The following is a 113505-nucleotide window of genomic DNA, read 5'->3' as shown; positions in this document are numbered from 1 at the left end:
CCGGCAGGGTTGCCCGGTAGTCCACCGGGCGCGCCTTGTGATCCGCCGGACCCGCCCTGCTGTCCGGCAGCTGTGCCCTGAGCTCCAGCTGACGTGCCCTGGGGTCCGGCAGGTTCACCCTGCGGTCCGGCCGGCGTGCCCGGCGTTCCGGCGGGCGGCTGCACTCGGCCCGCGCCGGCCTGGTCGGCGGGAGACTGGCCTCGGTTCGCGGCCGGGGGCTGGACGCGGTTCGCGCCCGGAGTGCCTGCGGGCTTGGAGGTTTCGTAGTGGATGGTGGCGAAACCGGCGGGGCCGGACTTGGCCTGCGGGGTCTTGGGGGCGCCGGGTCGAGGTGCGCCGGTGCGGATTTCCTCGGTGCGCGCGTTGGGGGAGGGGATGGCCTCGGTGGCGGCGGTCGCGGGTGCGGCGTCGGCGGTCGCCGGCGTGCTCGTGCCGTTCGCGGCCGCGGGAGCGGACTGGTCGGCCGGGTTCGCCGGGCGGGCGGGGGTGGCGCTGGTGTCCGTGTCGCCTGCGGCGGGACCCGATGCCTGGTTGGCAGAGCCCTGCTGCTGTTGGTCGTCTTTCGGGTCGGACACGCGCTGCACCCCTCGTATCGGCGGAACTGTGATTCGAAGGTCAGCCTACTGAGCATTCCGGGTACCGGTGCAGAATGATCGGCATGACCTCCTTCGGCGATCTGCTCGGACCGCAGCCGGTCCTCCTTCCGGAAAACATCGACGCGGAGGACGCGCTGCTCCAGAAACAGGACCCGGTGCAGGTCGCCGCGGCCCACCCGACCGCCTCCATCGCCTGGGCCCACCTGGCCGAAGCCGCCCTGGAGCGGGGCGCCGCCGCAGACGGCGACGTCAACCTCGACATCATCTCCGCCTACGCGTTCGCGCGCACCGGCTACCACCGCGGCCTGGACCTGTTGCGCCGCAACGGCTGGAAGGGCTTCGGCCCGGTGCCGTGGAGCCACGAGCCCAACCAGGGCTTCCTGCGCAGCGTGGGCGCGCTCGCCAAGGCCGCCCGGGCCATCGGCGAGACCGACGAGTACGCGCGCTGCCTGGACCTGCTCGAGGACTGCGACCCGCGCGCCGCCGCCGAGCTCGGCCTCGACTGAATTGACCGGTGGCCTGGGCGAAACCATCGACGCCGCCCGCGAGAGCGGCGTCACCCGCATGCGCAAGGCCGCCGGACGGGTCCGCTCGTCACTGTTGCCGATCGTGCAGTGCGCCATCGGCGCGGGCGTGGCCTGGTTCATCGCTCACAATGTGATCGGGCACGAACACCCGTTCTTCGCGCCGATGGCGGCCATGATCTCCATCGGCGTCTCGTTCGGGGCCCGGCTGCGCCGCTCGATCGAGCTCATCGTGGGCGTGGCCGTCGGCATCGGCATCGGGGACCTGTTCGTGTCCCGGGTCGGCACCGGCGGCTGGCAGATCATGCTGCTGGTGGTGCTGGCCATGTGCACCGCCGTCTTCCTCGACGGCGGTCCCGTCATCACCATGCAGGCGGCCAGTTCCGCGGTGCTGGTGGCGACCCTCTACCCACCCGGCCAGGGCGGCGCGTCGCTGCGCATGATCGACGCCCTGGTGGGCGGACTGGTCGGCATCGTGGTGGTGGCGGCCATTCCCCTGCACCCGGTCCGCCGTGCTCGGGAGCAGGCGGCCGGAATCCTGGAGGTGATGGGCGCGGCCCTCACCGAATGCGCGGACGGCCTGCTCGAACACGACGCCGCCAAGATCAAGGCGGCTCTGGAGGCGGTGCGCGGCACGCAGGGTGCGATCGACTCGCTGCGCAACACTCTCGAGGGCAGTCGGGAGATCATTCGAATCTCCCCGCTGTACTGGAACTCTCGCGCCCGCCTGAGCCGGTTGCGCTACGCCGCCGACCCGCTCGACAACGCGGTCCGCAACACTCGCGTGCTGCTGCGCCGCGCCCTCACCTCGGTCCGCGACGACGAGGTGCTCGACCCGGGCCTCATCGTGGAGGTCGAGAAGCTCGGTCAGGCGGTCGACGTAGTGCGACGCATGATGCTCGCCGACCCGGACGAGAAGCCCGATCCCGCCGAGGCGACCCGCGTGCTGCGATCGGTCGGCAAGGGCGCGACCAAGGATCTGGTCGACGGTGCGGGCCTGTCCGCGCACGTGGTGTTCGCCCAATTGCGGTCCATCGTGGTGGATCTCATGCAGGTGTGCGGGGTGCGGCGGCTGTCGGCCATGGCACTGCTGCCCCCGACCGTCGCACACCCCTACGTCACGCCGATCGACTGACTCAGAGCCAGAAGCGCGTCAACCGGCTGCCCATCGACCACCACCAGCCCGGCAGCCCGGACAGCTCGAACAGCGCGTTCACCCCGTCGAAGAACAGCCGGTTCAGCTGCGGCGTGAACAACAGCGCGAACAGGATCAGCAGGCCGTACGGCTTGATCTGATCCAGCGACCGCCGGGTCTGATAGCTCAGCGACGGCTCCAGGATCCCGTACCCGTCGGTGCCGGGAATCGGCAGCAGATTCAGGACGGTCGCCGAAATCTGGAGGAAGGCAAGGAAACTCAGCCCGAACCAGAACGCGGCGTTCGAATGCCGACTACCCCACAGCGACACCATCACCAGCAGCACCACCGCGCACAGCGCGTTCACCGCGGGCCCCGCCCCACTGATCATCCGCTGCGTGCGCGGACTGAAATTGTGCGAGTGCACGTACACCGCGCCACCCGGCAGCGCGAACCCGCCGAGCGCGATGAACACCACCGGCAACCCGATCGACAGCAGCGGATGGCTGTACTTGAGCGGGTTCAGCGTGAGATACCCGCGCATCTCGACTTCCCGGTCCCCGGCTCGCCATGCCACGAACGCGTGCGCGAACTCGTGCAAACAGACCGTCACGATCCACCCGGCCACCACCAGGATGAACACTCCGAATTGGGCTTGGCGCGAATCGAGGTCGGCGTTCCAGGCGAGTACCCCGCCCAGTACCGCGACCGCCACCACCGCCAGGAACACCGGGCTGGGCCGGACCGCCCCGGAGGCCCGTCTCACCGCGCGCGCGTCATCCACCTGTCACTCCCAACCGGCCCGGCTCGTTGTCGCCGTGCCGACACCCATTCTGGGGGTGAATCAGCGAACCAGCAGCCAAGGCTCGTGGTGTCGATAGAACGTGGAGCGCTTCACCACCCGATCGGTGGTGATCCCGTCGCGGGTGACCAGCGCGCCCGGGGTGCCGAGCTGCATGGCGCGCCCGGCGACCCAGCGCTTCTTGCGCAGTCCGCGGTGCACGGTGGCGTGCAGGCCCGGCATCTCCAGCATGGGCGAAACATGCAGGGCCGCGACCTTTCCGGTGAACAGCCGGGTGTCGTCGACGTAGGCCTCGCCCTCGAGTTTCGCGCCGCCCTCGCCGACGATGGTGGCGCGGCCGATGAGCACCTTGCCGGTGTCGTCGCGGATCAGCGGGGTCTCGACGGCCCGGCCCTCGAGCGCGCGCTTGGCGGCGGCGGATCCGGTGCCGGTCTCGTAGGCGCGGGAGCCGTAGGTGCGGTCGATGGGTACGTAGCCGATCTCCACGCCGAGACGTTCGGTGCGCATGAGATGGGTGAGCACGGCGGCCAGTCCGGCATCCTCACCGAGCACGATGAGGCGCGGCAGACTGTCTGCGGCCATCACCGGCAGCAGCTCGTCCAGGGTCCCGGTATCGGGAATGGCGGCGGTCTGCGTGAGGGACAGAGAAGCGAGCGCGATGGGAACGGGTGCGCCGTCGCAGCGGAGAACATGGGTACTCAACTGCCGAACACCCTCCTCTGGCCTGCCAACACCTATCCGCCTCGCTGCGTCCCGATGGAACCCCCTGCCGGTCCCTCTCCCCGTGCCACCATAGCCCTGTCTCATTTGCCCTGCTGTCCTCAGTGCGTATCCGTTATGTCTGGTTCACACAGGGTCGAGTCGGGTGCATGCAGAGCCGGGGCGTGCACCTGGACGTATGTGGTCATCCAGTAAAGTGTGCCCACGGCCACCGCCTTCTGATGGCGGGTAGCTGCAGCAACATGGGTGCTGCGCGTCGAACCCGTAGGAGACACTCGCATGCCGGCAATCGTGCTGATCGGCGCCCAGTGGGGCGACGAAGGCAAGGGCAAAGCCACCGATCTGCTCGGTGACCGAGTCCAGTGGGTAGTTCGATACCAGGGCGGCAACAACGCGGGGCACACCGTGGTGCTGCCGAACGGTGAGAGCTTCGCGCTGCACCTGATCCCGTCCGGCATTCTCACCCCCGATGTGACCAACGTCATCGGCAACGGCGTGGTCGTGGATCCGGGCGTGCTGCTGGCCGAACTCGCCGGTCTCGAAGAGCGCGGCGTGGACACCTCCCGCCTGCTGCTCTCGGCCGACGCGCACCTGATCATGCCGTACCACGTGGCCATCGATAAGGTCACCGAACGCTTCCTCGGCAACAAGAAGATCGGCACCACCGGCCGCGGCATCGGCCCCTGCTATCAGGACAAGGTCGCCCGCGTCGGCGTCCGCGTGGCCGACGTGCTGGACGAGAAGATCCTCACCCAGAAGGTCGAGGCCGCACTGGAATTCAAGAACCAGGTGCTGGTCAAGATCTACAACCGCCGCGCGCTGGACCCGCAGCAGGTGGTGGACGAGGTGCTGGAGAAGGCCGAGGGCTTCAAGCACCGCATCGCCGACTCCCGCCTGCTGCTCAACGAGGCGCTGGAGCGCGACGAGATCGTGCTGCTGGAGGGCTCGCAGGGCACGCTGCTCGACGTCGACCACGGCACCTACCCCTACGTGACCTCGTCCAACCCGACCGCGGGCGGCGCGGCCGTGGGTGCGGGCGTCGGCCCCAACAAGATCACCACGGTGCTCGGCATCCTGAAGGCGTACACCACCCGCGTCGGCTCCGGCCCGTTCCCGACCGAACTCTTCGACGAATCCGGCACCTACCTGGCCAAGACCGGCGGCGAGGTCGGCGTCACCACCGGCCGCGCCCGCCGCACCGGCTGGTTCGACGCCGTGATCGCCCGCTACGCCACCCGCGTCAACGGCATCACCGACTACTTCCTCACCAAGCTGGACGTGCTCTCCAGCCTGGACACCGTCCCGATCTGCGTCGCCTACGAGATCGACGGCGAGCGCGTCGAGCAGATGCCCACCACCCAGACCGACTTCCACCACGCCAAGCCCATCTACGAGGAGATGCCCGGCTGGTGGGAGGACATCTCCGGCTGCCGCACCTTCGAGGAGCTCCCGGCCAACGCCCAGGCGTACGTGCAGCGCCTGGAAGAGCTGTCCGGCGCGCGGGTCTCGTGCATCGGCGTCGGCCCGGGCCGCGATCAGACCATCGTCCGCCACGACATCCTGGGCTGACACGCCCGAGCCGTGAAGCGACTTCGCCCCCGCCGCATCGAATGCGGCGGGGGCGAAGTGTTTCCGGCGGTATCAGTAGGTGATGAGGGGAGCCAGCGGGTCGGCCGCGTGCGGGGTGAGGCCCTGATACGCCGCGGCGATCGACTTCACCGCAACGCGGATATCGGCCTCCTCATGCGTGAAGGGGAGGCGGATGAACCGCTCGAACGCGCCCTGGACGCCGAAACGTGGTCCGGCGGCGAGCAATACGCCGTGATTGGGGGCGGTGGCGGCGAGCGCCGTCGAGACCGGAGCGGGGAGCTGAGCCCACAGGGACATGCCGCCCGCGCCGGGGGTGACCCGCCAATCGGGGAGTTCCTCGGCGAGGGTTTCCAGCAGGACCGCGCGGCGGGAGCGGAGTTGCGCCCGGCGGGTGGTGAGGATCTCGTCCTCGTTGCGGAGCAGATGGACGGTGGCCAGTTGGTCCATCACCGGGGTGCCGAGGTCGACGGTGGAGCGGGTGCCCAGCAGTTTGGTGATCAACGGCTGATTGGCGCGGACCCAGCCCACCCGCAGACCGCCCCAGAACGACTTCGAGGCCGAACCGATGGTGACGATCTCCGAGCCGCGGGCGAAAGCCGCCGCGGGCGGCGGGGATTCGATATCGGAGAGATTCAGGTCGCCCATCGACTCGTCGACGATCACCGTCATCCGGGTCTCGCGGGCGATGGCGGCCAGTTCGGCGCGGCCCTCCGCGTCCAGCAGATGCCCGGTGGGGTTGTTGAAGTCGGGGATCAGGTACGCCATGCTGGCGGCGGTTTGCCGTGCGGCACTGCGGATTCCGTCCAGATCCCAGCCGTCCGGGCGCATCGGCACCGGCACCGGGCGCGCGCCCACATCGCGAATCGCCTCGATGGCGTTCGGGTAAGTGGGGTGCTCGATCAGGACCCGCTCGGCCGGGGTGGTGAGCACATTGAGCAGCAGGCGCAGGCCGTGCTGCGCGCCCAGGGTGATGAGGATCTGGTCCGGTTCGGTGGGCAGGCCGCGTTCGGTGTAGCGGCGGGCCAGCGCCTCGCGCAGCATGAGCACGCCCACCGGGTCCATGCCGTGCGTACCCAGATAGGTCGGAAGACCTTGCAGGGCAAAGGAGTACGCCTCGGTCATCTGCGGCGGGGCGGCCATGGACGCATAGGTCATGTCGATGGTCGGCAGTTCCGGCTGCGCCATCATGGCCAGGATGCTGCGGGCCGGCTTCGCGCCGTCGTGGACCACGGTCGGCGGCAACGCCACCGTGCTGCGCGAACCCTGACGGCTGATCAGGTAACCGTGTTCGCGCAGTAGCGAATACGCGGAGGTGACGGTGGTGCGGCTGACCGCGAGGCTGGTGGACAGGTCGCGTTCGCTGGGCAGGGCCACGCCCAGCGGGGCGCGGCCGTCGTGGATGAGCAGGCGGATGCTCTCGGCCAGGGCCACGTACGCGGGCCGCGTGGACCGCTTGCCGTTGTCGGCGGCCGCGCCCGATTCGTCGTTACGCCACCGGCCCAGGTCGCGTGTGAGGCTGGCCGCGCCGATCACTCGTGTCGCCATACAGGCCAGTATCCAGGCACTGGATATTTTCTTCAAGTCCAGGGCGGGTCCATCATGGGGGCATGGTCGCACTACTCGGTTCCCTCGTGATTGTCGCCGCGTTCGCCGGTCTCGTGTACCGGTTCGCGCCCGCACCCGGCGAGCGCTGGGGTGTGCTGCTGGAGCGGTATCGCCCGCATGCCCCCATGTCGGACTGGTCGGTCGGCGAATATGAAGCGGCCCGCCAGTATTCGGACCTCGCCGCCATCGCCTCGCTGCGTCCCGACGTGCCCTCGGAGCCCGCGCGCCGGAAGGCGGGCCGCGGCGCCTCGGCCGCGGCGGCCCTCTCCACCATTCCCTGCCGCAATGAGTCAGTCCAGTTCTAGCGAACTGGCCTTGAATCTGCGTTCTGTCGGTGCCAGCGTGCACACTGGCCTTATGTCCGCCCCGGTCCGCCCCCAGGCGTCGGCGGCGCTCTTCGATACCGCGATCGGCGTCTGCGCCATCGCGTGGAGCGCCACCGGCGTCCTGCGTTTCGCCCTCCCCGACCGCGACCCGGCGGCCACCCGCACCCACATCCTGCGCCGCCACCGCCGCGCCGACCTCCACGAGGCCGCCCCCACCCCCGAGATGGCCGAGGCCATCGCCCGCATCCAGGCCCACCTGACCGGCGACCTCGACGACCTCCGCTGGATTCCCGTGGACCCCACCCTCTTCAACGACTTCGACCGAGCCGTCTACGAGGTCACCCGAGCCATCGACCCCGGCCACACCCTCAACTACGGCGCGGTCGCCAACCGCATCGGCGCCCCCGGCGGCGCCCAGGCCGTAGGCCAATCCCTCGGCCGCAACCCCATCCCGCTGATCATCCCCTGCCACCGAGTCCTCGCCGCCGACCACGCCCTCCACGGCTTCTCCGCCCCCGGCGGCCTCACCACCAAACAGCGCCTCCTCGAAATAGAGCGCACCCCCGGTTTCGGCGAACCCACCCTCTTCTGACCCTGCTCACCCGAACAACGACAACGCCCACACCGACCAGACCGGTGCGGGCGTCGCCACGAAATCCGCTGTCAGTCCCGAGTTCTCATGACGTGATTCCAGCCGAGCTACGGGCGGATGAGAGCCTCCACGTCCAAGTCCGGGAGCTGGTTGCGTGTGCAGAACACCCACACGTCGGCGCCGGGGGTGAAGGTCATCCGCGCCGTGCCGCGGTCCCTGCACGAGACCGATCGGCGGCGCGCCGTTGACGTTACGGCGGCTGCAGACTCCAGCCATCGCAGTGCCACCACTCGCCGGGTGCGGTATCCGCCCGGATCACGCCGCCCGGCTCGGTCGTGATGACCGGCGCCGTGGCCGAGGCCGAATCAGAGGGCACTGCCCAGGAAGCCGCCGATGGCAGCGCCACCCGTGCCGCCGACGGCGGCACCTAGGGTGGCAGCGGGAAGGCCCACGGCCGCGGCGCCGGCCGCCGCGCCGATACCGCCACCGATGAGCGCGCCACCGACCATGCCGCCGGGTACATCGATCGGAGCGAGTCCCGGCATGACCACTGCGGCGGCGGATCCGAGGCCGAATCCGATCGCGGTGCCGATGGCCGCACCGGCCGTTCCGCCCATGGCCGCACCGACCAGGGCGGCGGGGACTCCCGCGCCCACAGCTCCCGCGCCCGCTCCGATGGCGGCTCCGCCCAGGGTGCCCGCGGCGATCTTGTCGGAGCGGGTCGGGCTGACGCCGATGGAGTTGAGGCCGGTGGCGAGGCTCGCTTCGGCGTCGGCGGCGACGCCGTTGACGCCGTCGAGGACGGTCTCGGGGAGTTCGTCCGGGGCAGGGGTGGTGAAGTCGCCGATACGGACGGTGCGCGGAGGCGGGGCGATGGGGAGGACCGGCGTGACGACGGTGGGGGCGTGCAGGGATTGGACGTCCAGGGCCGGGGCCGCGTCCCGGGTGTTGGGGACGGGGCGGAAGTTGGCGGGGACCGGGTAGTCCGCGAGCTGGGACGGTGGCTGCGGCGACGCGGGCCGGGGGCGGGGGATGGTGACGCCGGGCTGCACGGTCGTCACGCGGACGGGGTGGTCCTGGTCGCCGGTGGGGAGCGCCACGCCCGGCTGGGCGGCGGCGGTGCGGGGTGAGGGGAGGATGCCGGGGCCGGTGGCGTCGATGCTCTGCGGGTTCGGGGCGGCGGGTCCGGGCCGGGCGGTGTTGTGCGGGGAGCTGTTGCCGCCCGGTGTGCCGGTGCTGCCCGTCAGGGGCACGGAAGCCTGGGTGGCGGTGCCATCGGCCACCTGGGCCGGTTCACCGGCGTTCGAGCAGGCCACGGCCAGTGCCAGCGGAATGGCCCCGACCACGAGCGCGCGCCGGGCGACGCTGCTGTTCATTTCACGATTTCGTCCACGCACGCGAAACACCAACTTTCCGAACGTATTTCGTTTCACCGGTCCGGCGGACCGCCCATCGATGCCGGTGATTCGCGACCGCCGCTGCCGGAGCGTTGCCGCCGGTCCGGTGTAACCGCGTTGACGCACGTCACAGCACCGGATCGGGGGTGCGAAGTTTTCCGGCCCTCAGGTTGTGACCCTCATCGGGTTCACGCTGCGCGGAAAGGTGACTGATGGAGAGCTGTTGGCTCCAGCCTCAATTGCCGACCCGGTGACATGACCGTGGGTGGCGGGAGATATCGCATATTTTGCTGGTAAGCGGTGCGAACAACCCGGCGTCGGGTCAGTTCACGGTGCTGCCGGACGATGTCCCGCCCCGCATGAGATCGGCCAGCGCCTCGCGATCGGTGACATCGAGCTTGATGCACGCCCGGTACAGATGCCCCTCGACCGTGCGCACCGAGACGGTCAGCCGATCCGCGATCTGCCGGTTCGACAGCCCGGCCGCGACCAGATTCGCGATCTCCCGTTCCCGCGCGGTGAGCGGCAACGGCTGCGCGGACTGCCGCAGCGCCGGGGTGGAGGCTCCGCCGCAGGCGGCGGCGAGCCGGTTGGCGGTGGCCGCGGATTCCAGCAGGCGGCGGCGATCCCCGGCCCGCTCATGCGCGGACGCGGCCTGCGCGGCGGCGTCGGCGGCCGACAGCATCGCCCCGATGGACTCGAATTCCGCTGCGGCGGTGTCCAATCCGGGCCCGTCGTGGGCGGCGACCGCGACCGCGTGCCGGGCCTGCACCTGCACCAGCCGCCCGTCGATGCGCGCCGCCAGATCGGCGAGCCGGCCTGCCACCGTGGCATCGCCGAAGCGGGCGGCGGTGTGCAGCGCCATCGCTTCGACAGCGTGCTGATGCGATCGCGCGGCCAGGTCGGCGGCGCCGATGGCGAGCCGGACCGCGGGCGTCGCGGTGCCTTCGGCGGCGGCCTGCATCGCGCGCGCCAAATCCAGCATCGCCTCGTACACCGCGCTGTGCCGCCCGCCCCGGAAGGACGCCGCCGCAATGGCTTCCGCGGCGTCGGCGGAGCGCCCGAGCGCCGAATAGGCCTCCGCGAGGCGCAGTTGGGCCGGGAACATCCAGGCCGCCGCGCCCTCGGTGGTGAGCGCGGCGAGCGCCTGCTCGAGATTGTCGATGCCCTGGGGGAACTTGCCCTGCGCCACATCCACGGTGCCCTGCAGGATCTTGGCCAGGCCCCAGGCCAGGTATTGCCCGGCGGAGGAGAACGGGTAGGGCCGGTTGGCGCACCCCCGTGCGGCTTCGAGTTCGCCGGTGAAGGTGAGCGCCAGGACTTCCGCGTGCGTGAACATGAACCGGTTCAGGCCGTCGATGTGCGGTTCCACGGCGTGCCCGCGGGCGGCGTACTGCCGGGCCGCCTCGCCGCGCCCCATGAGCGCCAGCGCGAGCCCGCCGCCGAACGCGGCCCAGTACACCGCCCAGGGCGGCGCCTCGGGCGTGGACATGACTGATTCGGCGAGGGTGAACGCCTCCTCGATGCGGTTCTCGTTGACCGCGCACGCGGAGGCCAGGCCGTCCAGCGCCGCAATGATTTTCGGGTGGCTGACCCGTTTGCGCACCGAGGCCAGCACCTCGTCGGCGCGGTCGGCGTCGCCCATGGACCACAGCAGATTCGCGACCCGGGTGCTGCCCCAGCGCGCCAGCTGGACCTCGGTGAGCTGGTCGGGGTCGAATCCGGCGAGGGTGCGTTCGGCCTCGATGCGATGCCCCTGCCAGAGCAGGGCGCGGGCGAGCAGATCGGCGGCCTCGACGCCGCCCTGTCGTTCCACCGCGGCGCGCGCGAACCGTTCTCCCAGTGGCAGATTCGCCAGGCTGATGGCGTCGGCGGCCGCGGCCTGGAACAGTTCCAGGTCCGCGGATTTGTCGCTGTCCAAGGCCAATTCGGCGAGCCGGATGCGTTCGGAGGCGGAGTTGACGGGCCGGTCCTTGAGCGAGGAGTACAGCCGCCCGCGCAGCCGCCGCGCCGACGCGATGCCCAGTCGCCGCCGGATCACCTCGCCGAACAGCGGATGGTTGTAGCGCACCAGCAGCTGGTGCCCGTTCTCGACAATCCTGATGAGCCCGCGGGTTTCGGCCGATTCGACGGCTTCCTCGCCCGCGATCTCGGATAACACGTCCAAGTCGATGGGCTCGCAGAAGGTGAGCAGTTCCAGCACCCGCAGCACCGATTCGGGCAGCTGTTCCACCCGATCCTCCAGCAGCGCCGCCAGTTCCGAGGTGACCGCGGCCCGCCCGCGCAGCTGCCACACCCCGTTGACCTGTCGCAGCGTGCCCGCTTCGAGCGCGCCGTCGACGAGGTGGCGCAGGAAAAGCGCGTTGCCGCCGGAGGATTCCCACATCAGGTTGGCGGTGAAGCCCTCCAGCTGCCCGCCCAGCATGGATTCCACGAGTTCGACGCTCTGCCGCTGGGTGAACGGCCTGAGGTCGATGCGCAGCAGATGGCCGTCCTTCCACAGCGAGGTGATGGCGTCGGGCACCTGCACCCCGCTGCGCACGGTGGCCACGATGTGGGCGGCCTTGTCGATGGCCAGCTGCAGTAGCAGGGTGGCGGAGAGCTGGTCGAGCAGATGGGCGTCGTCGACGCCGATGATGGTGTGTCCGTCGGAGAGCAGCGCTTCGCGGGCGGCGGCCATGAAGGTCACCGGGTCGTGGGCGGTGTACACCCCCACCATGTGCGCGAAGACCCCGAGCGGAATGCTGCGGGCGGACTCGGTGCCGGCCACCCAGCGGACATTTCCCGCGGAGGCGGTGGCCATCCGCGCCAGCGTGGTTTTCCCGACCCCCGCGTCACCCGTGAGCACCACACCGACGAAGTCGCCGCCGGTGAGCGCCGACCTGATCGATTCGAGCTCGTTCTCCCGTTCGACCATCGGCCAATTCCGAGCCATAGGTCAACTGTAGTTCGCCGGGCCCGCCCCGGCGGTCGGAACGCGGGCCTGCGAGCTGCGGTTTTTATTCGTTGACCAGCCGCAATCCGGGGGTTCGGGCGTGTCGCCGGTCGACCAGCCAGATCATGACCGTCTGGTCTGCGGCCGGATCCAGGGTCTCCACTTCGACCTCCACCTCGCCGCGCAGCGGGTGTTGCAGGCGCACCACGACGGAACGGAAGTCGGTGAGCCGGTGCTCGCGCCAGCGCCGCTCGAATTCGGGATTGCGGCTCAGGGTCTCGATGGTCCCGGCGACCGACGGGTCGTCGGGGAACCGGGTGGCGGCGGCCCGCAGCGCCGAGGTGGCCATGTCGGCGACGTCGGGCCAGTTCAGGAAGGTTTTCCGGGCGGCCGGATGGTCGAAGACGTAGATCGCGAAGTTGCTGTGCGCCTCGGTGTCGAACATGCCGAGCGGTTCGGCGAAGTCGCGGAAGGACGGGTTCCAGGACAGCAGGTTCAGCCAGCGGCCGAGCACGAAGGCGGGCGTGGGCTGCAGGGCGTCGATGACGGCCTGGATGGTGTCGGAGACCTGTTCGCGGGCCTGTCCGGCGGCCGGGCAGGAGGTCTTCTGTTCCAGGCTCAGGGCCAGCTTGCCGAAGTGGTGCTTCTCGACTTCGTTGAGCCGCAAGGCATCCGCGAGCGCGGCGAGCACGGCGGTGGAGGGGTTGGTGTCGCGTCCCTGTTCCAGCCGGGCCAGGTAGTCTGCGCTGACTCCGGCGAGCGCGGCCACCTCCTCGCGGCGCAGGCCGGGTGTGCGCCGGCGGCGGCCGCTGGGCAGGCCGACGTCCTCGGGCTGCAACTGGGCGCGTCGGGCGATCAGGAACTCGGCGAATTCGGAACGGGACACCCTTCCATACTGCCTGGTCCGTGTTCCGTTATCCCCGCCCTGCCAGTCCCCGGATAACCACGGTGTGGATAAACGGACCGGAGTCCACTTACGGTAGGTGGCATGACGACTTCCGAGCAGACCACCCTCGCCCCCGGCTCCTGGACCCTGGACGCCGCCCACTCCTCGGTCAACTTCACCGTGAAGCACCTGGGCATCTCCAAGGTCCGCGGCCGCTTCAACCGCTTCGAGACCGGCTTCGTGGTCAACGAGGCCGGCGAGGCCGCCATCGAGGCCACCATCTACTTCGACTCCTTCGACACCGGCAACGAGATGCGCGACGGCCACGTCCGCAGCGCCGACATCCTGGATGTCGCCAACCGCCCGCACCTGACCTTCCGCATCCCGGAGCCGATCGCCCTCTCCGAGGAGTTCGAGGTCACCGGTGAGGCCACCATCGGCGGCATCACCAAGCCGGTCACCCTCGCGGTCGAGTGGGGCGGCGTGCAGGTCTTCCCGCAGGACAACAAGGAGCACGCGGGCTTCAACGCCACCAGCTCCATCAAGCGCAGCGATTTCGACGTCGCGCCGGGCATGCCGAACGCCATGCTGAGCGACAAGATCGCCATCGAGCTGGACATCCAGCTGGTCGCCCCGTAATTCCCGAGCCACACCCCGCCGCATCGGAAAAGTCAACGCCCCCTGTGGAATTCCAGAGGGGGCGTTCGGCCGTCTACGGGGAGGTCAGTCGGCCCAGACGTTCTCGATCGGGGTGCCCTCGTTCGGCGGCGGCGTCGGAACCGCGGCCGGAGTGCGCGAGAAGCGCGGCGCCGGGGCGTGCTGCACGACGCCGTCGATCTCGACCAGGCCGGTGCGGGCCTGGATGTGCGGGTTCTGCTCGGCCTCGGTGAAGGTCAGCACCGGGGTGGTGCAGGCGTCGGTGTGCTCGAAGATCGCCCACCACTCGTCGCGGGTCTTGGTCTTGAACTTCTCGGTGAACAGCTTGCGGAGCTGGTCCTGGCCGTTGGGGTCGAGCTGGTTGGGCAGGCCCTCGGGCGAGATCTCCAGGCCCCGCAGCAGTTCAGCGTAGAACTGCGGCTCGATGCATCCGACGGCCATGTACTTGCCGTCGGAGGTCTCGTAGGTGTCGTAGAACGCCATGCCGGTGTCGAGCAGGTTGGTGCCGCGCTCGTCCGACCACAGGCCGACGCCCTTCATGCCCCAGATCATGTGCGACAGCGCGAGCGCGCCGTCGATCATGGCGGCGTCGATGACCTGGCCCTTGCCGGAGTTCTGACGTTCCACCAGCGCGGCCAGGATGCCGAAGACCAGGAACATGGAACCGCCGCCGAAGTCGCCGACCATGTTCAGCGGTGGAACCGGCCGCTCGCCCTTGCGGCCGATGGCGTTCAGCACACCGGTGAGGGAGATGTAGTTGATGTCGTGGCCCGCGCGGTCGGCCATCGGGCCGTACTGGCCCCAGCCGGTCATGCGGCCGTAGACCAGGCGCGGGTTGCGTTCCAGCGCGGCGTCGGGGCCCAGGCCCATGCGCTCGGTGACGCCGGGGCGGAAGCCCTCGAGCAGCACGTCGGCCTTGCCGATCAGGCCGAGCACCTTCTCGATGTCGGCGGGATCCTTGAGGTTGGCCTCGACGATGGTGCGGCCGCGCCACTGCGGGCGTTCCATGAAGCCGGGCAGCATGCCGGGCCGCTGGACCCGGACCACGTCGGCGCCGAGGTCGGCGAGCAGCAGTGCCGCGTGCGGACCGGGGCCGATGCCGGCCAGTTCAACAACCCGGATGCCCGCGAGCGGGCCCTGCTTGGCGGTGGATGGAGTGCTCACGCCCTACCTCGGTTCGTCGTCGAATGCTGCGCACCGGCTCACCCGCCGGTGTTGACGCTATGACAATAACGCGAAGGTTCGGAAGCGCGGAGGGCGCGGCCTATCGATCGATGCGGGGCAGCGGGAGCGTGGCAGGGTGCTGGGGAGCGGGCAGTTCCGAGCGCGGCAGCCGCAGCGTCGGCGGTTCCCCGGTCGAGCGGTTCGCGGCCGGGTCCTCGAAGTCGCGCACCTTGGCGGGCAGGCCGTAGAAGGCGCGGGCATTGTCTTCCAGGACCTTGTGCAGATCCGAGCCCACGGAGTCGGCGAGCAGGGAGATGTCGGCGTCGCGGAAGGGCCGTCCGGCCCGGGTACCCGGCAGATCGGTGCCGAACATGAGGGCTTCGGGGTTGACGGTGTGGATCTTGCGCAGGGCCGAGCCGACATTCATCGCCACCCGCCCGAAGCCGGAGGCCTTCACCTTGGCTCCCCGGTCGACCAGGTTGAGCAGGTACGGCAGGCAGTCGTCGGACATGCCCAGGTGGTCGATGGACAGCTTGGGCAGCTTGGTGATGACCGGTTCCAGCGAGCCCAGCATGGACCCGTCGATGTAGAGCTCGACATGCCACCCGGCCAGTTCGTAGGCGCGCAGGGCCAGCATGGTGAGTCCGACGATGTCGCCGCCCGCCCGCTTGAGGTTGAACCGGATGGCCCGCACCCCGGCCTTGCTCAGCGCGAGGATCTCGGCGTCGCTCGCGTCGACATGGAGATTGGTGACGCCGACCCAGCCCTCGCCGAGTTCGGCGAGGGCGGCCAGCAGATAGCTCTGATCGGTGCCCTGGAAGGACCCGCTGACCACCGCGCCACCGTCGATATCGAAGCGGGACATGCGCTTGCGATAGTCGGCGATGGTGTACGGGTCGGGCAGGTAGCCCTCGTTCTCGACCAGCGGGAACCGCGGATCGAAGATGTGGAGATGGGCATCGAACACGTGATCAGCATGCCTCAGAACGGTGACAAGTGTGGACAACCTTGTCCAGCAGGCGGATTCACGCTGGTCAGGACGTCGGGTCGGTGACCGCTCAGGAGGCCTTGTCGGGCTCGGAGGCGGCCAGCATCGCGTCGCGCTCGACGACCTTGACCCGCTCGCGGCCCTGCGGCTCGCCGAGGGCGCGCTCGTGCGCGTCCAGGCGGTACCAGCCGGCCCAGGTGGTGAACGGGATGCCTTTGCCCTCGAGGAACTCGGTGACGGCCTCGAGCTCCGGCTTGGCGGCCGGGGCGAAGTTGGCGGCGTCGTCGAGCAGGCAGGCGATGGTCTCGTTGGCGTCGCCCTTGGTGTGGCCGATCAGGCCGACCGGGCCGCGCTTGATCCAGCCGGTGACGTAGGTAGCGGGCATGTAGCGGGCCGCGCCGTCGGCGTCCTCGTCGATGATCACGCGACCGGCCTCGTTGGGCACGGTGCCAGCCTGGTCGTCGAAGGGCAGGGCCGGGATGTTCTGCGACAGGTAGCCCACCGCGCGGTACACGGCCTGGATGTCCCAGTCCTTGAATTCGCCGGTGCCCTTGCAGTTTCCGGTGCCGTCGAGCTGGGTGCGCTCGGTGCGCAGGCCCACGACCTTGCCGTCCTCGCCCAGGATCTCCGAGGGGTTCTCGAAGAAGTGCAGGAACAGCTTGTGCGGGCGGTTGCCGACGTCGCGGATGGCCCACTGCTCGAGGGTGTTGCAGATCATGTCGACCTGCTTGGAGTGCCGGCGCGCGGCCTCGGAGCCCTCGTCGTAGTCGATGTCCTCGGGGTCGACGATGACCTCGATGGTCGGCGAGTGGTCGAGTTCGCGCAGCTCGAGCGGGGTGAACTTGGCCTGCGCGGGACCGCGGCGGCCGAACACGTGCACCTCGAGCGCCTTGTTGCCCTTGAGGCCCTCGTAGACGTTCGGCGGGATCTCGGTCGGCAGCAGCTCGTCGCCGGTCTTGGCGAGCACGCGCGCCACGTCGAGGGCGACGTTGCCGACGCCGAGGACGGCGACCTTCTCCGCCTCCAGCGGCCAGGTGCGGGCGACGTCGGGGTGGCCGTCGTACCAGGACACGAAGTCCGCGGCGCCGTAGGAGCCGTCCAGGTCGATGCCCGGCACGCCCAGCGCGCGGTCGGCGTTGGCGCCGGTGGAGAAGATGACCGCGTCGTAGAACTGCTGCAGGTCCTCGAGGGTGATGTCGACGCCGTAGTCGATATTGCCGAGCAGGCGGACCTGCGGCTTGTCGAGCACCTTGTGCAGCGCGGTGATGATGCCCTTGATGCGCGGGTGGTCCGGCGCCACGCCGTAGCGGATCAGGCCGAAGGGCGCGGGCATGCGCTCGTAGAGATCGATGCTCACGTCCGCGTCGGACTTCATCAACGCGTCGGCGGCGTAGATGCCGGCCGGTCCTGCGCCCACGATCGCAATGCGTAGCGGGCGGGTCGCTGCACTCTGTTCGGTCATTCTTCCGCGCACCCTTTGGGTCGAAACTAACTTGCCGTCAAAACTCAGCCGTCGCTCTTAGCTTAGGCTAAGTTGACGCTCTGGCCTCGGCGGCCTCCGTTGGCCCCCGACGCTGCAGCGTTGCTGCGTAGTCTTGCTATTCCCGCGCTGGGGCGGGAAATTCTGCTGATTCTATCGATGGCACGCGGCGGCCCGCACAAGGGGACCAGGCATGATCTACCCATGAGCGACGCCGAGGAGACCCCGATCCGGATCGACCAGAACGAGACCCGCAGCATGTGGCCGTTCCTGGTGGCGGCGGGAATCATCGCGATGGTGATCCTGGGAATCGTGATCGCGTCGGTCGTGTCGCCGGTTGAGAAGAATGTCACAGATTCCGATCGGCTCTCGCTGGCGGCGACCAAGTTCGTGATGGCCCGCAACGAGAAGGGGCAGTACGACCCGGCGCTGTCCTGCAAGGGATTCGACGAGAACGCCTCGCCGCTGAAGGCGGCCACCGCGACCGGCGGCTCGATCGCCTTCGACAAGCTGACCGACGCGTCCGTCACGGGCGACCAGGCCACCGCCCAGGTCACGTTCACCGTCGCCGGGGCGCCGTCGACGTCGACGTGGCACTTCGCCAAGGAGAATTCCCGCTGGTTGGTCTGTAATTCGTGACAACGGCCGAATGCGCCGCCGGGGTTTGACAGTGGGGACGGTTCTTCGGCAATCTCAATCCCAGGTCATGAGTACCAGCGCCAAGCCCCGGCTGGCTGGTCGGCAACCCTCCTCCGCGGTGGGGTGCTCCGGGTGACGACCTGGCCTCGCATCGGACAGCGGTGCGGCAAGTGCGGATTCTCAGGAGGTACAAGTGAGCTACGCCGGTGACATCACGCCCAAGCAGGCGTGGGAGTTGTTGCGCGACAACCCCGACGCGGTCCTGGTGGACGTGCGCACCGAGGCCGAGTGGCGGTTCGTCGGCGTGCCCGACACCAGCGGCATCGGCCGCCCGACCGCGCTGATCGAATGGGTCGACGTGACCGGTACCCCCAATGCCCGGTTCACCGACCTGCTGAAGCAGTCGCTGGCCGACCGTACCGCGGACTCGGACGCGCCCGTCATCTTCATCTGCCGCTCGGGCCAGCGTTCGATCGGCGCGGCCACCGCCGCCACCACGCTAGGCATCACCCCTTCGTTCAACGTGGTCGACGGCTTCGAGGGCGCCCTCGACGGCCAGGGCCACCGCGGCAGCACCGGCTGGCGCGCCGACGGACTTCCGTGGAGGCAGTCATGATCACCGGCGGCTCTTTCGAGAAACCGCTCCCCGAGGGCGTCGGCCCCGCCACCCAGGCGGTGCGCGGCGGCACCCGGCGTTCCGGCTTCGACGAGACCTCCGAGGCGCTGTTCCTCAATTCGGGTTTCGTCTACGAGAGCGCCGAGGCGGCCGAAGCCTCCTTCACCGGCGATATCGAGCACTTCGTGTACTCGCGCTACGGCAACCCGACGGTCGCCATGTTCGAGGAGCGGCTGCGCCTGATCGACGGCGCGGAGGCCTGTTTCGCGACCGCGTCGGGCATGTCGGCGGTGTTCACCGCGCTGGGCGCGCTGTTGTCCGCCGGTGACCGGCTGGTCGCGGCGCGCAGCCTGTTCGGCTCCTGCTTCGTGGTAGCCAACGAGATCCTGCCGCGCTGGGGCGTGGAGACGGTGTTCGTCGACGGCGAGGACCTGAACCAGTGGGAGCAGGCGCTGTCCGTTCCCACCCAGGCCGTCTTCTTCGAGACCCCCTCGAACCCGATGCAGACCCTCACCGATGTGCGCGCGGTCTCGGATCTGGCGCACGCGGCGGGCGCGAAGGTGGTGCTGGACAACGTCTTCGCCACCCCGCTGCTGCAGCGCGGCTTCGATCTGGGCGCGGACATCACCGTCTACTCGGGCACCAAGCACATCGACGGCCAGGGCCGGGTGCTCGGCGGCGCGATCCTGGGTCCGCAGGACTACATCGACGGCCCGGTGAAGAACCTGATGCGCCACACCGGTCCGGCGCTGAGCCCGTTCAACGCCTGGACCCTGCTCAAGGGTCTGGAGACGATGCCGCTGCGCCTGCGTCAGTCGGTGGACTCGGCGTTGAAGATCGCCGAGTTCCTGGAGTCGCATCCGGCGGTGGCGTGGGTGAAGTACCCGTTCCTGTCCTCGCATCCGCAGTACGAGCTGGCGAAGCGCCAGATGTCGGGCGGCGGCACGGTGATCACCTTCGAGCTGAAGGCCGACGACAACGAGGCCAAGAAGCGCGCGTTCGAGGTGCTGAACCGGCTGCGGATCATCGACATCTCCAACAACCTCGGTGACGCGAAGACGCTGATCACCCACCCGGCCACCACCACCCACCGGGCGATGGGGCCGGAAGGCCGTGCGGCCGTGGGCATTACCGACGGCGTGCTGCGCGTCTCCATCGGTCTGGAGGACGTGGAGGATCTCCTCAACGATCTGGATCACGCGCTGAGCTGATCCGAAGATCTCTGCGAAGGGCCGGAACCCGCTGGGTTCCGGCCCTTTCGTCATTCCGTCAGCCCGGCACCACCCCGGCGCCTGCGACCGGCCGATACCGCCTGTGCTGCTGGGAATTTCGCGGCAGGGACTGGGGCGTGACCGGATCGGCCGCACCCCGGTGGAATGGCGTCAGGCCGGGTTGTACTCGGCTGTGACGTCGAGGATCCACGTGATGCCGAAGCGATCGCGCAGCATCCCGAAACCGGGCGCCCACTGCGCCGGGCCGAATTCCTCGATGACGCTTGCCCCGTCCGCGAGGCGTTCCCACAGCGCGCCGACCTCCTCGACAGTGTCGCCGCGGACGGAGAGGAAGAACGGTTCCGTGGTGCGGGTGGTGCCGTTCTCGCGGCGGGTGGTGGGCGCGTCCTGGGCGACCGGTGTGTCCGCACCGGGCACGTCGTATGCCATGACCCGGAAGCCGTTGCCGGCGATGATCTGTCCGAACACCACCTTGGTGGCTTCTGGCAGTTCCGCGGGCATCCCGAAGTCGCCGTAGGTGGCGATGGTGGTCTGACCGCCGAACACCGACTGGTAGAACTCCAGGGCCGCACGGGCCTGACCGTGGAAGTTCAGGTGGGCGACAGCGTTTACCGACATGGTGATCGGGTCCCTTCGGAGGTGATGTCGCCGCCGGAGGGTTCCGGCGACAACGCCACCCTGGCAGCAGTACCGGCCAGGGAACGTCCGCTATTTCTGGCAGCCTGGGGAGCATGCCGACCGCGTCTTCAAAGGTGACGTCTCGCCGCCTGCTCTCGCTGCTGTCGTTGCTGCAGGTCCGCCGTGACTGGCCGGGATCGCTGCTCGCCCAGCGGCTGGCGGTGAGCGAACGCACGGTTCGCCGCGATGTCGATCGGCTGCGCGAACTCGGTTACCCCGTCCGGGCGGTCAAGGGACCCGAGGGTGGTTATCGGCTCGAGGCGGGTAGCGAGCTGCCCCCGCTCCTGTTCGACGACGAGCAGGCGGTCGCGCTCGCGGTGGCGTTGCGGATCGCGGCCGGGACGGGTGCCGGTATCGAAGAGGCAGCCGCGCGCGCGTTGGCGACTGTGCGGCAGGTGCTGCCGTCCCGCCTGCGGCAGCGTGTCGACACCCTCGACGTGACCGCGATCCAAGCGGCCGGGCCCGGCGCCGATCCCCAAGTCGACACCGCCCGTTCTGCTCGCGCTGAGCGCCGCCGTCCGATCCGCGGAGGAGGTGCGGTTCGACTACCGGTCGGCGGCCGGGCCGCGGGATCCCGGGTCGCGGCCGGCGCGGCGGGTACAGCCGCACCACCTCGTGGTCCGGGCTGGACGCTGGTATCTGATCGGATGGGATCCCGAGCGGCAGGATTGGCGGATTCATCGTGCCGATCGGATGGCGTTGCGCGTCCCGAACGGGCCGCGCTTCATACCCCGGCAAGTTCCAGGTGGCGACGTCGCCGCGTTCCTGTCCGCCCGGTTCAAGGGTTCCGACAGCGCGAACATCTGGCCCTGTCGCGGTGAGGTGGTCCTCGACCTCCCCGCCGCACAGGTTGCCCCGTTCGCCGGCGACGGCATCGTCGAGGAACTCGGCCCCGCCCGAACCAGACTGCTGACCGGTTCCTGGTCCTGGGTCGCGCTCGCCGCGATGCTGGCGCGTTTCGACACCGAGATCGAGGTCATCGGCCCGGACGCACTGCGTGATGCCTTCGCCGCGCTGTCCCGGCGCGCCGCACGTGCCGCACGCCCGGAGTCATAAGCCTGTTCGAAGCATCGGCCGAACTCGCGCGGCGACGGCCTCGAGAGGGGGAGGTGGTTGTCGCTCGCGGCACTACTGCGTGTGGGCGCTTCTCCGAGTTATTGACAGCATGCTGTCAATCATGACAGCATGCTGTCATGATGAAAACAGTTCACATGGCCGTCTACGACACCTTCTCGGACTGGGAGGTCGGCCATGCGACCGCACACATCAATCGCGCACTCTGGCACCGTGACCCGGGAACGTGGCAGGTCAAGACCGTCGCCATCAGCGCCGAACCGATCACCTCGATGGGCGGCATGCGCATCCTGCCCGATCTCGCCCTCGAGGATCTGAAGTCCGGCGACAGCGCCATGCTGATCCTGCCGGGTCTGGAGACCGAGCTGGATTCCGAGACGCCCGCCGCTTTCGCACGCAAGGCCCGCGAGTTCGTGACGGCCGGGGTGCCGGTGGCGGCGATCTGCGGCGGAACCTTCGCGCTGGCGCAGGAGGGGCTGCTCGACGACCGGCCGCACACCAGCAATGCCGCCGAATACCTCGCCTACAGCGGCTACGCGGGCGGCGAGCACTTCGTCCAGGCGCCGGCCGTCACCGGTGGCGATGTGATCACCGCGTCCGGCACCAGCCCGGTCGAGTTCGCGCGCGAGATCCTCGCTCGCCTGGACATTTTCGAGCCGCACGTCCTGGAGGCCTGGTACAAGCTGTACGGGAACAACGATCCCGCGGGCTTCTACACGCTCTACGAGTACGAGCAGCAGCGGGCGGCGGCGCGGTGACGCGTACCGGGCAGGAACTGTTCGCGACGGCGGCGGTCACGTCGTTCAAGCTGAACGGCCAATTCCTCGGTATCGCCGAGGAATTGGCGAGGCCGTCCGGGATCACGGTGGCGTGGTGGCAGGTGCTGGGCGCGATCCTGCACCAGCCGCTGCCGGTGGCGGGCATCGCCCGGGAGATGGGTATCACCCGGCAGAGCGTGCAGCGCATCGCGGATGTGCTGGAGGGCAAGGGATTCGTCGAGTACAAGCCGAATCCGGCGCATCGGCGCGCCAAGCTGGTGGCCATCACCGAGTCGGGTCACGACGCGGTCCGCGCGATCGACCCACAGCACGCGGCGATGGCGAAACGCCTTGTCGCGCACCTGGGCAGGGCCGAGCTGGAGCGGGTCGTGGACGCGCTGACGACCCTGTCGGCCGCCCTCGACGTGCTCGAGGACGACGCGACGGGCGCCGCCTGACTACAGCGCGAACGGGTCCTTGGTCTTGCCGACCAGCGAGGCGACCGACGGCAGGATGGCGGTCGGGCGGTACGGGAACTGCTCGACCAGGGCGGGCGTCGAGATGCCGGTGGTGACCAGGATGGTCCGCATGCCCGCCTCCAGGCCGGAGATGACGTCGGTGTCCATGCGGTCGCCGATCATGACGGTGGACTGCGAGTGCGCGCCCAGCCGGCGCAGCGCCGAGCGCATCATCAGCGGGTTGGGTTTGCCCACGTAGTACGGCTTCTTGCCGGTGGCCTGGGTGATCAGCGCCGCGACCGAACCGGTGGCCGGGAGGATGCCCTCGCGCGAGGGCCCGGTGGCGTCGGGATTGGTGGCGATGAAGCGCGCACCCGCCGCGATCAGGCGGATGGCGGTGGTGATGGCCTCGAACGAGTAGGTGCGGGTTTCGCCGAGCACCACGTAGTCGGGGTTGGAATCGGTGAGGACGTAACCGATCTCGTGCAGCGCGGTGGTGAGCCCGGATTCGCCGACCACGTAGGCGGTGCCGTCGGGCCGCTGGTCCTTCAGGAAGGTGGCGGTCGCCAGGGCGGAGGTCCAGATGGATTCGACGGGGATGTCGAGGCCGGTGTGCTGGAGCCGGGCCTGCAGGTCGCGCGCGGTGTAGATGCTGTTGTTGGTGAGCACCAGGAACGGGATCTGATTGTCGCGCAGTTCGGCGAGGAACTCGTCGGCTCCGGGCACCAGGTGGTTCTCGTGGACCAGGACGCCGTCCATATCGGTCAGGTAGGAGAGGATCGGTTCTCGGCTCGCGTTGGTCACGCGCATATTCTCCGCTATCCGCGGATCGAAAGCTCATATATTCCTGCGGTGTGACCGCTGCCGCATCGTCTTCCGGTGCTGACTACTGTGCGAAGTAGGCCGTTCGCGCCGACCGGTGCGAGCGCAGCATGGCGACAGGAGTGCCCAGGTGAAGGACCTCAAGCTCGGCTACAAGGCGTCCGCCGAACAGTTCGGCCCGCGTGAGCTGGTGGAGCTCACGGTGGCGGCGGAGGAGCACGGCCTCGACAGCGCGACGGTGTCCGACCATTTCCAGCCGTGGCGGCACAATGGCGGGCACGCGCCGTTCTCGCTGGCCTTCCTGGCCGCGGTGGGGGAGCGCACCAACCGCATTCAGCTCGGCACCTCGGTGCTGACCCCGACCTTCCGCTACAACCCGGCGGTGATCGCGCAGGCGTTCGCCACCCTGGGCTGCCTGTACCCGGATCGCATCATGCTGGGTGTCGGCTCCGGTGAGGCGCTCAACGAGATCGCGACCGGGTTCCAGGGCGAGTGGCCGGAGTTCAAGGAGCGGTTCGCCCGCCTGCGCGAGTCGGTGGAATTGATGCGCGCGCTGTGGACCGGCGAGCGCGTGGACTTCGACGGCCAGTACTACAAGACCGTCGGCGCCTCCATCTACGACGTGCCCAAGGGCGGCATCCCGGTGTACATCGCGGCGGGCGGCCCGCTGGTCGCCCGGTACGCGGGTCGCGCGGGTGACGGTTTCATCTGCACCTCGGGCAAGGGCATGGACCTCTACACCGAGAAGCTGATGCCGGCGGTCGCGGAGGGTGCGGCCAAGGCGGGGCGTGCGGTCGAGGACATCGACCGGATGATCGAGATCAAGATCTCCTACGACACCGATCCGGTTCTGGCGCTGGAGAACACGCGTTTCTGGGCTCCGCTGTCGCTGACCGCGGAGCAGAAGCACTCGATCACCGATCCGATGGAGATGGAGGCGGCCGCCGACGCGCTGCCGATCGAGCAGATCGCCAAGCGATGGATCGTGGCCAGCGACCCGGACCAGGCCGTCGAGCAGATCAAGCCGTATCTGGATGCGGGCCTGAACCACCTGGTCTTCCACGCCCCGGGCCACGACCAGCGTCGCTTCCTGGACCTGTTCCAGCGCGACCTGGCGCCCAGGCTGCGCGCCCTCTGAGGTATTCCGCCACTCGGGTGGGGGACGGGCGTCCGATCCGGATGTCCGTCCCTGCGGAAAACAGCGCATAACGGTCGGTAGGCTTTCGCCCATGGCTGCCACACCGGTCTCCAGTGTGTACATCGCGTCCCCCGAGGGCGACACCGGCAAATCGACGGTGGCGCTCGGCGTTCTCCAGGCCCTGGCCGCCACGACCCCACGAGTGGGCGTGTTCCGGCCGATCACCCGGTCCGCCACCGCCCGGGACTACATTCTCGAGCTGCTGCTCGAATACTCGACCTCCGACGTCGACTACGACCAGGCCACCGGCGTCACCTACGAGCAGGTGCACGCGGACCCGGACGCCGCGATCAGCGAGATCGTCATGCGCTATCACGCCGTCGCCAAGCAGTGCGACGCCGTGCTCGTCCTGGGTTCGGACTACACCGATGTGGCCAGCCCCAGCGAGCTGCGGTTCAACGCCCGCATCGCGGTCAACCTGGGTGCGCCGGTGCTGCTGGTGGTGCGCGGAATCGGCCGCACCCCGGGCGAATTGGGTCAGCTGGTGGAGTTGTGCCGCAACGAGCTGGTGGCCGAGCACGCCAAGCTGGTGGCGGTGATCGCCAACCGCTGCGAGCCCGATCAGCTGGAGGCCGACGCCGAGGCCCTGGCCAAGGCGTGCGCGGTGCCGTCCTGGACGCTGCCGGAGGTGCCGCTGCTGCAGGCCCCCACCATGGAGGAGCTGCGCGAGGCCATCGGTGGCGAGATCTACAGCGGCGACCCGGAACTCATGCACCGTGAGGCGCTGCACGTGATGGTGGGCGGCATGACGGCCGAGCACATTCTGGAACGACTCACCGACGGTGTCGCCGTCATCGCCCCCGGTGACCGCTCCGACGTGCTGCTGGCCCTGGTGAATGCCCATGAGGCGGAAGGTTTTCCGTCGCTGGCCGGCATCATCATGAACGGCGCTATCCGCCCCCAGCCCGCCATCGCCCGGCTGATGGCGGGTCTCAAGCCCCGGCTGCCGATTCTGGCCACCGATCTCGGCACCTACGAGACCGCCAAGGCCACCGCGCTGACCCGGGGCCGGGTGTCGTTGTCGAGCATGCGCAAGGTGGACACCGCCCTGGCCGTCATGGAGGAGCGGGTCGATCCGCGAGAGCTGTTGCGGCAGATCGAGGTTCCCATTCCGAACATCGTCACCCCGCAGATGTTCGAGTACCAGCTGATCGAGCGCGCCCGCAACGACCGCAAGCGGATCGTGCTGCCCGAGGGCGACGACGACCGCATCCTGCGCGCGGCCGGCCGGGTGCTGCAGCGCAAGATCGCCGATCTGACGATTCTGGGCGACGAGACCGCGGTGCGCGGCCGCGCCGCCGAACTGGGCGTGAACATCGACGCCGCCGAGGTGCTCGATCCCCAGACCTGCCCGCTGCGTGACGAATTCGCCGAAGAGTACGCCCGCCTGCGCGCCCACAAGGGCATGACGGTGGACCGGGCCCGCGAATACATGGGCGACATCTCGTATTTCGGCACCATGATGGTGCACATGGGGGTCGCGGACGGCATGGTGTCGGGCGCGGCGCACACCACCGCGCACACCATCCGCCCGTCGTTCGAGATCATCAAGACCGAGCCGGGCGTGTCCACGGTGTCGAGCGTGTTCCTCATGTGCCTGGCGGACCGGGTGCTGGTGTACGGCGACTGCGCGGTGGTGCCGGACCCGACCTCGGATCAGCTGGCCGATATCGCCATCTCGTCGGCGCGGACCGCCGCCCAGTTCGGCATCGACCCGCGCGTGGCCATGCTCTCCTATTCGACGGGAGAGTCGGGCACCGGCGCGGATGTCGACAAGGTGCGTGACGCCACCAAGTTCGTGCACGATCGCGCGCCGGAGCTGTTGGTGGAGGGCCCGATCCAGTACGACGCGGCGATCGAGCCCGCGGTGGCCAAGACCAAGCTGCCGAATTCCGAGGTGGCCGGGCAGGCGACGGTCTTCATCTTCCCGGACCTCAATACCGGCAACAACACCTACAAGGCCGTGCAGCGCAGTGCGGGCGCGGTGGCGATCGGCCCGGTATTGCAGGGTTTGAACAAGCCGGTCAATGATCTGTCGCGGGGCGCGCTGGTCGCCGACATCGTGAACACGGTCGCGATCACCGCGATTCAGGCGCAGCAGGAGGCGTAAATGAAGGTCCTGGTGATCAATTCGGGTTCCTCGTCGATCAAGTACCAGCTGCTGGAGCCCGCCACGGCCGACGTGTGCGCGCACGGCATGGTGCAGCGCATCGGCGAGGCGGTCGAACCGGACGTGGTGACCGTCGAACACCACACGGGGGAGAAGACTCTCGAGTACCAGGGCTCGATCGCCGATCACGCGCAGGGCCTGCAGGTGGTGTTCGACCTGTTCATCGCGAGCGGCCAGGATCTGGCGCACGCCGATCTGGGCGCGGTCGGGCACCGGGTGGTGCACGGCGGCGAGGTGTTCTACGAGCCGACGCTCATCACCGACGACGTCGTGCAGGCCATCACCGACCTGTCCTCCCTGGCGCCCCTGCACAATCCGCCGAACGTCATCGGCATCGAGTCCGCGCGGGCGCTGCTGCCGCGGGTGCCGCAGGTCGCGGTGTTCGACACCGCCTTCTTCCACAATCTGCCCGCCGCCGCCAAGACCTACGCCATCGACGCGGAAACCGCCGCGGCGCACGGGGTTCGCAAGTACGGGTTCCACGGCACCTCGCACGACTACGTGTCCGGGCAGGCGGCGGAGTTCCTCGGCAGGGGTCGCGCCGAGTTGAACCAGATCGTGCTGCACCTGGGCAACGGCGCGTCCGCCTCCGCCATTCGCGCCGGGCAGGCGGTGGACACCACCATGGGCCTGACGCCGTTGGAGGGCCTGGTCATGGGCACCCGGTCCGGGGATCTGGATCCGGGCATCATCTTCCATCTGATCCGCACGGCCGGTATGGATGTCGACGATGTGGACGCCCTGCTGAACCGGTATTCGGGGATCAAGGGCCTGTCCGGCGTCAATGACTTCCGCGAGCTGGGCCGTCTCATCGAAACCGGCCATCCCACCGCGAAACTCGCGTTCGATGTCTACATCCACCGGTTGCGGCGCTACATCGGCGCGTATCTGATCGAGCTGGGCCGGGTGGACGCGATCACGTTCACCGCCGGGGTCGGCGAGAACGACGCGCGGGTGCGCGCGGAGGCGCTGGCCGGTCTGGAGCGCTACGGCATCCGGATCGACGCCGACCGGAACACCGCCGAAGACCGGACGGCACGTCGCATTTCGGCCGACGACTCGGAGATCTCGGTGCTGGTGGTGCCGACCAACGAGGAGCTCGCCATCGCCCGCGCGGCCGCGCGATTGGTCGGCTGAGGCTTCCTCACGAAATCATCATGATGCGGTCGGCACAGTGGTGCCCGGACCCGGTTCCCGCCGGTCCACCGGAACCCGTGTCGCACCACGCACAACCGCGGTGGTGGCCGAAAATCCCTCGCCGGTCACATGGTCTCAGGCTGCCCTCGAGACCGCCGCGGGCGGCACGGGGCTCCTCCGGATTCCTGAGACCGGCTGTCAGAACCAGGATTTGGCGCGCACCGCGTTGGCCAGATCCACCAGCGCGTACCGGTGATTCCGTTCGGGCGCGGACCGGGCCAGTCCACGCAGCCCCGTCTCGATGCCGCGCCGCAGATCCCGCTCGGTGAACGGCGAACCGAACAGCGTGGAGCCGGCCGACTTCGGCTTGTTTCCCGCCTGCACCCAGCCCAGCGCGATGCCCATCGACAGGATCCGCAGTTGCGCCGCACGCCCCTCGCCCGGCGGCAGGTCCTGCACGCGCGCCGCCGCCACCTGGAGGGTCGATTCGTCCAGTTCCGCGGCTGGAGCGCAGGTCAGCAGCATGAGAATGGCCGTCATCCGGGCTTCCGCGTAGTGCCGGGAGGCGGGCGGCACCTGGTCGAGTGCGTGCACCGCGGCGGTGATGTTCCCGGCCGCCGCGAGCTGCCGAGCCAGGCCGAACGCGGCGCTCACCACGCCCCGGTCGGTGCGCCACACGGTGGCGTAGTAGTTCTCGGCGTAGGAGCGCCATTCCTCGGGGTCCGGCGAATCCCAGTGCTGGAGAATGAGTTCCGCGGTGGCGGCGAGCGCCAGCTTGGGCGCGATCTCACCGGGCAGCGCCTCCAGCACCGCGTCGAAGCGGGCGAAGGCGCGCTCGTACTCCAATTCCAGCAGTTCGGTGAGCCCGAGATACCAGTCGATGCGCCAGTCCCAGGCGGGCGGCTCGGGTTCGTCGGTGAGCCGGGCCAGCAGCATGCGCGCGGCCGCGGGCTCGTTCAGGTCCAGGTGCGCGCGGGCCTCGGCGAGGGTGACCTCCAGTTCGAGGGTCTCGGGCGCGCCACCGGGTTCGGCGGCCCCGCGTTGGCGGGCGTGCCGCAGTTCCTCGAGCGAGTGCCGGGGTTCGGGGTGGGCGGCGCCGGCCAGCAGTGGCGCGGACGGGTCGCTCGGATCGATGATGGGCACCGGTAGCGCGGCCACCACGTCACCGGGTTGCAGCAGGGTGCCGCGGCCGATGCCGTCGATGATGCCGTCGGTCTGCGCGATGAGTTCGCCGGTGCCGAAGCTGGTGCGCGGCGGGCTGAACAGGGTCGACAGCTGCGGGTGCTCGTTGCCGGTCTCGGCGGCCAGGATCTCGCGCAGCACGCCGGTGAGCTGGGCGGCCAGGACCCGCGCGGATGGGAAGCGGCGGTCCGGATCGGGATCGGTGGCGCGCAGCAGCAGCCGGTAGAGGAACGGATGCTGGGCCAGCATCGGCTCGTCCTTCGGATCCGGGATACCGTCGACGTAGGCGCCGCGCTCCATAGGCAGGTGCAGGGTGAGCACGGCGAGCGCACGTCCGACGGTGTAGATGTCCGAGGCCACGGTGGGCCCGGTGTGGGCGATCTCGGGGGCCTGGAATCCCCTGGTGCCGTACAGGTTTCCGTACGCTTCGAACTGGGTGACCGCGCCCAGGTCGATGAGCTCCACCCGGTCGGTGGTGATCATGATGTTGTCGGGCTTGAGGTCGTTGTAGGCCAGCCCCACCGAATGCAGATAGTCCAGGGCCGGAAGGATTTCCAGCAGGTAGGCGATGGCCACCGAGACCGGCATGCGGGCGGGCGCGTAGTGGTCGAGCAGGTGGCGCAGCGAATGCCCGCCCACGTACTCCATCACGATGTAGCCGATCGGCGTCCCGTCCGGGCCCGGATGCTCCACGAAGTTGTGGATCTTCACGATGCTCGGGTGCACCACCTCCGCGAGGAACTGCCGTTCGGCCAGCGCGACCGCCTGCGCTTCGGCGTCACCGGCGTGCAACAGGCCCTTGAGCACCACCCAGCGGTCGCTGACATTGCGGTCGATGGCGAGGTAGATCCAGCCCAGGCCGCCGTGCGCGATACAGCCCTGGATCTCGTACTGGCCCGTCACCCGGTCGCCGGGGTAGAGGGAGGGCCGGAAATCGTAGGGGGCGCCGCAGGTTTGGCAGTCACCCGCCGTGGTGGACGGCAGCGTCGGGGTGGCCCGGCCGACCGGTTTGCCGCAGCGCCAGCAGAATCGGCGGCCCTCGGCGACCACGGGATCGTCGAGCACCGCCTGCTCCGGATCCACCGGCTCCACGGTCGGGATCGGCACCAGGCCCGCGCCGAGCCGCCGCACCACCGGGCGCGGGCGGGCCATGCGCGCGGTGCGCTGGGACGGCCGGGTGGGGGTGCGCGGTTCGCCCTCGGAGCCCGGAACCGCCTCCGCCGGTGGAACTTCCGGTTCGTCCTCGATGCGGGGTGCGCGCTGGGTCATCTCGGTGCGCGGGGTGGCCTGGGTCGCGGCGGGTTCGTCCGGCTCGGCGGCGTGGCGTGCGCGTTCGCCGCGCGGGGGCACCTGCCGGGTGGTGATCTCGGTGCGGGCGGGCCAGTGCGGTCCGACGTTGGTGGCGTGGGTCGGGACGCCTTCGGCGTCGCCGCGGTCGGGGTGCTGCGGATCGGACGGAGTGCTCATCGTCAGTCCTGGTACCTCGGGGGCGGCGGGATGGCGGCGTCGCCGAGTTCGGCGCTGAGCCAGCGGCGGTAGAGCCGGTTCCAGGTGCCGTCGGCGCGAATGCGTTCCAGCGTGCCGTTGACGAATCGCACCAGATCGTCGGAGCCCTGCGAGATTCCGATGCCGTACTGCTCGGTGCTCAGGTTGGGCCCGACCACCTCGATGGCCGGATCCTGCTGGGCCAGCCCGGCCAGCACGGTGTCGTCGGTGCTGATCGCGTCGACCTGCCGCTGCTGCAGCACCACCAGGCAGTCGGCCCAGCTGGGAACGGTGAGGATGGAGACGGCGGGCTGGGTGCGCCGCACCAGGTCCAGGGAGGTGGTGCCGCTGACCACGCACAGCCGCTTCCCGGCCAGATCGGTGAGTCCGTCGATCCCGGAATTGCGTACCGTCAGCACGCGCTGATGCGCCTGCAGATAGGAGGTGGAGAACGTGACCCGTTGCCGCCGTGCGCAATTGATCGTCATCGTCTTGACCACGACATCGACGGTGTGTTCCTGCAGCGCCTTCTCGCGGTCGGCGGAGCCGAGGATCCGGTATTCGATGGCGCCCGGATCGCCGAGCAGGTCGCGGGCCAGTTCCCGGGCGATCTCCACGTCGAAGCCCGCCAGCGCCCCGGTGGTCGGGTCGCGGAAGCTGAACAGGTTGCTGCCCGGATCCAAGCCGACCAACAGCCGGCCCCGGGCCCGGATGGCGTCGAGTGTCGGCCCGCTGCGCACGCCGGTGGGGCGCAGGCTGGCGGTGGGGTCGCCGCAGTCGGTCACCTCGGGCGGTGGTGTGGCCTGCGGCTGGGCGGCGACCGCGCCGGAGGGCAGCGGCGGTTCGACGTAGCTGGGGACCCGGGTCGAGGGCGCGGGCGGGGGCGGACTGTTGTCCCCGCAGGCGGCGGTGCAGGCCACGGTCGCGGCCAGGGCCGCCAAGGCCAGGGAACGGACCGGTCGGCTGGTCATCGGTACTCCCGCAGTCGCGGCCAGAGCCCGACGGCGATCAGCACGGCGGCGGCGGTGCTGAGCACCAGCGCGCCGGGGCCGAGCAGATCCAGGGTGCGGGCGGCGTGGGATGTGTCGGCGCGCAACCGGTTCCGGGTATCGGCGATGCCGTCGCCGAGCGCGCGGTCCAGGGCATCGGTCTGCGCGGTGGCCTCGACCGCGCCCGGCCCGGTGGCCACCGCGGCCGCACCGATGAAGTCGCCCTTCGAGAGGGCGTCGTTCATCCGCTGGTGGGCGGCCCGCCAGCGGTCCAGGGCGGCCGCCGCGGTCTTCACGTCACCACTGCCCGGCGCGTCGGATCGGTAGCCGGACAGGATGTTCCGCAGTTTCTCGATGGCCTGGTCGTAGGTGCGGTCGTAGTCGGCGCTGGTGTCGCGGCGCACCAGTTTCAGGGTTTCCGCGGTGCGGGCCTGCTGGGCGAGGATGCGGCTCTCGGTGAGGGCGGCCGTCGGCACGCTGCCCTTGTCGCGGGCGTGGGTGGTGTCGACCGCGGAGATGAAGCCCGCGATCACCGTCCAGGACAGCAGCACCACCATGGTCGCGGTGGCCAGCAGCAGTCCGAAGTTCAGCACCCGGTGCCAGCGCCGGAACAGGAACAGCTGGGCCGCGATCAGCGCCGCCACCGCCAGCAGCGGCAGCAGGATGGCGGGCCACGGCGGTCGCACGTGATTGCGCTGGGTTTCGGTGATGGCGGTCGCGCGATGCTCCTGCAGTTCCTGCGCCATCGGCAGCACGGACTTCTGCATGAGGTTGGAGGCCTCGCTCAGATAGGCCGCGCCGACCGGCTGCCCACTGCGATTGTTGGCCCGCGCGGTCTCGACGATGCCGGTGTACACCGGCAGCCCGGTCGCGATGCCGGTGCGCAGTTGCGCGTCGGTGTCGGCGTCGCCGCCGGTGGACTGCACCACCAGTTCCGCGGCGGCCTGGCCGACGGCCTGGTTGTAGCGGTCGCGGACCGGCTTCGATTCCAGCCCACCGGAAATGAAGGCGGTGCCCGCGGAGGCGTCGGCCACCGACAGCGAGGTATAGAGGCGCTGCGCCGAGTAGGCGTCGGGTTCGGACTGGTCGAGCAGGACGTCGAGCGCGTGTTGCCGATCGGTCACCGCGGTGGCGGTGACGATGCCCGCGGACACGCACAGCGCGAGCAGCACCAGCCCGACCGCGATCAGCTTGGCGGGCGACGATTCGGCGAAGGCGCGCAGTTCAGTGGTAGCGAACCGTTCGCGCCACGCTGCCGCGGCGGCGCGCGGGGAAAGCTCGTCCAGCCTCAACTCCTCGGCTCGAGCCATCCTCACCTCCCACTGACCGAAATCGAACGGCCGACTTGTTCCTGCCGGATGAGCTTATTGTGGACGTACCGCCGCCGTGACGCGGGAATCCCCGCGGCAGTTCTCGGCGCGGTCGGACGATGGGATTGCGAAGATGCGTGGTGACGGCGACGGGTGGGCGGAGAGCGCTGACGGCACCCGCCAGTGGGGTCGTTTCGGGGCTGCTGGATTGTTGCTGCGCGCCCCGCTGGCCGATGGCGGTTCTGCAGTGCTGCTGCATCACCGGGCCGCCTGGACCCATCAGGGCGGCACCTGGGCGCTGCCCGGCGGCGCCCGCGACTCGCACGAGACCAGCGTCCACGCCGCGGTCCGCGAGGCCGAGGAGGAGGCGGGGATCGCGTCCGGCTCGATCCGGGTGCGCGGTTCCCGGGTGACCGCGACCGCGCCCAGCGGCTGGACCTACACCACGGTCATCGCCGACGCCGCCGACCGGCTGCGCACCCGCGGCAATATGGAGAGCCAGGATCTGGTGTGGGTGCCCGAGGACGAGGTCGTGGACCGGCCCCTGCACCCGGGATTCGCCGCCGCCTGGCCGACCCTGCGCGCCACCCCCACCCGGGTCAGCCTGACCGGGATCACCGACAGCGGCGCGGTGGCGGCCGCGTTGCCGCGCACCCTGGATCTGGCCGAATTGGGTTTCCTGTGGCTGCACTCCACCGGCGACGAGACCGGCCGCACCGCCCGGATCGGGACCGCCGAACTCGGCCTGGAACAGACCGATATGGCCGGAAATGTGTTGTTCCTCACTCTGGATCAGGTGTTGTCTTGAGGCGTGAGCACGCGCGAGCTTCCCACGTACTGCCGGATCTGTGAGCCGCTCTGCGGCCTGATCGCCACCGTCGAGGACGGCAGGCTGGTGCGATTGCGCGCCGACAAGGATCATCCGCTGTCCCGCGGCAACGCCTGCCCCAAGGGCATCGCGTTCACCGAGATCCAGAACGACCCGGACCGGGTGCTGCATCCGCTGCGGCGCACGGCCTCCGGCGAGTTCGAGCGGGTGTCCTGGGATACCGCGCTCGACGAGATCGGCGAGCGGCTGCGCGCGCTGATCGGCGAGCACGGAATCGACAGTCTCGGCTGGTATTTCGGTAATCCGTCCACCTTCTCCTACTCGCACACCCTGTGGATGGTGGGTTTCCAGCTGGCCGCCGGGCTGAAGCACGTGTATTCGGCGGGCTCGCAGGACATCAACAACCGCTTCGTGGCCAGCGAACTGCTCTACGGCTCGGCGACCTCGGTGCCGGTCCCCGATCTGGACCGCACCGACTTCCTGCTCATGCTGGGCGCGAATCCCCTTGTCTCGCACGGCAGCGCGATGAGCGTGCCGCGGGTCCGCGACAAGCTGACCGGGATCACCAAGCGCGGCGGCCGGGTGGTGGTGGTCGATCCGCGCAAGACCGAGACGGCGAAACTCTTCGAGCACGTCGGCATCCGGCCCGACGGGGATGCCTGGCTGCTGGCCGCGCTGCTCCAGGTGATCTTCGCGGAGGGCCTCCAGGACGAGCAGGCCCTGCGCCGTCAGGCGCGCGGCGTCCGCGAATTGCGCTCCGCCGTCAGTCGTTTCACCCCCGAGGCGACCGCCGGGATCACCGGCCTGGACCCCGATCTCGTCCGCACCCTGGCCCGTGACCTGGCCCGTGCCGACTCCGCCGCCGTCTACGGCCGCACCGGCACCTGCCTGGGCCGCCACGCCACCCTGGTGGCCTTCCTCGTGGACGCGCTCGCCCTGGTCACCGGCAATCTCGACAAGCCGGGCGGCAGCGTCTTCGGCAAGGAGCTGGTGGCGGTCTCCGAGCTGAGCGCCCGCCTGGGTTTCGCGGGTTACGGCCGCAACCACTCCCGGGTCGGCGGATTCCCGGACGTCCTGGGCACGTTCCCCGCCGCCATCATGGCCAAGGAGATCACCACGCCGGGCCCGGGTCGCCTGCGCGCCCTGTTCACGTCCGCGGGCAACCCGGTCTCCTCGGTCCCGAACGGCCGCGAACTCGCCTCGGCTCTCCCGGAACTGGACCTGTTCGTCTCCATAGACCTCTACATCAACGACACCAACCGCATCGCGGACTACATCCTCCCCGCGACCACCTTCCTCGAACGCGACGACATCCCGCTCCCGTTCACCGCGCTCTCCCCGACCCCGTACACCCAGTACACCGAGCGCGTCGTCGAACCCTACGGCGAGGCCCGCGAGGAATGGCGGATCATCGACGCCATCGCCACCCGAATCGGCGTGCAGCCCTTCGCCGTAGGCCCCACCCGCCCGCTCGGCCGCGCGTTGAGTTCCCTGCGCCGCCGCGTCCCCCGGTTGGCGTCGGCCCGCCCGACCCCGCCGCTCCTCGCCGATCTCGCCCTGCGAACCGGTCCCTACGGCGACCGTTTCGGCCTCCGGCGCGAGGGTCTGAGCCTGCGCATGCTGCGCCGCCACCCCCACGGCGTGGTCCTGGCCGACAGCATCGCCACCGGCGTCCTGCGAAACATCGTGCGCCACAAGGGCGGCCGAGTCCTCCTCGACCCCGACGAGATCATCATCGAACTCCGCACCCTCACCGCCCGCCCCGCCGACCCCACCTACCCCCTCCGCGTGATCGGCCTCCGCGAACTCAAGTCCCACAACTCCTGGATGCACAACGTCGAACCCCTCATGCGAGGCGACCGCGAACACGCCGCCCGCATCAACCCCAAAGACGCCGCCGTAGCGGGCATCTCCGACGGCGACCGCTGCCGCGTCACCTCCGCCCACGGCTCCATCGAAGTAACGGCCCGTCTGACCGAGGACCTGACCACCGGCACCATCGCCATCCCCCACGGCTGGGGCCACACCGGCGGCTGGCGCCGAGCCAACGCCGCCGGCGGCGCGAACGTGAACGACCTGATGTCAACGGATCTGGCCGACGTGGAACGCCTGGCCGGCATGGCCAACCTGAACGGCGTCCCGGTGCGCCTGGATCCGGTGAGCTGACCTCACAGCCCGGAGCAGCTGGAACCGGTCGAGTTCTGAGCGACCTGGACCCCGACCGGCGGGTTGGACCCGTCGCGGGTGAATTTGAGCGTTGAGGTGAACCACACCAGCCCGAGCTGGACGTTGTACCGGCCGCCGCTGGCCAGGGAGAAGTTGCCCAGGCTGCCCGGAACGTGCAGGCAGGATTCGGCATATACCACCACGAAGCTGCCGTCGGTCGGCACGAAGATGTTCTTGGCCTCGTCCCACGCCTCGATCCGCAGGGCCTTGGCGCGTGTGGTGTGCTGACCGTCGGCGGGGTTGATCAGCCCGATGGCGGCACCGGTCCCGTTCCACACGGTGATCATGACGACGGGGTTGGTGTCCGCCTGTGCCGGTTGTGAATTCGCCGCGCCGAACGCGATCGTGATCAGCATGGCGACAGCGGCGAAGAGCCTGTTGAACCTCATGGGTGTACTCCATGTTTCGAGGGCTCCGGCCGTGGTTCGCCGGAGCCACGCGGCAGACGGTAGCAGTCGGCAGCTCATCTGAAACGAGAATGACTCTATTTCAGGGAACCTGGAATAACTTGCGCCGCAAAGGATTCCGGTACTGGTAGCTTCCCACCCCGAGACCCGGCCGCACCGGCCCGGCTCACCGTTGGAGAGCACACATGAAGATGTTCAAGCAGTTCCTCGCCGCCGTGTCCCTGGCCGCGGCCGCCGCGACCATGACAGCCGGTCCGTCACAAGCGATTCCGGACCTGCAGCCCGCGCAGGCCTCCCTGGTCTACGTCTGGATCCACAACAACACCGGCGCCGCTATCGGCATCATCAACCCCCAGGATTCCCACCACAACACCCGGGCCACCGCCCTTCCCATGGGCGCCTGGTCCAACCAGGCCATGTACGTCCTCTCCACCGGCTTCACCGTCATCTACGGCGAAACCTGCCTGAAGGTACCCGGCAGCCTCCCCAAGACCACCAATTTCTACTCCACCCAATCAGACAACGGCTTCACCCTCCGAAGCACCAATTACGATGTCGCCCTGGGCATCAAGAACAGCCTCGGCGGCGCCCTGATCATGACTCAGGAATACAGCAACCCCGAGAACAACGTCTACGTCAACCACGGCGTCTCCGGCGCCAGCTGCGCGGGCCTGTAGCCATACGCCCTCCTGCTTCGCTGTTCCACTGCGGAGCAGGAGGATTCATCGCTCGTTGATCGCCCCCCGGCATGCGCCATTCGATGACATAGGCGCGGTGGCGTTCGGTCGAGGGCCGGCTACCGGACCCGCGGTGTCAGCTCCGCGGGTTCCACCGATTGTCCGCACGCGCAGGTCAATTGGGCGGTGACGATGCCCTCGCACCCGGCGTGGCGGAATTCCAACGGCCCGTCCTCGTTGCTCAGATGTCTGTCGCCCCACTGCATCAGGGCGATCAGGGCGGGAAGCAGTTCGCGGCCCATGGCGGTGAGCACATATTCGTCGCGTGTGCGAGCGCCGGGTTCCCGGTAGGAACTCTTGGCCAGCAGCCCCGTGTCGACCAGCGTCTTCAGTCGCGTGCTCAACGCGTTCCGCGGTATGTCGAGGTCGGCCCGCATATCGTCGAATCGCGTGATGCCGTAGTGCGCTTCCCGCAGCACGAGCAACGTCCACCGGTCGCCGAGTATCGCGGCGGTCCGCGCCAGCCCACACTCGTCGAGTGGAATCCGCAGCCCCGGCCTGTCCGACATGCCTCCACCGTAGCAGGGTTTGACTTTGAGACTCAGCCTCGGCAAGCTGAATCTCGATTTGAGACTCAGAAGGAGCTGGAGGATTCACATGCCGATGGTCACGATCAAGACAGTGCGGGGGCAGACGCCCGAGACCCTCGCCCGCACCATGCGGGAAGTGAGCCGGGTAGTCGCCGAGAACCTCGGCTACGACCCCGCTCACGTCTGGGTGATGCTCGACGAAATGCCCGACGATCACTTCATGGTCGCCGGAAAGACGTGGGCGCAACTGAAATCCACCCGGATCGAAGGCCCCGTGAGCTGAGGAGTCTCGACCCGGTGAGTGTTATGCCGATTCGCCCGAAGAGTCGGCCTCGGGCTCGAGGATCTTTGCGGCGGAATCCACGATGAGTGCCAGATCCAGCCACCGCGTCAATCGGGCCAGATCCGAACAGCCGACCCCGGTGTCCTGACTGCCGCCGCCGCTTCCCGGCGGCCGAATTTCGCGGCGTGTCAGCCGGCGCTGCCGCTGCCGATCTGTTTCGGTTCGCCGCTGCCGGTGGAGAGGAAGGTGGCGGAGAGCTGGGAGTCGCCCTGTTTGACGGTGACGCTGTGGATGCCGCTGGCGAAGAGGGGGATGCTGGCCCAGTAGTGCTTGCCGTCGATGGTGACGGGGGTGGCGGGGCTGCCCGGCATGAGTTTGCCGTTGTCGTAGAAGGACACGGGGGCGGTGCTGTCAACGTCCGCGGCGAGGTTGGACTGGGCGTCGCTGACTTGCTGGATCCAGATGCGGGTGACCGACGCCTGTGCGGGCGCGGCCGTGATGACACTGCCGACCGCAGTGGCGGTCAGCAGTAGCGCGCCGAATCCATTGCGTACCACAGAACTTGCAAGCATTGGCAACCTCCGAAGGATGTGGCGATCGGACTGATCACCATCGCAGCCGAACCTAGGTGACATCCGGATCTTTGAAATGCCGCCAGTTCCAATGGCACGACGGAGCTACCCGCGCGGCCGTCGGGCTCGCGACTACGCATTCGTCACCGAAGTTCGCGCCGCCCGACAGCACTCGAGATCCGTGCTACCGGTCGTTCTCCAGGATGCGCTGCTTGATGGCGCGGGCGGCGGCTTGGGGGTTGTCGGCGGCGGTGATGGCTCGGACGACGACGATTCGGGTGGCGCCGGCGGCGAGGACTTCGGGGAGGGTGTTCTCGTCGATGCCGCCGATGGCGAACCAGGGGCGGGTGGGGTGGGCGTCCGTGGTGGAGCGGACGAAGTCGAGTCCGGCGGGGGTGCGGCCGGGTTTGGTGGGGGTGGCGTAGACGGGGCCGGTGCAGAAGTAGTCGATGTGTTCGTCGATGGCGGCCAGACCGGCTTGGGCGCGGTTGTGGGTGGAGCGGCCGAGGACCACGTCGGGGCCCAGGATCTGGCGGGCGTACCAGGGCGGGAGGTCGCCCTGGCCGAGGTGGAGGACGTCGACTCCGGCGGCGAGGGCGATGTCGGCGCGGTCATTGCAGGCGACCAGGGCGCCGTGGCGGCGGGCCACCGCCTTCAGTTCGGCGAGGGCGGCGAGTTCGGCCTTCGCCTCGAGCGGGCCGAACTGCTTCTCACCGGCGGAACCCTTGTCGCGGAGCTGGATGATGTCGACGCCGCCGGCGAGGGCCGCATCGGCGAAGTCCGCGAGGTCGCCCCGGTCGCGGCGGGCGTCGGTGCACAGGTAGAGCCGCGCGGTGGCGAGGCGTTCCCGTGGGGTGGCGGGCCGGTTCGGGTGGGAGGGTTGCACAGGGGTGACGGTAGTCGCGCTACGGTTGTCGGGTCGAAACGACCCGAGGGAAAAAGCCCGGTGTGGCGGCTCGCGGCTTTTCCTCGCGGCCGATGTTTCGGATCGGATATATGCGGGTCCCCGGGAACGCGGGGACGAGTTAGGTGGATTCACATGCGGACTCTGGCCGTCGTCGGCGGCGGTGTGATCGGACTGTCGGTGGCCTGGCGGGCCGCCGGAGCGGGCTGGACCGTCACCCTCTTCGACCCGGCCTCGGGTACCGGATCCTCCTGGGTCGCGGGCGGGATGCTCGCGCCGCTGTCGGAGGGCTGGCCGGGGGAGGACGCGGCCCTCGCGTTCGGCGCCGCCTCGCTGGTCCGCTGGCCCGGGTTCGCGGGTGATCTGAAGGCCGTCACCGGGACCGATGTCTTCGTCGCCGACGCCACCCTCACCGTCGCCCTGGACGCGGCCGACGCCGCTGACCTGCGCACCATCGCCGACTGGGTGAATGCCCGCGGCCACGAGCTGAGCCTGCTGGATCGCGCGGGCGTCCGGGCGGCCGAACCGAGCCTGGGTCGCGGCGTGCGGGCCGGACTGCTGGCCGCCGCCGAACCCGCCGTCGACAACCGGGCCCTGGTGAACGCGCTGAAATTCGCCTGCCTCGAGGCCGGGGTCGAGTTCCGCCGGGAGAGGATCGAGGACGTGGCGGCGCTGCCGCACGATCGCGTCGTGCTGTCCGCGGGCGCCGCCTCCGGCCTGCTGTGGCCGGGCCTGCCGGTGCGTCCGGTGAAGGGTGAGATCCTGCGCCTGCGCCGCCGCCCGAGCGCCCCCACCCCGCCCACCCGGGTGATCCGGGCCCGCGTGCACGGCCGCCCCATATATCTTGTGCCGAGGGCTGACGGGATCGTCCTGGGTGCAACACAATACGAAGTCGGGTTCGACAACGCCGTCACCGTCGCCGGTGTCCGGGACCTGATCACCGATGCCGAGGCCGTCCTGCCGGGCCTGGGCGAATACGAGTTCGCCGAGGCCGTCGCGGGTTCGCGTCCCGGCTCGCCGGACAATCTGCCGTTGATCGGATACCTCGACGACAAGGTGATCGTGGCCGCGGGCCACGGCCGCAACGGCATCCTGGACACCCCGGTCACGGCGGACGCCGTACTGGCCCTGCTCGCCGACACCGAGCTGCCCGAGGCGCGAGCCGCGGACCCGCACCGTTTCATCTCAGGAGGAGTTCGATGACCGCAATTCCGGTCGGCGTCACCGTCAATGGTGAGGACCACGTGTTCCCGGAGGAGCTCACCGTCCGCGAGCTGCTGGAGCGCCTGAACCTGCCGTGTCAGGGCGTGGCGCTGGCGATCGACGGCGCGGTCTTCCCGAAGTCCCGCTGGGACGAGCCGGTGGGCCGCGGCTGGGAGATCGAGGTGCTGACGGCGGTGCAGGGTGGCTAGCGCGGTCGAGCCGCTGGTCATCGCGGGCCGCGAGTTCGGTTCGCGCCTGATCATGGGCACCGGTGGCGCGGAGAACCTGGCCGTGCTGGAGGAGGCGCTGCTGGCGTCGGGCACCGAGCTGACCACGGTCGCCATGCGCCGGGTGGACGCCGCGGGCGGCACCGGCGTGCTGGACCTGCTGAAGCGCCTGGAGATCGCCCCGCTGCCGAACACCGCGGGCTGCCGCACCGCCGCCGAGGCCGTGCTCACCGCGCAGCTGGGCCGCGAGGCCCTCGAAACCGATTGGGTGAAGCTGGAAGTCATCGCCGACGAGCGCACCCTGCTCCCCGATGCCATCGAATTGGTGTCCGCCGCAGAGCAATTGGTGGACGACGGCTTCACGGTGCTGCCCTACACCACCGATGACCCGGTGCTGGCCAAGCGCCTCGAGGATGTCGGTTGCGCCGCGGTCATGCCGCTGGGTTCGCCGATCGGCACCGGCCTGGGCATCGGCAATCCGCACAATATCGAGATGATCGTGGCCGCCGCGGGCGTCCCGGTGATCCTGGACGCGGGCATCGGCACCGCCAGCGATGCCGCCCTGGCCATGGAACTGGGCTGTTCGGCGGTCCTTTTGGCGACCGCGGTCACCCGCGCCCGTCAGCCCGCGGTGATGGCGGCGGCCATGGCCCGTGCGGTGGAGGGCGGTTGGCTGGCTCGCCGGGCGGGCCGCATCCCGAAACGCTTCTGGGCGCAGGCTTCCTCGCCCGGTTTCTGATTCCCCGGTCCGCGGCCTGAACCCGGAGCCGGGTCCGGGCCGTAATCATCCCCGAGGATGAGCGACGCGCGACCTTTTGGCGATAGTGCGCGCTCACTACATGGGGAAGACTGGGCAGCATGATCGAACTGAGAGGCCTGACCAAACATTACGGCCAGACCGTCGCGGTGTCGGATCTGTCGTTCACGGTCCGTCCGGGGCAGGTGACCGGCTTTCTCGGCCCGAACGGGGCTGGTAAGTCGACCACCATGCGCATGATCCTGGGGTTGGACACCCCGACCTCCGGGACCGCGCTCATCGACGGCAAGCCGTACCACGACCTGAAACGTCCCCTCGACACCGTCGGCGCGCTGCTGGACGCGAAGTGGGTGCACCCCAATCGTTCCGCGCGCTCGCATCTGCGCTGGATGGCGGCGTCCAATGACATTCCGCAGTCCCGGGTCGAGGAGGTGCTGCGCCTGGTCGGCCTCAACGAGGTGGCCGGGAAGAACGCGGGCGGCTTCTCGCTGGGCATGTCGCAGCGGCTGGGCCTGGCGGGCGCGCTGCTCGGCGACCCGCAGGTGCTGCTGTTCGACGAGCCGGTGAACGGCCTGGACCCGGAGGGCATCCTCTGGATCCGCCGTTTCATGCAGCGGCTGGCGTCGGAGGGCCGCACCGTGCTGGTGTCGAGTCACCTGCTCTCCGAGATGGCGCAGACGGCAGAGCATCTCATCGTGATCGGCCGCGGTCGGCTGATCTCCGACACCTCCACGAAGGATTTCATCGAGAAGGCGTCGGAACAGTCTGTGCGCGTGCGCAGTCCGCAGCTGGATCAGTTGCGCAGCCTGCTCACCTCGAACGGCATGACGGTGCGCGAGGACGGGGCGGAGGCGGACGGCCGGGCGCTGATGGTGGCGGGCGTGACCAGCGACGCGGTCGGAAAGCTGGCCGGGGCCAATGACATCACGCTCTACGAGCTGTCCCCGCAGCGCGCGTCGCTGGAGGAGGCGTTCATGCGCATGACCGGTGGCGCGGTGCAGTACCACGGCGAAGGCTTCGATCAGGTGATGGGAGGTGGCCTCTGATGGGAGTGCTCACCGCGGAACGAATCAAACTGACCTCGACCAAGTCGCCGGTGTGGTGCACGGTGCTGCTGGCGGTGTTCGCGCTGGGCATCGCGGCGCTGTTCAGCCTGGCGTTGAACGCGTCGTGGCGGGTGTTCCAGGACCAGCTGGCCGAGGGCAAGATGCATCCCTCGGACGCGCCGTACGCGGAGAACTCGATCGCGGGCCTGGGTATCACGGGTCTGGCGCAGGGTATGCCGGGCTTCGGCTACCTGATGGTGATGATCCTGGCGGCGCTGGCGGTCACCAGTGAGTACCGCTTCGGCACCATCAAGACGACCTTCCTGGCGACCCCGAGCCGGACCACCGTGCTGCTCACCAAAGCGGGCCTGATTGGTGTTGCTATGGGTTTGCTGAGCTTGGTGCTGACCTTCCTCGGCTTCTTCATCTTCAAGGCCATGGTGACCCACGACGCGGGCGCCCACCTCAGCCTCACCAGTGGCGACCTGCGGGTCTTCTACGCCGTCCCGATCTTCATCCTGCTCATCGTTTTCCTGGCGGTCGGCGTCGGCACCCTGATCCGGCAGTCGGCGGGCGCGCTCTCGCTACTGATCGTGTGGCCGGTGATCCTGGAGCCGATGGTCGGCGCGTTCGGCAAGGTCGGCCGGGAAATCCAGGTGCTGCTGCCCTTCCAGAACGCGGGCCTGTTCCTCGGAACCGTGGACGAGAAATCCGAGTATTGGCATTGGGGTCCTTGGGGTGGTCTCATCTACTTTGCGGCCTTCGTCGCAGTCGTGTTCGGAGCCGCGCTCTTCGTGGTGAACAAACGCGATGCCTGACTCGTGTTACGAGTGATATAGACCCTGCCCGGGGAGCCGCCGGCCACTGCCCGGCACGGCGGCGCGCATCGGCCCGATACGGATTCCGTATCGGGCCGATGTCATTCGGCGGGGTGGTTCATACCGTTCCGACAGTGTGGTCCAGCTTACGTTTGATTCGCGCCGTGGTGATGTGGCGCGTGGCACCGGACGGTCGGTAGCATCGGTTCAGCAACCAAAACACTCAAACCTTCGGCGGGTCCAACGATGTGGCCGCTAGCACCGATCGGGAGGTGTCCGGTGGCAATCGTTGATCCATCCCATGACGGAACGCTGGGATACTCTCTGGGCGTGAGCGAACGACCCTCCGACGGCGGAGACCGCGCCAAAGACGCGAACCGCACGGACGGACTGGGGACCGATCGCAACCGCTCGCGTGACGCGGGCGGGAACCGGGGGCGCGACCAACCGCGTATCGACCCGGATGTGGTCATCCCGCTGATCCCCGCAGAACTTTCCGAGGACCCGGAGGACCCGGACGAGCTCGACGGGCAGCCGCGTCGCCGCGGCCGCTTCCCCGGCCAGCTCTCGGCCCTGGTCAATGCCGCCAATCAGCGCGGCGACATCATCGGCGCGATCCGCAAGGCGCGCGAGAATCTGCCCGGCGACCCGGGTTTCGGCGATCCGCTGTCGGTCTCCGGACCGGGCGGGGTGCGCGCGGTGGCCCGCGCGGCGGACAAGCTGGTCGGCGATTCGCCCAGCGCCGCACGCGAATTGGGGCTGGGTGCGCTGCAGGTGTGGCAGGCCATGCTGGAGCGGGTCGGCAAGGGCCGCGGCAGTGACGAGATCACCATCATGTTCACCGACCTGGTGGCCTTCTCCAGCTGGTCGCTGGCGGCGGGCGACGAGGTGACCCTGGACCTGCTGCGCCGGGTGGCCAAGGCCATCGAGCCGCCGATCGTGGATCGGGGCGGCCAGGTGGTCAAGCGCATGGGCGACGGTGTGATGGCCGTCTTCCCGTCCGCGGACCGGGCCGTACGGGCGGCCATCGCCGCCAAGGAGAACCTGTCCGCCGTGTCGGTGGACGGTTACCGCCCGCAGATGCGCCTGGGCCTGCACACCGGCAGCCCCCGCGAGATCGGCGGCGACTGGCTCGGCATCGACGTGAATATCGCGGCCCGCGTCATGGAAGCGGGCGGCAACGGCAACACCATGCTCTCGGGTGCCACGCTGGACGCCCTGAAGCCGGAGACCCTGGAAGAACTCGGCTTGGGCGTGAAGCCCTACCGCCGCAGCTTCTTCGCAGCCCCGCTCAGTGGAGTCCCCGAAGACTTGCGCATCTTCCGCCTCGAAGCCGAGTGAAGACGCTGCGGGCGTGAGAGGGGTTTCGCGGGAAGCCCCTCGGAGCCCGAGAGTTCAGTTGCTCATCCACAGGATCGCGCCCACCGCTGCGAGCACGCCGCAGACGGCGAGTGCCACGGCCAGTGGGCGCGAGGTCTTGAACAGCGAGTACGCGCCGCCGAAGAGGAATCCGGCGAGGGCGAGCAGGATGAGCGCGCTGACGTCTGTGGACACCCGTTCAGTCTGCCTGACGGTTGCCGTCGCCCTGGTACCCGGCCCTGACCGGGCCTTTCAGCAAATAACAAGCACGCGGGCTTGATTTTTTCCGCCCCTGATGTGACCCTGTAACCGACCGCAGCACCGAGGCTGCGCCGGCTTCGGGCGCACACAGGGAGGCCCTTCATGAGTCAGCTCGCCGACAGTCCGGATCTCATCCGGATCGGCAACTGTTCCGGGTTCTACGGCGATCGCATGAGCGCCATGCGGGAGATGCTCGAGGGCGGTCAGCTCGACGTGCTCACCGGCGACTATCTGGCCGAGCTCACCATGCTCATCCTGGGTCGCGACCGCATGAAGGACGCCAACCTGGGCTACGCCAAAACCTTTGTGCGGCAGCTGGAGGACAGCCTCGGGCTGGCCCTGGAGTCGGGCGTGAAGATCGTCGCCAACGCGGGCGGCCTCAACCCGGCGGGCCTGGCGCAGCGGGTGCGCGAGGTCGCCGAAAAGCTCGGTCTCACACCGAAGGTCGCGTACGTGACCGGTGACGACCTGCTCGCCCGCGCCGGTGAACTGGGCCTGGGCGCACCGTTGACCGCCAACGCCTACCTGGGCGCGTGGGGCATCGCCGAATGCCTCACCGCGGGCGCGGACATCGTGGTGACCGGCCGGGTCACCGACGCCTCCGTGGTGGTCGGCCCGGCGGCCGCGCACTTCGGCTGGGCCCGAACCGATTACGACGCCCTGGCGGGCGCGGTGGTGGCGGGTCACGTCATCGAGTGCAGCACCCAGGCCACCGGCGGCAATTTCGCCTTCTTCACCGAGATCGCGGATCTGGGCCGCCCCGGCTTCCCGATCGCCGAGGTGCGCCGCGACGGCAGCAGTGTCATCACCAAGCATGAGGGCACCGGCGGCGCGGTCACCGTGGACACGGTGAAGGCGCAGCTCATGTACGAGATCCAGAGCGCGCGCTACGCGGGCCCGGACGTCACCACCCGCCTGGACAGCATCCAGGTGAGCCAGGAGGCCCTGGATCGGGTGCTGATCAGCGGTGTGACCGGTGAGGCCCCGCCGCCGCAGACCAAGGTGTCCACCAACACCATCGGCGGCTTCCGCAACGAAATGCAGTTCATCCTCACCGGTTTGGACATCGAGGCCAAAGCGGCGCTGGCACAGCGTCAGCTGGAGTCGTGGCTGACGGTGCGTCCCGCCGAACTGGACTGGACGCTGGCCCGCCTGGACCGCCCCGACGCCGCCACCGAGGAGCAGGCCAGCGCCCTGCTGCGCTGTGTCGTGCGCGATCCCGACCCGAACAAGGTGGGGCGCGCGTTCTCCAGTGTCGCGGTGGAATTGGCGCTCGCCAGCTTCCCGGGCTTCTCGCTGACGGCCCCTCCCGGCAACGGCGGACCCTACGGCGTGTTCAAGCCGGGGTACGTGGACTCCAAGGAGATCCCGCACACCGCCGTGCTGCCGGACGGCTCCGAGGTGGCGGTCGCCCCAGCGGGGGAGACCCTGGAGCTGGACGCGGTCGCGGAACCGGAACTGCCGCAGCCGCTTCCGGCGGGTGAGACCCGGCGCGTCCCCCTGGGCTCGATCGCCCTCGCTCGCAGTGGCGACAAGGGCGGCAATGCCAATGTCGGCGTCTGGGTGCGCACCGACGAGCAGTGGCGCTGGCTGGTCCACGCCCTGACCGTCGAGGAACTGCGCCGCCTGCTGCCCGAGACCGCCGACCTGCCCGTCACCCGGCACGTGCTGCCGAATCTGCGGGCGCTGAACTTCATCGTCGAGGGCCTGCTGGGCGAGGGCGTGGCGTATCAGGCCCGCTTCGATCCGCAGGCCAAGGGCCTGGGCGAATGGCTGCGCGCGCGGCATCTCGACATCCCGGTGGAGCTGCTGCCATGAGCGGGCACCCGGACGAATCAGTGGACACCACACGGCATTCCGGCCGTGCGAAGGGGAGTGAGGCGGTATGAGCGCCCAATACGTGAACCCGTGGCAGACGCCCGAGCGCCGCGAATTGCGCGCCACCGTGCGCGGTTTCGCCGAACGTGAAGTGCTGCCCTACCTGGATCAGTGGGAGCGCGACGGCGAGATTCCGCGCGAGCTGCACAAGAAGGCGGGCGCGCTGGGGCTGCTCGGCATCCAGTTCCCCGAGTCCGCGGGCGGTTCCGGAGGTGACGCCATCGACGCCGCCATCGTGGCCGAGGAGATGCACTACGCGGGCTGCTCGGGCGGCCTGTTCGCGTCCCTGTTCACCTGCGGTATCGCGGTGCCGCACATCATCGCCTCGGGCAATGCCGAGCACATCGAGCGCTGGGTGCGGCCGACGCTGGCGGGGGAGAAGATCGGCTCGCTGGCCATCACCGAGCCGGGCGGCGGTTCCGATGTCGGACACCTGCGCACCGCCGCGGTGCGCGACGGCGACGACTACATCGTGAACGGCTCCAAGACCTTCATCACCTCCGGTGTGCGCGCCGACTACGTGGTGACCGCTGTCCGCACCGGCGGTCCGGGGGCGGCGGGTGTGTCGCTGCTGGCGGTGGAGAAGGGCACGCCCGGTTTCACGGTCAGCCGCAAGCTGGAGAAGATGGGCTGGCTGGCCTCCGACACCGCCGAGCTCTCGTATGTCGACGTGCGGGTGCCGGCCTCGAACCTGGTCGGTCCGGAGAACAGCGGATTCGCGCAGATCGCACAGGCTTTCGTGAGCGAGCGGGTGGGCCTGGCCGTGCAGGCGTACGGTCACGCGCAGCGCTGCCTGGACCTGACCCTGCAATGGACCCGCGACCGGGAGACCTTCGGCCGCCCGCTGATCAGCCGTCAGGCGGTGCAGAACACGCTGTCGGAGATGGCCCGCCGCATCGACGTGGCCCGCGTCTACACCCACGTGCTGGCCGAACGCGCCGCACAGGGGGAGACCGATCTGATCGCCGAGGTCTGCTTCGCCAAGAACACCGCGGTGGAGACCGCCGAATGGGTTGCCCACCAGGCCGTGCAGTTGTTCGGCGGCCTCGGCTACATGCGCGAGTCCGAGGTCGAACGGCATTACCGCGATGTCCGCATCCTCGGCATCGGCGGCGGCACCAATGAGATTCTGACCAGCCTCGCGGCCAAGCGATTGGGGTTCCAGTCTTGAGTATTCTGCGCACATCCGTGGACCCGAATTCGGCGGACTATCAAGCCGCCGCCGAGGCGATGAGCGCCAAGCTCGCCGAGGTCGAGGTCGAATACGCGAAGAACATCGCGGGCGGCGGCCCGGACAAGATGGCGCGGCATCGCAAGCGCGGCAAGCTGACCGCGCGCGAACGCATCGAACTGCTCATCGACGAGGATTCGCCGTTCCTGGAGCTGGCCCCGCTGGCCGCCTGGGGCAGTGACTTCCATGTGGGCGCGAGCGTCATCGCGGGCATCGGCATCGTGGAGGGCGTCGAGTGCTTGATCACCGCGCCGGATCCGACCGTGCGCGGCGGCACCTCCAACCCGTGGACGCTGCGGAAAACCCTGCGCATGAACGACATCGCGCTGGAGAACCGGCTGCCGGTGATCGGCCTGGTGGAGTCCGGCGGCGCGGATCTGCCGACGCAGAAAGAGGTCTTCGTCCCCGGCGGCCGCATGTTCCGGGACCTGACCCGGCTGTCGGCGGCCGGAATCCCCACCATCGCACTGGTTTTCGGCAACTCGACGGCCGGTGGCGCGTACATCCCGGGCATGTCCGACTACACGGTCATGATCAAGGAGCGCTCCAAGGTCTTCCTGGGCGGTCCGCCGCTGGTGAAGATGGCCACCGGTGAGGAGTCCGACGATGAGTCGCTCGGCGGCGCGGAGATGCACGCCCGCACATCGGGTCTGGCCGACTACCTGGCGGTGGACGAGCAGGACGCGATCCGCCTGGGCCGCTCCATCGTCAAGCGCCTGAACTGGCAGAAGCAGGGTCCGGCCGCGCGCCCGGTCACCGAGGTGATCGAGCCGCTGCACGACCCGGAGGAACTGCTCGGCATCGTGCCGACCGATCTGAAGATCCCGTTCGACCCGCGCGAGGTCATCGCCCGCGTGGTCGACGGCTCGGACTTCGACGAGTTCAAGCCGCTCTACGGTTCCAGCCTGGTGACCGGCTGGGCGGAGCTGCACGGCTACCCGGTCGGCATTCTCGCCAACGCCCGCGGCGTGCTGTTCTCCGAGGAGTCGCAGAAGGCGACCCAGTTCATCCAACTGGCCAATCAGAAGAACACGCCGCTGCTGTTCCTGCACAACACCACCGGCTACATGGTCGGCAAGGAGTACGAGCAGAAGGGCATCATCAAGCACGGCGCGATGATGATCAACGCGGTCTCGAACTCGAAGGTGCCGCACATCTCGGTGCTGATGGGCGCGTCCTACGGCGCGGGCCACTACGGCATGTGCGGTCGCGCCTACGACCCGCGTTTCGTATTCGCCTGGCCGAGCGCCAAATCCGCCGTCATGGGCGGTGCCCAGCTGGCGGGCGTCATCTCCATCGTCGGCCGGGCGGCCAACGAGGCGCGCGGTATCCCGTTCAACGAGGAGGCCGACGCCGGTCTGCGCGCCATGATCGAGGCGCAGATCGAGGCCGAGTCGCTGCCCATGTTCATGTCGGGCCGCCTCTACGACGACGGCGTCATCGACCCCCGCGACACCCGCACGGTGTTGGGAATGGCCTTGTCCGCCATTCACAATGCCCCGATCAAGGGCGCCGAGGGCTTCGGCGTCTTCCGGATGTGAGGCCGAAAATGACTGTATCGCGGAGCGATTCCCCCAGGGGTGGCGGCGGGGCGACGGGTGGGCTTACGAACGTTCTGGTCGCCAATCGTGGCGAGATCGCGCGGCGCGTCTTCGCGACCTGCCGTCGGATGGGTATCTCGACGACCGCCGTCTACTCCGACGCGGACGCCAACTCGCCGCACGTCGCCGAGGCCGATGCGGCGATTCGCCTGCCCGGCAACACTCCTGGCGAGACCTACCTGCGCGGTGAGCTGATCATCGAGGCCGCGCGGGCCGCCGGTGCCGACGCCATCCACCCCGGCTACGGATTCCTCTCCGAGAACGCCGAATTCGCGAAGGCCGTGCAGGCCGCCGGGCTGACCTGGATCGGCCCGCCGGTCGCGGCCATCGAGCAGATGGGCTCCAAGGTCGAGTCCAAGAAGATGATGGACGCCGCCGGTGTCCCGGTGCTGAAGCAGCTGGATCCGGCCGAGGTCACCGCCGACGTGCTGCCCGTGCTGATCAAGGCGTCCGCCGGTGGTGGCGGTCGCGGTATGCGTGTGGTGCGGGAGCTGTCCGAGCTGACCGGGCAGATCGAGGCGGCGCAGCGGGAAGCTCAGTCCGCCTTCGGCGATCCGACCGTCTTCTGCGAGCGCTACCTGGAGACCGGCCGCCATATCGAGGTGCAGGTCATGGCCGACACCCACGGCACCGTGTGGGCGGTCGGCGAGCGTGAGTGCTCGATCCAGCGCCGGCACCAGAAGGTCGTCGAGGAAGCCCCGTCGCCGCTCGTCGAGAAGATCGACGGGATGCGGGTCCGCCTGTTCGAGGCGGCCCGGCTGGCGTCGGAGGCCATCGGCTACGAGGGCGCGGGCACCGTCGAATTCCTCGCCGACGAGAAGGGCGACTTCTTCTTCCTGGAGATGAACACCCGTCTCCAGGTGGAGCATCCGGTCACCGAGCAGGTCACCGGCCTGGACCTGGTGCGTCTGCAGTTGCAGGTGGCCGCCGGCCGCCCGCTGCCCGCCCGGCAGCCGGAGATGCGCGGCCACTCCATCGAGGTGCGTCTCTACGCGGAGGACCCGGCCCACGACTGGCAGCCGCAGTCCGGCGCCGTGCACCGGCTCGACATCCCCGGCACCCTGGGCGAATTCACCGTGCTGACCGAGCCGGGCGTGCGCCTGGACACCGGCATCGTGGACGGCTCGGTGGTGGGCGTGCACTACGACCCGATGCTGTCGAAGGTCATCTCCTTCGCCGAGACCCGCGACGAGGCCGCCCACCTGCTGGCTTCCGCCTTGCAGCGGGCCAAGATCCACGGCCTGGTCACCAACCGCGATCTGCTGGTGCGGGTGCTGCGGCATCCGGCGTTCCTCGCCGGCGACACCGACACCGCCTTCTTCGCGACCCACGATCTGGAGAAGCTGTCCGCGCCACTGGTTTCCGAGGCGGACGAGGAGCTGTCCATCGTGGCCGCGGCGCTCGCCGACGCCGCCGCCAACCGGCGTACGGCCCGGATCGGCGGCGGTCTGCCCAGCGGCTGGCGCAACCTGCCGTCGCAGGCGCAGTCCAAGTCCTACGAGTCCCGGCTGACCGGCCGCCACGACGTGCGCTACCGGATCACCCGCTCCGGCCTGGAGGTCGAGGGCCACGAGGGCCTCGAATTGCTGGAGGCCACACCGGATCTGGTGATCCTCCAGGTGCCCGGTGAGCGCGGCCCGGTGCGCCGCCGCTTCGAGGTCGCCCGCTACGGCGATCTGGTGACGGTGGATTCCCCGCTCGGCCCGGTGGCGGTGCGCCGCCTGCCGCGCTTCGAGGATCCGGCCGACCAGGTGGCCGAGGGCTCGCTGCTGGCCCCGATGCCCGGTGCGGTCATCCGCCTGGGCGCGGCCGCGGGTGACCGGGTCGAGAAGGGTCAGCCGATCCTCTGGCTGGAGGCCATGAAGATGGAGCACACCATCGCCGCCCCCGCCGCGGGCGTGCTCACCGAATTGAACGTTTCCGCGGGCCAGCAGGTCGAAGTCGGCACGGTGCTCGCCGTCGTCCACAGCGAAGATCAGGAGTAGGCAATGGGTTTCATCGAGACCGACGAACAGAAGGCGCTGCGGGAGGCGGTGGCCAAGCTGGCCGCCAAGTACAACTTCCGCGACTACGCCGGGCCCAAGGCCCGCAAGGGCGAGCCGTTCGACGAGCTGTGGGACGAGGCCGGCAAGCTCGGCTTCCTGGGCGTGAACCTGCCCGAGGAGTACGGCGGCGGTGGCGCGGGCATCTACGAACTCGCGCTCGTCCAGGAGGAATTGGCGGCGCAGGGCTGCGGTCTGCTGCTCATGGTGGTCTCGCCCGCCATCTGCGGCACCATCATCACCAAGTACGGCACCGAGGCGCAGAAGCAGGAGTGGCTGACCAAGCTGGCCGACGGTAGCGGCAAGATGGTCTTCGGCATCACCGAGCCGGACGCGGGCTCCAACTCGCACAAGATCACCACCACCGCCCGCCGCGACGGCGAGGACTGGATCCTCAACGGCCGCAAGATCTTCATCTCCGGCGTGGACCAGGCCGAGGCCGTGCTCATCGTGGCCCGCACCGAGAACGCCAAGACCGGCAACCTGCAGCCCGCCCTGTTCATCGTCCCCGTCGACACCCCCGGCTTCGTGAAGACGAAGCAGGAGATGGACATCATCGAGCCGGACAACCAGTTCACCCTGTTCCTCGACGACGTCCGGCTCCCCGCGACCGCGCTGGTCGGCCAGGAGGACGCGGCCATCGCGCAGCTGTTCGCGGGCCTGAACCCGGAGCGCATCATGGGCGCGGCCATGGCGGTCGGCATGGGCCGCTACGCCATCGACCGGGCGGTCTCCTACGCCAAGGAGCGCGCGGTGTGGAAGGGCGTGCCGATCGGCGCGCACCAGGGCATCTCGCACCCGCTGGCCCAGGTCAAGATCGAGCTCGAGCTGGCCAAGGTGATGATGCAGAAGGCGGCGTTCCTCTACGACGCCGGTGACGACTTCGGCGCCGCCGAGGCCGCCAATATGGCGAAATACGCTGCGGCCGAAGCCAGTATCAAGGCACTCGACCAGGCCATCCAGACCCACGGCGGCTCCGGCCTGACCGCCGATGTGGGCCTGGCGGGCATGCTGGCCGCCTCCCGCATCGCACGGGTGGCTCCGGTCAGCCGCGAGATGATCCTCAACTTCGTGTCGCAGCACTCACTGGGCCTGCCCCGGTCCTACTGACCGCGGCGACGAGTGGCGGTGTGCGCGCGGCCACCGCCACTCGTCCCGCTTTTCCGTAAGTCACTCAGCAGCAGGAGTATTCGATGACCGACACAGCCGGTGCCACCGCGGACGCGCCGTTCGTGCGCTACGAGGTGAGCGACGGATTCGCGGTACTGACCCTGGATTCGCCGCACAATCGCAATGCCCTGTCCTCGCGGCTGGTGACCGAACTGCTCGCGGGCCTGGAACGGGCCGCCGCCGACGACGCCGTGCGCGGCGTGGTTCTCACCCACACCGGCAACACCTTCTGCGCCGGAGCCGATCTCAAGGAGGCGGTGGACGCCGATCCAGCGGCCGCCGCCGAGATCCGCACGCAGTGGATGATCTCGGTGCTGCGCACCGTCCTGGCCATGCCCAAGCCCGTGGTGGCGCAGGTGAACGGCAATGTGCGCGCGGGCGGCATGGGCATCGTCGGCGCGTGCGACCTGGCCGTCGCGGGCCGTGACAGCAGTTTCGGCCTCACCGAGGTACGTATCGGCTTGGCCCCGTTCATGATCTCCCTGACTCTGCTGCCGCGCATGTCCGCCCGCGCGGCCGCGCGCTACTTCTCCACCGGCGAGACCTTCGACGCCGCCGAGGCCGAACGCAACGGCCTCATCACCGTGGCCGCCGACGACCCCGCCGCCGAGGTGGCCCGCCTGCGTGCCGAACTCCGCAAGGGCTCCCCCCAAGGCCTGGCCGAGGCCAAGCGTCTGGTCAACACCGACCTGCTCGAGGTCTTCGACCAGCGGGCCGAGGAACTGGCCAAACGCTCCGCAAGCTACTTCGGCACCCCCGAGGTGATCGAGGGCATGACGGCCTTCCTGCAGCGCCGCCCACCGAGCTGGGCACAATAGGTCACCATGGCGACACCCCACGAACCCAAGCAGGACCGCAGCCGGGCCACCCGGCAGCGGCTGCTGGAGGCGACCATCGACTGCCTGTCCCAGATGGGCTGGGCGGCCGCCACGGTCGCCGTCGTCGCCGAACGAGCCGGGGTGTCGCGCGGTGCCGCCCAGCATCATTTCCCCACCCGTGAGGATCTGATCACCGCCGCCCTGGAGTACATGTTCGAAACCCGTATGGCCCAGGCCAAGGCGGACGCGCTGGCGGTCGCCGAGGTAGCGCAGGGCGTCGCCCGCACCGAGGCCGTGGTCGCGGGTTTGGTCGAGTCCTACACCGCCCCCATCTTCAAAGCGGCCCTCCAGGTCTGGACCCATGCCGCCGCCGACCCGGTCCTCCGCGAACGCATCGTCCCCATGGAAGCCCGCTTCGGCCGCATCTCCCACCGCATGGCCATCGAAGCCCTGGGTGTGGACGACACCGACCCCGTCACCCACCACCTGGTCCAAGCCACCCTCGACCTGGCCCGTGGCCTCGGCCTCGCCGACGTCCTGACCGATGACTCCTTGCGCCGCAAGGAAATCGTCCAGCAGTGGGCCGCCACCCTCCACACCGCCCTCGAAGCAGCCCGCTGACCTCCCGGCCAGCGGTGCCGAGGCGGTGCGGCTTCGGTCAGCCGGCGATCAGATAACTGTGGACCGGTTCGAACGAGATACGGGGCTCGCTGGTTACTCCAGCCTTTTCGAGCGCCGGGGCCAGTCGTTCGTTGGCGAAGCGCTGGAATTCCTCGGGGGAGTTCCAGACGTCGGTGACTCGGAGCCCCCTGTCCGTGGTGGTCGCCCAGTGGAATAGTCCGCCCGTAGCCATGGGGCCGCCGGGCGCGAATCCCAAGATCTCGAGAATCGAGTCGTACTCCTCGACCGTTGTGTCGTCGAGTTCGACGATGACGGCGACGGCCATGATGATCTCCTTTCGCGACAGCGGCCCGACGCGGGTGTCGGGCCCTGGTTCGAGCGTAGATCCGGCCTAGCTGGAGTTTCGTCGAATAGGAGGAAGCGGGCAGACGCGCTGGATGGCACGCCTGACAGCCGCTGTCGCGGCCACGCCGATGACTTTCCGCTCGATTCGTCGTCGGTATATCGAGGTGAACCGACAGACAGGAGTTCGGCATGACGGGACCGATTCGGATGGGCGTGACCTCGGTGCGGGCGAACGGTGTGGACCTCGGCATCGAGGGCTTCGGGCGGGCGGACGATCCGCTCGTCCTGCTGGTCGGCAGCCCGACGATGCTGTCCTGGCCCGACGAGCTGTGCGAGCGGCTCGCGTCCGGCGGGCGGCACGTGGTGCGCTACGACCTGCGCGACTCCGGTGCGTCGACGACCATCGACCCCGAAAATCTGGGGTACGACCTGCGGGATCTTGTCGCGGATGCGGTTGCGTCGGTCAAGGCGCTCGGTGCCGGGACCGCCCATCTCGGTGGGGTGGGCGTCGGTGGGATGGTTGCTCAGGTCGCCGCGCTGGACCACCCGGACGTATTCACCGCACTGACCCTGGTCAACACCCGGCCGGTCGCACCGGGCCCAGTCGACGACGACCTACCCGACCATGACCCCGCTGTGATGGGCGCGTTGTTCGCCCACCCGCAACCGGACTGGACCGACCGAGGCGCTGTCGCGGAGTTCGCCGCCGCGGGAGCCGAGCTGTTGGGCAACGATCCTGAGGACGCGCGGGCGACCGCTGCCCGAATCTGGGATCGCACGCCGTCGACCGATCCCGCGGTGCACCAGGCGAACCAGCTCGGGATGACGTTCGCCCGCATCGATTGCGCCCCGCGCTGGCGGGACCGGCTCGGTCGGCTCGCCGTACCCACGCTCGTGGTGCACGGCCGCGCCAACCCGTTCTTCCCGCTCGGCAACGCCGAGGTCCTCGCCGCCGAAATCCCTGGGGCGCAGCTCCTGGTCCTCGACGGCATGGGTACCGACTTGTCCCGCACCGTGGCCGACCAGACCGCCGCCGCCATGCTCGCCCTGTAGCCCCCGAGCGCGGTTGCTCGGCCTGTGGTATTCGAGGGCTGCCGAATCAGCGACTGCTGCCGGTGCCGTTGAGCAGCAGGGGGATTCGGGCCGCCATGTCCACCGGGAGGTAGGTCGTGGCGCTGGTGGTCCAGGCTTGACCGGATTGCGAATCGTACTGGCTGGGCATGGTGATTCCGGCGGGTGCGTACGCGTGCAGTCCGTTGTCGCGAGTCGTGTACGTCGCGCGCCACAGGTGATCCTTGAACGCGATGACACCGGCGACATCGATGGCCTGGGAGGTGCCACGCAGTGCCGCAACCTTTTTCGCCACCCCATCGGTGGACAGGTAGGTCAGCGTGCCATCGGCCTGTTGATCGGCGGCGATCGCGACGACATCGGTCATGCCGTACTTGGCGCGAAGCACGTCGGCGATGACGGTCTGGGCGTATACGGGAATGCTCCTGCCGCCGCGAGCGGCCACGACGGCGGCGGCAAGCGCCTCGTTCACGGGCCCGGGCTCACCCTCGGTGCGCGCGGGATCGGCCCCGGCCGGAATCCGATTGCCGAAACTGTAGGCGACCAGAAACGTGAACTGATCCGCGGCCGCCGTGGGCGCGGGCCACAGGTCACTCGACCCCGACGCCGACCCGCTCGCCGACCCGGACGCGGATGACCCGCTGTCGGCCAGGGCAATCGGCGCCTGAACGGCGAAGCCGACGGTGAGAGCAGCGGCGAGCACAACGAGCGACGACCTCATAACCGCGGAACCTAGCAGCCCCCATCCGCCCCACAGCTCCTTCACCCGACCTCGTCCGCTCAGCGGGACAGCGGTGGCCGGCGGAGGCTCCCCTGGTCCGCACCGATCATTGTTCTCGGTATCGGTAGCCCTATCGGTCGTGTGATGTGGTGCGGGTTGAATGGTTGGCGATTCGCGATAGGCTCGCGTGGACGTATTTCTTGGGGGCGGGACCTTTTCGTGCCCATCGGAAGTTAGGAAACGGAAGTCGATATGGGCGTTCTTGGGGTTCTCTTCACTCTGCTGTCGCAGGCGTTCGGGATTGTGACCAATGGGTCTGCGTACATGAACAGCCCGCACTGATCAGAAGCCGAAAACTTCTGCCAATTCGATCGATTCGTCGTCCCAGCGGCATTCGATGCGCTCGCGTTCGATGTCAGGGAGGAACGGATCCCATCCGGCCCTGCGCCAGAAGGCTTCTCGATGCTCATCGGGGAGGGGATGCGGCGTGCTCATGCGGATTCCCTGGATCGTGACGGCCGTCACATTCAGTTTATCGGGTCGTGGTGGGGCGCAATGAAGAACCGAGCGCCCGCATCCGGAGGGGTGCGGGCGCTCGGTTGTGTTGTGGCGGGGGCAAGCCCGCCGGTCAGTTGGTTTTGGGGGCGGTGAGGTCGTAGAGGGTGATGCCGTCTACTTCCTCGGCGGTGAAGTGGTCCTTGACCCAGGCGGTGATCTGGGAGCTGGTGCCGTTGCCGCCGCGTTCGCCGCCCATCTGGCTGCCCGCGATGAAGTAGTGGATGCGGCCCACCTGGACGTACTCCTGGAACTGGGCGAGGGTGGGTGAGGGGTCGCTGCCGTTGAAGCCGCCGATGGGCATGACCGGTAGTTCCGTCGCCAGCTGGAAGCCGGCCGCCGAGTTCGAGCTGACGGTGGCCGCCACCCAGGTGTACTCGGAGCCGCTCGCCTTCAACAGGTCGGTGACCTTGGCGCTGGGGCGGCTCGCCATCATCATGTTGCCCGCCGCGCCGCCGAATCCCTCAGGCCCACCGGCGGTTCCGCCCGGGCCGACGTTCGTGGCACCGCCGCGGTTCATGCCCGCGCCGTGCTGGCTGCCGCCGGGCTGACCGACCGGAGCGCCGTTGCGCGGGCCGCCATTGCCGCCGTCGCCGCCATTGCCGGGCGCGAATCCGTTCCCTTCGCCGAAGACGTTGCCGGGGAACCCGTTAGGACCGTCGCCGCCGCGGGGTCCACCCGGACCCCAGCCGCCGCGGACCGCCGGACCGGCCGAAGGCATCGGTCCCTGGTGCGCGGTGGCGATCCCGTTCACGGCGTAGGCGGTGGGCGCCGCCAGGCCGAGGATCACCGCGGCCGCCGCGACGGACACACCGGCCTTGCGGGGCAGGCGGAGGAGCAGCAGCACGGTGACGGCGATGCCGCCGACCAGGACCGTCCAGCGCAGCCAGGGTACGAAGGACGTGCTGCGGGACAGGATGATCCACGCGGTGGCGGTGGTCAGACCCATGGTCGCGACCAGGGCCGACCGCACCCAGAGCTGGTCGCGGTGCCGCCAGGCGAGCACCGAGCCCGCGCCGATCAGCGCGGCCACACCGGGGGCCAGCGCCACCGTGTAGTACGGGTGGAAGATGCCCTTCATGAAGCTGAAAACCAGTCCGGTTCCGACCAGCCAGCCGCCGAACAGGATGAGCGTGGCGCGCTGCGGGTCGGTGCGGGTCAGCGTGCCGCGCAGGACGATTCCGGTCACGAGCAGCACCAGCGCCGCCGGGATGAGCCAGGCGATCTGACCCGCCTGCTGCGGCTCGAACAGCCGCCCGATGCCGGGCGTGCCCCACATGCCGCCCCCGCCGTTCGGCATGTCGCCGCCGAAACCGCCGACGCTTCCGCGCTCCTCGCCGTTCAACCGGCCCAGGCCGTTGTAGCCGAGGGTCAGTTCGATGATCGAATTATGCTGCGAGCCACCGAAGTACGGCCGGTCCGCGGCGGGCCACAGCTCGGCGAGCAGCACCCACCAGCCCGCACCGGCCACCATGGCCGCGCCCGCCGCGACCAGCTGCGCGATCCGCTTGCCCAGCGCGGGCGGCCCGGCGATCAGGTAGGTGAGCGCCAGCGCGGGCACCACCAGCAGCACCTGCAATTGTTTGGCCAGGAAGCCCAATCCGATGAACGCGCCGGTGACCACCAGCCAGCGCCACCGCCCGTCGGCGACCGCCCGGGTCATGGCCCAGGCCGCCGCCAGCATGAGGAACACCAGCATCGCGTCGGGGTTGTTGAACCGGAACATCACGGCCGCGATGGGAGTCAGCGCGAGCACCAGCCCCGCCAGCAGTCCGGCGGTCGCCCCGAAGTTCCGGCGCACGATCGCCCACAGCAACGCCACCGACGCCACGCCGAGCAGCGCCTGCGGCAGCAGCATGCTCCAGCTGTGCAGCCCGAAGATCCGCACCGAGATCTCCATGGGCCACAGCGACAGCGGCGTCTTGTCCACGGTGATCGAGTTGGCCGCGTCGGAAGAGCCGAAGAAGAACGCCTTCCACGACACCGAACCCGCCTGCACCGCGGCCGAATAGAAGGAGTTGGCCCAGCCGTTGGCGGACAGGTTCCACAGGTAGGCGACGGCCGTGCCGGCCAGCAGGGCGGCCAGGGCCAGGTACTCCCGGCGGTCGCCGCGCGCAGCGGGCGGCTCGGCCGGGGGCGGGGCGACCCGGGTCTCGGTCAGTGTCGCGGTCATCGGTCGCCTCCTCGGCTGATTCGATCGGTCTGGGGATCGTTGGGGATGGTCCAGAACGGCAGTTCGCCGTGTTCGGGGCGGTGACGGTACGGGAAGTCGATGGCGGCGAGCCGACAATCGTCCGGAAGTCCTTGCTGCGCACGGGAGAAGGGGGTCAACGCGTCACCTCGGGCGTGGCGTGCTTCCCGGCATTGCGGAACACCCAGCGCAGTCCGACGAACCGCAGCAGCGTGGCGACCAGGTTGGCCACGACCAGCACAACCAGTTCCAGATGGACGGCCGCGTCGGGAGCCCAATGGTGCAACGCGAACAGCGAGCCCGAGGTCAAAGCCAGCCCGACGCCGAAGATGGCCAGGCCCTGGAAGTGGTGCGACACAGCTTGATTGGACCCGCGCACCCCGAACGTGAAGGCCCGGTTGGCCGCGGTGTTACCGACCGCGGTGATCAGGAGCGCCAGGAAGTTGGCGGCCTGCGCCCCCGTAATCCCTTGCAGCAGTACATAGAGCAGCAGATACGCCAGCGTCGAGGTGACACCCACGATGCCGAACCGCACCAGCTGCCCGACCATCCCCAGCGGTACACCCTCGACCAGCGGCTCACGCCCGATGGCCGCCCGCAGTTCGTTGATCGGCAGCCGCCCGGTGGTCAGCGCCCGCCCCACCCGCCAGATGCCGAGCAGGTCCTTGCGGGCGGTGTCGACGATGTCGACCCGGGAGTCCGGGTCGTCGATCCAGTCCACCGGCACCTCGTGGATACGCAGCCCGATCTTCTCGGCCAGCACCAGCAGTTCGGTGTCGAAGAACCATTCGCCGTCCTCCACCAGCGGCAGCACCAGCTTGGCCACCTGGGAGCGCATGGCCTTGAACCCGCACTGCGCGTCGGAGAACTTGGCCTGCAGGGAGGTCCGCAGGATGAGGTTGTAGCAGCGGGAGATGATCTCGCGCTTGGGTCCGCGGACCACCCGGGACTGGGAGGCCAGCCGGGTGCCGATGGCCACGTCGGAGTGCCCGGACACCAGCGGCGCGACCAGCGGCAGCAGCGCGTTCAGGTCGGTGGAGAGGTCCACGTCCATGTAGGCGACGACCTGCGCGTCGGACGCCTGCCACACCTCGCGGAGCGCCCGGCCGCGGCCCTTGCGGTCCAGGTGCACCACGCGCACCCCGTCCAGCTGGGCGGCCAGCTGTCGCGCCACGGTGAGGGTGGAGTCGGTGGAGGCGTTGTCGGCGATGGTGATTCGGGCCGTGAACGGGAAGTTCAGGGTCAGGAAGGCGTGCAGCCGGCGCACGCAGGGCCCGAGATCGATCTCTTCGTTGTAGACGGGAACGACCACGTCCACGACGGGCGCGGTCACTGCTGCAGTGGGTTCCGCCGCCCGGACGGCGGTCACGGTGTCGTTCATGGTGACCAACCTCGATCACCAGACTCACATCAGCCTGCGCCCTGCCTGGGAGGTTCCTGGGAGCGGGATTCCGCCGACCGGCGAGCTCAGGCGTGCAGCCGCCACAGCGGCGACACCGGTCCGTGCCCCGCGCCCAGGTCGTAGGAGGCTTCCAGGCAACGGAAGGTCCATTCCTTGGCGAAGGCGACCGCGTCGGGCACCGAGTACCCGTGGGCGAGCGCGCAGCAGATGGCCGCGGCCAGGGTGTCCCCGCCGCCGTGGTCGTTGCCGGTGGCGAGGCGTCTGGCCGGGAGTTCGTGGAAGGTGTCGCCGTCGAAGAGCAGGTCGGTGGACTGCTCGGAGGTGCGCAGGTGCCCGCCCTTGACGATCGCCCACTGCGGGCCGAGCGCGATCAGCGCTTCGGCGGCCTTGCGCGCGGACCGGTCGTCGACCACCTCGATGCCGGTGATGAGCCGGACCTCGTCCAGGTTCGGCGTGACCACGGTGGCCAGCGGAATCAGCGTGTGCCGCACCGCGTCCAGCGCCTCGGCGTGCAGCAGCGCGTCGCCGTGCATGGAGGCCGCGACCGGATCCACGACCAGTGGGATGCCGCCCTGCCGCCCGATGCCGACCTCACGGCACACCTCGGCGACCGCCTCGATGATGGCGGTGGAGGCCAGCATGCCGGTCTTGGCCGCCCCGATCCCGATGTCGCCGACCACGGTTCGCACCTGGTCGGCGACGATCTGCGGCGGGATCTCGTGGAACCCGCTGACGCCCAGGGTGTTCTGCACGGTCACCGCGGCGACGGCCACGCACGCGTGCACGCCGCACAGCGCCATGGTGCGGGAGTCGGCCTGGATGCCCGCGCCGCCGCCGGAGTCGGTGCCCGCGATGGTGAGGGCGCGAACCGGGGTGGTGCCATTCGGGGCAAGCGGTAGGAACTGCACGTCACAGACCCTACCGATACCCCCGTGGACCTCGTCTTCCCGTCCTCCGCGGCCGGTCGTCCGCCGTCCGGAAATTCCTTCCGAATGAAATGATCAAAACTAAAACACGTTCTAGTCAGACCATGCATACTGGCGGCGTTTAGTTCGGATTGTCCGGTTCCGTCGATGTGACCGGGCGTAAGGAGTCCCTGTGAACCATTCGTCCAAGCGGCTCGCCGTCGTGCCCGTCACCGGCGCGGCCATGCTCGCCGGGGTGCTGCTCACCCCGGGTACAGCGAGCGCCGGTGACACCAGCTTCACCAGCTCGTGTCAGGCGAAATCGATCATCACGGTCGACAAGTCCGTCGCCGCCACCATGAGCGTCACCGCGCCCGCCTCGGTCGCGGCGGGGGAAACCTTCACCTATCGCATCCAGCCCAACGCGTCCTCGTACCCGGACAAGGACTCCGGCGCGACCACCACCAACCTGTCGCGCATCAAGTACGACTACGCGATTCCCGACAACGCGACCTTCGTCAGCGCGGCGATCGTGCCGGGCACCGCCGTCAATATCGACAATGTGGCCCCGAACGTGCTGCGCGTCAACGATTCCGGCGCCGTCGACAACGCCGGTGGCATCCTGCGGCTGTCGGGCAATAACGAGGTCGTCGGCAACAGCCCGACCAGCAGCACCAATTCCGAGGGCGGCATTCGCGCGCCGAAGCTGAAGAAGAACCTCGACGGCACCGCCAACTCCGCGGGCGAATCCTGGTACCGGCTGCCCGCCGTCGACGTCACCGTCACGGCCGTCGCGGCCGGCGTGATCACCCCGAAGGTGCGGACCGCGGGCAGCGCCGCCAGCTACGGCAACGACCAGAACTTCAGCACCTCGCTGGCCAAGGCCTCGCTGCTCGGCACCCAGTGGGCCCCGACCCGCTGCATTCCCAGCGACGACAAGAGCACCCTCAACGCGGGCGCGGGCCCGCTGGCCACCATCACCGTCACCGGGCCGGTCAACAACTCCACCACGACCACCCTGACCGCTCCGGCGACCGCGACCACCGGCCAGGCGGTCACCTTGAGCGCGACGGTGGCCCCGGCCGCCGCCACCGGCACCGTTCAGTTCAAGGACGGCGACGCCAATCTCGGTGCGGCCGTTCCGCTGAACAACGGTACGGCGACCCTCTCGCAGACCTTCACCACCGCGGGCGCGCATTCGATCACCGCCGTCTACGGTGGTGACTCGAAGAACCAGCCGTCGACGTCGGCGGCCTCGGTCGTCTCGGTCACGGCCGCGATCGTCGACACCACCACCACGATGAATGTCCCCAGCACCGCGACGACCGGTCAGGCGACGGATCTGTGGGCGACCGTGAACGCTCCCGGCAATGTGCCCGCCGTGGGCGGCACCGTGCAGTTCAAGGACGGCGGCGCCGACATCGGCGGCCCGATCGCTCTTTCCTCCGGCGGCGCGAAGCTGACCTACACCTTCAATGCCGCAGGCGCCCACGCGATTTCGGCGGTCTACTCGGGTGCGGAGGGCTTCAACCCGTCGACCGGTGCGGCCGCGACCGTGACGGTCAGCGATCCGGCTCCCGTCGAGCTGAACACCACGACCACCCTGACGGTTCCGGCCGCGGCCACCAAGGGTGACGCGGTGGCCTTCACCGCCGAGGTCAAGACCGAGGCCGGCGCGGCCGTCACTTCGGGCACCGTCCGATTCATGGACGGCGGCACCCCGATCGGCGACGCGGTGACCGTGGTCAACGGCAAGGCGACCCTGCAGTACACCGTCGGCCAGACCGGCAACCGGGTGATCACCGCGGTCTACACCGGCGGCACCGGGTACAAGGGCTCGACCTCGGCGCCCTCGACCCTGAACGTCAAGGACGCCACCACGCCCGGCGGGGGCGGCGGTTCCTTCGGCCTGCCCGGTCTGCCGACGGGCTCCCTGGGCAAGTGATCCAACGCTGAGCTGATCGAACACTGAGCTGATCGAACGCTGACGCCCGGCCGGATTTTGTTCCGGCCGGGCGTTTCGCGTTTTCGGCCACCGATCGCAACCTGCAAATGAAAACCGTTACCATTAATGCTATGACTTTCGATCCGCAGACCCAGCCCTTGCCCGTGACCGTGCTGTCCGGCTTCCTCGGCGCGGGTAAGACGACCCTGCTCAACCACATCCTGGCCAATCGGGAGGGTCGCCGGGTGGCGGTCATCGTCAACGACATGAGCGAGGTGAACATCGACGCGGCCCTGGTCGCGGGGCAGGGGCACTTGGACCGGACCGAGGAGAAACTGGTCGAACTCACCAACGGCTGCATCTGCTGCACGCTGCGCGAGGACCTCATCGAATCGGTGGGCAAGCTCGCCCGCGAAGGGCGCTTCGATCAGCTGGTCATCGAATCCACCGGCATCTCCGAGCCCATGCCGGTGGCCGCCACCTTCGAGTGGGAGTTCGAGGACGGCTTCCGGCTCGGCGAGCTCGCGCGACTGGACACCATGGTGACCGTCGTCGACTGCTCCACCTTCCTCGCCGAAGTCGTCAAGGGGCAGGCGCTGGCGGAACGGAATCTGGAGGCGGGTGAGGGGGATGCGCGCACCATCGCCGACCTGCTCATCGAACAGGTCGAGTTCGCGAATGTGCTGGTACTCAACAAGACCGACCTGGTGAGCGCGAACGCCGTGGGCACGGTGGAGGCGACCGTGCGGCGACTGAATCCGGGGGCACGCGTCGTGCGGTCAGCGCGCGGCGTGGTCGATCTCGCCGAGGTGCTCGACACCGGGCGCTACAACCCGGACCTGGCGGCCCAATTCGACGGCTGGACGGAGGAATTGGCGGGCGGCCACACCCCCGAGACCGAGGAGTACGGCATCGGCAGCCTCACCTTCACCGCCGATCGGCCCTTCCATCCGCAGCGTCTCGACGCGGCCCTCTCCCAGCTGGAACGGCTGCTGCGCAGCAAGGGCTTCTTCTGGCTGGCCAGCCGTCCGGACCTGGCGGCCATCTGGTCGCAGGCCGGTCCGAATCTCACGTTCGAGCCGGGCGCGCACTGGGACGCACTGGATCTGGCTCCGGGACAGGAGATCGTCTTCATCGGTGTGAAGCTCGACCGGCCGCATGTGCGGGACCTGCTGACGGCCGCGCTGCTCACCGACACCGAGTGGGAAGCCGGGCCGCAGGCGTGGCTGCGGTACCCGGATCCCTTCCCGTCCTGGGGTGACATGCACGAGCACGCCTGACCTGATCAGTGCGAAATGCCCGGCGTACGACGCACATACGAGGTGTCGGTGAGCTGCTCGACCAGGAACCCGGCCACGTCGGCGCGCGAGATCTTCAGCTTCAGACCGGATTCCGTGCCCGGGAAGCCGCGGCGGTAGTCGCCGGTGGCCGGGCCGTCGGTGAAGGCGCTGGGCCGCACGATGGTCCAGTCCAGATCGCTGGCCAGCACGTACTCCTCCTGCCGCACGTGATCGGCGAAGGCCGGGCGCAGCAGCATGCCGAACATGATGTACTTCCAGACGAAGTTCAGGTTGCCCGCGCTGTCGCCGACGCCGAGCGAGGACTGGCAGATCAGCCGTTTCACGCCGGTCCGGTTCATGGCCTCGATGACGTGGCGGGTGCCCTCGGCGCGCACCACGCCCTTGCGGCCCGCGCCGAGCGCGACGATCACCGCGTCCTGTCCGATGACGGCCCGCTCGACGGCGGCCGGGTCCAGGACGTCGCCGGTGACGACCCGCAGCCGCTCGTGGGTGACGGTCAGTTTGGCCGGATCGCGGACCAGGACGGTGACCTGGTGTCCGGCCGCGAGGGCCTGGGTGACCGCGTGGCGGCCGACGGTTCCGGTGGCTCCGAAAAGGGCGATGTTCATGTCTCTCACCTCGGGTTATTCGTTGTCGCGAAGGTGAGATAAGTACATCAACGGGAGCCGCCGGGGAACATCGCCGCGCGTCTCGCGAACATGCGGGAGGGTCCAGGCATGCGACGGGCCCGCAACCCTGAGGGTGCGGGCCCGTCGGAGACGAATCAGCGCAAACCGGCGAAGAATTCGCGGATGTCGGCGACCAGCACGTCGGTCGCCTCGTGCGCGGCGTAGTGCCCGGCGGCGTCATTGGCGCTCGTCGACGTGGACGAATTCACGTCGTACGCATGCCAGCTCACGATGTTCTTGTGATCCCGCTCGGCGAAGCGGCGAATGGACTGGAAGTCACCCTTGAACATGGCCAGCCCGGTGGGCACCGTGGTCGGGCCTTGCGGCTGCTCGGCGTGCGCGTCCTCGTAGTAGAAGCGCAGCGACGACCCGGCGGTGCCGGTCAGCCAGTAGATGGCCGTGTTGCCGATGACGAAGTCTTCGTCCAGGCCCTCGCTGAACAGCTGCGCGTTCCAACCCAGCAGGCCCACCGGCGAATCCGCGAGCGCGAACGCGATGGTCTGCGGCTGCTGGCTGTGCAAGGTGTTGAAGGCCATCTTGTTCTCGTAGAACCACTGCAGATGCGCCAGCGCCGCCATGTCCTCCTCGGACAGGCCGGCCATCTCGGCCGGATCGCCGGACGGGAACGAGAACAGTTGCGTCACATGGACTCCGACCACCCGATCGGGGGCGATGCGGCCGATCTCGGGGGAGACCATCGAGCCGCCGTCATTGCCGATCGCGCCGAAACGCTCGTACCCGAGCCGGTTCATCAGCTCCACCCAGGCGCCGGCGGTGCGGTAGCGGCTCCAGCCGGTGGACCGGGTCGGGCCGGAGAACCCGAAGCCCGGCAGCGAGGGGATGACCACGTGGAAGGCGGGCGCCTCGGCGTCCTCGGGTTCGGTGAGCGGGGTGATCACGTCCAGGTACTCCAGGACCGAGCCGGGCCAGCCGTGGGTGAGGATGACCGGGGTGGCGTCCGCCCGCGAGGACCGCACGTGCAGGAAGTGGATGTCCTCGCCCTCGATCTCGGTCGTGAACTGCGGGTAGGCGTTGAGCGTGGCTTCCAGCGCCCGCCAGTCGAACTCCTCCAGCCAGTACTTCGCCAGCCCGCGCACCCGGTCGTTGGTGACGCCGTAGGCGTCGGCGACGCCGGGGAGCTCGTTCGGCCACAGGGTCTTGCGCAGGCGGTCGGCCAGATCGTCCAGCTGGGCCTGGGGGACGTCGATGCGGAACGGGCGGATGGCGGTGGTGGGCTGGGCGTTCATCATTCTCTCCTTTGTGGAACGGAATGCTTCGTTCTGTTTAAACCATAGCGGAACGGATCATTCCGTTCAAGTGCTATTCTCGATTCATGCCGAAAACAGCCGAAACCACAGCTCAGCGGGCCCTGCCCGGCCGCAAGGCCCAGGCCGCGCGCAATGACGAACTCATCCTGGCCGCCGCCCGCGACGTGTTCCTCGCCGAACCCAAGGCCCCGATCTCGGCCGTCGCCGAGCGCGCGGGCGTCGGCATCAGCGCGCTGTACCGCCGCTATCCGAGCAAGGAGGATCTGCTGCGCACCCTCTGCTACAGCGGGTTGCGTCGCTACAACGCGGAAGCCGAAGCGGCCCTGGAGAATCCCGACGGCTGGGCGGCGCTGGTGGAGTTCCTGCGCAATGTCGTCGACGCCGACGTCCACTCGCTGGCGGTGCACCTGGCCGGCACCTTCACCGCCGACGACTCGATCCTCCCCGATGTGATGCGCAGCGCCGAGCTCAATGACGAACTCCTGCGCCGCGCACGGGAATCCGGCACCTTGCGCCCGGAGGTGACCGTCGCCGATCTGGGCCTGATCCTCGAGGCGTGCGCCGCCGTCACGCTGCCGGATACCGAACGCACCGCCCAGCTGCGCCGCCGGGTGCTGGCCCTGCTCGTCGACGGCCTCACCGCCACCGGCGACCTGCCCGGCCCGCCGCCCGCCCCGGGCGAATTCGCGCACCGCTGGCAGCGTCGTGACCAGTGACCGGCAGCGCCGTGACCAGTGAACGGTAGCGTTGGCCGGGTTCTCACCGACATTCGTTTGTCCCCGTAATCAATTCGAGGAGTCGCGATGCGCTGGATCCGTCCCCTGTTCGCCCTGCCGCTCGCCGCGGCCGCGCTGTTCGCGGTCACCGGCACCGCCGCCGCCGACCCGATCACCACCTTCACCCCCGCCTACACCGCCGGGTCGGGGGCCTTTCCCTGCTTCGGTCAGATCCAGGCGTTCCACGATCCCCAGAACACCTACTACGGCAAGCAAACCGTCTGGGTGCGCGCCGAATTCACGTTCCTGCCCATCCCGAATCCGGGCTGCGGCGCGACGGCGACCCTGAGCTGGCGCAATCTGGATACCGGTGCGAGCGGCAGCTTCCCGCCGGTTCCGCTGGGCGACGGCACGCCGTTCGGGCCGAGCAACGCGCTGTGGGTGCCGGAGACCCTGCCGACCGGCCCCGGGCGGGTGGAGGTCACCATCGACACCGATCTCCCCCACATCGCGGGCAAGGGCACCTTCTACTCGCCGGAGTGACGCCCTCGGGCAGATAGCGTTCACGATGATTTCCGTGCCGTCGCTCCGACTACTGGGAGAAACACTCGAATCGGAAGGATCCGTCATGAATTGGACGCTCGAAGTGGTCATCGTTCCGGTGTCGGACGTGGACCGCGCCAAGGAGTTCTATGCCGACAAGCTGGGGTTCCATGTGGACCACGACACCGCGCCCGCACCGGGGATCCGGATCTGCCAGCTCACGCCGCCAGGCTCGGGCTGCTCCATCGTGATCGGCGAGGGCGCGGTCCCGAAGATGGAGCCGGGCAGCATCAAGGGGCTGCAATTGGTGGTCAACGATGTGCGGCGGGCGCACGCCGAGCTGGTCGAGCGGGGCGTGGCGGTCAGTGACGTCCAGGTGCTGCCGGGGCCGGTCACCGAGGGCGACCCGTTGAACAATGCCGGGTTCATCTTCTTCGACGATCCGGACGGCAACAGCTGGGCCGTCCAACAGATCTCGAACCGGCCCTGACCGGAATACGATTCGGGGCGAGCGGCTCGAAAGTCACTCGCCCCGAATCGGATTCGACGGTTAGACGACCGGCAGGTACACCTTGTTTCCCGCGTCGGCGAATTCGGCCGACTTCTCTGCCATTCCGGCCTCGATGGCGTTCACGTCGGTGAGGCCGTGCTTCTCGGCGTAGTCGCGCACGTCCTGCGAGATGCGCATCGAGCAGAACTTCGGACCGCACATGGAGCAGAAGTGGGCGGTCTTGGCGGGCTCGGCCGGCATGGTCTCGTCGTGGTACTCCCGCGCGGTGTCGGGGTCCAGCGCGAGGTTGAACTGGTCGGTCCAGCGGAACTCGAAGCGCGCCTTGGACAGCGCGTTGTCGCGGTCCTGGGCCCGCGGGTGCTGCTTGGCCAGGTCGGCGGAGTGGGCGGCGATCTTGTAGGTGATCACGCCGACCTTCACGTCGTCGCGGTTCGGCAGACCCAGGTGCTCCTTCGGGGTCACGTAGCACAGCATCGCGGTACCGGCCTGGGCGATGATGGCCGCGCCGATGGCCGAGGTGATGTGGTCGTAGGCGGGCGCGATATCGGTCGCCAGCGGGCCGAGGGTGTAGAACGGAGCCTCCTCGCAGAGCTCCTCCTCCAGCCGCACGTTCTCCACGATCTTGTGCATCGGCACGTGGCCGGGGCCCTCGATCATCACCTGCACGCCATAGGATTTCGCGATCTTGGTGAGCTCACCCAGGGTGCGCAGCTCCGCGAACTGGGCCTCGTCATTGGCGTCCGCGATGGAACCCGGACGCAGACCGTCACCCAGGGAGAAGGTGATGTCGTACTTCGCCAGGATCTCGCAGAGCTCACGGAAGTTGGTGTACAGGAACGATTCCTGGTGATGCGCCAGGCACCACGCGGCCATGATCGACCCGCCGCGGGACACGATGCCGGTGACGCGCTTGGCGGCCAGCGGCACGTAGCGCAGCAGCACGCCCGCGTGCACCGTCATGTAGTCGACGCCCTGCTCGGCCTGCTCGATCACGGTGTCGCGGTAGATCTCCCAGGTGAGCTTGGTGGGATCGCCGTTCACCTTCTCCAGCGCCTGGTAGATCGGCACGGTGCCGACCGGGACCGGGGAGTTGCGCAGGATCCACTCGCGGGTCTCGTGAATGTTCTTGCCGGTGGACAGGTCCATGATGGTGTCGGCGCCCCAGCGGGTGGCCCACACCATCTTCTCGACCTCCTCGGCGATGGAGGAGCTCACGGCCGAGTTGCCGATATTCGCGTTGATCTTCACCGCGAACTTCTTGCCGATGATCATCGGCTCGGACTCGGGGTGCTTGTGGTTGGCGGGGATCACCGCGCGACCGGCGGCCACCTCGTCGCGCACCAGCTCGGGCGAAACACCTTCGCGGGCGGCGATGTAGTGCATCTCGCTGGTGACGACGCCCTGGCGTGCCCAGTTCAGCTGGGTCGGTGGGCCGTCGACCCGCGGCTTGTCCCAGCCGTCGCGCAGCTTGGGCAGACCCGCCTCGAGATCGATGGTGGCGGTGTCGTCGGTGTACGGACCGGAGGTGTCGTACACGTCGAAGTGCTCGCCATTGGTGAGGTTGATGCGCCGCACCGGAACCCGCAGCGTCGTGCCGTCGGCCTCGACCTGCTCGTAGTGTTTGACGCTGCCCTGGATGGGGCCGGTGGTCACGGTGTCGACCGGGGCGGCCGAGCTGGAGACACGACTCGATGACATTGCAGATCCTCCCTACGCCGGCATTACCCGGTCAGGTTCATACGGTCGACGGCCCACTAGCCGTCCTCTCAGCCCGCTGGTGCGAGCCCCCGTTGGCAAACTTTTTCCGAGCCGACCATACCCGGCCCCGGGGCACGGCAACCCCGGGACCGTGGAATATACGATTCGGTCTGCTCCGAGCGGGTGTCCCGCCGTTCAGTTCTCGCGCGGCCCGATCGGCCGGCCCAGCGCGCCGAATACGGCGTTCAACTGGATCTCGATCTGCGTCGCGAGCGCGTCCGGAGCGCCGAGCATGGTGACCACGTCCTCGGTGCGGCAGCCTGCCGGATCGGGTGCGCCCGGTGCCAGGCGCGCCTTCACCCAGTTGAAGGCATCCGCCATGCCGAGCGTGGTCAGGGTGAGGTGCTCGCTGAGGTGATCGCGCTTGTAGTAGACCGACGCACCGCCGTCACACCAGCGCCGCACCATGCGGTCGTTCGTGAACCACGGGACGGCCTCGTCGTACACGCCCTGATAGACCATGGTCGGCGCGGTCGGCGCGGTGCCGCCCAGCACGGTCGCGTCGAAGACCTCGCGGATCTCCGGCAGGGCCAGGTAGTCCGCGATCGGGATGGTCAGCAGGCGTTGGTAGTCGGTGAACATGAGGGTCAGGGCATTGCGCACCAGGCACTGGTGCGCGGTGCGGTCCATGAGCGCGCGGCCCTCGGGGGTCAGGTACTTCTCGGTGGTCTCCGCGAATCGCGGGTACGCGTTGCGCAGCGACGCGATGCCCACGCCGATGAGGCCGGCGAACAGGGAACCGTTGACGTGCAAGAGGGATTCGACATCCGAGACCGGCGCACCGAGCGCGATGCCCTTGATGTTCAGCTCCGGCGCGTACCCCGGCTGCATCTCCGCGGCCCAGCCGCTGCCCATGCCGCCGCCGGAGTAACCCCACAGTGCCACCGGGGTATTCGCGCCGTCCAGGCCCAGCGGCGCGAAGCTCTCGGCGGCGCGGACACTGTCCAGAATCATGTAGCCGGGTTCCTTCGCCACCGCGAGATGCCCATCCACCCCCTCGTAGTCGGGGATGTTGATCGCGTAGCCCTGACTGATGGAGGCCGCGAGTTCCAGGTATTCGGCGGTGGAGTGGATGCCCTCCACCGCGGGCAGCCCGCCACCCTGTCGCAGGACATAGGACGGCGCGCAGGCCGGTGAGGTGCTGTCGTAGAAGAACTGGTGCGAGACCAGCGGGCGACCGTGAGAGGTGTTCGCCCCCTCGGGAACCGCGACGGTGGTGGCCGCCACGGCCGGCTGCCCGAACAGATCGGTGGTGCGGTACAGCAGCTGCCACGACCGCACGTGCGCGGGCAGCACCGTGAGTACCGCGAGTCGCACCTCGCGTGTGCGCAGCACGGTGCCCGGCGCGGTCGATTCGAATCCGTCCGGCGCTCCGTAGAACGGATCCTGATTGACCGGAAGCGGTTGTGCGGCGGCTGTTCCCGAATTCGCGCCGCCTAGTAGTACGGCCGCGGTGGCCGTCAGTGCCGTCGCGAGCGCGGCCGCGAGCAGCCGCCCCCCTCGCGGTCGGCGATCCGCATCGATTGCCACGTCTCCGTTCCCTTCCTCGACCCGACAGCGATTACAGCACGGCCCCGGGTTGCCAACAAGATGTCTTTCTGAAATGTGCTTGGCTATCGTTTAGGTATGTCCCGCAGCAAATCTGCCGCGTCGACCGGCGCGCCACCCGTCCGGCGTCGCATCCGCGGCCTCGACGCCGGCGAGCGCAGCGCCCAGCGCCGCCGTCAGCTCCTCATCGCCGCCACCGAACTCTTTGCCCGGCAAAGCTATTCGGGCACCTCCATCGAGCAGATCTGCCAGCACGCCTTCGTCGGCACCAAGGGCTTCTACGACCACTTCGACAGCAAGGAGGCGTGTTACACCGCCCTGCTGGAACAGATCACCACCGGCATCCAGCAACGTGTCGCCGAGGTGGCCGTCGAGACCGCCGACGCCGACTGGCCCACCCGCCGCGCCACCGTCCTCGCGGCCTTCGTCCACGCCATCGCCGACGACCCCCGCCTCGCGAAGGTCACCTTCGGCGAAGCGGGCGGCATCTCGCCCGCCGTCGAGGGCATGCGCCGCGCCAATCGCCGGTGGTCCGCAGAATTCCTGAAACGCCAATGGCTGCAAGCCGACCCGCATGAGGAACCCCGGCTGCTGGCGCTGGCCCTGGCCACCATCGGCGGTATGTTCGAGCTCGTCGCAGATTGGCTGCACCACCACGACGACGGCGGCGCCCCGGAATCCGTCGACATCCTGATCTCGGACCTGGAGAACTTCGTCGCCGTCGTCGACGCGGGCCGCGCCGCCCGCCGCTAGCGGGCCAGCGCGACCTCGCGGTCCTCGTCGCCGGCCGCCGCCGCGCCCGGCTCCTCCTCCAGCCCGATCCGCTTGTGCAGGGCGGCAAGGGGTTTGGGGGCCCACCAGTTCGCGGTGGACATCAGGCGCATGAGGGCCGGGGCCAGCAGGCCGCGGATGACGGTGGCGTCGGAGACGACGGCCAGCGCCAGGCCGATGCCGAACAGCTTCATGGGGGCCACCTCGGAAGTGGCCACCGCCAGCAGGACCACCGCCATCAGGCCCGCGGCGGCGGTGAAGATGCGGCCGGTGCGGGCCACGCCCAGCGCCACCGAACGGGTGTTGGCCTCGGGCGAGCGGTCGGAGGCCAGCCACTCCTCGCGGATGCGGGAGAGCAGGAAGACCTCGTAGTCCATGGACATGCCGAAGGCCAGGCAGATCATCAGGATCGGCATGAACAGGTCGATGCTGCCGGTGGAGGTGAAGCCCAGCAGGCTCGCGCCGTGACCCTGCTCGAAGACCCAGATCATGGCGCCGAAGGTGGCGGTCAGTGACAGCAGGTTCAGCAGGAGCGCCTTCACCGGGAGCACCACGCTGCCGGTGAACAGGAACAGCAGGATCAGGGTGATGATCGCGATGATCGCGCCCGCCAAGGGAAGCCGGGTGATCACCGAATCCATGGTGTCCTCGTTCAGGGCGGCCGCGCCGCCGAAGAGGACGTCGCCGGGGGCGGGCACCGCGCGGAGAGCGGCGAGCTGCTGCTTGCCCTCCGCGGAGTACGGGGCGATCCGGGTGCCGACCGACAGGTACGCGCCGTCGGGTCCGGTCATCTGCTGCACGCCGGGAGCCATCTTCGCGCCGTTCACGTAGACGCCGTCACCGGACAGCACCGCCGGAACCCCCGGCACCTGCGACAGGCGGGCGGCGTACGCGCCGATCTCCTTGGTGTCCCCGTGGAATCCGGGCAGTGCCACCACGGCACTCGAGGCCATATCGGCGCTGAAGTCGTGCCGCAGCGCGTCACCGACCTGACGGCTGGAGGCGAAGGTGCCGATCACCCGGTCGTCCGGCGTACCGAAATGCGCCTTCAGGAACGGGGATCCGAGCGCCAGCAGCACCGCCGCGGTGACCACGGCGACCGGCAGCGCCCGCCGCATGACACCGGTGACCAGCTTGTACCAGAAGGTCTCCTCCGGCTGCGTCGGCGCGGGCTCACCGCGACCCAGCAAGCGGCGCACCGGCTTCCGCAGATCCCAGGCATTGACGCGATCGCCGAGCAGCATCAGCGCGGCGGGCAACAGCAGCACCGACGCGCCCACGGCCGCGACCACCACGGCGACACCGGCATAGGCGAAGGACTTGAAGAACGGCTGCGGGAACACCGCCAGCGCCGCCAGCGCCAGCGCGACGGTCAGGCCGGAGAACACCACGGTCCGCCCGGCCGTCTGCACCGACCGCAGGATCGCCGCCCGGGTGTCGCGCCCATTGGCCAGCTCCTCCCGGTACCGGCTGACGATGAACAGGCTGTAGTCGATGGCCAGCGCCAGGCCCAGCGCGCTGGTCATGTTCAGCGCGAAGATCGACACGTCCATGAAGGTGGTCATGGCGCGCAGGATGCCGAGGGTGGCGGCGATCGCGAACAGCCCCACGCCCACCGGCAGCAGGGCCGCGATCACGCTGCCGAACACCAGCACCAGCAGCAGCGCCGACACCGGCACCGCGATGGCCTCGGCCAGCAGCAGATCCTTCTCGACCTGGTGGTTGATATCGGCGAACGATCCGGCCATGCCGCCCACCCGCACCCGCGCGCCGTCGCGGTCGCCATTGAGCTCGGTGGACAGGTCCGCGGCCCGGTTCTGCACCTCGGTGTCGGTGCCGGTCACCGTGGCCATGATCAGCCCGCGCTGCCCGTCCTTGCTCTTCAGCGCGGTGGCCAGGTCGGGCCGGGCCGCGCTGTTGGTCCAATAGGACTGGACGCCGGTGACCGTCGAGTCGTGGCTCAACGTGTCGGTGATGCGCTGCGCCTCCGCGCGCACCTCCGGACTGTTGACTCCGCCGTCACCGCTCACCATGACGATGAGGTTCGGGTTGCCGCCGGGGAAGCTCTTCGTGATGAAGTCGTTGGCCTGCACCGACTCCAGCGAGCCGGTCAGATATCCGCCGCCGACCATGTGCGATTTCACGGTGGCCCCGAAGCCGCCGCACACCAGCATCAGCAGCAGCGCGGCCACCAGCACGGCGCGCGGGCGCGCCATGGCGAACCGGGCAGAAGTGGTCAACATCGACGCCGCCCTCCGAAAGTCGCAAACTTTCGGAACGGTACTTTCCCTGATCGACCGACCGGTAGGTTCAGTGACCATGCTCATGGCCATGCGCGCTGGCTATTACTCGGCTTTCGTGATGCGCCCGCGGACTTCGCCCAGCTCCAGCCGCCCGCCGCCGACCGCCGGGGCGGTTGCCGTGAGCACCACCTCATCGCCGTCCTGCAGGAACGTCCGCTGCACGCCGTTCAATTCGACAGGCTCGGTTCCACCCCAGCTGATCTCCATCAGCGACCCGCGCTCGCCGCGATCCGCGCCGGAGATCGTGCCGGACGCGAACAGGTCCCCGGTGCGGGTCGAGGCCCCGTTCGCCGTCAGGTGCGCCAACATCTGCGCCGGTGACCAGTACATGCGCCGGTACGGGGGAGTGGAGACCAGCTGCTCGTTCCAGGCCACCCGAACCGTGATGTCCAGACCCCAGGCCGCGGCATCGCGCAGATACGGCAGCGGCTCGGGATGCTGCGGCGGCAGCGGAATGCGGGCCGCGGCGAGGGCGTCGAGCGGAGTCACCCACGCCGACAGGCTGGTTGCGAAGGACTTGCCCAGAAACGGGCCCAGCGGCTGACCCTCCCATGCCTGGATATCGCGCGCCGACCAATCGTTGACCAGAGCCACCCCGAAAACGTGGTCGGCGAACTCGCCGGTACCGATCGGCGTGCCGAGCGCCGAGCCCGCGCCCACCACGAAACCCAGTTCGGCCTCGATGTCGAGGCGGCGACTCGGACCGAAATCCGGTGTGCCGGAGTCGGTCCGGCGCTGCCCGTGCGGCCGGACGACATCGGTGCCCGACACCACCACGGTGCCCGCGCGGCCGTGATAGCCCACCGGCAGATGCCGCCAATTCGGCAGCAGCGGTTCACCGTCCGGGCGCAGCATGCGGCCCAGGGCGGTGGCGTGATCGAGGCTGGCGTAGAAGTCGACGTAGTCGCCGATCTCGATCGGCAGATCCAGGCGGACCGCGCGCACCTCGTGCACCGCGGCCGCGGGGAGTTCCGCCTCCGCGGCGGTCCGCACCCGCTCCCGGATCTCGCGCCAGCACCGCGGCCCCTGGGTCATGAAAGCGTTCAAGCTGGGCTGATGGAACATCGGGTCGTCGAGTGCCACCGCCAGATCGATCACGGTGTCGCCCAGCCGGGCGCCCACCCGGGGTTCCCGGCCGGAGGGCCGGAATACGCAGTACGGCAGGTGGTCCAGGCCGAAACCGGAATCCGCGAGGACCTCGATACGCACCCGGCTGCTCAATTCAGATCCATTCCGACGGCCCCTTACCCGACCAGGTCCACGCGTAGCGCGGGTCCTCGCACGCCAGCGCGCCCTCACCCAGCTGCAACGGATGGAAGGTGTCCACCATGACCGCCAGTTCGTCGAAGAAGTCGATTCCGATGCTGCCCTCGTAGGCTCCCGGCTGCGGACCGTGCGCGTACCCGCCCGGATGCACCGACACCGAACCCTGACCGATCCCGGATCCCTTGCGCGCCTCGTAGTTTCCGCCGCAGTAGAACATGATCTCGTCGGAGTCCACGTTCGAGTGGTAGTAGGGCACCGGGATCGAGAGCGGGTGGTAGTCCACCTTGCGCGGCACGAAATCGCAGATCACGAAGTTCTGGCCCTCGAACGCCTGATGCACCGGCGGCGGCTGGTGCACCCGGCCGGTGATCGGCTCGAAATCGGCGATATCGAAGGTGAACGGGTACAGGCAGCCGTCCCAGCCCACCACATCGAAGGGATGGGTGGCGTAAACCATGCTGGTGCCGACGATCTCACCGGCGGGACGGTGCTTGACCAGCACCTCCACATTCTCGCCGCCGACCTCGACCGGCTCGGTCGGCCCGTGGAGATCGCGTTCGCAGTAGGGCGAATTCTCCAGGAACTGACCGTATTTCGAGAGATACCGCTTCGGTGGGGTGATGTGGCCGGAGCCCTCGATGATGTAGGCGCGCAACGGTTCCGGGCCGTCCGGAACCCAGCGGTGAGTGGTGGCGCGCGGCAACAGCACCTGATGACCCTGCCGCACCGGCAGCGTGCCGAACACGGTTTCCACTCGCCCCGAACCGGATTCGATATAGGCCAGTTCGTCGCCGATGGCATTGCGGTACAGCGCCGATTCGCGCAGCGCCGCCACATAGGAGATGCGCACGTCGGCATTGCCGAGCAGCAGCCGCCGCCCGGTCACCACGTCGCTGTCGCCCGGTCTGTCGCCCAGGAACAGTTCGTGCAGTTTCAGATGCCGGTGCCGCAGTGGGTGATTCGGGAACAGCCGCTGCTGCGGCAGCACCCACACCGACGAATCCACGATGGCCGGGGGCAGTCCGCGGTGATAGAGCAGCGAGGAATCGCCGGAGAAGCCCTCTTCTCCCATCAGCTCTTCGTAATAGAGCCGGCCGCTCTCATCTCGATGCTGCGTGTGCCGCTTGGGCGGCACCGAACCAACCTGCCGATAGAACGTCATGGCGTCCTCCCGCTGACCGATGGTCGATTTCCATCGTAGTCAGGCGTGACGCAGGGCGCGGTAGACCGCCGCGCCGACGAACTCTCCGAGAGTGTCGGGATTCCAATCGCCCGGTTCGGTCAGCAGTGTGCGGACCGCGCCCTCGCCGGCCGACACCCACAACTCGACCAGGGCCGGAAGCTTGTGTTCGGCATCGGCAGTGCCCCAGGCCGCCAGGGTCGGGCGTAGTCGCCGGGTGCAGCGTTCCACCGCCAGCAGCCGACCCTTGCCGAACGAATCCGCCACGGCCGGATCGGGATTGCCGTACAGCAGCCGCCAGGTGTCGGGGCGTTGGGAGACCGTGTGCAGCAGGGCGCGGAAGCCCTCCACGAACACCGCCTCATCGGCTTCCACCCGGCGGCGGGGTAGCGTCTCCAGCACGCCCTGCACCAGGTAGTCCTCCTCGCGCCGGATGAGCGCCTCGAGTAGCTCGACCCGATCGGCGAAGCAGGCGTAGATGACCGGGCGGGTGACCTGCATGCGGTCGGCCACCGCGGCGATGGTGACCGCCGCGATGCCGTCGGCGACGGCGATCTCCAGAGCGGTGTCGAGGACCTGCGGGCGACGGCGTTCGGGACCCAGATGCCGCGCGCGCTGGCGTGGACGTGTCGCCGAATCGGTGCCCATGCGCACCGACGATAGCAGCGGCCCCGGCGATCCTTTCCTACAGCTACGAACAAAAATGCTACATTCACGAATGAAAATACCCGGAGGAGCCGGGCGAGCCCACGGCCGGAGGAGACGAAGACCGATGAGTCAGACCCTGTTCAACCCGAAGACCTGCGAATTCACCGAATTCGACGCGGAGACCCGGCGACTGCTGCGGGCCACCGTCGACTACTTCGAGGCGTTCGGCAAGGTCCGGCTGCTGGCCGAGAGCCGCGACCGCGTCTGGTACGCCGACTTCCTCGACTTCATCAAGCGCGAACGGGTCTTCGCGACTTTCCTGACCCCGGCCGCGCAGGCCGGCGGGGACCCGCACAAGCGCTGGGACACCGCCCGCATCGCCATGATGAGCAAGATCCTCGGCTTCTACGGCATGCAGTACTGGTACGTGTGGCAGGTGACGATCCTGGGCCTGGGCCCGATCTGGCAGAGCGCCAACGCCGAGGCCAAGGCCCGCGCCGCCGGACTGCTGGAATCCGGCGAGATCTTCGCCTTCGGCCTGTCCGAACGCGAGCACGGCGCCGACATCTACGCCACCGACATGGTGCTCGAGCCGACACCGGGCGGCGGGTACACCGCCACCGGCGGCAAGTACTACATCGGCAACGGCAATCTCGCGGGCATGGTGTCGGTCTTCGGCCGCCGCGCCGACAAGCCGATCATCGACTCGTCCGACTTCCTGCGGAAGATGACCGACGAGGAGTACTCCGGCTACCTGTTCTTCGCCGCCGACTCCCGGCACAAGAACTACAAGCTGCGCAAGAATGTCGTCGACTCCCAGATGTATGTCGCCGCCTTCGATCTCGACGAGTACCCGGTCGCCGAATCCGACATCCTGCACACCGGCCGCGCCGCCTTCGACGCCGCCATGAACACCGTCAACGTCGGCAAGTTCAACCTCGGCTTCGGCGCGGTCGGGGCCTGCGAGCACGCCATGTTCGAGGCCGTGACCCACGCCGAGAACCGAATCCTGTTCGGGCACCGCGTGACCGAGTTCCCGCAGGTGAAATCGCTGCTCGCGGACAGCTACGCGCGCCTGATCGGCATGAAGCTCTACAGCGAGCGCGCCATCGACTACCTGCGCTGCGCGGACGAGAACGACCGGCGGTACCTGCTGTTCAACGCTATCGAGAAGATGTCGGTCACCCGTCACGGCCAGCAGCTCTACGAGGACCTCGCCGACGTGATCGCCGCCCGCGGGTTCGAGAACGACATGTACTTCCCCATGGCCATGGTCGGCATGTTCGGGCTGCCGCGGCTCGAGGGTACCGTGCACGTGAACATGGCGCTGTCGCTGAAGTTCATGCCCAACTACATGTTCCATCCCGCCGACGCGGGCCTGGCCGCGCTGCGCTACCTGCCCGGCGCGGGTCTCGCCCCCCAGGGCGCGGTGCGTGCGGTGTCCGGCGCGCTGAGCTGGACCAGCCGCCGCGCCACCGGTCCGGCCGCCAAGGCCGTGCCCGCGCTGAAGACCGAATTCGCCCGTGCCGCACACGCTCCCGTGCCCACCCGCCGCGATGCCGCCGACGACGAATTCCTGTTCCGGCAGGGCCCGAGCAGCGGCCTGGGCAAGATCCGCTTCGCCGACTGGCGTCCGGTATTCGAGAAGTTCGCGCACATCCCGAATGTCGCGGTCTTCCTCGAACAGGCCCTCGCCTTCCAAACCCTGCTGGCCGCGGCGACGCCGACCGCCGAACAGCAGCAGGACGTCGACTTCCTCTTCGGCCTCGGCGAGCTGTTCACCACCCTCCCGTACGCGCAACTCATCCTCGAGCAGGCCGAGATCGCGGGCGCCGACGAGGCCGTCCTCGACCAGCTCTTCGACCTGTTCGTGCGCGAATTCTGCAAGCACGCACTGACCTTGCACACCAAGCCGACCGCCACCAAGGCCCAGCAGGTCCGCGCCCTGGACCTGGTCCGCCGCCCGGTCGCCGACCCGGCCCGCTTCGAGAACGTCCTCACCCAGGTCCGCGCCCTGGCCGGAACCTACGAGATGAACCCCTGATCCGACGACACCGCACCCCGGCGGCCATCGCCACCCTGCCCGAGTGGATGCGGGTCGCCGGTGGCTTCGATCGGTCCGCCGTGCTCGACGCCGCCTACCCGCCCGCGATGCGCGCGGCCATGTCGGCGATGACGAGCGATCGGCTGAAGCCGGCCTGTCGTCCGCCATGGAATTGGTCGGATGACCGGTCGGCTTTTGGTGGAACATATGCGAGCCGGGGTTCCCGTGAATCCCATCACGGTCACTCCGTAGCAGGCCAAGGAGCCGTACGGACGCAGATCCAGCTCGAGCGCATAACGGCGCGGTTAACTTTTCGGGATCGGGCCGGGTCGGTGCGGGCCCGAATGGTTAAGACGTCTGCCTACGCTTGCGTAACCGGACAGGCGTACGGAATCGTTCGGGTCGATCCCGGATCTTGATCTGAGGAACCGCGTCGAAACTTCAGCCGAGGAGGCCCTTCCGTGTCCCATTACAAGGCGAACCTGCGAGACATCGAGTTCAACTTGTTCGAAGTACTGGGGATCGGGGAACTGCTGGACAGCGGCGCCTACGGCGACCTCGACGGCGACACCGCGCGGGAGATGCTCGCCGAGGCCAAGCGCCTCGCGGAAGGCCCGATCGCGGAGTCCTTCGCCGACGCCGACCGCAACCCGGTCGAGTTCCTGCCCGAGCAGCACACCATCACGGTGCCCGAATCGCTGAAGAAGACCGTGGCCGCGGTCAACGAGGCCGGCTACTCCGGCCTGGGCATGGCCGAGGAGATGGGCGGCGTGGCCGCCCCCAACGTCCTCATCTGGGCCATCCAGGAAATGCTGGTCGCCGCCAACAACTCGGCCTCCTTCTTCAACATGGGCCCGCTCATGCACAAGGTCCTCTTCGACGAGGGCACCGACGAGCAGAAGCGCTGGGCCGCGCACGCCTGGGAGAACCGCTGGGGCGGCACCATGGTGCTCACCGAACCCGACGCCGGCTCCGACGTCGGCATGGGCCGCACCAAGGCCATCGAACAGGCCGACGGCACCTGGCACGTCGAGGGTGTGAAGCGCTTCATCTCCGGCGGCGACGTCGGCGACACCGCCGACAACATCTTCCACCTGGTGCTGGCCCGCCCCGAGGGCGCCGGACCCGGCACCAAGGGCCTGTCGCTGTTCATGGTGCCGCGCTTCCTGTTCGACTCGGAGACCATGGAACTCGGCGCCAAGAACGGCGCGCTGGTCACCGGCGTCGAGCACAAGATGGGCATCAAGTCCTCGCCCACCTGTGAGATCACCTTCGGCGGCGACATCCCGGCCGTCGGCTACCTGGTCGGCGGGGTGCACAACGGCATCGCGCAGATGTTCAAGGTCATCGAGAACGCGCGGATGATGGTGGGCACCAAGGCCACCGGCGCGCTGTCCACCGGCTACCTCAACGCCCTCGAGTACGCCAAGCAGCGCGTCCAGGGCGCGGACCTGACCCAGATGACCGACAAGGCCGCCCCGCGCGTCACCATCACCCACCACCCGGACGTGCGCCGCTCGCTGGCCACCCAGAAGGCGTACGCCGAGGGCCTGCGCGCGCTGTACATGTACTGCGCCTCCTACCAGAACGCCGATGTGGCGCAGGCCAATTACGGCGCCGACGCCGAACTGGCCGAGCGGGTCAACGACCTGCTGCTGCCGATCGTGAAGGGCTGCGGCTCCGACCGCGCCTACGAGTCGCTGACCGAATCGCTGCAGACCCTCGGCGGCTCCGGCTACCTGCAGGACTACCCGATCGAGCAGTACATCCGCGACTGCAAGATCGACTCGCTGTACGAGGGCACCACCGCCATCCAGGCGCAGGACTTCTTCTTCCGCAAGATCATTCGTGACAAGGGCGTGGCGCTCGGACATGTCGCGGGCCTGATCCAGCGGTTCATCGACGGCGGCCCCGACCAGTTCAAGATCGAACGCGGACTGCTCGGCGCGGCCCTGACCGACGTGCAGGCCATGGCGGCCGCGCTCACCGGCTTCCTGATGGCCTCGCAGCAGCAGGTCGACGAGCTCTACAAGGTCGGCCTCGGCTCGGTCCGATTCCTGTACGCCGTGGGCGATCTCGTCATCGCGTGGCGACTGCTCGAGCACGCCGCCATCGCCCAGGCGGCGCTGGACGCGGGCGCGGCCGAGAAGGACAAGAACTTCTACACCGGCAAGGTCGGCGTGGCGTCCTGGTTCGCCAAGAACAAGCTGCCGCTGCTCAGCGCCTCGCGCTCGGTGATCGAGAACCTCGACAACGACATCATGAAGCTGGACGAAGCGGCCTTCTGATTCGCACTCGAGCTCCGGCCCCGCACCCGTGGTGCGGGGCCGGATTTCGTTGGGGGATCAGATGACACACCGTCATGACACGCACACTTCATTGCTGACCCACCGATACGTGTCGTGCCGAGCGGGTACAACTACGGCATGGTCTTCCCGGTTACCTTCGGCTGGATCCAGATGGTGCTGTTGGTGCTGGGCATCGCGGCCATCGGATTACTGGTCTCGGCCGTACTGAAAGCCCGCACGGTCGGCTGGCGTGTGCTGGTCGGACGCGGCATGGGCGCGGCGGGTCTGGCGTTCGTCGCGGTGGTGATCCTGTGGATCACCACGCTCCTGCAGGCCTTCCTCGGACTCACCGGCGAGGTCAAGGCCGCGCATGTCGAGGTCAAACCCGTTGCGGGACAGGAACACCTGCTGGATGTGAACCTCACCCTCTACGGCGACGAGGGCCACGGCGACCAGCACAAGACCTACCAGGTCGAGGGCGACATGTGGGTGCTGCAGGCCAATATCGTGGAACTCGAGGCGTGGGTGAACGCGCTCGGCTTCAATGCCGGATACAAGGTGACCCGGCTCTACGGCCAGCGTCTCGACGGCGTCGCCACCAAGCAGAACCAGATCTTCCTCAATGGCAGCGACGCCGACTTCTTCCAGGACATGAAGGACAAGACCTGGTACACCAGGCCTTTCGTGCGCTCGACCAACGGCAACGCCGTCATCGCCGTCCCGGGCACCTACGACGTCTTCATCTCCCGCGACGCCATCAAGGCCCGGCCGGTCTGAAGCCGGGCCCGGCCGAACTAGTCCGCGAGGACGGCTGTCACGGGCGCGTGATCGCTGGCGCCCTTGCCCTTTCGCTCCTCCCGGTCCACGTTCGCGTCGGTGACGCGCGCGGCCAGGGCGGGGGAGGCCAGGATGAAGTCGATGCGCATGCCCTCCTTGCGGGGGAAGCGCAGCTGCGTGTAGTCCCAGTAGGTGTAGACGCCGGGGCCCGGGTGGAAGGGCCGCATCACGTCGGTGAAACCGGTCTCGCCGAACGCGTCGAAGGCATCCCGTTCCCGTTCGGACACATGGGTTTTGCCCTCGAAGAACTCCGGCGACCACACATCCAGATCGGTCGGCGCGATATTCCAGTCACCCACCAGCGCGATCTGCGCGTCCGGATCCTCCGACAGCCACTTGGCGCCCGCGGAACGCAGCGCCGCCAGCCACTCCAGCTTGTAGGTGTAGTGCGGGTCGTCGAGCGCGCGGCCGTTCGGCACGTACAGGCTCCACACCCGCACCCCGCCGCAGGTCGCGCCGATCGCGCGGGCCTCCACCACCGGTGTGCTCAACAGGGATTCGCCCGCGTCCTTGTCGAAACCGGGCTGATCCGGGAAGTGGATCTCGACATCGTCCAGGCCCACCCGGGAGGCGATGGCCACGCCGTTCCACTGGTTCAGGCCCACGTGCGCGACCTCGTACCCGGCGGCCTCGAACGCCTCGAACGGGAACTGCTCGTCCTTGCACTTGGTTTCCTGCATGGCCAGCACATCGATATCGGCGCGGTCCAGCCACGCCAGCACCCGATCCTGCCGGGTGCGGATCGAGTTCACATTCCAGGTGGCGATACGCACAGCGATAAACCTTTCGGAACTAGTGTCTTACGCGAGCGGGTGGCGCGCGATCAGGGCGCGGCGTACCGGTAGCTGTGATGCTCGACGAAGCCCATCTCCTGGTACAACGCCAGCGCCGCGTCATTCTCGTCCGACACCTGAACATAGGCGTGGGTGGCCCCGTGCGTGCGGCCCCAGCGGATCATCTCCGCGCACACCAGCGCGCCCAGCCCGTGCCGCCGATGCCCGGTCGCCACCGCGACGCAGGTCAGGCCCACCCAGCGGCGGCCGTCGGGAGCCGTGGTCACCGCGGCCCGGCCGATGGCGATCGGCGCGGGCAAACCCAGCGTGGCGAAGGTGAGCTCGCCGTCGCGAACCGCGGTCAGCACGTCCACCACCGGGCTCGAGCCGATATCGGTGTCCCCGCCCCGATGCCGGTGCATGGACAGCCACGCCCCGTCCGGTTCGGGCGTGAACCGCACCATGGACGGGCCCGACGGCAGCGGCATGGTCTCGATGTCGACCGCCAGCACCCGGGTCTCGTGCCAGGTCCGCCACTCCGCGGGCCGGGTCGCCAGCCGATCGGGCAGCTGCAGTTGCAGCGGCAGGCCGTGCGCGGTGTACCACTCGCCGATCCGGTGCAGGGTCTCGGTGTTCATCAGCGCCGGTCCGTCCGTACCGCCCAGCGGCACCGCGGAATTCGCGCGATAGGTGTAGCCGTCCCCGGCGCGCAGCAGCCAGCCGTCGATCCAGGATCGCATCAGACCCGGCCAGCCGTCCGCGGCCGCCGCTTCCAGGGACCGGATCTCACTGGTCCGAATGGGTCTGGGGCCGAGCGGTTTCCAGGCCACCACCTGATCCCGGGCGACCGACACCACCTGGCCGTCGGCGGTGCGCACGGTCAGCGGGTCGGCCGCGATCAGCTCGCCGATCACATCCGTCAACGGCTGTGGATAACCCGCGGGCAGCCGGTAGCGCACCACTACCCGCTTGCCGAGCGGCGGGAGCGCCCCGGCGCCGTCGGGGCCGGGCTCGGAATCGGTCATGACCGATCAGTCGTCGAGATCGTCGTCGTCGTGTCCGAAGGGGTCCGGCACGGTGCCCGGGACCCAGTTCAAACCCGGCTTGCCCCAGCCGTTTCGCTTGATCGCCTTCTTCGCGGCGCGGGCATTGCGGCCGATCAGCACGTCCACGTAGAGGAAGCCGTCCAGGTGGCCGGTCTCGTGCTGCAGCATGCGGGCGAAGAAGCCGTGGCCCTCCAGCTCGACCGGCTCGCCGTGCTCGTCGGTGCCGGTGACCTTGGCCCAGTCGGCGCGGCCGGTCGGGAACTGCTCGCCGGGAACCGACAAGCAGCCCTCGTCGTCATCGTCTGGATCCGGCATGGATTCGGGGATCTCGGAGGTCTCCAGCACCGGATTCACCACGCAGCCGCGGCGGCGGACGGTCTTGCCGTCCTCGGTCTCGTCCGGGCAGTCGTAGACGAAGACGCGCGGCGACAACTCGTCCTCGTCGGCGATGATCACCTGATTGGCGGCCAGACCCACCCCGTGCGCGGCGTCCATCGTCTCGTACATGTCCGCGATCAGCTGCGCCAGCTCTTCCGGGGTCTGCGTGACCGGCGTGGTCGCGCGGTGCAGAACCGGGTCGCCGACAATGCGAATCGGGAGAATAGCCATGCCGCAGAGCCTACTGGGCTGCGAATTTTCCACGGATCACACCCTGGACATGCGCGCCCGCAAGTTCGCGGCCGTCTCGATTCTGGACTGACGGGGCGGGGGAGCGAAGCGGAGGAGCAGAGGAGGGAAGAATCGAGACCTCAGGGCCGCGAACCCTCGCCCCGGAGCGAAGCGGAGGGGCAAATCAGACGCCGACACGCCGGGGCCTACGTCACAAAACACGCCGATCGGTACGCATCGCGTTGTCTGCGGCGCGTGGTTGAATGACACCGACGCACAAGCACCATATTCGTCTGGTGACCACTCGGCGAGGGAGCACTATGGACAGCGCAGCGGCACGCGACATGCCCGCAAGCGAGGACGGTCCTTCCGACGAGGATGGCGCGCACGGGCTTTCCCGCCGTGAGCTCGAGATTCTCGACTTCGAGCGCAAGTGGTGGAAGTACGCCGGTGCGAAGGAAGAAGCCATCCGCGAACTGTTCGACCTCTCGGCAACCCGCTACTACCAGGTCCTGAACGCGGTCGTCGACAAGCCCGAAGCGCTGGCGGCGGACCCGATGCTGGTCAAGCGCCTGCGGCGGCTGCGCGCCAGCCGCCAGAAGACCAGGGCCGCACGCCGTCTCGGTTTCCAGGTGTGAGCCGCGCCGCGATCGTGAGCCAGGTCTCCACCCGGCCCGCGTCCGCGCTTGATCCCGCGCGGGCGGCCCTGCACCCATTAGGCTCGACGCCGTGAGCAACCCGAATTCGCCGACCGGCGGTCCGCCGCTGCGGGCCCTGGCGATGGTCCTGATCGCGCTGGCCATCGTGTTCGCCGGGATCGGCGCGATGTCCCTGTCGAGTTCGGACTCCTCGGACAGCAGCGCCGGATCGACCTCCGAGGCCGCCACCACCACTGCGGCGCAGCAGAATTCGACCGTGGCGGGCACCCCGTCGGTAGTGCCCAGCACCATCGCGCCCACGACCACCACGGCCGCGCCCACCACGACCGCCGCGGCGACCACCTCCGGTGCCGCGGGCGTCGACAAATCCCTCCCGGTCCGGGTCTACAACAACGGCACCGTCGCCGGACTGGCCAAGAAGACCGGCGACCAGCTCAGCGGTGAGGGTTACAACATCACCGAGGTCGGCAACTATCCCGGTGGCGTCATCCCGAAAACCACCGTGTACTACGGCAGTTCGCCCAAGGAGCAGGCGCTGGCCAAGGCCATCGCCGCGGAACTGGGTTGCGCCGCCGAACCCCGCTTCCCGGGAATCTCGGATTCGCCCACCGGTGTCATCGTCATCGTCACCGGCAACTGAATCGTTGTCCGTCGGCCGCCGGACCGCCACCCGAAAGAAACCGTGCGGCCCCTCCACGGGACACAGGCATGTCTCTGGCATCATCTTGTCCGGTACGAAGTATGTCCACCCTACTTTCCCGATAAACTCGGACTCGTAAAGGAGTTCCCCGATGGCCTCGTCCTCAACTCGTCGCCCGTCCTGGTGGACTGTTGCTCCGGTGCTCGCGGTCGCGGCCCTGGGGCTCACCGCCTGCTCCAACAGCCAGGAATCGAGTGACGTCAAGGGGACGACCCCGCCGGTGTTCACCAGCTCGCCCGCTCCCGCGGGCGCTGCGCCCGGCCACGGCACCGAGGGCGACACCAACGCCCCCCGGGAGTCCACCGCCGTCACCCTGAAGGACCCCTCCGGTGGCACCGTCGGCACCGCGTCCGTCGTGAAGGTGGGCAACCACCTCGAGATCACCGTCGAAGCCCACGGCCTCAAGCCCGGCTTCCACGGCCTGCACATCCACCAGTTCGGCAAGTGCGAGACCAACTCCACCGCCCCCTCCGGCGGCGCGCCCGGCGACTTCCTGTCCGCCGGCGGCCACCTGCAGGTCGGTGAGCAGAACGCGCACCCCGCCAGCGGCGACCTGGACTCGCTCCAGGTGCTCAAGGACGGCACCGCCAAGCTGGTCACCACCACCGACGCCGTCACCCTGGAGGAGATCAAGGGCAAGGCCCTGATCATCCACGCCGGCGCCGACAACTTCGGCAACATTCCCACCCGGTACGCGCCCGCACCGGATGCGGACACCCTCGCGACCGGCGACGCGGGTGCACGGGTCGCCTGCGGCGTCGTCGCCTGAACCCCTTGAGGTGAGCATGGCCGGGGCAGGCATTTCGAAGGTCCCCTTCAATTCATCGCCCCGGCCCACGCTCGGCGTGGAATGGGAGGTCGCGCTCGTCGACAAGACGACGCGTGACCTGTCCAATACAGCCGCCGCCGTTTTCGAAGCCTGCGGTGATCTGCGCGCCTGGGACGGCACCCCGCAGATCACCAAGGAACTCCTGAAGAACACCGTCGAACTGGTCTCCGGCAAGCACGACACCGTGAGCGAGGTCGTCGACGAACTGCGCGCCACCCAGGACGCCGTGCGCCGCGCCGCCGACCAGGTCGGCGTCGACCTGTTCTGCGCGGGCACCCACCCGTTCGCGCAATGGTCCACCCAACAGCTCACACGCAGTGCGCATTACGACGAACTCATCGAGCGCACCCAGTGGTGGGGCCGCCAGATGCTGATCTGGGGCGTGCACGTGCACGTGGGAATCTCGCACCCGGACAAGGTCTTCCCGATCCTCAACGCCATGCTGCCGTCGTACCCGCACCTGCTGGCACTGTCCGCCTCCTCACCCATGTGGGCGGGCGTCGACACCGGCTACGCCAGCAACCGGGCGCTCATGTTCCAGCAGCTACCCACCGCCGGACTGCCCTTCCAATTCGACAATTGGGGCCAGTTCGAGGGTTTCGTGCACGACCAGATGAAAACCGGTGTGATCGAACAGATCGGCGGCATGCACTGGGACATCCGGCCCGCACCCAAATGGGGCACCATCGAGGTGCGCATCTGCGACGGCATCCCCACCAAGGTCGAACTGGCCGCCATCGTCGCCCTGATCCACTCCCTCGTGGTCGATCTCGACCGGCGGGTGGAGAACGGCGAAGCCCTGCCCGCCATCCTGCCGCCCTGGCACGTGCAGGAAAACAAGTGGCGCGCAGCGCGATACGGGCTCGACGCCATCATCATCACCGACGCCGACAGCAATGAGCGGCTCGTCACCGACGACCTCATGGACCTGCTCAACCGGCTCGAGCCGACCGCCAAGAGCCTCGGCTGCGAGAACGAGCTCGCCATGGTCGCCGACATCCCCAAGCGCGGCGCGTCCTATCAGCGACAGCGCCGGGTGGCCGCGGCCGCACAGGGCGATCTGGTGTCGGTGGTCGACTCGCTGGTCCACGAACTCGAGCAGTGACGCCGGGGCGGTACGGTTCACCGTCGCGAGTTCCATTGCTGTGATTTCAGTTACGCGATTCTGCGGCCGCCGTACGCCGTGGCCAGCGGCGATACCACGCTGACCGGCGGCTGTTCATCCGGGGTGGGATGCGGCGTTCAACTGGGTATGGGGTCGGCGTTCACACGGCGTTTACTATGGCTGGATGTTGCTCGACGATCCGCGTTCCCAGACCGGCGGCGCAGCACGCCGATCAGGGATGCGGATGCCGTCGCCGCGCGCCCGGATGACGGCCGTGCTCACCGTCGGAGCGCTCGCGCTCCTCGCCCTGCAGATCGTCGCCTCCCAGCACCACTTCACCGGTCCGCTGGAGAGCATCCGGGACGACTTCGTCGGCAATGCCAAATCTTTCACCGTGCCGTGGGCCGGACTCGGGCTCGCGCTCATCGGACTGGACTGGCGGCGGCGCTTCGTGGCCGTCGGCACGGCGCTCGGCATCGACGTCGCCTACCAGACGATTCGCAGCCTCTCCGGCGGTCCGCTGGCCATGGGCAACGGGCCGGTGCTGGTGCTGCTCGGCATCCTCGGGCTCGCCCTCTGGCGGTGGCAGGGCAAGGACCGCTCCAACGCGCTGCACGCCGCCGCGCTCGGCATCCTGCTGGTGCTGTCCAGCAAGGTCGCCGACGTCTGGCTCGGCATCACCGTGCTCGCCGGACCCCGCGTCCTCGACGAGCACATCGTGCTGGTGGACCACGCCCTCGGCGATCCCTCCTGGATGGCCGGGCAACTGCTGGAATGGCTGGGACCGGTGGCTTCCGCTGTCCTGCACTGGGTTTACATCGAACTGCCCGTCGGCGCGATGATCGTGACCATCTGGCAGCTGCGCAACGTGGTGAAGACCGGGGTGTGGCCGGGGCACTACCTGGTGCGGACCTTCCTGGTGATCGGGCTGATCGGGCCGCTCTTCTACGTCATCTTCCCCGTCGTCGGACCGATCTTCGCCTACGGCACGGAAGGGCACGCCTTCTCCCTCGGCAACTACTGGCCGAATGTGGTGCCGCCGGTGGACCTCTCGCCCGGCTCGATCGCCTTCGACCGATTCGCCCCGCGCAACTGCATGCCGTCGCTGCACACCGCGTGGGCGCTGTCGATCTTCGTCCACTCCCGCCGCGACCCGCTGACCGGCGCGCCCGCACCGACCTGGCTGCGCTGGGGCGGAACCTTCTGGTTGCTCGCCACCATCGGGGCCACGCTGGGCTTCGGGTACCACTACGGCGCGGACCTGGTGGCGGGCGTGGTGCTGTGCCTGGCCATCGAATCGGCGCTGCGCGCACCCGAACGCGGCTGGGATCGCGCCCGCGTCCAGCTGGTCGGCGCGGGGGCCGCGCTGTTCACCGCACTCCTGCTGTCCTACCGGTACCTGTCGGTCGAATTCGCCGAGCGCCCGGTCCCGGCGGGCGCCCTCGTGATCGGCCTGTTCGCCGCCTACGTGACGGCGTTCTACCGGACCTGGTTCGCCGAACCCGCTACCGCTCCGGCCGCGGAACTGGACCTCGCCGCCCGCGCCTGACCGTACCCCGGTCTAATCGGCGGTGCCCCCGTTCGACGACCCCTCGGGCGGGGTGGCCGCCGCCGCGGACGGCACCGGCAGCGGCCGCAACCGCCGCAGCAGGAACATGCCCGCCAGACACCCGCCCGCCACCAGCACCGAGGTCCAGCCGGGTGTCGCCGTGGAACCCGAGCTGACCGTGCACATCCCCGAATTGCCCGACAGCATCGCGTAATCGCCGCGCGCCACGTAATCCCGCATGCCCAGCACCGCCGACGGCACGAACAAGATGGAGGTCCCCAGCACCCGGCTCGGCACATACCGCGGCCGGGCCGCCAGCAGGCCGAAACCGAGCAGCCAGGACACCAGCGCCGCGCTGCCCACGATCAGCCACGCCTTGGCGGTGTCAGCGGTGAACGCCGTCGACACCCCGACCAGCATGGACAGCCAGAGGGCCGGCATCGGCGCGGACACCTGACTGCCCGCCCACATGCCGAACGCGCTCACCGCCACCAGCAGCGGAATCGACCAGGCCGGCATCTCCGCCGCGATGGTGGCCGCGCCCACCGCGCCGACGCCCACCGCGATCAGCACGATCTCCCCGTCCCGCCCCGGCAGCAGCATGGACGCGATCATGGCGGTGCCGACCGAGGTCACCACGGCGAGCACGATGCCCGCCACGCTGCCGCCGTGCCGGGCCAGCCACTCCGCGCTGAACAGGGTGATCAGCACCATCAGCGTGCCCGCCAGGATCGGGGCCAGGGGCAGCTCGATCGACAGCCGTTGCGCGGCCGGTCCTTTCCGATTGATCAGCAGCGAGACCACGGCCAGTGCGAAGGCCAGCACCACCATCCACATGGGCGGGATGTCGGAGGCGTGCCAGTGGTCCTTCAGGTTGTCGGTGATGCTGCCGCCGCCCACCCGCGGCACCGGATTCACCGAACCCAGCAGCAGACTGATCAGAATGCCCAGCGTCCAGGCGAAAGAGGGCAGCCGGTGATGCAGCACCGCCGCCCCGAGCGCGCCCAGGATCACGCCCCCCGACAGCGAGTCGATGAAGTTCATCGTCGACAGCGAGGCATTCGGGTCGCCCGCGTGCCCCAGCGTGTGGTTGGCGACCAGCACCAGCAGCCCGCCCACCGTGGTCGACCAGGCCACCGACGGGCTGCCCATGGTGGTGATCAGCACTGCCACGATCATGGCGATGAGCACGCCCGCCGAGATGGCGCGGGGCAGGCTGTAGGCGAGCAGATCCAGTTGCAGGGCGGAACTTTGCGAGGTCCAGCCGAAGTCGATGGGCAAGGTCAGCGCGAGGCCAGCAACCAGTGCTGCGACCAGCGCGGTGATCGTTTCGGTAGCGACCTTGTACGACCTCACCTGCGCAAAAGTACCGGCCCACGGAGAGTCGATCGGTCCGACTCGCTTACTTTGTAGATTTTCGGCGAACTTACGGCCACATTCGGGCGTAGGCGGAGGAATCAGACCGGGCGCATCAAATCGGACATGGCTCGACTCGATCAGACATAGCCCGACGGGTCGCCCGGCGGACCCGACATCTCCCGCTTCGCCGCGAACAAGCGCAACGACTCCACCTGCACCGGATCCAGCGACGGCCGCACCGCCTTGCGCGCGGACGCCACATCCGCCGCGGTCACCTCCCCGGCCTCCACATCGCGGCGCATGGTGGCCAGCGCCGCCTCCCGCAACAGGGCCGAACAGTCCGCCGCCGAGTAGCCGTCCAGCTCACGGGCCAGCCGCCGCAGATTCACGTCCTTGGCCAGCGGCACCGACGTGGCCGCGGTCCGCAGGATCTCGGCCCGGGCGTCGGCGTCCGGCGGCGGCACGAACACCAGCCGCTCCAGCCGGCCCGGCCGGGTCAGCGCCGAATCGATCAGATCCGGGCGGTTGGTCGCGCCGACCACCACCACGTCCCGCAGCGGCTCCACCCCGTCCAACTCGGTGAGCAGAGCCGCCACCACCCGATCCGACACCCCGGAATCCGAGGACTGCCCGCGCTGCGGGGCCAGCGCGTCCACCTCGTCGAGGAAGATCAGCGACGGCGCGGAATCGCGTGCGCGCTGGAACAACTCGCGCACCGCCCGTTCCGAGGAGCCGACCCACTTGTCCATCAGCTCCGCGCCCTTCACCGCGTGCACGCTCAACTGCCCGGACCCGGCCAGCGCCCGCACCAGGAAGGTCTTGCCGCAGCCCGGCGGCCCGTAGAGCAGCACCCCGCGCGGCGGCTCGATCCCCAGACGGGCGAACGAATCCGGATGCTTCAGCGGCCACAGCACCGCCTCGGTCAACGCCTGCTTGGTCTCCGCCATGTCGCCGACATCGTCGAGACTCAGGTTGCCGATGGACAATTCCTCCGACCCGGACCGCGACAGCGGGCGGATCACCTCCAGCGCCCCGGCCAGATCCTCCTGCCGCAGTACCGGATCCACGTCCTGACCGCTGTCGTGGTGTTCACGGCTGGCCCGGGCCGCCGCCCGCAGCGCCGCCTCACGGACCAGCGCCGCCAGATCCGACACCACGAATCCCGGTGTCCGCAGCGCGATCTCGTCGACCTCGAGGTCCTCGGTCGGGGCCTTGCGCAACAACTGTTCGAGCAGCGCGGCCCGCACCGCGGCGGTCGGCAGCGGCAGCGACACCTGCCGGTCGAACAGGTCGGGACCGCGCAGCCGCGCGTCCAGGCCCAGTGGATTCGAGGTGGTCGCCAGCACCGCCACCGCGGGCACCGCGATCACCCGGCGCAGCTGGTCCAGGATCATGGTGGCCACCGGCTCGGCCTCGGCCGGCAGCAGCGCGTCGATATCGGTGATCAGCAGGACTCCGCCCGCGCCGGAACCGATCTCCTGCATCTTGTCGCCGACATCGCGAAAACGCTTGCCGCTCTCGGTCGCGCCGACCGCCGGGCCGTCCAATTCCACCAGCCGCCGCGACCCCACCACCGCCCGCGCCAGCGTCGCCTTACCGACGCCCGCCGGGCCCGTGATCAGCACGCCCAGCTGCGAACTCGCGCCCAGCGCCTTCAGCAGCTCGGGCTCGTCCAACGCCAGATTCAGCCACTCCCGCAGCTTCGCGGCCTGGGCCTGCACCCCGGCCAGATCGGCGACGGCCACCGCCGAGGTCGGGGCGGTCGTCACCGGGCGCTCGGCGGCGACGAGCGGCGAACCGTCGAGGGGGACGTCGTCGAGCAAGCCGAGCGGCGCGTCGGTCGAGCCGAAGGTCGTGCCCAGCGTCACCGCCGTGCTCGGCAGGATGGTGACCGGGCCCGGATACGGCTCGGTGGCCACCACCGTCAGCACCTCGGAGGTCCAGGCGATCCCCAAGCCCTTCAACGCCTTCCGGGCCGCGGCCGGATTGTCGCTGGGTAGCAGGTCACGCGGCAGCAGGGTGACGGTGTCGCCCACGGTGACGATCTTCCCCAGCAGCGCCTGCCGCAGCGTCGACTCCGGAATCGCGGCCATGGCCAGCGACGAACCCGTCACCGAGACGCGGCGGGCGTCGGTCTCGGTGGCCGGGGCGATGGTGACGTCACCGCCGTCGCGCACCTTCGCGTTCGACAGCGTCACCTCGTCGAGCAGGGCGACGCCGGTGCCGAAGCCCTGCGACGGCTTGAATGTCCCCACCACGGCCGTGGTGCGCCGCCCGCCGGTCAGGGTGACTCCCTGCCCCGGATGCAGAGCCAGCGCCATCAGGACTTCGGGGTGCAGGCGCACCAGCCCCCAGCGGGCGTCGCCGCCCGAGGAGTTGCGTTGCGCGGTCAGCGTGAATTCCGGCACCCGTCAATTCTGCCCGGGGGAACCGGCCGCCGGTGACTATCCGCGCGGGATGGTCATCCGCGCTGGCCCGGACGGCGCAGGCGCAGCCGCGCCGTCGACACCCGAGGCACCCGTCCGGCCAGCGGCCGCTCGCGGCGCTGGGCCTTGCGCTGGGCGCGGCGCTCGGCGGGCTTGTGGTTCCAGGTCTCCGGCCGGGCGGCCACCCAGCGCGCGGAGTGCACCGCGAACGGGATGTGGCCCAGGTACAGCACCACCAGCGCCATCATCAGGATCAGCGGGTAGGTGACCAGCAGCGCGGCCGCCAGCGCGACCAGCACCAGAAGGATCGGCGCGGTCCTCGGGGCCACCGACACCGACTTGACGGCCAGCGTCGGCAGCGTGCTCACGCACAGCAGACCGGTCAGCACGGTCCACACCGCCACCATCGGGAAGCTCACCCACCAGCCGTCGCCGAACTGCTCCGACAGCGCGATGGGCGTCAGCACGATCAACGCGCCTGCGGGCGCGGGCACCCCGACGAAGTACTCCCGCTGCCAGTCAGGCCGGTTGTCGTCGTCCATCAGGGTGTTGAACCGGGCCAGGCGCAACACCATGCAGACCGCGAACATCAAGGCCAGCACCCAGCCGATGCTGTCGGCGTGCAGGAAGGTCACGTACAGCACCAGCGCGGGCGTGACGCCGAACGCGATCGCGTCCGACAGCGAATCCAGTTCCGCGCCCATCTTGGAGGTGGCGTCCAGCATGCGGGCGATTCGGCCGTCCAGCATGTCGAACACCGCGGCCGCGCCGACCAGCGCCAGCGCGAACCCCAGCTGCCCCTGGATGGCGAACTTCACCGCCGACAGGCCCGAGCACAGGCCGAGCACGGTGACCATGCTGGGCAGCAGCCGGATGGTGCGGTTGCGGCGGCGCGCAGACGGCGCGGGCGCGAGTTGCTCCATCATGAATCCAGTTCGGCCAGTACCGTTTCCGCACCGATGGTGCGCTGCCCGGGGGTGACCAACAGCTTGGTCCCGGCCGGGAAGTAGGTGTCGACGCGCGATCCGAACCGGATCAGGCCGTAGGTGTCGCCGATGCTCAGCTTGTCGCCGGTCTTGGCCTCGCACACGATGCGGCGCGCCAGCAGACCGGCGATCTGCACGACCACGATCCGCTGCCCCGACTCGGTCTCGATGACCAAGCTGTTGCGCTCGTTGCGGTCGCTGGCCTCGGGCAGGTCGGCCGACAGGAAGTGCCCCTTCTGGTAGGCGATCTGCTCCACCAGGCCGCTCACTGGCACCCGCTGCACGTGCACGTCCAGCACCGACAGGAAGATGCTCACCCGCGGCAGCGGGGCGTCACCCAGGCCGAGCTCGGCCGGCGGCACCGCGGTGTCGACCAGGGCGACCTCGCCGTCGGCGGGCGCGACCACCACGCCGGGGCGGTTCGGCGGCACCCGGTGCGGGTGCCGGAAGAAGGTGGCACAGGCCGCGGCGGCGGCCAGTCCGGTGCGCCGCACCCACTTCCGGCGGAAGCCCAGCGCGGCCACCGCCAGCGGCGCCGCCACGAACGGCAGGCCGGCCGGGTGCAGCGGTGGAATGGAGGATCGGACCAGGTCGGCCACGTGACCGAGTCCGGTCGTTTCCGGGGTGCCGGGCGGGGTGGGGCGACGGGCCACGAGCTCCTCTTTCATGCGCGGATGGTTGCGGTCATAGACCGCGTCACACACTACGGGAAGCGCGTCGGACGCTCGCGTTCTCGGTTGCCCAAGGCCTCGGTGAACGATCTTCCAGCGGTATGTGAAGCACTGGTCACCGTATGCGTAATTGTGAGCGGAAGCACATACGTGAGAAGCTGTCCGGATTAAGCTGAGGGAGCCTCATGTATGCGGCATTCCGGCCGCGGGGGTGGGGAACTCGATGAAGGTCACGTTCGACGCGCAGTACGCAGTACATAAGGGAGAACCAATGTCTGCTCGAATTGCCTCGATCAGCGGGGCAGAGCACACGGCAATGCTCGGGCTCGGCGTGTACCGGCCGGAGCGAATCGTCACCAATGACGAGGTGGCGGGGCCGATAGATTCCAGCGACGAATGGATCCGGACCCGGTCCGGCATCCGTACCCGGCGCTTCGCCTCCCCCGAGGAGACGATCATCAGCATGAGCGCCGCGGCCGCCCGCGACGCCATCGACGCCGCGGAAGTCGATCCCGCCACGATCGACTGTGTCATCGTCGCGACCTCTACCTGGCTCTTGCTGACGCCTGCCGCGGCTCCGCAGATCGCCACCGAACTCGGCCTGCAGAATGTGGCCGCCTTCGACGTCTCGGCCGGGTGTGCGGGCTTCTGCCACGCGGTCGCGTTGGCCTCGGATCTGGTCAAGGGCGGTACCGCCCGCAATGCCCTGGTCATCGGCGTGGAGAAGCTCACCACCACGGTCAACCCGAAGGACCGTGGCACGGCTTTCCTGTTCGCCGACGGCGCGGGCGCTGTGGTGATCGGCCCGTCCGACGAAGCCGGGATCGGGCCCACCGTGTGGGGTTCGGACGGCACTCAGCACCGCGCCATCCGTCAGGACAAGGACTGGATGGAGTTCTTCGCCGAGATCGACGAACACGGTCTCGACGCCGTCCGGCCCTATCTCGCGATGGAGGGTACGGCCGTGTTCCGCTGGGCCGCACACTCTTTGGAGAAGGTCTGCCGCGATGCCATCGAAGCGGCCGGGCTGACCCCGGCCGATCTGGACGCCATGGTTCCGCACCAGGCCAACGGCCGGATCATCGAGATCATGGCCCGGGTGCTGAAGCTCCCCGAGGACTGCGCCCTGGCCAATGACATCGAGGAGGCCGGCAACACCTCCGCCGCCTCGATTCCGCTGGCCATGGAGGCCATGATGCGCAAGGGCGACGCCAAACCCGGCGGCACCGCCCTGCTCATCGCCTTCGGCGCGGGCCTGTCCTACGCGGCCCAGGTGGTCCAGCTGCCGAACTGGAAGTAGCGGTCAGTCCATATCCCAGGCGGCGGTCACGGTGAACGTGACCGTCTGCTGGCCTGGCTCGAGGTTGATGGTGGGCGCGGCCCCGGAGGGCAGGGCGTCCTTGTACATCGGCGTCGGAGTGGGCCCGCTGCCGTTCTCGCTGATGGTCTTGACCTTCTTCAGCTTCAGCCCCGACAGGTCCGCGTACTGCTGGGCGCGGCTCTTGGCGTCCTCGAAGGCCCGGGCGCGGGCGTCCGCCAGCAGCTTGGTGTTGTCCTCGAGCCCGAAGGCGACCGAGCTGATGCGGGTGTCGTTGCCGCCCGCCTGCACCGCGGCCGACAGGATGCCCGACGCCTTCGGCAGGTCCCGCACGGCCACGTGCATGGTGTTGGTGGCGCGATAGCCGGTGATGGTGCGTCCCTCCGGCCCGTAGGAGGGCTGGACGGACAGGTCGCTGGTCTTGATGTCCTCACGCTTGGCGCCCGCGGTGACCATGGCGTCGGTGATGGCCTTCGCCTTGGCATTGGCCTGATCGACCGCGGCGGACACGTCGGTCGCGCTGACCTCGGTGCCGAGGTCGGCGTTGAGCACGTCCGGGGTGCCCTGGACCTTGCCGGTGCCGGTGACCGTCACGGTGCGGTCGCCCGAGTCCGAGCTACCGCATCCGGTCGCCAGAATCGCGACACCGGCGGCCGCGGCGCAGATCGCTGTGAGTCGTCGCATAGGCCGAACCTACGCTCAGCGCTCCAGAAGTTCCTTGATCCGGCCGAGGGTTTCGTTCATACCGTCGACCAGCCCGCCCTCGAAGGCCGCCTCGCCGCCGAAGACCTTGTCGACGGTGAACTGCAGCCAGCCCGGCAGCTTGCCCTTGGGCACGTCGCGGCGCTGGATCAGCTTGGTGCCGCCGGCCGCGGTGGGTTCGAGGGTGTAGCTCCAGACGGTGCCGTTCTCGTTCATCCGGAACGCCAGCGCGTGGTTCGGCTCGAAGCGCACGATCCGCGACGTGCTCGGGTACACGTAGCCCTCGGCCTTGTTGAGGTTCACCGTCCAGGTGCCGGTGCGGACCGTGCGGCCCAGCGGCTGCATGCGCAGGGTGTTGGGGCTGAACTCGCGGATTCGCTGCAGGTCGGAGACGACGCTCCAGACCTGGTCCGGCGCGGCCGCGATGTCGATGCTGGCTTCGAGGGTGTTCGGCAACGCTGCCTCCGGGGACGTGACGGTCGGTTACGGGCATCCTAGTTCGCGTGGCCTGGGTCACCGGGCGGCCGTGGCGTGGATCACCCGCTCCGACCTGGGCGTATGAAATGTGACCCCGCGGTCGTTCCCGGCGACCAGATCGCTTGGGTCACATTGTTGGGGTGTTGATGTCCGAAATGTAATGACTGGCGCACAATATGAGATAAACGAAGTTACAGACACAGCCACCTGCTTCCGACTGGGAAACGTGAGGTGATCGGCCGTGAACCTGCGTTCGCTTCTGCATCTGGAGAGCAAGACCGTCCCGCTCCTCCCTGCCGACGAGTCCGGAACCGATGCGGATTCCGCCGAATCCAAACCACCCGGCACGTCCGGCCGCAAGGCGAATCGGGCGCTCGAGGAACGCCTCGAGCGATTACTGACCCCGACCGAGATGGATCTCATTCAGCATCACCGAATTTGAGTCCGCGATACTGGTCAGGTGACTTCACCCTCTGCCGTCAAGCCGGCCATTCTCAGCGTCGACGACGACCCCGGCGTCTCGCGGGCCGTCGTGCGCGATCTGCGCCGCCGGTACGGGGCTGATTACCGGATTCTGCGGGCGGAGTCCGGCGCGGACGCCCTCGATGCCCTGCGTGAGATGAAACTGCGCGGCCAGCCGGCCGCGGTGCTGATCGCCGACTACCGGATGCCCGGGATGAACGGCGTCGAATTCCTCGAACAGGCCATGGACCTGCACCCGTACGCCCGCCGGGTGCTGCTCACCGCCTACGCGGACACCAATGCCGCGATCGAGGCCATCAATGTGGTGGACCTCGACCACTACCTGCTCAAACCGTGGGACCCGCCGGAGGAGAAGCTCTACCCGGTCGTCGACGCCCTGCTGGAGGCCTGGCGCGGCGACGAGCACAAGCCGGTGACCGAGACCAAGGTGGTGGGCCACCGCTGGTCGGCCCGCTGCTCGGAGGTGCGGGAGTTCCTGGCGCGCAACCAGTTGCCGTATCGCTGGTACCAGGTCGACGAGCCGGAGGGCGCGCGCCTGCTGACGGCGGCGAACGCCACCGAGGACCAGTGCCCGGTCATCATCAGCCCCGGCGGCGACGTGCTGATCATGCCGACCGACGCGCAGCTGGCCGAGGGCGTCGGCCTCAATACCGACGCCTCCAGCGACTTCTACGACCTGATCGTGGTCGGCGGCGGACCCGCCGGGCTGGGCGCGGCCGTCTACGGCGCCTCCGAGGGCCTGCGCACCGTGCTCGTCGAACGCACCGCCACCGGCGGCCAGGCCGGGCAGAGCTCCCGCATCGAGAACTACCTCGGCTTCCCCGACGGCCTGTCCGGCGCCCAGCTCGCCGACCGCGCCCGCCGCCAGGCCGTGAAGTTCGGGGCCGAACTGATCACCGCCCGCGAGGTGGTGGCGCTGGAGGCCTGCGGGTCGGCGCGCGTGGTGAAGTTCGCCGACGGCGGCAGCGTCGCCGCGCATTCGGTGCTGATCGCCACCGGCGTCAACTACCGCCACCACCCGGCCCCCGGCGTCGACGACTACACCGGCCGCGGCGTCTATTACGGCTCCGCCATGACCGAGGCCAGCGACTGCGCCGGCAAGGACGTCTACATCGTGGGCGGCGCGAACTCGGCGGGTCAGGCCGCGGTGTTCCTGTCCCGCCGGGCCCGCACCGTGCACATCCTGGTGCGCGGTGAATCGCTCGAGGCGTCCATGTCGCACTACCTGATCCAGCAGATCGCGCAGATCCCGAACATCAAGGTGCACACCCGCACCGAGGTGGTGTCCGCCGACGGCGACGACCACCTGGAGCGGATCGTGCTGCGCGATAACGCCTCCGGGACGGAAGAAAAGGTGGACGCCGAACGGTTGTTCCTGTTCATCGGCGCCGCACCGGAAACCGACTGGCTCGACGGCATCGTCAAACGCGACGACGCCGGCTACGTGCTGGCCGGACCCGATCTCATGGTGGACGGCGAACGGCCCGCGGGCTGGGAACTGCCGCGTCCCCCACAGCATCTGGAGACCAGCGTGCCCGGCGTCTTCGTCGCCGGTGACGTGCGTTCGGAATCGGCGAAGCGGGTGGCCTCGGCGGTCGGCGAGGGCGCGATGGCCGTCATGCTGGTGCATCGATGGCTGGCGAAACAGTAGGAGTAGGCGCATATGGGCAACACCCGATTGATCTGCGACCCGAACGAACTGCGGCACCTGTTCCTGTTCGAGAAGCTCGACGACGAGCAGCTGGCCTGGCTGTGCCGCGACGGGCGGGTCGAGATGTTCGAGCCCGGACTGGTTTTCCGTGAGGGCGACCCGGCCACCTGCTTCTACGTCCTCATGGACGGCGAGGTGCGGCTGACCAAGATGTCGGGCGGCGAGGAGATCGAACTCGTCCGCACCGAGCATGTCGGCTCGTACTCGGGCGCGTGGACCGCCTATATGGGCGACAAGGTCGAGCAGACCTACACCGCGTCCTTCTACGTGACCCGGCCCTCGAAGTTCTTCGTCCTCGACGCCGGAACCTTCGCGAAGATGATGCAGGACTGGTTCCCGATGGCGCTGCACCTGCTGGAAGGGGTCTTCTTCGGCAATCGCAATGCCAATGAGCGCATCGGCCAGCGGGAACGGCTGCTGGCGCTGGGCTCGCTGTCGGCGGGCCTGACCCACGAGCTGAACAATCCGGCCGCCGCCGCCGTGCGCGCCACCTCCTCGCTGCGCGAGCGGGTGGCCGGGATGCGGCACAAGCTGAAGATGATGGCGCACGGCAAGTTCAACTCCGAGACGCTCGAGGCGCTGGCCCAGTTGCAGGAGGAGGCGGCCGCGCAGGTCGCCAAGGCCCCGGTGCTGACGCCGCTGGAGGCCGCCGACCGTGAGGACGAGCTGGGCGACTGGCTCGAGGACCACGGGGTCGGCAACAGCTGGGACATCGCGCCCAACTTCGTGCAGGCCGGTTTCGATCTGGACTGGATGGAGAGGGTGCACGGCACCCTGTCCGGTTGCGGCGGTGACGTCTTCGAGGCGGCCATGCGCTGGCTCAACTACACCGTCGAGACCGAGTTGCTGATGAACGAGATCACCGACTCGACGAACCGGATCTCCACGCTGGTGCACGCGGCCAAGCAGTACTCGCAGATGGACCGGGCCCCGTTCCAGGTGGTGGATCTGCACGAACTGCTGGACAGCACGCTGGTCATGCTGGCCCGCAAGATCGGCGACGACATCACGGTGGTCAAGGAGTACGACCCGGCGCTGCCGCCGGTGCCGTGCTACGCGGCCGAACTCAACCAGGTGTGGACGAATCTGATCGACAATGCCGTGTCCGCGATGGGCGGGCGCGGTACGCTCACCGTCCGTACCTATCGCGAGAACGAGTGCGCGGCAGTGGAAATCGGCGATACCGGGCCGGGCGTGCCGGACGAGATCCGCACCCGCATCTTCGAACCGTTCTTCACCACCAAACCGGTGGGCGAGGGCACGGGGCTGGGTCTGGACATCTCTTTCCGGATCGTGGTGAACAAGCATCACGGCGATATCCGGGTCGAATCCGAGCCCGGGAGTACGCGTTTCATCGTGCGGCTGCCGCTGGAGGCGGCGAGCCCCGCGCCGGCCGAGGCCGAAGCGGAACCGGCGACGACAGGAGGCAACTGATGACCGAGCAGATCAAGGGCATCGATCCGAGCGTTCCGCCCAGCGGGGCGGGCTGCGCGGAGTGCGACGCGGCCGGCGGCTGGTGGTTCCATCTGCGGCGCTGTGCGGAGTGCGGCCATATCGGTTGTTGTGACAACTCGCCGAGTCAGCACGGCACCAAGCACTTCCGCGAGACCGGGCATCCCTTCATTCAGAGCTATGAGCCTGGTGAGGACTGGTTCTACAACTTCGAGACCGAGGATATGTACAGCGGTGGTCCCGAACTGGCCGCCCCGACCTCGCATCCGGCCGATCAGGGGGTGCCGGGCCCGCGTGACCGGGTGCCCGCGGACTGGCAGCAGCGCCTGAACTGACCCGCTCACCGGCCGGTAAAAACCGGCCGACCAGACTTTTCCTTTCCGGCTCCGGCGGAGCCGGGTACGCTGCTGCGAGCGCCGGGCCGGTCCGGCGATTCGGCACTCTCGGGAAAGTTCGGAAAGCAGGGTATGAAGCGTCTTTCGATGGTCGCCCTCACCGCAGGTGCGATCGCCCTCACCTTGGGCGCGGCTCTCACTGGCTGTGGTTCGGACAAAGCCGGTAGCAGTAATGGCCTGAAACAGGCCGAGACCACCACCGCGGCGGCCAGAACCACCAGCGCCGCCCCGACCACGGCCGCGATCCCGGCCGAGTCGCCCGTCGACGCCCCCGCCGCGGTCCCCACCGCCGCGACGGTGGCCAAGAAGACCAGTGCCCCCAACGGCGCGCAGACCACCTGCGCCGACTTCCGCGACCTCACCGAGGACGCCGAACGGCAGGTCATCCAGCAGGTGCTGGCCGCGCACCCGGGGTCCTTCCTGGACGGCAGCCCCAATGCCGCGCTGAGTACGGCGAAACTCGCCTGCATGTCCGGAAATTACGCCAACACCCCGGTCGCCGTCGCGATCCGGGTGGCGCCCAAGTAGTCTCACGGGAGAATTTCCGGGAGGCGGCACACGTGGTGGAATTCGAACGGCACCGGCCGCGTCTCTTCGCGCTCGCGTACCGCATGCTCGGATCCGCCGCCGAGGCCGAGGACGCCGTCCAGGAGACCTACCTGCGCTGGCACGGCACCGATCGCACCGACATCCGTTCCGTCGAAGCCTGGCTGACCACTATCCTGGTGAATCTCTGCCGCACCTGGCTGGATTCGGCCCGCGCCCGCCGCGAGACCTACGTCGGGCCCTGGCTGCCCGAACCGGTCCCCACCGGCCACGGCGAACTCGGCCCGCTGGAATCGGCGGAACAGCGGGAACTGGTGTCGATGGCGTTCCTGGCGCTGGCCGAACGGCTCAGCCCCACCGAACGCGCGGTGTTCGTGCTGCGGGAGGCCTTCGGCTACGCGCACCGCGAGATCGCCGACATGCTCGGTCTCACCGAATCCAATGCGCAACAGGTGTACCGCCGCGCCGCGCACCGGGTGCACGAGGAGAGGCCCCGCTTCGAGTCGGCCCCGGCGCACGCGCGGGAACTGGTCGAAAAGTTCCTCAGCGCAGCGCAATCCGGTGATCTCGCCGCGCTGGAGTCCATGTTCACCGCCGATATCGTGGCGCTGGCCGACGGCGGTTCGAAGGTCAATGCCGCGAAGCGGCCGATCGTCGGCGCGGAGAAGGTGGCCCGCTACCTGCTGGGTCTGTTCGGCAAGATCCCGAGTTTCGGCGCCGACATCAGCGTCGTGATCGAAGAGGTCAATGCCGCGCCCGCCTTCGTGGTGCGCGCGGACGGGGCCGTGCTCGGCACCATCTCCGTCGGCTTCGACGGCGACTCGATCGCCTCGGTCCAGCTCGTGGTGAACCCGGACAAGCTGGCCTATTTCGCGTCGCACGATCGAGTGTGACGCGGGGAACACCTGGATTCTGTCAGGGATCGCGGGGCTGTCCGGTCTAGAGGGTGTCGGCTACCGAGCGGGGCCGACTGTGTACCTGAAGTGAAAAGGAGCACTCTCATGACCGGGCAGCATCGAATCGTCGTTCTGGGCGCGGGCTACGCGGGACTGGCCGCGGCGCGGGAAGCGATCAAGGCCAAGGGCGCGCACGTCACCGTCATCGACCTGCACACCGAATTCGTGGACCGGGTGCGGCTGCACCAGGTCGCCGCCGGGCAGGACGTGGCCCGCTGGGAACTGCGGAAGACCTTGGCGGCCAAGGGGATCGAGTTCGTCAACGGCCGCGCCGAGCGCATCGACACCGAGGCTCGCCGCGTCGAACTGGCCACCGGCGAGGCCGTCGCGTACGACTCGCTGATCTACGCCCTGGGCAGCCGCGCCGACCTCTCGATGGTGCCCGGCGCGGCCGAATTCGCGCACACCGTGGCCACCTCGGAGGATGTGCGCCGGATTCCCGCCCTCGCCGGCCGGGTCGCCGTGGTCGGCGGCGGGGCGACCGGCCTCGAGACCGCCACCGAACTGGCCGAGAGCAACCCCGGCCTCGAAGTGGTGCTGGTCAGCTCGGACGAGCCGGGCGGCTGGCTGATCCCCAAGGCCGTCGCGCACATTCGCGCCGTCCTGGATCGGCTCGGCGTCCAGGTGCGGGTCGCCAAGGTGGCGGCGGTGACCGGCACCGGCCTCGACCTGGTGGACGGCGACCACGTCGACGCCGACATCGTGCTCTGGACAACGGGTTTCAAGGTGCCCGAGGTGGCTGCCCGCTCGGGTCTGCCGGTGGACGGACGGGAACGGGTGCTGGTCGACGACCGGCTGCGGGTCCGCGGTCTCGCCGATGTGTACGCGGTCGGTGACGCGGCGGTGATGATCGGGCACAACGGCCGCGAGGCCCGGATGTCGTGCCAGGCCGCGCAGCCCGCGGGCAAGTACCTGGGTGCGGCCGTCGCGGCCCGGCTGCGTGGCAAGCAGCCGGGGCCCTTCACCCCGCGCTTCGTCCTGACCTGTATGAGCCTGGGCCGCCGCGACGGTCTGGTCCAGTTCATGAAGGCCGACGACTCGAACGGCAGCATCGCGCTGACCGGCCGTACGGCGGCGTGGATCAAGGAGCAGATCGTGGGCGCGGTGGGCCGGGCTGCCAAGCTCTGACCGACACGCCGAAGAATCGTCAACCAATGGTTGACCAATCCATCTTGGTCAACCTAAAGTTGACGCATGACGAACTCGATCCGCCTCGACGACCTGATCGACGGCATCAAGAAGGCCCGCCCCGACGACGTGCTCGAGCAGCTCTCCGACGCCGTGGTGCTGGGCAACCACATCGGCGAGGTGGCCGACCATCTGATCGGCCACTTCGTCGACCAGGCCCGCCGCTCCGGTGCGTCCTGGACCGATATCGGCCAGAGCATGGGCGTCACCAAGCAGGCCGCCCAGAAGCGCTTCGTCCCCAAGACCCCCGCCGACGCCGGACAGGCGGCGGCTCTCGACCCGAATGCCGGTTTTGCCCGCTTCACCCCGCGCGCCCGCCAGGTGGTGATGGCCGCCCAGGAGGAGGCCCGGGCCGTCGGCAATCTGGAAACCCGCCCCGAACACCTGATCCTCGGCCTGCTCTCGGAGCCGGAATCGCTCGCGGTCAAGGTGATCGAGGCCAAGGGCATCTCCGCCGACGCCGTCCGCCGGGTGGCCACCGCCGCGCTGCCCGCCGCCACCGGTGATCCGGTTCCGCCGCTCATCCCCTTCGACGCGCAGGCCCGCAAGGCCCTCGAGCTGACGTTCCGTGAGGCGCTGCGGCTCGGCCACAACTACGTCGGCACCGAGCACCTGCTGCTCGCCCTGCTCGATCTGGAACACGGTGCGGGCATCCTGTCCGGCCTGGGTCTGGACAAGGACGCGGTGCAGGCCGACGTCGCGGGCCTGCTGGCGTCGCTGACCGCGCCCGCCGCGCCGGCGGGCACCGAGGACACGCAGTAGTCCGCGTGTCGTTCCGCCCCGCTGCCGACCTGGTGATGTAAGCCCGGTACCGATGTCCTCGCGCCGGATCCCCTGGGGAGCATGTTGCGGCAGATACGATTGTGGAATGGCGGACGACGAGGGTTCCGACCTAGTTGCGGGGGAGCAGCGCGCTGACCTGCTGCGCGCGCTCAGCTATGTCTCCACAGAGGACACGCCCGACGGCGGCTACATCGTGAACGGAGACCTCCCACCCGAGGTCGCGCCTCCGTTCATCCGGGCGATCATGCGTATCGAAGCCGAACTCCTGCTGCAGGACGCCGAACTCGTCACCATCGAGCACGGCGAGCCCCGCACTCCCGAGGAGCGCCGCACGGATGCGCTGATCGCCCTGCTGCTGCGGGTCGACGACCGCTCGCACTTCTCGTAGTAGCGGGCGGGCGGCCGGACCGCACGAGGCGACTCGTGCGGTCTTGCGCGCGTTCCGGGGCCCGGCCCCAACCTTGCAGTCGCAGGGGGTGAGTGCTAGAAATGGGTTTGGCACTCCATACCTGTGAGTGCTAGGTCGGGGCGGTGAGGCCGGGCTGGTTAACAAGCTCCTCGGTCGTCCGTCGCGGGCACCATGCCTGGCCAGAACACTGTCAATCCCCAGATCTGGAGGATCTCAACGCAATGGCCAAGACAATTGCGTACGACGAAGAGGCTCGCCGCGGTCTCGAGCGTGGTCTGAACGCCCTCGCTGACGCCGTCAAGGTGACCCTGGGCCCGAAGGGCCGCAACGTCGTGCTGGAGAAGAAGTGGGGCGCCCCCACCATCACCAACGACGGTGTCTCCATCGCGAAGGAAATCGAGCTCGAGGACCCGTACGAGAAGATCGGCGCGGAGCTCGTCAAGGAAGTCGCGAAGAAGACCGACGACGTCGCGGGTGACGGCACCACCACCGCCACCGTGCTGGCCCAGGCGCTGGTCCGTGAGGGCCTGCGCAACGTGGCCGCCGGCGCCAACCCGCTCGGCCTGAAGCGCGGCATCGAGAAGGCCGTCGAGGCCGTCACCGCCAAGCTGCTCGACACCGCCAAGGAGGTCGAGACCAAGGAGCAGATCGCCGCCACCGCCGGTATCTCGGCCGGCGACTCGTCCATCGGTGAGCTGATCGCCGAGGCCATGGACAAGGTCGGCAAGGAAGGCGTCATCACCGTCGAGGAGAGCAACACCTTCGGTCTCCAGCTGGAGCTCACCGAGGGCATGCGCTTCGACAAGGGCTACATCTCCGGTTACTTCGTGACCGACCCCGAGCGTCAGGAAGCGGTCCTCGAGGACCCGTACATCCTGCTCGTCGGCTCGAAGATCTCGACCGTCAAGGACCTGCTGCCGCTGCTGGAGAAGGTCATCCAGGCCGGCAAGCCGCTGCTGATCATCGCCGAGGACGTCGAGGGCGAGGCCCTGTCGACCCTGGTCGTGAACAAGATCCGCGGCACCTTCAAGTCCATCGCCGTCAAGGCGCCGGGCTTCGGTGACCGTCGCAAGGCCATGCTGGCCGACATCGCCATCCTGACCGGTGGCGAGGTCATCAGCGAAGAGGTCGGCCTCTCGCTGGAGACCGCCGGCATCGAGCTGCTGGGCCAGGCCCGCAAGGTCGTCATCACCAAGGACGAGACCACCATCGTCGAGGGCGCGGGCGACGCGGAGGCCATCAAGGGCCGCGTGCAGCAGATCCGCACCGAGATCGAGAACTCGGACTCGGACTACGACCGTGAGAAGCTGCAGGAGCGTCTGGCCAAGCTGGCCGGCGGTGTCGCGGTCATCAAGGCGGGCGCGGCCACCGAGGTCGAGCTCAAGGAGCGCAAGCACCGCATCGAGGACGCCGTCCGCAACGCGAAGGCCGCCGTCGAAGAGGGCATCGTCGCCGGTGGTGGCGTGGCCCTGCTGCAGTCGGCTCCGGCCCTGGACGCGCTGACCCTGTCGGGTGACGAGGCCACCGGTGCGAACATCGTTCGCGTCGCGCTGTCCGCGCCGCTGAAGCAGATCGCCTTCAACGCGGGCCTGGAGCCCGGCGTCGTCGCCGAGAAGGTCTCGAACCTCCCCGACGGCCACGGCCTGAACGCCGACTCCGGCGAGTACGTCGACCTGCTGGCCGCCGGCGTTGCCGACCCGGTCAAGGTCACCCGCTCGGCCCTGCAGAACGCGGCCTCCATCGCGGCCCTGTTCCTGACCACCGAGGCCGTCGTCGCCGACAAGCCGGAGAAGGCCGCCCCCGCGGGCGACCCGACCGGCGGCATGGGCGGCATGGACTTCTAGTCCGCCGTTCCGGCAACGGAATTTGATCGACCTGAGCCCGGTCACCTCACGGTGACCGGGCTCAGTGCTGTGTGCGGTGAGGTTCGGCAACGAAATCGAACGACCTGGGCTCGGTCACCTCACGGTGACCGGGCCCAGCGCTGTGCGTGGTGAGGATCGGCACCGACAACACTCGGCGGCGGCCCGACCCCGAGCCCCGGTGGGAAACCGCGAATGCCGGGCCGGAATCGGCGAATGGCGGGCCCACATTGTCGCTCCGAGGAGGCGGGCGGGTGTTGCCTGCGACCAGCACGGTGGCGCCGGTCAGGTCGGCGGCGCTGGGCACCGGCGGCGGCATGACCGGCAGGTCCAGGCGATCGTCGACGCCGGTGTAGAACTCGGAGATCGTCGTGTGCGGGCCGAGGTCGTCGGGTGGCGGGTTGGAGTCAGTCGGTGGTGGGGAGGCCGACGAGGTCGGCCATCAGGTTCATGTGGTGGTGGAAGTAGTCGGCGACGGCTTCGATGGTGCCGTCGAGGCGGCCGAAGATCTCGAAGGTGACCAGGCCGAAAAGCTGTGTCCAGCCGACGAATACGCGATCGAGGGCCTCCTCGGGCAGGTCGGCGGACTGTTGTTCGATGAGGGCGCGGAGGTCCGCGCGGACGGGGGCGGGCAGGGGGGTGGGCAGGGCGGCGGGGGTGAGTTGGTCGGCGGCCGCGGCCCGGGTGGCGATGCCCGCGAGCAACAGGACGACGGTGGCGGCGGGGCCGACGGTGTCCTTCGGCGCGTCGTAGCCGGGGATGGGACTGCCGTAGAGCAGGCCGTATTCGGTGGGGTTGGCGAGAGCCCAGTCGCGGACGGCGGTGCAGACCGAAAGCCATTGTGCGCGTGCGTTATTCGCATCGGCGGCGTCGTGAGCGGCGGTGGCGGCCGCGCCGAGGGAGCGGTAGCCGTCCAGGATGAGCGCGGTGAGCAGGTCGTCGCGGCTGGGGAAGTAGCGGTACAGCGCGGAGGCGACGATGCCGAGGTCGCGGGCGACGCCGCGCAGCGACAGATTGGCGCCGTCGGTGGCCAGCCGCGTGCGGGCGGTGGCCTTGATCTCCTCGATCATCTCGGTGCGGACGCGGGCGCGCAGGGATCCGGCGGACATGGTCGCAGTGTAGAGAACAGGAAACCGTTGAGAGAACGGTAGGCGACTGAGAGAACAGTGTTCTTGACAGGAAACGGCGTGCACTCCTACCGTCGAGAGTGCGAGAACAGTGTTCTCGGAACACACATCCGACAGGATCGAGGACCCCATGTCCCTGCACGTCGTCATAGGAGCGGGCCCGGTGGGCACGGCCACCGCGCGGCTGCTCGCCGCCCGGGGCGACCACGTCCGCATCGTCACCCGCAGCGGCTCCGGCCCCGAGCACCCGAATATCGACCGCGTCACCGCCGACGCCACCGACCCGCAGGCGCTGCTCGCCCACTGCCAGGGCGCGACCGCCCTCTACCAATGCGCCCAGCCCGCCTATCACCGCTGGTCACAGGATTTCCCGCCCCTGCACCACGCCGTTCTGGCGGTGGCCGAGCGCTCCGGCGCGCCCCTGATCACTGTCGGAAACCTGTACGCCTACGGCGAATTCGACGGCCCGGTCTCCGAGTCCCACCCGGTGCGCCCGAACTCGGTGAAGGGCCGAGTTCGCGCGGACATGTGGTCCGAGCAGTTGGCCGCCCACCGATCCGAGCGCATCCGCACCGCCGAGGTGCGCGGCTCGGACTACCTCGGCCCGGCCGCGACCTCGGCTTTCACCGTCATGGTGTTGCCGGCCGTGCTCGCGGGCAAGCGGGCCCTGGCTCCCGCGGACCTGGATGCCCCGCACAGCTGGACCGCGACCGCGGACGTCGCCCGCCTGCTGGTCGCGATCGCCGACGACGAAACCGCCTGGGGCCGAGCCTGGCACGTGCCCACCGCGCCGCCGCTGTCGATCCGAGCCCTCGCCGACCTGACCGCGTCGGTGGCCGGCGCGCCGACCGCCCGCATCGGCCGCCTGCCCGCCGCACTGCTCTGGGCGGCGGGCTTGTTCAACCGCGACGCCCGCGAAATGCGTGAGCTGCGCTATCAGTTCGACCGCCCCTTCGTCCTGGACTCTTCCGCCGCCACCAGCCGTTTCGGGCTCGCGCCAACGTCGCTCGAGGACACCCTGCGCGCCACGCTCCACGAACTTCCCGGCGGCGTTCCCGCTCGCACCGCCGCGGGAAGGTAGGTCACGCGATGTCTCCGATGCGCGATTCCGTATCGCCCGGCGCTCCTGACCCGGCGAGCATCGTTGCGTCCACCACCGCCCAGGTCGCGAGCGCTGACGGTGTGCCCGCCACCGCCCAGGTCTCCGGCGCTGACGGTGTGCCCGTGGCGGCCGAAGCCGCACACGCGAACGCCGTGCTCGCCTCCCACCCGGGCCGCGCAGTCGTGAACGCAGTGGTGCCGGCCGGTTCCGATCGGCGGAGGGTCGACGTCGCAGGGACGCTGATCATGCCCGCCCAGGTCCCGGACGGCGCCTCCGCTGCCGCCGAGTTCCGGAGCACGGGCGGCGTATCCACGGCAGTCGAGTTCACCGACGCGGCCGGTGTCCCTGCCGGTACCGGCGGCGCGGCCGTGACCGCTGTGACGCCAACTGCTTCCGACCGGCGAGCGTCCGGCGCTGCGAGGGCGCTGCTGGTGCCCGCGTTGATCGTCGCGGCGGTGGTGTCCATGAACGCTGGGTTCGCAGGCTTGGGCGCGGTCTTCGATTACCCGCGGGTCTTGTCCCGTCCGGGCACGGAGGTACTGGCATCGTTCCGGATGCACGAGTCCGCGGTGGTCGCCTGGTTCTCGGTGCTCGTGGTCGGCGCGCTGCTGTTCGTTCCGATCGCGCTGGGGGTGGGCCGTCGCACGGATTCGCCGCGCATGCGCTGGGCGGTGCGCGCCGGGGTGGCGGCGGGGGTGGTGCAGGCGGTCGGCCTGTCGCGCTGGCCGCTGCTGGTGCCGGGGCTCGCCACTCGTGCGGCTTCCGAGGTCGGAAGTTCCACGGCGGTCACCGAATTCGAGTTCTGGAACAGGCTGTTGGGCTCGTTCGTCGGAGAGACGCTCGGCTACTCGTTGACCGCCGCGTGGACGGTGCTGGTGGTCTCGGTCCTGCGGCGCGAGGGCTTCCCGCGCTGGTTCGCGGTCCTCGGCACGACGTCGGCGGCACTGATCCTGCTCGGTGTGGCTGCCCCGTGGCAGCTGGCGGGTGCGCAGCAGGCGAACTTCGCCGGGTATGTGCTGTGGAGCGGGTGGATGCTGGGGCTGGCCGTGTTGTGGGGCCGCCATCGCGGGTGACGGCGGCCGGGTGTTCACATGCCTTGGCGGAAGCGGGCGTTGCGAATGGTGTCGGCGCGTTCGGGGAGAACGCTGTCGATGAGCGCGGCGACCCGGCCCATGACCGGGGCCAGCCGGCGGGGGCGGTCGATGATGGCGTCGCAGATGATCCGGCCGCCTTCGTCCGCGGTGAGCGCGTTGGCCGTGGCCTGCTGGTAGACGGGGTTGGCGGTGATCATGTCGGTGCGGACGAGGGGGAGGTAGATCGAGGTGAATCGGAGGTTCTCGGTCTGGGTCTCGGCTTGCAGGTTGGTGCTGAGCGAGTCGAGGGCGGCCTTGGACGCGACATACGCGGCGTAGCCGGGCCCGCCGTACAGGTTGGCGAGCGACAGGATGTTGATGATCTGTCCGTCGCGGCGGTCCCGCATGGCGGGGGCGAAGGCGAGGATGAGGCGGACCGCCGCGAAGTAGTTGAGCCGCATGGTGCGCTCGTAGTCGTGGAAGCGGTCGTAGGACTCGTCGAGCCGGCGGCGAATGGATCGCCCGGCATTGTTGACGAGGATGTCCACCCGGCCGTGATCGGCGAGCACCTTCGCGGTCATGGCGTCGAGCGCCTCGAAGTCGTTGAGGTCGCAGGGGTAGGCGGCGGCCCGCCCGCCCGCGGCCTCGATCTCGGAGACCGCGTCGGAGAGCTCGTCCGCGCGGCGCGCGACCAGGAGAACGGTGGCCCCGGCCGCGCCGAGCTGCACGGCGGCGACTCGTCCGATTCCCGAGGAAGCCCCGGTGATGAGCACGGTCCGGCCCGCGACGGCGTCGGCGAGGGTGCGGTCGCGCCGCAGCCGGGACAGGCTGACCTGGGTGTCGAGGCCGTGGCGGATCTTGTGCAGCAGTCCACTGATGTCGTGCATGCCCAGTGATGCTAAGTGCCGCACCGGGATTCGGTGGGGGTTCGGATTCGTGTCCCGGTCAGCGCCGGGGATGACGTTCGGAGAGCATGGCGGCGGCATCGATGGCACGGATACCGAGGAGTGCGGCGGCGGCCGCGACGGTTGCGTGCGTGGCGGGATCGTCGGGATGCGCGGGGTCGAGGAGGAGCTCCACCAATTCCATGGCGGCGATCGCTTGTTCACGGGTGACGAGGCGCCCGGGCAGCCAACTAACGCGCCAGTCGGTTTCGTTATTGCCGGGGAGTCTTTCCGCGAACTCGTCGGCGATGCCACTCGTCATCGACCAAGCACACACGTACACCCGCGAATTATGCCTCTGACCAGCCGATTTGACTTCTGTTCGTAGCAACACGTAACTTAGTCCAGGTCAGAGCGACACGGACACCGACCCGGAGCCCCAAGGGCCTGGGAAACGAGGTTGGACGAGGAGCGCCTGACAATCACACTAGTTCCACCTGACCAGCGGATTTGGTTCCGCTGATACGGCTGGGCTAAGCTGTAAAAGTTGCCTCACGATCGAGCGGGACTAAGAGCCCGGGAGATCGTTTGTGCGTGTGTTCTTTGAGAACTCAATAGTGTGTCGATGAATGTCAGTGCCAAATAATATATTTGGTTCCAATCATTCTCACCCCCGTGAGGGTGGTTGGACATTTAAGTCGGTCAATTTTCCGACCGACTAATTTTGCTAGGTTTTCGGACTCTGGTTCGAGATACTTCTGATTCGCTGCTTCGGCAGTAAATCTAGAGTCTTCAACGGAGAGTTTGATCCTGGCTCAGGACGAACGCTAGCGGCGTGCTTAACACATGCAAGTCGAGCGGTAAGGCCCTTCGGG

General features: G+C 68.9%; 106 protein-coding genes, 1 rRNA gene, 2 pseudogenes and 2 riboswitches (1 of these 111 only partly in view). Of the genes and pseudogenes, 62 read left to right on the top strand and 47 right to left on the bottom strand.

Annotation, left to right across the window (positions count from 1 at the left end; all coding sequences use genetic code 11):
- Positions 1–575, bottom strand: the beginning of a protein-coding gene (locus tag ABZ412_RS26130) for a hypothetical protein (protein ID WP_357284851.1). 1951 nt of this gene lie to the left of the window's left edge; the window shows 575 of its 2526 coding nt (coding positions 1–575); it begins with the start codon at positions 573–575; its stop codon lies beyond the left edge, outside the window.
- 83 nt (positions 576–658) lie between these two features.
- Here ABZ412_RS26130 and ABZ412_RS26125 point away from each other — a divergent pair, with 83 nt between their 5' ends.
- Positions 659–1102 (top strand): DUF3151 domain-containing protein, encoded by a 444-nt coding sequence (locus ABZ412_RS26125; protein WP_357284848.1) that lies wholly within the window; start codon positions 659–661, stop codon positions 1100–1102.
- Positions 1103–1160: 58 nt separating this feature from the next.
- The gene (locus ABZ412_RS26120; RefSeq protein WP_357284982.1) at positions 1161–2255 is read left to right on the top strand and encodes an FUSC family protein; all 1095 of its coding nucleotides are present in this window, start codon (positions 1161–1163) and stop codon (positions 2253–2255) included.
- Position 2256: 1 nt separating this feature from the next.
- Here ABZ412_RS26120 and ABZ412_RS26115 read toward each other — a convergent pair whose 3' ends face one another.
- On the bottom strand, positions 2257–3039 hold the full coding sequence (locus tag ABZ412_RS26115) for a site-2 protease family protein (protein ID WP_357284845.1): 783 nt from the start codon (positions 3037–3039) through the stop codon (positions 2257–2259).
- Positions 3040–3099: 60 nt separating this feature from the next.
- Positions 3100–3759 carry a hypothetical protein gene (locus ABZ412_RS26110; protein WP_357284843.1) on the bottom strand — a complete coding sequence of 220 codons (660 nt, stop codon included), beginning with the start codon at positions 3757–3759 and terminating at the stop codon, positions 3100–3102.
- Between the two features lie 297 nt (positions 3760–4056).
- Here ABZ412_RS26110 and ABZ412_RS26105 point away from each other — a divergent pair, with 297 nt between their 5' ends.
- Positions 4057–5346, top strand: coding sequence for an adenylosuccinate synthase (locus ABZ412_RS26105; RefSeq protein WP_357284840.1), 1290 nt, complete (start codon positions 4057–4059; stop codon positions 5344–5346).
- A 72-nt stretch (positions 5347–5418) separates the two neighbouring features.
- Here ABZ412_RS26105 and ABZ412_RS26100 read toward each other — a convergent pair whose 3' ends face one another.
- Positions 5419–6912 (bottom strand): PLP-dependent aminotransferase family protein, encoded by a 1494-nt coding sequence (locus ABZ412_RS26100; RefSeq protein ID WP_357284837.1) that lies wholly within the window; start codon positions 6910–6912, stop codon positions 5419–5421.
- A 62-nt stretch (positions 6913–6974) separates the two neighbouring features.
- On the opposite strand from ABZ412_RS26100, the gene ABZ412_RS26095 reads away from it, so the two are divergent.
- Positions 6975–7277, top strand: a complete 303-nt coding sequence (locus tag ABZ412_RS26095; protein ID WP_357284834.1) for a hypothetical protein — start codon at positions 6975–6977, stop codon at positions 7275–7277.
- A gap of 52 nt (positions 7278–7329) precedes the next feature.
- The gene (locus ABZ412_RS26090; RefSeq protein ID WP_357284831.1) at positions 7330–7890 is read left to right on the top strand and encodes a methylated-DNA--[protein]-cysteine S-methyltransferase; all 561 of its coding nucleotides are present in this window, start codon (positions 7330–7332) and stop codon (positions 7888–7890) included.
- Between the two features lie 365 nt (positions 7891–8255).
- Here ABZ412_RS26090 and ABZ412_RS26085 read toward each other — a convergent pair whose 3' ends face one another.
- The 3 genes from ABZ412_RS26085 to ABZ412_RS26075 all read right to left on the bottom strand — a co-directional run bounded on the left by ABZ412_RS26085 (position 8256) and on the right by ABZ412_RS26075 (position 13108).
- The gene (locus ABZ412_RS26085; RefSeq protein WP_357284829.1) at positions 8256–9266 is read right to left on the bottom strand and encodes a hypothetical protein; all 1011 of its coding nucleotides are present in this window, start codon (positions 9264–9266) and stop codon (positions 8256–8258) included.
- A gap of 343 nt (positions 9267–9609) precedes the next feature.
- A complete protein-coding gene (locus tag ABZ412_RS26080) occupies positions 9610–12222 on the bottom strand; it encodes a LuxR C-terminal-related transcriptional regulator (protein WP_357284827.1) in 2613 nt (870 codons plus the stop codon).
- Positions 12223–12286: 64 nt separating this feature from the next.
- The gene (locus ABZ412_RS26075; protein WP_357284824.1) at positions 12287–13108 is read right to left on the bottom strand and encodes a helix-turn-helix domain-containing protein; all 822 of its coding nucleotides are present in this window, start codon (positions 13106–13108) and stop codon (positions 12287–12289) included.
- Positions 13109–13210: 102 nt separating this feature from the next.
- Here ABZ412_RS26075 and ABZ412_RS26070 point away from each other — a divergent pair, with 102 nt between their 5' ends.
- Positions 13211–13747, top strand: a complete 537-nt coding sequence (locus ABZ412_RS26070) for a YceI family protein (RefSeq protein ID WP_357284821.1) — start codon at positions 13211–13213, stop codon at positions 13745–13747.
- 84 nt (positions 13748–13831) lie between these two features.
- On the opposite strand, the gene ABZ412_RS26065 is transcribed toward ABZ412_RS26070, so the two are convergent.
- The 3 genes from ABZ412_RS26065 to ABZ412_RS26055 form a co-directional block, all read right to left on the bottom strand.
- The gene (locus ABZ412_RS26065; protein ID WP_357284818.1) at positions 13832–14929 is read right to left on the bottom strand and encodes a CaiB/BaiF CoA-transferase family protein; all 1098 of its coding nucleotides are present in this window, start codon (positions 14927–14929) and stop codon (positions 13832–13834) included.
- A gap of 100 nt (positions 14930–15029) precedes the next feature.
- Complete coding sequence (locus ABZ412_RS26060; RefSeq protein ID WP_357284816.1) at positions 15030–15896, bottom strand: amidohydrolase family protein; 867 nt, start codon at positions 15894–15896, stop codon at positions 15030–15032.
- Between the two features lie 91 nt (positions 15897–15987).
- Positions 15988–17379 carry an FAD-dependent oxidoreductase gene (locus ABZ412_RS26055; protein ID WP_357284813.1) on the bottom strand — a complete coding sequence of 464 codons (1392 nt, stop codon included), beginning with the start codon at positions 17377–17379 and terminating at the stop codon, positions 15988–15990.
- A 222-nt stretch (positions 17380–17601) separates the two neighbouring features.
- Here ABZ412_RS26055 and ABZ412_RS26050 point away from each other — a divergent pair, with 222 nt between their 5' ends.
- The 3 genes from ABZ412_RS26050 (at position 17602) to ABZ412_RS26040 (ending at position 19863) form a co-directional block, all read left to right on the top strand.
- A complete protein-coding gene (locus ABZ412_RS26050; RefSeq protein WP_357284810.1) occupies positions 17602–18036 on the top strand; it encodes a hypothetical protein in 435 nt (144 codons plus the stop codon).
- Between the two features lie 63 nt (positions 18037–18099).
- A riboswitch (SAM riboswitch) is annotated at positions 18100–18215 on the top strand.
- Between the two features lie 14 nt (positions 18216–18229).
- On the top strand, positions 18230–18652 hold the full coding sequence (locus tag ABZ412_RS26045) for a rhodanese-like domain-containing protein (protein ID WP_357284807.1): 423 nt from the start codon (positions 18230–18232) through the stop codon (positions 18650–18652).
- Positions 18649–19863 (top strand): O-succinylhomoserine sulfhydrylase, encoded by a 1215-nt coding sequence (locus ABZ412_RS26040; RefSeq protein WP_357284804.1) that lies wholly within the window; start codon positions 18649–18651, stop codon positions 19861–19863. The genes ABZ412_RS26045 and ABZ412_RS26040 overlap by 4 nt, the downstream gene beginning before the upstream one ends.
- A gap of 171 nt (positions 19864–20034) precedes the next feature.
- On the opposite strand, the gene ABZ412_RS26035 is transcribed toward ABZ412_RS26040, so the two are convergent.
- Positions 20035–20502 (bottom strand): VOC family protein, encoded by a 468-nt coding sequence (locus ABZ412_RS26035; RefSeq protein WP_357284802.1) that lies wholly within the window; start codon positions 20500–20502, stop codon positions 20035–20037.
- A 113-nt stretch (positions 20503–20615) separates the two neighbouring features.
- Here ABZ412_RS26035 and ABZ412_RS26030 point away from each other — a divergent pair.
- The 4 genes and pseudogenes from ABZ412_RS26030 to ABZ412_RS26015 form a co-directional block, all read left to right on the top strand.
- Positions 20616–20756: pseudogene (locus tag ABZ412_RS26030) on the top strand (HTH domain-containing protein); the annotation flags it as partial.
- A 340-nt stretch (positions 20757–21096) separates the two neighbouring features.
- On the top strand, positions 21097–21618 hold the full coding sequence (locus ABZ412_RS26025) for a WYL domain-containing protein (RefSeq protein WP_357284799.1): 522 nt from the start codon (positions 21097–21099) through the stop codon (positions 21616–21618).
- Between the two features lie 137 nt (positions 21619–21755).
- The gene (locus tag ABZ412_RS26020) at positions 21756–22394 is read left to right on the top strand and encodes a type 1 glutamine amidotransferase family protein (RefSeq protein ID WP_357284797.1); all 639 of its coding nucleotides are present in this window, start codon (positions 21756–21758) and stop codon (positions 22392–22394) included.
- Positions 22391–22852, top strand: coding sequence for a MarR family transcriptional regulator (locus ABZ412_RS26015; protein ID WP_357284795.1), 462 nt, complete (start codon positions 22391–22393; stop codon positions 22850–22852). Before ABZ412_RS26020 ends, ABZ412_RS26015 begins: the two co-directional genes overlap by 4 nt.
- Here ABZ412_RS26015 and ABZ412_RS26010 read toward each other — a convergent pair whose 3' ends face one another.
- Positions 22853–23611 carry an HAD-IIA family hydrolase gene (locus tag ABZ412_RS26010; protein ID WP_357094669.1) on the bottom strand — a complete coding sequence of 253 codons (759 nt, stop codon included), beginning with the start codon at positions 23609–23611 and terminating at the stop codon, positions 22853–22855.
- A 193-nt stretch (positions 23612–23804) separates the two neighbouring features.
- On the opposite strand from ABZ412_RS26010, the gene fgd reads away from it, so the two are divergent.
- From fgd to ABZ412_RS25995, 3 genes are all read left to right on the top strand, one after another.
- A complete protein-coding gene (fgd, locus tag ABZ412_RS26005; RefSeq protein WP_357284792.1) occupies positions 23805–24812 on the top strand; it encodes a glucose-6-phosphate dehydrogenase (coenzyme-F420) in 1008 nt (335 codons plus the stop codon).
- Between the two features lie 91 nt (positions 24813–24903).
- Positions 24904–26982: a phosphate acetyltransferase gene (gene pta, locus ABZ412_RS26000; RefSeq protein WP_357284789.1), complete on the top strand. Its 2079-nt coding sequence runs from the start codon at positions 24904–24906 to the stop codon at positions 26980–26982.
- Positions 26983–28179, top strand: coding sequence for an acetate kinase (locus ABZ412_RS25995; protein ID WP_357284787.1), 1197 nt, complete (start codon positions 26983–26985; stop codon positions 28177–28179). It abuts the gene before it with no gap.
- Between the two features lie 198 nt (positions 28180–28377).
- Here ABZ412_RS25995 and ABZ412_RS25990 read toward each other — a convergent pair whose 3' ends face one another.
- Genes ABZ412_RS25990 through ABZ412_RS25980 form a run of 3 tightly spaced genes read right to left on the bottom strand, consistent with a single transcriptional unit; the run spans position 28378 to position 33145 of the window.
- Positions 28378–30828 (bottom strand): tetratricopeptide repeat protein, encoded by a 2451-nt coding sequence (locus ABZ412_RS25990; protein ID WP_357284784.1) that lies wholly within the window; start codon positions 30826–30828, stop codon positions 28378–28380.
- A gap of 2 nt (positions 30829–30830) precedes the next feature.
- Positions 30831–31817 carry a transporter substrate-binding domain-containing protein gene (locus tag ABZ412_RS25985; RefSeq protein WP_357284782.1) on the bottom strand — a complete coding sequence of 329 codons (987 nt, stop codon included), beginning with the start codon at positions 31815–31817 and terminating at the stop codon, positions 30831–30833.
- Positions 31814–33145: a hypothetical protein gene (locus ABZ412_RS25980; protein WP_357284779.1), complete on the bottom strand. Its 1332-nt coding sequence runs from the start codon at positions 33143–33145 to the stop codon at positions 31814–31816. The genes ABZ412_RS25985 and ABZ412_RS25980 overlap by 4 nt, the downstream gene beginning before the upstream one ends.
- Before the next feature lie 133 nt (positions 33146–33278).
- On the opposite strand from ABZ412_RS25980, the gene ABZ412_RS25975 reads away from it, so the two are divergent.
- Both ABZ412_RS25975 and ABZ412_RS25970 read left to right on the top strand, forming a co-directional pair.
- The gene (locus tag ABZ412_RS25975; protein WP_357284777.1) at positions 33279–33953 is read left to right on the top strand and encodes an NUDIX domain-containing protein; all 675 of its coding nucleotides are present in this window, start codon (positions 33279–33281) and stop codon (positions 33951–33953) included.
- Between the two features lie 3 nt (positions 33954–33956).
- Positions 33957–36140, top strand: a complete 2184-nt coding sequence (locus tag ABZ412_RS25970) for a molybdopterin-dependent oxidoreductase (RefSeq protein WP_357284774.1) — start codon at positions 33957–33959, stop codon at positions 36138–36140.
- A gap of 2 nt (positions 36141–36142) precedes the next feature.
- Here ABZ412_RS25970 and ABZ412_RS25965 read toward each other — a convergent pair whose 3' ends face one another.
- On the bottom strand, positions 36143–36589 hold the full coding sequence (locus tag ABZ412_RS25965; protein ID WP_357284771.1) for a hypothetical protein: 447 nt from the start codon (positions 36587–36589) through the stop codon (positions 36143–36145).
- A gap of 203 nt (positions 36590–36792) precedes the next feature.
- Here ABZ412_RS25965 and ABZ412_RS25960 point away from each other — a divergent pair, with 203 nt between their 5' ends.
- A complete protein-coding gene (locus tag ABZ412_RS25960; RefSeq protein WP_357284769.1) occupies positions 36793–37284 on the top strand; it encodes a hypothetical protein in 492 nt (163 codons plus the stop codon).
- 119 nt (positions 37285–37403) lie between these two features.
- Here the strand turns inward: ABZ412_RS25960 and ABZ412_RS25955 are convergent, their stop codons facing one another.
- Positions 37404–37853: a helix-turn-helix domain-containing protein gene (locus ABZ412_RS25955; RefSeq protein ID WP_357284766.1), complete on the bottom strand. Its 450-nt coding sequence runs from the start codon at positions 37851–37853 to the stop codon at positions 37404–37406.
- Positions 37854–37941: 88 nt separating this feature from the next.
- On the opposite strand from ABZ412_RS25955, the gene ABZ412_RS25950 reads away from it, so the two are divergent.
- Positions 37942–38157, top strand: a complete 216-nt coding sequence (locus tag ABZ412_RS25950) for a tautomerase family protein (RefSeq protein WP_357284763.1) — start codon at positions 37942–37944, stop codon at positions 38155–38157.
- A 188-nt stretch (positions 38158–38345) separates the two neighbouring features.
- Here ABZ412_RS25950 and ABZ412_RS25945 read toward each other — a convergent pair whose 3' ends face one another.
- A complete protein-coding gene (locus ABZ412_RS25945) occupies positions 38346–38729 on the bottom strand; it encodes a hypothetical protein (RefSeq protein WP_357284760.1) in 384 nt (127 codons plus the stop codon).
- Between the two features lie 184 nt (positions 38730–38913).
- Positions 38914–39615 carry a thiamine phosphate synthase gene (gene thiE / locus ABZ412_RS25940; RefSeq protein WP_357284757.1) on the bottom strand — a complete coding sequence of 234 codons (702 nt, stop codon included), beginning with the start codon at positions 39613–39615 and terminating at the stop codon, positions 38914–38916.
- Between the two features lie 153 nt (positions 39616–39768).
- Here thiE and thiO point away from each other — a divergent pair, with 153 nt between their 5' ends.
- The 6 genes from thiO to ABZ412_RS25910 all read left to right on the top strand — a co-directional run bounded on the left by thiO (position 39769) and on the right by ABZ412_RS25910 (position 45025).
- Positions 39769–40836: a glycine oxidase ThiO gene (gene thiO, locus ABZ412_RS25935; RefSeq protein ID WP_357284755.1), complete on the top strand. Its 1068-nt coding sequence runs from the start codon at positions 39769–39771 to the stop codon at positions 40834–40836.
- Positions 40833–41045, top strand: a complete 213-nt coding sequence (gene thiS / locus ABZ412_RS25930) for a sulfur carrier protein ThiS (RefSeq protein WP_357284752.1) — start codon at positions 40833–40835, stop codon at positions 41043–41045. Before thiO ends, thiS begins: the two co-directional genes overlap by 4 nt.
- Entirely contained in the window at positions 41038–41802 is a 765-nt protein-coding gene (locus ABZ412_RS25925; protein ID WP_357284749.1) for a thiazole synthase, read from the top strand. Before thiS ends, ABZ412_RS25925 begins: the two co-directional genes overlap by 8 nt.
- A 119-nt stretch (positions 41803–41921) precedes the next feature.
- Positions 41922–42866: an ABC transporter ATP-binding protein gene (locus ABZ412_RS25920; protein WP_357284746.1), complete on the top strand. Its 945-nt coding sequence runs from the start codon at positions 41922–41924 to the stop codon at positions 42864–42866.
- Positions 42866–43684: an ABC transporter permease gene (locus tag ABZ412_RS25915; RefSeq protein ID WP_357094460.1), complete on the top strand. Its 819-nt coding sequence runs from the start codon at positions 42866–42868 to the stop codon at positions 43682–43684. The genes ABZ412_RS25920 and ABZ412_RS25915 overlap by 1 nt, the downstream gene beginning before the upstream one ends.
- Before the next feature lie 480 nt (positions 43685–44164).
- Positions 44165–45025 carry an adenylate/guanylate cyclase domain-containing protein gene (locus ABZ412_RS25910; RefSeq protein ID WP_357094671.1) on the top strand — a complete coding sequence of 287 codons (861 nt, stop codon included), beginning with the start codon at positions 44165–44167 and terminating at the stop codon, positions 45023–45025.
- A 54-nt stretch (positions 45026–45079) separates the two neighbouring features.
- On the opposite strand, the gene ABZ412_RS25905 is transcribed toward ABZ412_RS25910, so the two are convergent.
- Positions 45080–45238: a hypothetical protein gene (locus tag ABZ412_RS25905; protein ID WP_357284743.1), complete on the bottom strand. Its 159-nt coding sequence runs from the start codon at positions 45236–45238 to the stop codon at positions 45080–45082.
- Between the two features lie 168 nt (positions 45239–45406).
- Between ABZ412_RS25905 and ABZ412_RS25900 the strand changes: the two genes are divergently transcribed.
- The 7 genes from ABZ412_RS25900 (at position 45407) to ABZ412_RS25870 (ending at position 54665) form a co-directional block, all read left to right on the top strand.
- A complete protein-coding gene (locus ABZ412_RS25900) occupies positions 45407–47122 on the top strand; it encodes an acyclic terpene utilization AtuA family protein (protein ID WP_357284741.1) in 1716 nt (571 codons plus the stop codon).
- 82 nt (positions 47123–47204) lie between these two features.
- Complete coding sequence (locus ABZ412_RS25895) at positions 47205–48353, top strand: acyl-CoA dehydrogenase family protein (protein ID WP_357284980.1); 1149 nt, start codon at positions 47205–47207, stop codon at positions 48351–48353.
- Positions 48350–49954: a carboxyl transferase domain-containing protein gene (locus ABZ412_RS25890; protein ID WP_357284738.1), complete on the top strand. Its 1605-nt coding sequence runs from the start codon at positions 48350–48352 to the stop codon at positions 49952–49954. The genes ABZ412_RS25895 and ABZ412_RS25890 overlap by 4 nt, the downstream gene beginning before the upstream one ends.
- Before the next feature lie 8 nt (positions 49955–49962).
- Positions 49963–51999 (top strand): biotin carboxylase N-terminal domain-containing protein, encoded by a 2037-nt coding sequence (locus ABZ412_RS25885; protein WP_357284736.1) that lies wholly within the window; start codon positions 49963–49965, stop codon positions 51997–51999.
- A gap of 3 nt (positions 52000–52002) precedes the next feature.
- The gene (locus tag ABZ412_RS25880; RefSeq protein ID WP_357284734.1) at positions 52003–53166 is read left to right on the top strand and encodes an acyl-CoA dehydrogenase family protein; all 1164 of its coding nucleotides are present in this window, start codon (positions 52003–52005) and stop codon (positions 53164–53166) included.
- Between the two features lie 83 nt (positions 53167–53249).
- The gene (locus ABZ412_RS25875) at positions 53250–54044 is read left to right on the top strand and encodes an enoyl-CoA hydratase family protein (RefSeq protein ID WP_357284731.1); all 795 of its coding nucleotides are present in this window, start codon (positions 53250–53252) and stop codon (positions 54042–54044) included.
- A gap of 6 nt (positions 54045–54050) precedes the next feature.
- Positions 54051–54665: a TetR/AcrR family transcriptional regulator gene (locus ABZ412_RS25870; RefSeq protein ID WP_357284725.1), complete on the top strand. Its 615-nt coding sequence runs from the start codon at positions 54051–54053 to the stop codon at positions 54663–54665.
- Between the two features lie 37 nt (positions 54666–54702).
- On the opposite strand, the gene ABZ412_RS25865 is transcribed toward ABZ412_RS25870, so the two are convergent.
- Complete coding sequence (locus ABZ412_RS25865; protein WP_357284722.1) at positions 54703–54990, bottom strand: hypothetical protein; 288 nt, start codon at positions 54988–54990, stop codon at positions 54703–54705.
- A gap of 209 nt (positions 54991–55199) precedes the next feature.
- Between ABZ412_RS25865 and ABZ412_RS25860 the strand changes: the two genes are divergently transcribed.
- Positions 55200–56063 (top strand): alpha/beta hydrolase, encoded by an 864-nt coding sequence (locus tag ABZ412_RS25860; protein WP_357284720.1) that lies wholly within the window; start codon positions 55200–55202, stop codon positions 56061–56063.
- Positions 56064–56109: 46 nt separating this feature from the next.
- Here ABZ412_RS25860 and ABZ412_RS25855 read toward each other — a convergent pair whose 3' ends face one another.
- The 5 genes from ABZ412_RS25855 to thiD all read right to left on the bottom strand — a co-directional run bounded on the left by ABZ412_RS25855 (position 56110) and on the right by thiD (position 61858).
- Positions 56110–56802 (bottom strand): hypothetical protein, encoded by a 693-nt coding sequence (locus tag ABZ412_RS25855; RefSeq protein WP_357284717.1) that lies wholly within the window; start codon positions 56800–56802, stop codon positions 56110–56112.
- Between the two features lie 342 nt (positions 56803–57144).
- Positions 57145–57297, bottom strand: a complete 153-nt coding sequence (locus tag ABZ412_RS25850) for a hypothetical protein (RefSeq protein ID WP_357284714.1) — start codon at positions 57295–57297, stop codon at positions 57145–57147.
- A 133-nt stretch (positions 57298–57430) separates the two neighbouring features.
- On the bottom strand, positions 57431–59530 hold the full coding sequence (locus ABZ412_RS25845; protein ID WP_357284711.1) for a glycosyltransferase family 39 protein: 2100 nt from the start codon (positions 59528–59530) through the stop codon (positions 57431–57433).
- A gap of 154 nt (positions 59531–59684) precedes the next feature.
- A complete protein-coding gene (locus ABZ412_RS25840; RefSeq protein ID WP_357284708.1) occupies positions 59685–60929 on the bottom strand; it encodes a glycosyltransferase in 1245 nt (414 codons plus the stop codon).
- Between the two features lie 86 nt (positions 60930–61015).
- A complete protein-coding gene (gene thiD, locus ABZ412_RS25835; protein WP_357284705.1) occupies positions 61016–61858 on the bottom strand; it encodes a bifunctional hydroxymethylpyrimidine kinase/phosphomethylpyrimidine kinase in 843 nt (280 codons plus the stop codon).
- A 190-nt stretch (positions 61859–62048) separates the two neighbouring features.
- Between thiD and ABZ412_RS25830 the strand changes: the two genes are divergently transcribed.
- Together ABZ412_RS25830 and ABZ412_RS25825 are read left to right on the top strand one after the other, a co-directional pair.
- Entirely contained in the window at positions 62049–63800 is a 1752-nt protein-coding gene (locus ABZ412_RS25830; RefSeq protein ID WP_357284703.1) for an Ig-like domain-containing protein, read from the top strand.
- 131 nt (positions 63801–63931) lie between these two features.
- Positions 63932–65080: a GTP-binding protein gene (locus ABZ412_RS25825; RefSeq protein ID WP_357284700.1), complete on the top strand. Its 1149-nt coding sequence runs from the start codon at positions 63932–63934 to the stop codon at positions 65078–65080.
- Between the two features lie 5 nt (positions 65081–65085).
- Here the strand turns inward: ABZ412_RS25825 and ABZ412_RS25820 are convergent, their stop codons facing one another.
- Both ABZ412_RS25820 and ABZ412_RS25815 read right to left on the bottom strand, forming a co-directional pair.
- A complete protein-coding gene (locus tag ABZ412_RS25820) occupies positions 65086–65709 on the bottom strand; it encodes an SDR family oxidoreductase (RefSeq protein WP_357284697.1) in 624 nt (207 codons plus the stop codon).
- A 155-nt stretch (positions 65710–65864) separates the two neighbouring features.
- A complete protein-coding gene (locus ABZ412_RS25815) occupies positions 65865–67016 on the bottom strand; it encodes an epoxide hydrolase family protein (RefSeq protein WP_357284693.1) in 1152 nt (383 codons plus the stop codon).
- An 86-nt stretch (positions 67017–67102) separates the two neighbouring features.
- On the opposite strand from ABZ412_RS25815, the gene ABZ412_RS25810 reads away from it, so the two are divergent.
- The 3 genes from ABZ412_RS25810 (at position 67103) to ABZ412_RS25800 (ending at position 68786) form a co-directional block, all read left to right on the top strand.
- Complete coding sequence (locus ABZ412_RS25810) at positions 67103–67753, top strand: TetR/AcrR family transcriptional regulator (RefSeq protein WP_357284691.1); 651 nt, start codon at positions 67103–67105, stop codon at positions 67751–67753.
- A gap of 87 nt (positions 67754–67840) precedes the next feature.
- Positions 67841–68296 carry a hypothetical protein gene (locus tag ABZ412_RS25805; RefSeq protein WP_357284688.1) on the top strand — a complete coding sequence of 152 codons (456 nt, stop codon included), beginning with the start codon at positions 67841–67843 and terminating at the stop codon, positions 68294–68296.
- Positions 68297–68381: 85 nt separating this feature from the next.
- Entirely contained in the window at positions 68382–68786 is a 405-nt protein-coding gene (locus ABZ412_RS25800) for a VOC family protein (RefSeq protein ID WP_357284685.1), read from the top strand.
- A gap of 60 nt (positions 68787–68846) precedes the next feature.
- Here ABZ412_RS25800 and thiC read toward each other — a convergent pair whose 3' ends face one another.
- Both thiC and ABZ412_RS25790 read right to left on the bottom strand, forming a co-directional pair.
- Positions 68847–70505 (bottom strand): phosphomethylpyrimidine synthase ThiC, encoded by a 1659-nt coding sequence (gene thiC, locus ABZ412_RS25795; protein ID WP_357284682.1) that lies wholly within the window; start codon positions 70503–70505, stop codon positions 68847–68849.
- A riboswitch (TPP riboswitch) is annotated at positions 70498–70608 on the bottom strand. (Overlaps the previous gene by 8 nt.)
- Positions 70609–70700: 92 nt before the next feature.
- Positions 70701–72095 carry a lipase family protein gene (locus tag ABZ412_RS25790; RefSeq protein WP_357284679.1) on the bottom strand — a complete coding sequence of 465 codons (1395 nt, stop codon included), beginning with the start codon at positions 72093–72095 and terminating at the stop codon, positions 70701–70703.
- Between the two features lie 96 nt (positions 72096–72191).
- On the opposite strand from ABZ412_RS25790, the gene ABZ412_RS25785 reads away from it, so the two are divergent.
- Positions 72192–72866: a TetR/AcrR family transcriptional regulator gene (locus ABZ412_RS25785; protein WP_357284677.1), complete on the top strand. Its 675-nt coding sequence runs from the start codon at positions 72192–72194 to the stop codon at positions 72864–72866.
- Here ABZ412_RS25785 and ABZ412_RS25780 read toward each other — a convergent pair.
- The 4 genes from ABZ412_RS25780 to ABZ412_RS25765 all read right to left on the bottom strand — a co-directional run bounded on the left by ABZ412_RS25780 (position 72863) and on the right by ABZ412_RS25765 (position 78281).
- Positions 72863–75127 carry an MMPL family transporter gene (locus tag ABZ412_RS25780; RefSeq protein WP_357284674.1) on the bottom strand — a complete coding sequence of 755 codons (2265 nt, stop codon included), beginning with the start codon at positions 75125–75127 and terminating at the stop codon, positions 72863–72865. The two genes, ABZ412_RS25785 and ABZ412_RS25780, sit on opposite strands and share 4 nt — an antisense overlap.
- Before the next feature lie 102 nt (positions 75128–75229).
- Entirely contained in the window at positions 75230–76408 is a 1179-nt protein-coding gene (fahA, locus tag ABZ412_RS25775) for a fumarylacetoacetase (RefSeq protein ID WP_357284671.1), read from the bottom strand.
- 1 nt (position 76409) lies between these two features.
- Entirely contained in the window at positions 76410–77615 is a 1206-nt protein-coding gene (locus ABZ412_RS25770; protein WP_357284668.1) for a homogentisate 1,2-dioxygenase, read from the bottom strand.
- A gap of 39 nt (positions 77616–77654) precedes the next feature.
- Positions 77655–78281, bottom strand: a complete 627-nt coding sequence (locus ABZ412_RS25765) for a TetR family transcriptional regulator (RefSeq protein WP_357284666.1) — start codon at positions 78279–78281, stop codon at positions 77655–77657.
- A 124-nt stretch (positions 78282–78405) separates the two neighbouring features.
- Here ABZ412_RS25765 and ABZ412_RS25760 point away from each other — a divergent pair, with 124 nt between their 5' ends.
- The 3 genes from ABZ412_RS25760 to ABZ412_RS25750 all read left to right on the top strand — a co-directional run bounded on the left by ABZ412_RS25760 (position 78406) and on the right by ABZ412_RS25750 (position 83390).
- The gene (locus ABZ412_RS25760) at positions 78406–80325 is read left to right on the top strand and encodes an acyl-CoA dehydrogenase family protein (protein ID WP_357284663.1); all 1920 of its coding nucleotides are present in this window, start codon (positions 78406–78408) and stop codon (positions 80323–80325) included.
- A 461-nt stretch (positions 80326–80786) separates the two neighbouring features.
- Positions 80787–82613 carry an acyl-CoA dehydrogenase gene (locus ABZ412_RS25755; RefSeq protein ID WP_357284660.1) on the top strand — a complete coding sequence of 609 codons (1827 nt, stop codon included), beginning with the start codon at positions 80787–80789 and terminating at the stop codon, positions 82611–82613.
- Between the two features lie 138 nt (positions 82614–82751).
- Positions 82752–83390, top strand: coding sequence for a hypothetical protein (locus ABZ412_RS25750; RefSeq protein WP_357284658.1), 639 nt, complete (start codon positions 82752–82754; stop codon positions 83388–83390).
- A gap of 17 nt (positions 83391–83407) precedes the next feature.
- Here ABZ412_RS25750 and ABZ412_RS25745 read toward each other — a convergent pair whose 3' ends face one another.
- From ABZ412_RS25745 to ABZ412_RS25735, 3 genes are read right to left on the bottom strand one after another with little or no spacing between them, the layout of a single operon-like run.
- Complete coding sequence (locus ABZ412_RS25745; RefSeq protein ID WP_357284655.1) at positions 83408–84223, bottom strand: exodeoxyribonuclease III; 816 nt, start codon at positions 84221–84223, stop codon at positions 83408–83410.
- A gap of 50 nt (positions 84224–84273) precedes the next feature.
- Positions 84274–85248: a GNAT family N-acetyltransferase gene (locus ABZ412_RS25740; RefSeq protein WP_357284652.1), complete on the bottom strand. Its 975-nt coding sequence runs from the start codon at positions 85246–85248 to the stop codon at positions 84274–84276.
- A 6-nt stretch (positions 85249–85254) separates the two neighbouring features.
- On the bottom strand, positions 85255–85878 hold the full coding sequence (locus ABZ412_RS25735; protein WP_357284650.1) for a peptide deformylase: 624 nt from the start codon (positions 85876–85878) through the stop codon (positions 85255–85257).
- Between the two features lie 344 nt (positions 85879–86222).
- Here ABZ412_RS25735 and ABZ412_RS25730 point away from each other — a divergent pair, with 344 nt between their 5' ends.
- From ABZ412_RS25730 to ABZ412_RS25710, 5 genes are all read left to right on the top strand, one after another.
- Complete coding sequence (locus ABZ412_RS25730) at positions 86223–86516, top strand: DUF3263 domain-containing protein (RefSeq protein ID WP_357094676.1); 294 nt, start codon at positions 86223–86225, stop codon at positions 86514–86516.
- Between the two features lie 91 nt (positions 86517–86607).
- Positions 86608–87177, top strand: coding sequence for a LytR C-terminal domain-containing protein (locus tag ABZ412_RS25725; protein ID WP_357284647.1), 570 nt, complete (start codon positions 86608–86610; stop codon positions 87175–87177).
- A gap of 151 nt (positions 87178–87328) precedes the next feature.
- Positions 87329–88006 carry a superoxide dismutase family protein gene (locus ABZ412_RS25720; RefSeq protein ID WP_357284644.1) on the top strand — a complete coding sequence of 226 codons (678 nt, stop codon included), beginning with the start codon at positions 87329–87331 and terminating at the stop codon, positions 88004–88006.
- A 16-nt stretch (positions 88007–88022) separates the two neighbouring features.
- Entirely contained in the window at positions 88023–89171 is a 1149-nt protein-coding gene (locus tag ABZ412_RS25715; RefSeq protein ID WP_357284641.1) for a glutamate--cysteine ligase, read from the top strand.
- A gap of 184 nt (positions 89172–89355) precedes the next feature.
- A complete protein-coding gene (locus ABZ412_RS25710) occupies positions 89356–90720 on the top strand; it encodes a DUF5933 domain-containing protein (protein ID WP_357284638.1) in 1365 nt (454 codons plus the stop codon).
- 12 nt (positions 90721–90732) lie between these two features.
- Here the strand turns inward: ABZ412_RS25710 and ABZ412_RS25705 are convergent, their stop codons facing one another.
- The 4 genes from ABZ412_RS25705 to ABZ412_RS25690 all read right to left on the bottom strand — a co-directional run bounded on the left by ABZ412_RS25705 (position 90733) and on the right by ABZ412_RS25690 (position 96144).
- On the bottom strand, positions 90733–92076 hold the full coding sequence (locus tag ABZ412_RS25705; protein WP_357284636.1) for a hypothetical protein: 1344 nt from the start codon (positions 92074–92076) through the stop codon (positions 90733–90735).
- A 140-nt stretch (positions 92077–92216) separates the two neighbouring features.
- Entirely contained in the window at positions 92217–94487 is a 2271-nt protein-coding gene (locus ABZ412_RS25700; protein ID WP_357284633.1) for an AAA family ATPase, read from the bottom strand.
- Positions 94488–94540: 53 nt separating this feature from the next.
- Complete coding sequence (gene pssA / locus ABZ412_RS25695) at positions 94541–95431, bottom strand: CDP-diacylglycerol--serine O-phosphatidyltransferase (RefSeq protein ID WP_357284631.1); 891 nt, start codon at positions 95429–95431, stop codon at positions 94541–94543.
- Positions 95428–96144: a phosphatidylserine decarboxylase gene (locus ABZ412_RS25690; protein WP_357284977.1), complete on the bottom strand. Its 717-nt coding sequence runs from the start codon at positions 96142–96144 to the stop codon at positions 95428–95430. Before ABZ412_RS25690 ends, pssA begins: the two co-directional genes overlap by 4 nt.
- Positions 96145–96433: 289 nt before the next feature.
- Between ABZ412_RS25690 and ABZ412_RS25685 the strand changes: the two genes are divergently transcribed.
- Positions 96434–97462: a beta-ketoacyl-ACP synthase III gene (locus ABZ412_RS25685; RefSeq protein WP_357284627.1), complete on the top strand. Its 1029-nt coding sequence runs from the start codon at positions 96434–96436 to the stop codon at positions 97460–97462.
- A gap of 3 nt (positions 97463–97465) precedes the next feature.
- Here ABZ412_RS25685 and ABZ412_RS25680 read toward each other — a convergent pair whose 3' ends face one another.
- Positions 97466–98164: an SIMPL domain-containing protein gene (locus tag ABZ412_RS25680; protein ID WP_357284624.1), complete on the bottom strand. Its 699-nt coding sequence runs from the start codon at positions 98162–98164 to the stop codon at positions 97466–97468.
- Between the two features lie 15 nt (positions 98165–98179).
- The gene (locus tag ABZ412_RS25675; RefSeq protein ID WP_357284622.1) at positions 98180–98638 is read right to left on the bottom strand and encodes an SRPBCC family protein; all 459 of its coding nucleotides are present in this window, start codon (positions 98636–98638) and stop codon (positions 98180–98182) included.
- 262 nt (positions 98639–98900) lie between these two features.
- On the opposite strand from ABZ412_RS25675, the gene ABZ412_RS25670 reads away from it, so the two are divergent.
- The 10 genes from ABZ412_RS25670 (at position 98901) to groL (ending at position 108426) form a co-directional block, all read left to right on the top strand.
- A complete protein-coding gene (locus tag ABZ412_RS25670; RefSeq protein ID WP_357284620.1) occupies positions 98901–99101 on the top strand; it encodes a hypothetical protein in 201 nt (66 codons plus the stop codon).
- Between the two features lie 18 nt (positions 99102–99119).
- Entirely contained in the window at positions 99120–100793 is a 1674-nt protein-coding gene (locus tag ABZ412_RS25665) for an FAD-dependent oxidoreductase (protein WP_357284618.1), read from the top strand.
- 12 nt (positions 100794–100805) lie between these two features.
- Positions 100806–102287 (top strand): ATP-binding protein, encoded by a 1482-nt coding sequence (locus ABZ412_RS25660; RefSeq protein WP_357284616.1) that lies wholly within the window; start codon positions 100806–100808, stop codon positions 102285–102287.
- Positions 102287–102640, top strand: a complete 354-nt coding sequence (locus ABZ412_RS25655) for a UBP-type zinc finger domain-containing protein (protein WP_357284614.1) — start codon at positions 102287–102289, stop codon at positions 102638–102640. Before ABZ412_RS25660 ends, ABZ412_RS25655 begins: the two co-directional genes overlap by 1 nt.
- 132 nt (positions 102641–102772) lie before the next feature.
- A complete protein-coding gene (locus tag ABZ412_RS25650) occupies positions 102773–103228 on the top strand; it encodes a hypothetical protein (RefSeq protein WP_357284612.1) in 456 nt (151 codons plus the stop codon).
- A gap of 32 nt (positions 103229–103260) precedes the next feature.
- Positions 103261–104139, top strand: coding sequence for an RNA polymerase sigma-70 factor (locus ABZ412_RS25645; protein ID WP_357284610.1), 879 nt, complete (start codon positions 103261–103263; stop codon positions 104137–104139).
- A 108-nt stretch (positions 104140–104247) separates the two neighbouring features.
- On the top strand, positions 104248–105330 hold the full coding sequence (locus ABZ412_RS25640; RefSeq protein ID WP_357284608.1) for an FAD-dependent oxidoreductase: 1083 nt from the start codon (positions 104248–104250) through the stop codon (positions 105328–105330).
- A 66-nt stretch (positions 105331–105396) separates the two neighbouring features.
- Positions 105397–106152, top strand: a complete 756-nt coding sequence (locus tag ABZ412_RS25635) for a Clp protease N-terminal domain-containing protein (protein WP_357284606.1) — start codon at positions 105397–105399, stop codon at positions 106150–106152.
- Positions 106153–106258: 106 nt separating this feature from the next.
- On the top strand, positions 106259–106561 hold the full coding sequence (locus ABZ412_RS25630; protein WP_357284604.1) for a hypothetical protein: 303 nt from the start codon (positions 106259–106261) through the stop codon (positions 106559–106561).
- Positions 106562–106803: 242 nt separating this feature from the next.
- Complete coding sequence (gene groL / locus ABZ412_RS25625; protein WP_357284602.1) at positions 106804–108426, top strand: chaperonin GroEL; 1623 nt, start codon at positions 106804–106806, stop codon at positions 108424–108426.
- A 280-nt stretch (positions 108427–108706) separates the two neighbouring features.
- On the opposite strand, the pseudogene ABZ412_RS25620 reads toward groL, so the two are convergent.
- Both ABZ412_RS25620 and ABZ412_RS25615 read right to left on the bottom strand, forming a co-directional pair.
- A pseudogene (locus tag ABZ412_RS25620) lies at positions 108707–108805 on the bottom strand (phosphoribosyltransferase); the annotation flags it as partial.
- Between the two features lie 46 nt (positions 108806–108851).
- Positions 108852–109553, bottom strand: coding sequence for a TetR/AcrR family transcriptional regulator (locus ABZ412_RS25615; RefSeq protein WP_357284600.1), 702 nt, complete (start codon positions 109551–109553; stop codon positions 108852–108854).
- A 148-nt stretch (positions 109554–109701) separates the two neighbouring features.
- Here ABZ412_RS25615 and ABZ412_RS25610 point away from each other — a divergent pair, with 148 nt between their 5' ends.
- The gene (locus tag ABZ412_RS25610; protein WP_357284598.1) at positions 109702–110652 is read left to right on the top strand and encodes an NAD-dependent epimerase/dehydratase family protein; all 951 of its coding nucleotides are present in this window, start codon (positions 109702–109704) and stop codon (positions 110650–110652) included.
- 17 nt (positions 110653–110669) lie between these two features.
- Positions 110670–111746 (top strand): DUF4386 domain-containing protein, encoded by a 1077-nt coding sequence (locus tag ABZ412_RS25605; protein WP_357284596.1) that lies wholly within the window; start codon positions 110670–110672, stop codon positions 111744–111746.
- A gap of 14 nt (positions 111747–111760) precedes the next feature.
- On the opposite strand, the gene ABZ412_RS25600 is transcribed toward ABZ412_RS25605, so the two are convergent.
- Both ABZ412_RS25600 and ABZ412_RS25595 read right to left on the bottom strand, forming a co-directional pair.
- A complete protein-coding gene (locus tag ABZ412_RS25600) occupies positions 111761–112633 on the bottom strand; it encodes an SDR family NAD(P)-dependent oxidoreductase (protein WP_357284594.1) in 873 nt (290 codons plus the stop codon).
- Positions 112634–112691: 58 nt separating this feature from the next.
- Positions 112692–112952 carry a hypothetical protein gene (locus ABZ412_RS25595; RefSeq protein WP_357284592.1) on the bottom strand — a complete coding sequence of 87 codons (261 nt, stop codon included), beginning with the start codon at positions 112950–112952 and terminating at the stop codon, positions 112692–112694.
- Positions 112953–113422: 470 nt separating this feature from the next.
- Here ABZ412_RS25595 and ABZ412_RS25590 point away from each other — a divergent pair.
- Positions 113423–113505: ribosomal RNA gene (locus ABZ412_RS25590) — 16S ribosomal RNA — on the top strand; the annotation flags it as partial.

Origin of the sequence: Nocardia sp. NPDC005746, assembly GCF_040630785.1 — a bacterium.
Lineage (GTDB): Bacteria > Actinomycetota > Actinomycetes > Mycobacteriales > Mycobacteriaceae > Nocardia.
Note: the sequence above shows the minus strand (reverse complement) of the source record. Positions and strands in the feature narration are given on the sequence as shown.

Bases quoted from the DNA above. Each gene is read 5' to 3' on its own strand.
- ABZ412_RS25770 (WP_357284668.1), bottom strand. From the start codon at position 77,615: ATGACGTTCTATCGGCAGGTTGGTTCGGTGCCGCCCAAGCGGCACACG.
- ABZ412_RS25685 (WP_357284627.1), top strand. From the start codon at position 96,434: ATGTCTGCTCGAATTGCCTCGATCAGCGGGGCAGAGCACACGGCAATG.
- ABZ412_RS26050 (WP_357284810.1), top strand. From the start codon at position 17,602: ATGAGCGACGCCGAGGAGACCCCGATCCGGATCGACCAGAACGAGACC.
- ABZ412_RS25875 (WP_357284731.1), top strand. From the start codon at position 53,250: ATGACCGACACAGCCGGTGCCACCGCGGACGCGCCGTTCGTGCGCTAC.
- ABZ412_RS25855 (WP_357284717.1), bottom strand. From the start codon at position 56,802: ATGAGGTCGTCGCTCGTTGTGCTCGCCGCTGCTCTCACCGTCGGCTTC.
- ABZ412_RS25785 (WP_357284677.1), top strand. From the start codon at position 72,192: ATGTCCCGCAGCAAATCTGCCGCGTCGACCGGCGCGCCACCCGTCCGG.
- ABZ412_RS25810 (WP_357284691.1), top strand. From the start codon at position 67,103: ATGCCGAAAACAGCCGAAACCACAGCTCAGCGGGCCCTGCCCGGCCGC.
- ABZ412_RS25630 (WP_357284604.1), top strand. From the start codon at position 106,259: ATGGCGGACGACGAGGGTTCCGACCTAGTTGCGGGGGAGCAGCGCGCT.
- thiS (WP_357284752.1), top strand. From the start codon at position 40,833: ATGACCGCAATTCCGGTCGGCGTCACCGTCAATGGTGAGGACCACGTG.
- ABZ412_RS25880 (WP_357284734.1), top strand. From the start codon at position 52,003: ATGGGTTTCATCGAGACCGACGAACAGAAGGCGCTGCGGGAGGCGGTG.
- ABZ412_RS26035 (WP_357284802.1), bottom strand. From the start codon at position 20,502: ATGTCGGTAAACGCTGTCGCCCACCTGAACTTCCACGGTCAGGCCCGT.
- pta (WP_357284789.1), top strand. From the start codon at position 24,904: ATGGCTGCCACACCGGTCTCCAGTGTGTACATCGCGTCCCCCGAGGGC.
- ABZ412_RS26105 (WP_357284840.1), top strand. From the start codon at position 4,057: ATGCCGGCAATCGTGCTGATCGGCGCCCAGTGGGGCGACGAAGGCAAG.
- ABZ412_RS25720 (WP_357284644.1), top strand. From the start codon at position 87,329: ATGGCCTCGTCCTCAACTCGTCGCCCGTCCTGGTGGACTGTTGCTCCG.
- ABZ412_RS26040 (WP_357284804.1), top strand. From the start codon at position 18,649: ATGATCACCGGCGGCTCTTTCGAGAAACCGCTCCCCGAGGGCGTCGGC.
- ABZ412_RS25840 (WP_357284708.1), bottom strand. From the start codon at position 60,929: ATGAACGACACCGTGACCGCCGTCCGGGCGGCGGAACCCACTGCAGCA.
- ABZ412_RS25870 (WP_357284725.1), top strand. From the start codon at position 54,051: ATGGCGACACCCCACGAACCCAAGCAGGACCGCAGCCGGGCCACCCGG.
- ABZ412_RS26090 (WP_357284831.1), top strand. From the start codon at position 7,330: ATGTCCGCCCCGGTCCGCCCCCAGGCGTCGGCGGCGCTCTTCGATACC.
- ABZ412_RS25710 (WP_357284638.1), top strand. From the start codon at position 89,356: ATGTTGCTCGACGATCCGCGTTCCCAGACCGGCGGCGCAGCACGCCGA.
- ABZ412_RS25735 (WP_357284650.1), bottom strand. From the start codon at position 85,878: ATGGCTATTCTCCCGATTCGCATTGTCGGCGACCCGGTTCTGCACCGC.
- ABZ412_RS25980 (WP_357284779.1), bottom strand. From the start codon at position 33,145: ATGGCTCGAGCCGAGGAGTTGAGGCTGGACGAGCTTTCCCCGCGCGCC.
- ABZ412_RS25605 (WP_357284596.1), top strand. From the start codon at position 110,670: ATGCGCGATTCCGTATCGCCCGGCGCTCCTGACCCGGCGAGCATCGTT.
- ABZ412_RS25845 (WP_357284711.1), bottom strand. From the start codon at position 59,530: ATGACCGCGACACTGACCGAGACCCGGGTCGCCCCGCCCCCGGCCGAG.
- ABZ412_RS25945 (WP_357284760.1), bottom strand. From the start codon at position 38,729: ATGCTTGCAAGTTCTGTGGTACGCAATGGATTCGGCGCGCTACTGCTG.
- ABZ412_RS26070 (WP_357284821.1), top strand. From the start codon at position 13,211: ATGACGACTTCCGAGCAGACCACCCTCGCCCCCGGCTCCTGGACCCTG.
- ABZ412_RS25730 (WP_357094676.1), top strand. From the start codon at position 86,223: ATGCCCGCAAGCGAGGACGGTCCTTCCGACGAGGATGGCGCGCACGGG.
- ABZ412_RS25655 (WP_357284614.1), top strand. From the start codon at position 102,287: ATGACCGAGCAGATCAAGGGCATCGATCCGAGCGTTCCGCCCAGCGGG.
- ABZ412_RS25885 (WP_357284736.1), top strand. From the start codon at position 49,963: ATGACTGTATCGCGGAGCGATTCCCCCAGGGGTGGCGGCGGGGCGACG.
- ABZ412_RS25805 (WP_357284688.1), top strand. From the start codon at position 67,841: ATGCGCTGGATCCGTCCCCTGTTCGCCCTGCCGCTCGCCGCGGCCGCG.
- ABZ412_RS25740 (WP_357284652.1), bottom strand. From the start codon at position 85,248: ATGACCGATTCCGAGCCCGGCCCCGACGGCGCCGGGGCGCTCCCGCCG.
- ABZ412_RS25920 (WP_357284746.1), top strand. From the start codon at position 41,922: ATGATCGAACTGAGAGGCCTGACCAAACATTACGGCCAGACCGTCGCG.
- ABZ412_RS26125 (WP_357284848.1), top strand. From the start codon at position 659: ATGACCTCCTTCGGCGATCTGCTCGGACCGCAGCCGGTCCTCCTTCCG.
- ABZ412_RS25600 (WP_357284594.1), bottom strand. From the start codon at position 112,633: ATGCACGACATCAGTGGACTGCTGCACAAGATCCGCCACGGCCTCGAC.
- ABZ412_RS25995 (WP_357284787.1), top strand. From the start codon at position 26,983: ATGAAGGTCCTGGTGATCAATTCGGGTTCCTCGTCGATCAAGTACCAG.
- ABZ412_RS25815 (WP_357284693.1), bottom strand. From the start codon at position 67,016: ATGAACGCCCAGCCCACCACCGCCATCCGCCCGTTCCGCATCGACGTC.
- ABZ412_RS25640 (WP_357284608.1), top strand. From the start codon at position 104,248: ATGACCGGGCAGCATCGAATCGTCGTTCTGGGCGCGGGCTACGCGGGA.
- groL (WP_357284602.1), top strand. From the start codon at position 106,804: ATGGCCAAGACAATTGCGTACGACGAAGAGGCTCGCCGCGGTCTCGAG.
- ABZ412_RS25865 (WP_357284722.1), bottom strand. From the start codon at position 54,990: ATGGCCGTCGCCGTCATCGTCGAACTCGACGACACAACGGTCGAGGAG.
- ABZ412_RS25715 (WP_357284641.1), top strand. From the start codon at position 88,023: ATGGCCGGGGCAGGCATTTCGAAGGTCCCCTTCAATTCATCGCCCCGG.
- ABZ412_RS26010 (WP_357094669.1), bottom strand. From the start codon at position 23,611: ATGGACGGCGTCCTGGTCCACGAGAACCACCTGGTGCCCGGAGCCGAC.
- ABZ412_RS25765 (WP_357284666.1), bottom strand. From the start codon at position 78,281: ATGGGCACCGATTCGGCGACACGTCCACGCCAGCGCGCGCGGCATCTG.
- ABZ412_RS25800 (WP_357284685.1), top strand. From the start codon at position 68,382: ATGAATTGGACGCTCGAAGTGGTCATCGTTCCGGTGTCGGACGTGGAC.
- ABZ412_RS25900 (WP_357284741.1), top strand. From the start codon at position 45,407: ATGAGTCAGCTCGCCGACAGTCCGGATCTCATCCGGATCGGCAACTGT.
- ABZ412_RS26120 (WP_357284982.1), top strand. From the start codon at position 1,161: ATGCGCAAGGCCGCCGGACGGGTCCGCTCGTCACTGTTGCCGATCGTG.
- ABZ412_RS25950 (WP_357284763.1), top strand. From the start codon at position 37,942: ATGCCGATGGTCACGATCAAGACAGTGCGGGGGCAGACGCCCGAGACC.
- ABZ412_RS26080 (WP_357284827.1), bottom strand. From the start codon at position 12,222: ATGGCTCGGAATTGGCCGATGGTCGAACGGGAGAACGAGCTCGAATCG.
- ABZ412_RS25750 (WP_357284658.1), top strand. From the start codon at position 82,752: ATGGTCTTCCCGGTTACCTTCGGCTGGATCCAGATGGTGCTGTTGGTG.
- ABZ412_RS25915 (WP_357094460.1), top strand. From the start codon at position 42,866: ATGGGAGTGCTCACCGCGGAACGAATCAAACTGACCTCGACCAAGTCG.
- ABZ412_RS25660 (WP_357284616.1), top strand. From the start codon at position 100,806: ATGGGCAACACCCGATTGATCTGCGACCCGAACGAACTGCGGCACCTG.
- ABZ412_RS25965 (WP_357284771.1), bottom strand. From the start codon at position 36,589: ATGAGGTTCAACAGGCTCTTCGCCGCTGTCGCCATGCTGATCACGATC.
- pssA (WP_357284631.1), bottom strand. From the start codon at position 95,431: ATGATGGAGCAACTCGCGCCCGCGCCGTCTGCGCGCCGCCGCAACCGC.
- ABZ412_RS26085 (WP_357284829.1), bottom strand. From the start codon at position 9,266: ATGAACAGCAGCGTCGCCCGGCGCGCGCTCGTGGTCGGGGCCATTCCG.
- ABZ412_RS25825 (WP_357284700.1), top strand. From the start codon at position 63,932: ATGACTTTCGATCCGCAGACCCAGCCCTTGCCCGTGACCGTGCTGTCC.
- ABZ412_RS25960 (WP_357284769.1), top strand. From the start codon at position 36,793: ATGAAGATGTTCAAGCAGTTCCTCGCCGCCGTGTCCCTGGCCGCGGCC.
- ABZ412_RS25780 (WP_357284674.1), bottom strand. From the start codon at position 75,127: ATGTTGACCACTTCTGCCCGGTTCGCCATGGCGCGCCCGCGCGCCGTG.
- ABZ412_RS25610 (WP_357284598.1), top strand. From the start codon at position 109,702: ATGTCCCTGCACGTCGTCATAGGAGCGGGCCCGGTGGGCACGGCCACC.
- ABZ412_RS25990 (WP_357284784.1), bottom strand. From the start codon at position 30,828: ATGAGCACTCCGTCCGATCCGCAGCACCCCGACCGCGGCGACGCCGAA.
- ABZ412_RS26095 (WP_357284834.1), top strand. From the start codon at position 6,975: ATGGTCGCACTACTCGGTTCCCTCGTGATTGTCGCCGCGTTCGCCGGT.
- ABZ412_RS26020 (WP_357284797.1), top strand. From the start codon at position 21,756: ATGATGAAAACAGTTCACATGGCCGTCTACGACACCTTCTCGGACTGG.
- thiO (WP_357284755.1), top strand. From the start codon at position 39,769: ATGCGGACTCTGGCCGTCGTCGGCGGCGGTGTGATCGGACTGTCGGTG.
- ABZ412_RS26100 (WP_357284837.1), bottom strand. From the start codon at position 6,912: ATGGCGACACGAGTGATCGGCGCGGCCAGCCTCACACGCGACCTGGGC.
- ABZ412_RS25595 (WP_357284592.1), bottom strand. From the start codon at position 112,952: ATGACGAGTGGCATCGCCGACGAGTTCGCGGAAAGACTCCCCGGCAAT.
- ABZ412_RS26055 (WP_357284813.1), bottom strand. From the start codon at position 17,379: ATGACCGAACAGAGTGCAGCGACCCGCCCGCTACGCATTGCGATCGTG.
- ABZ412_RS25635 (WP_357284606.1), top strand. From the start codon at position 105,397: ATGACGAACTCGATCCGCCTCGACGACCTGATCGACGGCATCAAGAAG.
- ABZ412_RS25955 (WP_357284766.1), bottom strand. From the start codon at position 37,853: ATGTCGGACAGGCCGGGGCTGCGGATTCCACTCGACGAGTGTGGGCTG.
- ABZ412_RS25820 (WP_357284697.1), bottom strand. From the start codon at position 65,709: ATGAACATCGCCCTTTTCGGAGCCACCGGAACCGTCGGCCGCCACGCG.
- ABZ412_RS25760 (WP_357284663.1), top strand. From the start codon at position 78,406: ATGAGTCAGACCCTGTTCAACCCGAAGACCTGCGAATTCACCGAATTC.
- ABZ412_RS25975 (WP_357284777.1), top strand. From the start codon at position 33,279: ATGCGTGGTGACGGCGACGGGTGGGCGGAGAGCGCTGACGGCACCCGC.
- ABZ412_RS25615 (WP_357284600.1), bottom strand. From the start codon at position 109,553: ATGTCCGCCGGATCCCTGCGCGCCCGCGTCCGCACCGAGATGATCGAG.
- ABZ412_RS25985 (WP_357284782.1), bottom strand. From the start codon at position 31,817: ATGACCAGCCGACCGGTCCGTTCCCTGGCCTTGGCGGCCCTGGCCGCG.
- thiC (WP_357284682.1), bottom strand. From the start codon at position 70,505: ATGTCATCGAGTCGTGTCTCCAGCTCGGCCGCCCCGGTCGACACCGTG.
- ABZ412_RS25850 (WP_357284714.1), bottom strand. From the start codon at position 57,297: ATGAGCACGCCGCATCCCCTCCCCGATGAGCATCGAGAAGCCTTCTGG.
- ABZ412_RS25650 (WP_357284612.1), top strand. From the start codon at position 102,773: ATGAAGCGTCTTTCGATGGTCGCCCTCACCGCAGGTGCGATCGCCCTC.
- ABZ412_RS25860 (WP_357284720.1), top strand. From the start codon at position 55,200: ATGACGGGACCGATTCGGATGGGCGTGACCTCGGTGCGGGCGAACGGT.
- ABZ412_RS25680 (WP_357284624.1), bottom strand. From the start codon at position 98,164: ATGCGACGACTCACAGCGATCTGCGCCGCGGCCGCCGGTGTCGCGATT.